Source organism: Xanthomonas sp. WHRI 1810A (assembly GCF_040202885.1).
GTDB lineage: Bacteria > Pseudomonadota > Gammaproteobacteria > Pseudomonadales > Pseudomonadaceae > Aquipseudomonas.
Genome location: NZ_JBEGED010000001.1, coordinates 85398 through 197990, shown reverse-complemented (window position 1 = coordinate 197990; position 112593 = coordinate 85398). Strand labels below are relative to the sequence as shown.

Genomic DNA, 112593 nt, shown 5'->3' with positions numbered 1-112593 from the left:
TCTGCGCAAATACCCCAACAGTCAATACGCGGGCAACGCTCAGTATTGGTTGGGCGAGGTAAACCTGGCCAAGGGCGACCTTCAGGGCGCTGGTCAGGCATTTGCCAAAGTCAGCCAGAATTATCCAAAGCACGCGAAGGTGCCGGATTCCTTGTACAAGCTGGCCGATGTGGAGCGTCGCTTGGGTCACACCGACAAGGTTAAAGGTATCCTGCAGCAGGTTGTCGCTCAGTATCCTGGCACTTCGGCGGCTCAATTGGCTCAGCGGGACCTTCAGCGTCTCTAAGCTAGCCTGACCACCGATTCAAGAAAGCCGCGCTTTGCGCGGTTTTTTTCGTTAGAATCTCGCACCCGAAATTCCGGTATTGATTTCGCTTCTCTGGATTCTGCGTGCGCAGGGTGCTTTGAAGTGCCTGACGGAGGCGGATGGCCTGTTTTGCCGTTACGCCCGTGGCCCTTATGCAAGACACATTACGCATCACCGAAGTCTTTTACTCGTTGCAGGGTGAGACACGTACCGCCGGCTTGCCGACGGTTTTTGTGCGTCTCACTGGCTGTCCTTTGCGCTGCGACTATTGCGACAGCGCCTATGCGTTCACCGGCGGTACCCTACAGACGCTGGATTCGCTGGTTGAGCAGGTCGCCAGCTATCGCCCTCGATATGTCTGCGTGACAGGGGGTGAGCCACTTGCCCAGCCTAACGCGATCCCGCTGCTCAAACGTCTGTGCGACGCAGGGTATGAAGTATCGCTTGAGACCAGCGGTGCCCTCGATATCTCAAAAGTCGATCCCCGTGTCAGTCGCGTTGTCGATCTGAAAACGCCAGGCTCCAAAGAAGTGACCCGCAACCGGTATGAAAATATCGAGTTGCTGACCGCCAACGATCAAATCAAATTCGTTATTTGCTCCCGAGAAGACTACGACTGGGCCGTGTCGAAGATCATTCAGTATGGCCTTGACCGGCGCGCTGGCGAGGTGCTGTTTTCGCCTGTGCATCGCGACCTGAACGTCAGGGATCTGGCCGACTGGATCGTCGCGGACAACCTGCCGGTGAGGTTGCAACTGCAGTTGCACAAGATTCTCTGGAACGATGAGCCGGGGCGCTGATATGAGTGAGCACGCAATGACTGAAAAACGAGCGGTAATTCTGTTGTCTGGTGGTCTGGATTCGGCCACCGTCGTCGCCATGGCCCGCGCGGATGGCTACGCCTGCTACACGATGAGCTTCGACTACGGACAGCGTCACCGTGCTGAACTGGACGCCGCCGTGCGCGTGGCCAACGATCTGGGCGTCGTCGAGCACAAGGTGATCGGGCTGGACCTGAACGGCATCGGCGGTTCTGCGTTGACTGACAGCAGCATCGACGTGCCTGAGACGCCGGGTGAGGGCATTCCGGTGACCTACGTGCCCGCACGAAACACCGTCTTCCTCTCGTTGGCGCTGGGCTGGGCTGAAGTGTTGGGGGCTCGCGACATCTTTATCGGTGTCAATGCCGTGGATTACTCGGGTTATCCCGATTGCCGTCCTGAGTTCATCGAATCATTCGAAAGAATGGCAAACCTGGCCACCAAGGCGGGTGTGGAAGGGCAGGGCTTCACGATTCAGGCACCGCTGCAGAGCCTCAGCAAAGCCGATATCGTCAAAGCTGGGGTACGCCTGGGTGTCGATTATGCGCTGACGGTTTCCTGCTATCAGGCAGACCAGCAAGGCCGCGCGTGCGGCAAATGCGACAGCTGTCGCTTGCGTGCGGAAGGCTTCTCATCCGCCGGCGTGACCGACCCAACGCGTTATTTTTAAACTTTTTTCAAATCAGGTGTTGAATTACTGTGATAAATCAGTAATATACGCGCCACCACGAAGCGGGTCGTTAGCTCAGTTGGTAGAGCAGTTGGCTTTTAACCAATTGGTCGTAGGTTCGAATCCCACACGACCCACCATTTTGAAAATCTGGAAGGCCCACGAAAGTGAGGATTTCCAGGTTTTTTTTTGCCTGCACGAAAGTGGGACGTGGGTTTGAGGTGGTTAAGGTCCCTCTCGATGTGCAGACCTCCACTGGCAATCAAACCCGTCCGGGTGAACGTCGTTTCTCCCGCCGTTGTCGATACTCCAATGTGGGGTTTCTGACTGCCGCAGACCGAAGGTTTGTTCAACAGCATGGCAGGCTAGCGTTCAGTTGGTCGCGTAGGGCACGCTGATGAACTGGCTGATGCGACCGTTCTTGACCCTGATGGCGGAGGGCGCATCGCCTGAACGTCATCCCTCATCTCTACTACAAGGAATTCGTCATGAGCACCAAACAGGTAGCACTCGTCGTGGGTTCTAGCGGCATCATTGGCAGCGCCCTGGTAGCAGCCCTGGCTGGTGAGCCGGATTGGACCGTCCGCGCTTTGCGCAAGACCTCCGTGGCGGGTATTGAGGCCATCGATTGCGACTTGAGCGATGCTGCCGCGACCAAGGCAGCCTTGGCATCTGCCAGCGACACTACTCACGTTTTCTATGCCGCGCTCAAGGCCGATCCAGACCTCGCCCATGAGTCAGATATCAATACCACCATGCTGCGCAACGTGCTGGATGGGTTGAAGGCGGTGGGTGCGCCGTTGAGAAGAGTCGTGCACTACCAGGGCGCCAAGGTCCATGGGGTTCATCTGGGCGCGGGCGTCGCACCGTTTTATGAAGACGATCCGCGACATGTGGCGCCGAATTTCTACTACGCCCAAGAAGATCTGCTCAGAGAACGGCAAGTGAGCGAAGGACTGGAATGGAGCATCTTGCGACCGGATGTGGTGGTGGGAGACATGGCCGGTAATCCCATGAACATTGCGATGGTCATCGGCGTGTTCGCTGCGTTAAGCAAACAGGCCGGTGTGCCATTGAGATTCCCGGGGTCCATGCGCACCTATCGCGAGGTGGTTGCTCAAGTGACCGACGCCCACTGGTTGGCGCGTGCAAGCCTATGGGCAGCGCTGGCGCCCACGGCCCGCAACGAGGCCTTTAATCTGGTGGGTGAGCCGTTTCGGTGGGAGCGTATCTGGCTCAAGCTGGCCGAGGCGCTGGATATGGAGGTTGCCACGCCGCAGCCTTTCTCCCTTGCCAAGCATATGCCTGGGAAAGCCGCGCAGTGGGAGCGCCTGGCCGCTGCCAGGCATCTCAATACGCTGCCGTTCGAGAAGCTCGTCGGCTGGCCATTCGGGGATTTCATCTTCAATACCGAGTTCGACATGATTTCGGACATGAACAAGATTCGCCGTGCGGGGTTTACCGAAGTGGTGAACAACGAGGAAATCATGATCGATGCGCTGAAGCGTCTTGGGGAAAAAGGATTCATTCCCGCGATTGATTAAGTCGTGCCATCTGATCAGAAACGAGGGGCGATCTCAGCGCTCCTCGTTTTCGGTGTCAGTCGACCCCGGCCCTGATTCATGTCAGCAACGGCGACCTGAATCTGCCTCCCTTCGTCAATGCTGCTTCATTTGGACAGACGCACCCTCATCGGGTTTTGCGTAGTGCCCTGATCCTTCACTCACTGAATTGGCGCATGGTGCTGTCGAACGCACGATGAGCCATGGCTTCAAGGGGAAGCTTGCGGTGGGTGTCGGACAGCACTTCCAACCCCCAGGGACCTTCATAACCTGCAGCTTGAACCGCCTTGATAAAAGCCGGAATGTCGAAGGTCCCATCGCCTGGAAGGACACGTTTATGAATGGTGTCCATCCACAGCGGTTCGATGGGGTACTTGTGCGCATCGTTCAGCTCGACTGACTTGATGAACCGAGCCGGGATTCGGGCGATCTCGCTGACGTCGATGCCGCCACGCTGCAGGTGCCAGATATCGAGCAGCAAACCTCCGTTTGGCTGATCAGCGCCTTCAACAATCGCCAGGGCCGTATCGATCGTGCGCACGTTACTGAACGGCATGATTTCCAGGACGATATTGGCGCCTACCGCCGCCGCTTCCTGGCAGAGCAGCGTGAACTCTTTGACCATGAGGTCAATGTCCGCCACGTCTTCTCCAATACCAGGGCCTATTTTGATTGAGCGAACGCCCAAGGCTTTGGCTGCCTCAAGCAGTTCTCGGCGAACCTTGTCTGACTGGCGTCGACGCTCGCCTCTGTGGTACCAGTCCACCAGGAATTCCAGTTCAATATGCTTGATGCCGTTCTGCTCTAGGATGGTTTTCATGGCCGGGTAACCGATCTCATCCTTCGTCGCCATCATGCCGTTGTGTACCAACCCGATACCTTTGAACCCAGCATTGCCCGCCGCCTCCATACGGTTGCTGAAGGAAAATGGGCTCACTTCAGTAGGACCCATCGGGTAGATATCACCAGCAATCGTCCAGTAGGCCGCGAGAAGTTCTATGTGTTGAGTCGCCATTGCTATTCCACCTCTTCATCTGTTCTAAACACTGTTCAGCCAGACTAAGGTAGAGCCCTGATACGATAAACCCGTATTAAGTCGTCGAAGAGTAGAGTGGGAGTGGACAATGTCACATGTTGAACACGCTTTGAGCGGGGTTGTTATTTTCGTCACAGCGGCAAGGTCCGGGAGCTTTACTTTGGCCGCCGACCGGCTAGGCATAACCAAATCCGCCGTGGGCAAGAGCATCGCCAAGTTGGAAGAAAGGTTGGGCTGCAGGCTCTTTCACCGATCAACTCGCAGCTTGGGACTCACCGTTGAGGGGGAGGCCTATTTCGCAAGTTGCTCAGTCGCCGTGGATGAAGTGCTCGCTGCTGAGGCATTTCTTACGAGCAACCAGAAGACGCCAAGTGGTCGCCTTCGAATCGACCTGCCAGCAGCCTACGGGCGTAGCGTCGTTCTTCCGGTGCTACTGGACATCCTTGATGCCAATCCCGAGCTCAAGTTGACGGTGACGTTTACCGACAGCGTGACTGATTTGATCGAAGAGGGTATTGACCTCAGTATTCGATTCGGGACCCTCAAAGACGCAAGCGGCCTGGTTGCCAGGCGTCTGGCGGTACAGAAGCAGATCATCTGCGCCGCGCCTCGTTACATCGAAAAACACGGCTTCCCGGAGTCTCTGGAAGACCTTCAACAGCACCGCTGTATCGTCAACTATCGTAGAGGCCAGAGGGTCAGTTGGACTGTCCTGGATGAACGGGGTGAGTTCGCCCGGATCACCCCACCGGGTGCCCATGAGGTCGGGGACGGGGATGCGATCATTGCCATGGCGGCGGCCGGGCAGGGGATCTGTCAGATGCCTGGCTCTTTAGTCCGCGACCACCTCAAGGACGGCAGGCTTGTGCCTGTACTCGAAAAATACAGCCCAGGCGACGTGGCCATCCACGCTGTCTGGCCTCAGACACGGCACCTCCAGCCGAAGGTAAGACGCGTCGTGGATGAGCTCGTTGCCCGGGCCGAAAGGGGTGCCCTGAGCTGACCAGCCATCAAGCCTGGAACGGGAGGAATGGACAGGTGATCAATCCGATGCCTTCCAGCGCGAAAGGCCGCTCCCTGTGAAAGAAAAAGCGGCCTTTGTCATCCATGCCTTAACCCACTTCCCCAACTGCCCTGTACGCCTCATCAATCGCCGCATGGGCATACGCACTCCACGCGGCATCCGAGTTGGCAATGCTGACTCTTCCTACCGGCTTGCGCGCCAGGTTCATCAGTTTTTCGCTCTCATCGGCGTCGTCGAACAGGCTGTTGGAGAAGTAGGCGTAGCCGTGTGACCAGCGGTTGACGGTGATGGCGAGGATGTCGGTCTGGTGATTGAAGCCGCCTGGGCCCAGCATGCGTTGCAACTGATCGCGCAGTTGCGCTTCCAGCATGTCGAAGGACTGCCCGTAGAGGCGGCCTCGGCCGGCACGGGCCTGGTCGCGGGCGTTCAAGCCGCTGCCCGGGCTGGTGGGCACGTAAACCATGTGCAGGCCGATCGGCTGTGTCGGGTCGCGGGGGTGATCGTAGCCGCCCATGCTCACCGGGTAGTCGAGTTTGATGCGGCTGTAGGGCTGCGTCGCCGCGTAGATTTCATGCACGCCCAGTTTCTGGAACGACTCCCAGTTGCGGATCACCACCTTGGTGTAGACCAGCGGGAACTTCACGTTCTGGCTCAGCGCGTGGGCCTGGTCGGCGGGCAGGTCGCGCAACAGGTAGGGAATCATCATGTTGTAGCAGGCCATGATGCAGTGCTTGCCACTCACCTGGGTGAGTTGGCCGCCACGGCTGTAACCGACGTTTACGCCTGAGCCCACGTTGCGCACGCTGACGGCGGTGCTGTTCAGGCGCAGGCGTACTGGGGCTTTGGGCTGGTCGAGTGTGCTGTAGTCGAACGAGGCGAGGACGATGTCGTCCATGTTGTGCCCCGGTGCCACGCCGGGGATCAGGCTGCGCACCAGTAACCGGGCCAGCGACGCATTGCCGTCCGGGAAATGGTAGATGTAGGGCTCATCCATTTCCGCCTGGGCTTCTTCGCTGATGGGTTCCAGTTTCATCGCGCTGAAGCCGGGGAAGCCCACGCTGTAGGCATCGGACGACGCCACCGCGTCAATGCTCAGTGCCATGAAGTCATTGGTGCGGCTCTGGAAGTACTTCACTGCGGCGGCAGATAGCCCGACGTCCTTGAGGAGGAAGTCGCGATAACTGGTGGCTTCCAGATGCGCCATCTTTTCCTGGGTGGTCTTGCCCGCCAGGTAATCTCTGGGTGCGGCGTGCAGGGCAATCAGCGCCTGGCGGTCAGCTTCCGGCAACGGGAAGTCGTTGATGAAATCGGTGATGGAGCGAGCGTGCAGTTGGTCCGGCGCGATGTCGTCAGCGACCATGGGCGTGGGGTCGCCTGTGACCAGTTTGTCTTCGCCGAAGTTTTCCTTGTCGAAGAACACCGCCCGGGACAGGCCCAGATTGGGGTAGAACGAGCGGTCGAAGGCGGTTTCGAAGCGTTTGATGTCGACCCTGAGTTTTTTCAGCAGGCCATTTACTTGCTTGCTGTACAAATGATTCGGCGACTGGAAGGCTTCGCTGCCGCCGTAGCCGATGATCGTTCGGCCACCGGCGGAGAATTCGTTGCGCTTGGCGTGACCGCCGAAGTCGTCATGATTTTCCAGAATCAGGATCCGCGCTTTCGGATGCTTCTCGCGGTAGAACCACGCCGCCGACAGTCCGCTCAGGCCTCCCCCGATGACGACCAGGTCGTACTCTTCGCTGATTGGCAACTGATCGGTGTCGAAGGCCTTTTTATGCCAGCCCATCTGGTGCGCGACTTCGAATGAACCGACGTGGTTGCCGCGCAAGCCGGTCAGGGCCGGGGGGTAGTAACGACCATCGGGTGCGGCCTGGAGAATCTGCAGCGGGGTCATACTGGCGGCGATGGTGATGGCGACGCCGTTGAGGAAGTCGCGGCGAGTGATATCCATAAGGGATCCTTGATTGTTGTTATAAGGGCCCCGGCACCGCAATCGGCCCGGGGCAAATTTCGGATGGCCGAAACCGTGGCAGGGCAGGGGCGCGCCGCCAGGTGGGTGGTTATTGTTTTAAAACAGTGGTGGTTAAAGCGTTCCTGAGTGGGAATGCCATTCCCTGTAGGCGCGTCAGTTCAGTGCTTGAACATCACATGCCGCACGGTGGTGTAGTCCTCCAGCCCGTACATGGACATGTCCTTGCCATAGCCGGACATTTTCTGACCGCCGTGGGGCATTTCACTGACCAGCATGAAGTGCGTATTTACCCAGGTGCAGCCGTACTGCAAGCGTGCAGAGAGGCGGTGGGCGCGACCGATGTCCGAGGTCCAGACCGAAGACGCCAGGCCGTAGTTCGAGTCGTTGGCCCAGGCCAGCACTTGTGCTTCATCGGTGAATTTCGTGACGGAGACCACCGGGCCGAACACTTCATCGCGCACGATCTCGTCATCCTGCTGAGCATCGGCCAGCACCGTGGGTTCAAAGAAGTAGCCATTCCCCGGGACCGCCTTGCCCCCCGTGATCAAGCGGATGTGAGACTGGGCCACGGCGCGCTCGACGAGCCCGGCCACGCGGTCGCGATGTTGGGCGGTGATCAACGGACCCAGCTCGGTCGACGGGTCATCCTGCAAACCGTATTTGAGGGTGCTGACCGCCGCGCCGAGCTTTTCGACAAACCTGTCGTAGATGTCTTCCTGCGCGTAGATGCGGCAGGCAGCGGTGCAGTCCTGGCCTGCGTTGTAGAAACCGAAGGTGCGAATCCCCTCCACGGCGGCGTCGATATCGGCGTCGTCGAAAATGATCACCGGGGCCTTGCCGCCCAGTTCCATGTGCATGCGTTTGACGCTGTCGGCGGTGCTGGCAATGATGTGCGAGCCGGTGGCGATCGAGCCGGTCAGCGAGACCATGCGCACTTTCCCGTGCGTGACCAGCGGACTGCCCACCGTGGCCCCGCGACCGAACACCAGGTTGAGCACCCCGGCCGGGAAAATCTCCGACGCCAGTTCCGCCAGGCGCAGGGCGGTGAGCGGCGTTTGCTCCGAAGGCTTGAGGACCACGGTGTTCCCGGCGGCCAGGGCAGGGGCTATTTTCCAGGCGACCATCATCAGCGGGTAGTTCCACGGCGCGATGGAGGCGATCACACCCACCGGGTCGCGGCGAATCATCGAGGTGTGACCGGCCAGGTATTCACCGCCCGCCGAACCGCTCATGCAACGGCTGGCGCCAGCGAAGAAACGGAACACATCGGCAATCGCCGGGATCTCGTCGTTCAGCGCGCAGCTGTAAGGCTTGCCGCAGTTATCCGATTCCAGTCTGGCCAGCTCTTCCCCGTGGGCTTCGATGGCGTCGGCCAGTTTGAGCAGCAGCAACGAGCGATCTTTCGGCGTGGTCTGCGACCAGTGTTCGAAAGCATTGTCCGCGGCGCGCACGGCCGCATCGACCTGGGCTTCGCTGGCTTCGTTGATCTCTATCAGCACGCGACCCAGGGCGGGGTTGAACACCGGCTGGGCGGGACCTTCGCCGTCGACCAGCCGGCCGTTGATCAGGAGTTTGGTTTGCATGAGTAAGTCCTCTTGGTCATTTATAACTGCAGGAGCGCGCTTGCCCGCGATGCCGATAGGTCTGTGATATTTGCATTGATTGACACAACGCCATCGCGGGCAACCGCGCTCCTACGGTTTTTTATGTGCGTCCCGGCAGGCGACGGGGTTTATTTGCCGCCACTGCCCGCCACGCTCTCGCCGCCACGGGTCAGGTAGTAGGCGCCGAGGATTGGCAGCATGGTCACCATCATTACCAGCATCGCGACGACGTTGGTGACCGGCACATCCCGTGGCCGGCTGAGCTGATTGAGCAGCCACAGGGGCAGGGTGCGTTCATGGCCAGCGGTGAAGGTGGTGACGATGATTTCGTCGAACGACAGGGCAAATGCCAGCATGCCGCCGGCCAGCAACGCCGAAGCGAGGCTCGGCAGGACGATGTAGCGGAAGGTCTGCCAGCCATCGGCGCCCAGGTCCATCGAAGCCTCGATCAGGCTGTGGGAGGTGCGGCGCAAGCGGGCGATGACGTTGTTGTAGACGATCACCACACAGAACGTCGCGTGACCGACGATGATGGTGAACATCCCAGGCTCGATCCCTAGCGACTTGAACGTTGCCAGCAGCGCGATACCGGTGATGATCCCGGGCAACGCGATGGGCAGGATCAGCATCAGCGAGATGCCTTGCTTGCCAAAGAAGTCCCGCCGATACAGCGCCGCCGAGGCCAGTGTGCCGAGCACCATGGCGATCAGCGTGGCGATGGCGGCGATCTGCGCCGACAATTTGATCGCCTCCAGCACGTCAGGGCGCGAGAACGCCACGCTGAACCAGTGCAGCGTGAAACCCTTGGGCGGGAAGCTGAACGCCGCTTCTTCGGTGTTGAAGGCGTACAGGAAGATGATCAGGATCGGGAAGTGCAGGAAGACCAGCCCGCCCCACGCCGCCAGTTTCAAACCCAGGGAGGCCTGGTCGTGGTTCTTTTCTGACTTAGAGCGCATCGAAGGCCCCCAAACGTTTGACGATGGACAGGTAAACGGCGATCAACACAATCGGCACCAGCGTGAAAGCCGCGGCCATGGGCATGTTGCCGATAGCACCTTGTTGCGCATACACCATGCTCCCGACGAAGTAACCGGGCGGGCCCACCAGTTGCGGCACGATGAAGTCGCCCAGGGTCAGGGAAAAGGTGAAGATCGAACCGGCGGCGATGCCCGGAATCGACAGCGGCAGAACCACATGCATGAAGGTCTGGCGTGGCGTGGCGCCGAGGTCGGCGGACGCTTGCAGCAGCGATGGCGGCAAGCGTTCGAGGGAGGCCTGGATCGGCAGGATCATAAACGGCAGCCAGATGTAGACGAACACCATGAAGCGCCCCAGATGCGAGGTCGACAGGGTGCTGCCGCCGACGCCGGGAATGCCCAGCACGAACTGCAAGACCGGCTCCAGCCCCAGGTGCTGCACGAACCACTGCGCCACGCCGCCTTTGGCCAGCAGCAACGTCCACGCATAGGCCTTGACAATGTAACTGGCCCACATCGGCATCATCACCGCGATGTAGAAAAACGCCTTGGTCTTGCCGGTGGTGTAGCGCGCCATGTAGTAAGCGATGGGAAACGCCAGCACGGCGCTGGCGATCGAGACGACGATGGCCATGGTCAGGGTGCGCACGATGATGTCGAAGTTCGCCGGCTGAAACAGCGCCGCGAAGTTCGCCAGCGTCAGGTCTGGCGTGACCGCCATGGTGAAGTCGTCGAAGGTGTAGAAGCCTTGCCACAAGAGCGTCAGCAACGAGCCGAGGTAGATCGCACCGAACCACAGCAGCGGCGGCACCAGCAGCAACGACAGGTACACATTGGGCCGGCGATACAGCAGGTTGGCGAAACTGCGCAGCGGCGAGCCGCCGGCCTGGGTCTGATTGATAGCCACGCTGTTCATCTCACACCCCGCCCGCGACGGTGTCATGCAGCGGGATCATGGCCTCGCGCGCCCAGCGTGCGCTGATCCGCTGGCCGGTCTGATGCCGCGCACTGACGTCCAGCCACTGGATGTTGGCCTGGCTGATGCTCAGCGTTTGGCCGTTTTCCAGTTTCAATTCATAGCGCGTGGCGCTGCCCTGGTACTGAATGTCGTGCAGCAGGCCGCTGACCTCGATCTCGTCGCTGGCCAGCGGACCGTCGGCGAACCGCACGTGTTCAGGACGAATCGAAAACGGCTGGGGCTTGCCACTCAACTGCTGCGCCAGGTCGCCACGAATCACGTTGGAGGTACCGACGAATTCGGCGACGAAGGTGGTGGCCGGTTTCATGTACAGATTGCGCGGAGTGTCGACCTGCTCGATGCGCCCCTTGTTGAACACCGCCACACGGTCGGACATCGACAGCGCTTCGGTCTGATCGTGGGTGACGAAAATGAACGTGATGCCCAACTGGCGTTGCAGCTTTTTCAATTCGCTCTGCATTTGCTCGCGCAGTTTCAGGTCCAGCGCCCCCAGGGGCTCATCGAGCAACAACACGCGAGGACGATTGACCAGCGCACGGGCCAGAGCCACGCGCTGGCGCTGACCGCCTGACAGTTGCACCGGCTTGCGATCGCCATAGCCGCCGAGCGCGACCATGCTCAGGGCTTCTTCGGCACGGGCCATCCGTTCGCTCCTGCCGACGCCTTTGACCTTCAAGCCGTAGGCGACGTTGTCGCGCACGTTCATGTGCGGGAACAGCGCGTAGTCCTGGAAGACCGTGTTCACGTCGCGCTGATAAGGCGGCAGGCCGGCGGCTTCCGTGCCATGAATGCGGATCGAACCGGCCGTGGGTTGTTCAAAACCGGCGATGAGGCGCAGACAGGTGGTTTTGCCCGAACCGGACGGGCCGAGCATGGAAAAGAACTCGCCGTCCTGAATATCGATGGACACTCGGTCAACGGCTTTCACCTCGCCGAAGTGTCGGGAAACGTGGGTGAACTGGACTGCCAGGGGCATGGGGGAACCTCTTTTTAAGCCAACGCGCACGCGGCGGGGCGTCGGGGTCTGATCAAACGCATCGCGAGCAGGCTCACGCCTGCAGGGGACTGTGTTGGCGGTTAACGCCCGCCCATGATCGCAATGTAGTCCTGGGTCCAGCGGCTGTACGGCACGAACTTGCCGCCCTCGGCCTGCGGGGTTTTCCAGAACGCAATCTTGTCGAACTGCTCGAAACCGTTGGTCTTGCAGCCTTCAGCGCCGAGCAATTCACTGCTCTGGCAGGCGGCCGGCACCGCGGGCAGCGAACCGAACCAGGCGGCGACGTCACCCTGAACCTTAGGCTGCAACGACCAATCCATCCATTTGTAAGCGCAGTTCGGGTGCTTGGCCTCGGCGTGCAGCATGGTGGTGTCGGCCCAACCGGTCGCGCCTTCCTTGGGGATGGTCGAAGCGATGGGTTGTTTCTCGTTCGTCAGGCCGTTGACCTGATACGGCCATGCGCCGGAGGCCACCACGCCTTCGTTTTTGAAGTCGCTCATCTGCACGGTGGTGTCGTGCCAGTAGCGGTGGATCAGCGGTTGCTGTTGGCGCAGTAACTCAAGCACGGCCGTGTACTGGCTCTCGGTCAGTTCAAAAGGGTTCTGGATGCCCAGTTCCGGTTTGGTCGACTTGAGGTACAGCGCCGCATCGGCGATATAGATCGGGCCGTCATAGGCCTGCACGCGCCCCTTGTTGGGCTTGCCGTCCGGCAGGTTCTGCGCATCGAACACCACGCTCCAGCTGGCGGGCGCCTGCTTGAAGACCTCGGTGTTGTACATCAGCACGTTGGGCCCCCACTGATAGGGCGTGCCATAAGCCTGGTTGTTGACCACGTACCACGGAGCATCCTTGAGGCGCGGGTCGATGTTCTTCCAGTTCGGGATCAGCGCTGTGTTGATCGGCTGTACGCGTTTGCCGACGATCAGGCGCAGGGAAGCATCGCCTGACGCCGTGACCAGGTCGTAACCGCCCTTGGCCATGAGGCTGACCATTTCATCGGACGTGGCAGCGGTCTTGACGTTGACCTTGCAGCCGGACTCCTTCTCGAAACCGGTCACCCAATCGTAGTTTTTATCGCTCTCGCCACGTTCGATGTAGCCAGGCCAAGCGACGATATCCAGCTGGCCTTCGCCGGCGCCAATGGCTTTCAGCGATTCGGCGGCCTGCAGGCTGGCACTGGCCACCAGTGCGGTAATGATTGCACTGAGCAACGCGGTCTTGTGCACGAACATCGGGTTTCCCTCTTCTTTTATTGGTCTGGGCCGTGATGAGCAGGGTGAAGCCATGCCTGTCAGGCATTTGTCGCGGCCGTGTTATTTCAGATCATTGCCGTGGCGCGCCATGATGTGCCGCACCACGCTGTAGTCCTGTAAGGAATCGCTGGACAGGTCCTTCCCATACCCCGAGCGTTTCAAGCCGCCGTGGGGCATTTCGCTGACCAGCATGAAGTGGCTGTTGATCCAGGTGCAGCCGTACTGCAAGCGGGCTGCGATCTGCATGGCCTTGTCCAGGTTCTGGGTCCAGACCGACGACGCCAGCCCGTATTCAGAGTCGTTGGCCCAGTCCACCGCTTGTTCCAGTTCTTCAAAACGGGTCACGGTGACCACCGGGCCGAAGACTTCGCGCTGGACGATTTCGTCGCTCTGTTTGCAACCGGCCAGCAGGGTGGGCTGGTAGTAGAAGCCGGCGCCGGAATGCACCGCGGCGCCGGTGATGCGCTCGATGTGCGGCTGGCCAAGGGCGCGCTCGACGAAACTGGCCACGCGGTCGCGCTGGCGAGAGCTGATCAGCGGGCCGATTTCGTTGTCGGCGTCGCGCTTGCTGGCAAAGCGCAGGCTGCTGACCGCGGCTCCGAGTTCGGCGACCAGGCGATCATGGATCCCGGCCTGGGCGTAAATCCGGCACGCGGCGGTGCAGTCCTGCCCGGCGTTGTAGTAGCCGTAGCTGCGCACGCCCTCGACCACGGCTTGAATGTCGGCGTCGTTGCAGACGATCACCGGCGCCTTGCCGCCGAGTTCGAGGTGAGTACGCTTCAGGGTTTTCGCCGCCGCCTGGAGGATTTTCTGCCCGGTGACGATGTCGCCCGTCACAGAAACCATGCGCACTTTCGGGTGGCTGACCAAGTGGCTGCCGACACCTTCGCCGCCACCGCAGATGATGTTGATGACCCCGCGCGGCAGCAGCTCGGCGAGCGCCGGGGCCAGGGCCAGGATCGACAGCGGCGTGTGTTCGGATGGCTTGAACACCAGCGTGTTGCCTGCGGCCAGGGCGGGTGCGATTTTCCAGGCGGCCATCATGATCGGGTAGTTCCAGGGCGCGATGGAGGCGACCACGCCAATCGGATCGCGGCGGACCATGCTGGTGTAGCCCGGCACGTATTCGCCGCTGAGCTGGCCCGTCTGGCAACGCACTGCGCCGGCAAAGAACCGGAACACATCCACCGTCGCACTCAAATCGTCCTGACGCGCCAGGTGCAGAGGCTTGCCGCAGTTCAGCGATTCCAGGCGGGCGAGGTGGTCGGCTTGTTTCTCAATGGCGTTGGCGATGGCGAGCAATATGTTCGAACGCTGCTGTGGCGTGGTTCGCGACCATCCACCCAGCGCGCGGTGGGCGGCCATCACGGCGGTTTCGACCTGCTCGGTGGTGGCTTCGGCGATGTGCGTCAGTATTTCCCCGGTGGCCGGATTGAGGATCGGCTCGACAAAACCCTGACCGGCGACCAACTCGCCATCGATCAATAAAGCGGTGGAGAACGGGGGCTGGGTGGCGGGCATTTTCGGATTCTCTTGTTATGGGGTCGTGGTGCTCCCTTGCGGCCTGAGCCCGACCTTTTCGTCTATGGGCACAGAGGCTAGTGGGCAGCGTTGAGGTCGGCAAATACTAAATACTGAAACCGGCGTTCGATTAAATAGATGGCTTGCGTCCGGCACGGGGCTGTTCGCGGGCCACGGTCAGGAACGGGTCGACCAGCGCAGGGCGCGCGGTGCCGCGGCGCCAAGCCAGGCCGACATCGAGGGTCTGGCTCAGGTCAGCCAGCGGGCGGGCTTCGATGATGTCGCCTTCCAGCGACCAGGGGCGGTAGGTCATGTCTGGCTGAATGGATACGCCAAGCCCCGCGGCGACCAGGCTGCGCACCGCTTCGGTCGAGGCGGTGCGCAAGGTGATGCGCGGCTGCAATCCAGCGCCGTGCCACAGGCGTTGGGCGTTGCGATCCATTTCATCGACGTTGAGCTGAATCAACGGTTCGCGGGCGACATCGGCAAGGGTGATGCTGTCGTGTTCCAGCAGAGGGTGCTGAGCCGGCAGCCACAGGCGATGGGGTGAATGGGTCAAGACTTCAGTCTGCAGCGCGTGGCGATCTTCCAGGTTGGACAGAATCAGCACGCCGACGTCGATTTCCCCGCTGACCAGCAGATGCTCGATGTACGGGCGTTCATCTTCCATCACGCGGATTTCGACGTTGGGGTAAGCGCGCTGGAAGCGTGTCAGTAAATCCGCCAGGTAGTAACCGGCCACCAGGCTGGTGACGCCGATGATTAGCTGACCTGCGACCTGGTCGGTGCTCTGTTGAAGGCTGCGCTTGGCGTTGTCGACGGTGGCCAGAATCAGGTGCGATTGACGCAGGAACTGATGCCCCTGGTGGGTCAGGGTCATGCCCTTCGCGTGGCGATTGAACAGACTGACACCGATTTCCTGCTCCAGCTGCTGGATCGCCAGGGTCAGTGTCGATTGGGAGATGTACACCGCCTGGGCGGCCGCTGAAATCGAACCGGTTTCGGCAACGGCGATGAAGTGGCGGATCTGGCGCAGAGTCATCATGCGGATTACCGGCTGGGCTGGTTTTATAGATTTCGCGCAGTGTATATCTTTTTAATCGATGGACTCGCCCTATAAAGCTGGGCGGGAGATGTGGCCGTATCGACCGCTGTCTGAGAGTGTTCCATCGGCACGCCCGTTGAGTTGGAGAGCGCCACGCTACTCGCCTGCGAGGTATCCGAAGTAACGAAAAAAAACGATCACGGGTATTTGTAAAGTGCTAACTCCAGGGCAGGCCAGAGGTGAACGTTATTGGAAGAAGACTTCCGTTCCCGCAACACCGGCTTGACGCCTTGCCTACTAGAAGGTAGGTTGCCGACATGACTACTCCATCAAGCACCTTCTTCGACATCCTCAGCTGCGCTCGCTCGCTCATCATTGCGGGGGGGTACAACGGTTTCAGCTACGCGGACATTTCCGAGTCCGTGGGCATCCGTAAGGCGAGCATCCATCATCACTTTCCGACCAAGGTTGACCTGGTGCGTACACTGGTCAGCCAGTATCGCCAGGAGGCGGAGGCGGGCATCGCTCATATCGAGCGGGTGAGCCCCAGCCCGGCAGACCAACTGCGGGCTTACACGGGTTACTGGGAGGGATGTATCGGCGATGCAACGAAGGGCTACTGCGTGTGCGCGCTGCTCGCGACCCAGATTCCTGTGTTGCCTCAAGACATCGTCCTGGAGGTCAGGGCTCATTTTCGGGCGCTGTCCGGCTGGCTTACTTCGGTTTTCGAACGAGGCGCAACGCAAGGTTGTCTGGCGTTGGCAAGCGACGCCCGGGCGGAAGCAGAGACGTTCATGGCGACCGTTCATGGCGCCATGCTCTCGGCCCGTGCCTACGGTGATCCTGAAATATTCGGCGCGATCACTCAGCCATTGATCAAACGACTTGTCATCGAGAAATGATGCAAAAAACGGTCGCTCTGCGGCCGATTTTTTTGTACTGAAAGCCTACCTTCTAGTAGGTGGTTTGATTGAAGCCCGCGTTTGGTCAGCCTGCGGCCATTGCCGTCCGGCGACCGTTTACCGAAGAGGATTTTCAATGCTCCAGCCCACCGCCTTACTCAGTACCGCCAGCTCACCTATCAGCCTTCCCCCAGCTGGCGCGGGTCTACCGCCACTGGACAGTCAGGGGTTTCTGAAACTGCTGATCACCCAATTGCAGCATCAAGACCCGCTTTCTCCAGCAGACCCGGGGGACACCGTGCAGCAGTTGGCGGCACTCACCCAGGTGTCGACGCTTCAAGAGATCAGCGGCTTGCTCAAACAGCTGCTAGGCGCCGGGTCTGCACAGGATTCCGCATCGTGGCTCGGTCGGTTGGCACTTGTGCCGTCATCGAAGGCACTACCTCTTGCCGATGGCAGCTATGCCGGTGAAGTACTGATCGACAGTCCGACGGATCTGGACATTGACTTCAAAGATGCCAGCGGCGCTGTGGTCCACACCGAACACCACGCCGCAGCCGCTGAAGGCACCGTGAGCTTCGACTGGAACGGCAAGGTCGACGGCGTCGCGGTGAAGGGGCCGCTCAGCGTCACCGTCAAAGGTAGTTCCAGCTCGGAACCCAGCGTTGCTGTCTGGACAACCGTAACCAGCATTCGACATCCCGCGACATCCCACACGCTTATCGAGACTGCACTGGGGGCGTTCGCCCAGGAAGAAGTCATCGATCTCAAACCCGACGAGTTATCCCCCACGGCGATCAACTCAACTGCTGCTCACTTACGGGGTCAATTAACATGAAAACCACCACCTTCGAGCGTGATCACGACGCCCCCGCTAAAACACATAGCGACTGGCTGATTGCTTATTACTTTATTCGGGCCGCTGTTTCTTTTATCTGGGTGGGAGCGGCACTGACTGTCGGGGCGGTTATCCCGATAGCGGCCGCTGTGCTGATTATTTTTTATCCCGCCTGGGATGCTGCGGCAAACCTGTTGGACGCCTACCGAAACGGCGGAGCGAGGCGTAATCCTTCGCAGTTGATTAACGCTGTTATAAGCCTGGTTGCCACCGTCGCTTTCGCGGTGGCGATGACCAACGGTTTTAATGCGGTGCTCGGTGTTTTTGGTGCATGGGCCGTTGTATCGGGCCTTCTTCAGTTAGCGACCGCCGTGCGGCGCTGGAAAATGTATGGGGCTCAATGGCTGATGTTCCTCAGTGGTGCGCAGTCAGCACTGGCCGGCGGATTCTTCATCAAACAAGCCGCTGCGACAAACCTGCATGGCATCGCCGACATCGTCCCTTATGTGGCGTTTGGCGCTTTCTACTTTCTTGTTTCTGCGCTTTGGTTGGTGGTCTCGCAAGCGCGCCGGCGGAAAGTTTGAAGCAATGGATGAAATTCACCTGTCCGAGCGCAATAACAGTGCGGGTTTAACCGCAAGCGTCTAACGTAACGGCACAATTTCCGCAAAAGGATGGCGATGATGATACGTGTGGCTTTAGGTTTTATTGGCGTGTGCTCTGCTTTCAACTGTTTTGCCGATTTGCGCTCGCAGTCTGCCGAGCAAATCTGCACGGTACTCAACGACACGCAGCTACGCGCCGGGGAATGGACCACACGCATGGACGGACAGGAAGGGTGTTCGAGTGGGGCAAGGCTGATCAAACCTGACGCCGTCGATGGCAACAGGATTTCTTTTGCCGCGGAGGGGGCTGGCGGGACGCCCAGCCGCGTCAAGCTGATCCTCAACGTGACGTTGCCGTCGGATGAAGACGCGGCCAAGCGCGAGCTGATCAAAGCGACCAAGCGCCTGTCGGTGCGGACACTGGGCCTGTCCATTCCACATTCGTTCGATGAAGCGATCAACAAAGCGGCGCCCCTCAACCTGGAAGTTGGCAGCGGCCACGCGATGCTGACTCGAACAGTCGTCAACAAGCAGCACTATGTGCTGTCGGTGGTCATGGAGTAGGTCGCTGCGCAATGACGTCCGAATGACTGCCGAACCCTTACAAACATGCACCGCGCATGTACAGTTCTGGCAGTCCCGCCCCGAGTAGATGACGCCCACAATGGTTCATAAATGCCTTCATTCAATCATGGTGAAGGCGCTTATGAGGAGTCAGACATGTCGGGTAAATTCAACAATAAGGTGGCGGTCGTCACGGGCGCTTCGACCGGGATTGGCTTTGCGATTGCGCAAGCGTTAATTGCCGAAGGCGCCAAGCGTGTCTATATCACGGGGCGCTCAGCGAAGACCTTGGAGTCTGCAGTTGCCGCACTGGGCGATAAGGCCGTCGCGGTCGTGTCGGATGTGGCCAGACAGGCCGATCTGAATGAGCTGAAAGTGTTGATTGAACAACACGACGATCAACTGGATGCGGTGTTCGCCAATGCCGGTATCTGCGAAAAGAATCCGGTTGGCGAAACCACCGAAGCCGCTTACTACAGACTGTTCGACATCAACGTGAAGGGCGTTTTTTTCACGGTTCAGACGCTCTTGCCACTGATGAAAGAGGGGGCGTCCATCGTGCTGACGGCCTCCATCTGCTCCAGCAATGGCATGGAAGGTCTGAGTCTCTACAACGCCTCCAAGGCTGCCGTGCGCTCATTTGCACGGACATGGGCCAATGAACTGAAAGGCCGGAAAATTCGTGCCAATGTCATCAGCCCGGGCTTCACCCGCACTCCGTTGATGGACAACGGTTTGAAGATGGATGAACGCCAGATTGACGCACTCAGGCAGCATGTAGAACAGATTGTGCCGCTGGGCTACATGGCCCAACCTGAAGAAATCGCGACGGCCGCACTGTTCCTTGCTTCGGCCGACGCCCAGTATGTCAACGGTGTCGAACTGATGGTCGATGGCGGCCTTTCGCAGATCTGACAGCGAGTCGCAGGCGCGTCGACTGCAGGTCGTCCTGTCCGGCCTACTTGCCCTTTGCCGCTTCGATCGACCCCACAACTGTGGGGTAGTTGTCGCGCAGGTATTCAGCCGTGGTCATTGGCTTGCGGCCGATCAGGCGCTCAAGATCGCCGGTGAGTTCGCCCCATTCGCCGAGGTTGGCGCCGTGTACCCATTCTAGGGCGAACCGCGCGAACGGCTCGGGAAGCCCGTCCGCCACGTAGTTGGCGATGTATTGCTCATCGGTCACCGGGATGAGGGGGACGGTTGTGCCACGGCTGTCGGACAGAATCTGGGCGATGTCCGCGTAGGAGACTGCCGGATCCCCGGTCAGCGAGTAAATCTTGTTTTCGTGGCCGTCCTCCGTAAGCGCCACTGCCTGCGCCTCGGCGATGTCTTCACGCGACGCAGGCGCCTGTTTGCCGTCACCGGCCTGAACGCGAAGACCTTTCTCGTAGACCTTGTCGCCAAATTGAAACTGGAAGGTCTCGAGGAACGGCGGCTGTTGCACAATCGTGTAGGTCAGCCCCGAAGCCATCAGGGTTTGCTCGGTGAAGAGATCGGGCACCGTGCACTCGGACAGGGTGAAGTCCGATCCTTCACGGCGGATGATGGCCGTGTAGGCGACGTGTTTGACGCCGGCCTGCCGCGCTGCGGTGATCACGTTGTAATGCTGGGTTTTGCGGTCGGTAAACGGCGCGCTGGAGATCAGCAAGACCTTCTCTACGCCGGTGAACGCACTGAGCAGCGCGTCATAATCGAAATAGTCGCCCTTGCGAATTTCAATGCCCAGAGCGGCTAGGTCGGCTGCTTTTTCCGGGTTGCGGGCCAGGCCGACAAGGTCGCTGGCGGGACGTCGTTTCAGCAGGTGCTGCAATGTTTTACGGCCCAGATGGCCGCTGGCGGCGGTGACAAGAATCTTGCCCATGATGGTCTCTCCTGGCTCAATGGTGGTGAGGTTCGACGGCTGGCGCGCTCAGCCGAGAACGCTGACGCCAATGGCGAATTTTGTGTGCTTGATGGCGTGGGTCATGAGGCCCAGCGAGAGCAGGCAGACGTGCTCCAGCGTCCGGGCCATGATCAGCGGCCCGGTGTCCAGCGGGCGCAATCCAAGGCTTTCGATGAATGCACAGAGGCGCGCCTTCGCCTGCGCGTCGTCCCCGGCGATGAACACATCCAGCGGCTGCCCTTCGACAGGACCGGTTACGAGGACGTGGGAGAACACGGTGTTGAACGCCTTGATCACCTGCGCATCGGCAGGCGCGGTTTTGGCGATTTCCAGTGCGCCGAAACTGTCCTTGGGGGTCACAAAGCTCGTCATGTCGGCGCCGACAGGGTTGGTGATGTCGACCAGGAGCTTGCCTGCCAGCGCTTCGCCGTACTGCTTCACCACCTCGATAACAGCGGAGTAGGGGAGCGCCAGGATCACGATGTCGCCGGCCGGCGCGGCGACGAATGTACCTGTCGTCGCGCCTGCTCCGAACTGTTAGGCAAGGGCTTGCGCCTTGGCTGGGTCGCGGTTCATCACCTCGACGGTGTGTCCGGCTTTAGCGGCAAGGCCGCCGATGGCGGCGGCCATGCCACCTGAACCGATGATGCTGATAGTGCTCATGTGCAGTTCCTTACTGATACGGGTTGATCATTCATGGACTGCCGGCGCGATTGGGCAACCGCGCTGCAACGTGCAAACCATGCTGGTCATATTGCTTGCATAAAGCAAGCGATCAGCGAAATATTTACTTTCGAAATACAAGCGATGTTAAGGTTCAGGCATGAAGACGACAGACAAAGAAGATGTGCGATCCCATTGCGCGGTGAATTACGGCGTGGAAATTTTTGGTGACCGGTGGTCGCTGCTGATCATTCGCGACATCGTTTTTGTGGGCAAAAAGACGTATGGCCAGTTTCAGAAATCGGAAGAAGGCATCGCGACCAACGTCCTTGCTTCCCGTCTCGCCTTTCTTGAGGCGCAAGGCATCCTCGCGAAGGCGCCCAGCCCGGACGACAAGCGCAAGGACTTCTACACGCTGACCGAGAAGGGCCTGGACCTCATTCCCATCGTGCTGAACGTTGTGCTGTGGAGCGCCAGGCACGATGCGAAGTCTTACGTGCTGCGCAGCAAAGAGTTTTTGGCTCGACTCAGTCAAGACCCGATGCAAGTAAGCGAAGAGGTGAAGGCGCTGGTCCGCAAGGGCGGTTGTATCTTTCCTGAGGCCTAGCCGTTCCGTGGAGCGCTGACATGAATCCGACAACCCCCGATGGCCGCTATTTTGTGGTGAAGGGCCAGATGTGGCGCTGCTCCAATCCAGCTCTGCCTGAGCAAGAGCGCCAACGCCTGGTGAATGAGCTGATGGCGGCACGAAGGGCCGTGAAGGCGGCAAAAGCGTCAGGCGAACCTGGCCAGATGAAGGCCGCCAGGGCAGCCGTGGAGGCGGCCAAGGTCGGGCTCGGAGAGCGTGGGCCGGTGTGGTGGGGCGATGGCGCATCCGATCTGAACAGGAAAAAGGTAGAGAACACGCCATACGCGCAGTGGTATCGCGACATTCAAAGCGAAGGGTAGGCATCCGGGTATCGCGCTGTCTCAACGGCGGCCCATCAGGTCCAGGTGCGTGATGTCTTCCAGGCACCATGAAGCGGCGCGACGCTCGAAATCGGCTTCTGCTCTGGACAATCACTGACTGGGGTGGCTAAGTCTCACCGCATAAAGCGATCGCCCGGGGTGAATAGCCGCCCAGAGGTCCGTAGCTACTGCATACCGCACCTGGAGAGCCAATTTGAGCGTGCTAGAAACAAGGCTTATACGCCGCAAGACGTTGCACAGCGAAATCGTTGACCACCTGCGGGACATGATTGTCAGCGGCGAACTGGGGCCTGGCCAAAAGATTCCGGAAAAAGAGTTGTGCGCGCGGTTTGATATTTCCCGCACCCCTCTGCGCGAAGCCCTCAAGGCGTTGGCGGCGGAGGGAATGATTGAGTTGCTACCCCAGCGGGGCGCCAGGGTGGTTACCATCACCGACGAAGAATTGCAGGAGCTTTTTCCGATCATTGCCAGCATGGAAGCGCTGGCTGGAGAGTTGGCTTGCGAGGTGATCACGCAGGCGCAGCTGGACGCCGTTACTGCCCTTCATCTTGAGATGGTGGTCGCTTATCGCGAATCCCGACATCTGGACTATTCCCGGCTCAATCGTGCCATTCATTTTGCGATCTTTGAGGCGGCCGGCAACGCATCATTGCTGAGCTTGTACCGAAACCTTGAATTGCGCATCCGCAACATTCGTCACACGGTGCGCCAGTTGCCCTCGGACTGGAAAGACGCCGTCAGTGATCACGAAAAAATCTTGAAGGCGCTCACTGAGCGAGATCCCGGTCGCCTGGCAAAGGTGATGCGTCAGCATGTGATGAACACTGCGAGAACGGTCCGTCATTCCATAGACGAGCTGGTTGATCTTTGATTTTTCATGTTTATCGCACGCACCTATCCACTCCCGTGTTAGCCACTATTACGCGCTAAAAGTGCACATTTTCAATAAAAATGGCGCTAAATTCGTGCATTTAAAATGTATTCATTATTTATTATTCTTTTTTGTTGACGTCGACATTCATCGAAAGCCATCTTGCTTGCGCATATCACTGGCGGCTCGTCGACCCCTGATCTGGAGGTGGCCGGAACGCGATTACTACCCCAGAGGCGCAACTCATGAAGAAGACGCTGACCACTTCGATGTTGATGTTCATGTTTGCAGGTGCAGGCGCCCACGCGCAGGACGAAGGAACGCTGACGAAGGTTGCCGAGCTGGGCGAAATCACCGTGGGCCACCGTGACGGCGCAGTGCCGTTTTCCTATTACGACGACAAGCAGCGACCGATCGGTTATGCGATGGACCTGTGCGCAAAAGTCGTGGATGCGGTGAAGGTCAAACTGAACAAGCCTGATCTGAAGATCACGTACATGCCGGTCACAGGCACGACCCGCATGCCGTTGCTGGCCAATGGCACCATCGACATGGAATGCGGCACTACCACCAACAATGCCGAGCGTCAGAAGCAGGTCACGTTCTCAACGACCTACTTCGTGGCCGGGGTGCGCATTCTGTCGAAGAAGAGCACCCCCATCGACATGCTGGCAGAGGCCAAGGGCAAGACCGTCGTCACCCTGGCCGGGACTACCAGTGTCAAAGTCATCAACGAAGCCAACACCGCGCAAAACCTGGGCCTGACCATCCTGACCGCCAAGGATCTGGCTGAAGGCATGCTGACCCTGGAAACCAATCGCGCCGCCGCACTGATCTTTGATGACGTGTCGATTGCCGGCGCGGCCGCCACCTCCAAGGCGCCTGCCGATTACGTGCTCTCCAGCCAGCCGCTGTCAGTTGAGCCCTACGGCATCATGCTTCGCCGCAATGATGAAGCGTTCAAGACCCTGGTCGATCAGACCCTGCAAGGCCTCTACACCACCGGCGCGATCAATACCCTTTACGCCAAGTGGTTCACCCAGCCGATCCCGCCGCGTGGCATTAACATGAATTTCCCGATGTCGACCCAGCTCAGCAAGGTGATCGCACACCCGACTGACGACGCCAATCCTGACCTGTATCGCTGATCACGCCTCACTTTTTGGCCGGACCCATTCGTCCGGTCACGCTACTGCGCGGGATGGGCAACGCTATGAATTACAACTGGAATTGGTGGGTCTTTTTCGAGCCATCCATGGACGGCACCCATACCTACCTTGAGACGCTGATCTGGGGCGCTGGCTGGACCGTTGCAACGGCGCTTGGGGCGTTCACGATTGCCTTGACGCTGGGTTCGGTTGTGGGGGTTGCACGGACGTCGCCGTTGATGGGGCTGCGTGCATTCGGAACCGGTTTCGTCGAAGTGTTCCGCAACGTCCCGCTGCTGGTGCAGATGTTCCTCTGGTACTTCGTGCTGCCGGAAGTGCTGCCCGGCGACCTTGGGACGTGGCTCAAACAGGTGCCCAACGCGCAGTTCTACACGGCGGTCATTTGTCTGGGTGGCTATCACGCCGCGCGCATGGCCGAAGTCGTTCGCGCCGGGCTGGGAAGTTTGTCCAGCGGGCAGCGAATGGCCGGTCAGGCGCTGGGCCTGAACCTGGTGCAAACCTATCTCTATGTGCTGCTTCCCATGGCGTACCGCATCGTGGTGCCGGCCATCACCTCGGAATTTCTCAGCTGCACCAAGAACACATCCGTGGCGCTCGCCATCGGCCTGATGGAGCTGACCGGCAGCGCCCGGGCGATGCAGGAAAACAGCTTTCAGGTGTTCGAAGCCTTCACCGCGGCAACGACGCTGTACCTGGCGCTGAACCTCGTCATTGTCTTCGCCATGCGCGCTGTAGAACGACTCGCAGTGGTTCCCGGTTACGGCACCAACAGGAAGGCGGGTTGATCATGTTGAGCGGATTCGACTTGCAGGCGGTCATCAATGCCTTGCCCTACCTGTTCCTCACGGGGATGTCCTTCACCCTGACGCTGACCCTGTTTGCCACGCTTGGCGGTATCGTCTTCGGGACGTTGCTGGCGCTCATGCGTCTGTCGCGCTTGCGGTCGTTATCCTTCATCGCTGCGAGCTATGTGAACCTATTGCGTTCGTTACCGCTGGTGCTGGTGATCTTCTGGTTCTATTTCCTGATGCCATATGTGGGGCAGTGGGTGACGGGCGCGTCCCGGCCCATGCGGATTGATCCGTTCTGGTCGTCGGTCATCACCTTCACGCTGTTCGAGGCTTGCTACTTCTGCGAGATCATCCGTTCCGGCATTCAGTCGCTGCCCAAGGGGCAGACGATGGCATCGCACGCCCTGGGCCTGACCGGCAGCCAGAGCCTGCTGTATGTGGTACTGCCTCAGGCGCTGCGCAACATGCTGCCGCTGATGCTGACCCAGACCATCATCCTGTTTCAGGACACCTCGCTGGTGTACGTACTGTCCATCACTGACTTCCTCGGCGCCACCGCGAAAATCGCCCAGCGCGATGGCCGCCTGCTGGAGATGTATGTCTTCGCGGCGCTGGTCTACTTCGTGATTTCCCTGTTGGCTTCCCACGCAGTGCGCCGTCTTCAGCGCCGCGTTGCGATTATTCGTTAAGAGCGCACGACCATGATCACGATCAGCGACGTCTGCAAATCCTACGGTCAGTTCCAAGTGCTTTCGCATTGCACGACCTCCGTCGCCAAGGGCGAAGTGGTCGTGGTGTGCGGGCCTTCAGGGTCTGGCAAATCCACCCTTATCAAAACCGTGAACGGCCTTGAGCCGATCGACAGTGGCGAGATAGTCATCGACGGCGTCAGCGTGGCTGCCACTGCCACCAACCTGTCGATGCTGCGCTCGCGAGTCGGCATGGTCTTTCAGCATTTCGAGCTGTTCCCCCATTTGTCGATCATCCAGAACCTCATGCTCGCTCAGGTCAAAGTGCTGAAACGCGCTAAAGCCGATGCCCGCAACAAAGGCATGGCGCTGCTTGACCGAGTCGGGCTGACGGCCCACGCCAATAAATTTCCAGGGCAGCTTTCCGGTGGTCAGCAGCAACGCGTAGCCATCGCCCGTGCATTGGCGATGGACCCGATTGCCATGTTGTTCGACGAGCCCACCTCGGCGCTGGACCCGGAAATGATCAACGAAGTACTGGATGTGATGGTCGAGCTGGCCCGCGACGGCATGACCATGATGGTGGTCACCCATGAAATGGGCTTTGCCCGCAAGGTCGCCAACCGGGTGATCTTCATGGACCAGGGCGAGATCGTCGAAGACGCCGACAAGGATGCCTTTTTCGGTCAGCCGCGCAGCGAGCGCGCGCAGCAATTCCTTTCAAAAATTCTGGTGCATTGAGGAGTCCGGCAGCATGGAAATTCTGAACGAGCAGCGGTTGCTTGAGCAGGCACTTGCTCGGGGAGCGGCCCTCAACGATGGACGCTTGATGTTGTATGCCGGTGCCAATCTGCCGAGTCAGGCGGCGCAACGCGCGTACTGCCCTGAACTCAGCGCCTACCCGGCAATGGGCCCGAGCTTCTCCAAGGAACAGCCCGATACCGATCTGGTGTCCGGGCTGGAAGTGGCGGTGCGCGAGCGCATCTGTGACCTGTTCGGGGCGCAGTGGGCCGAGCCGCGATTGCCCAGTTGCACCATCGCGAACCTGGCGGTCTTTCATGCGTTCACTAAACCGGGTGATCTGCTGCTCGCCCCCGCAGCTGCTCATGGCGGGCACCTGAGTCAACGTCGTGGCGGCACACCGTCGCTGGCTGGACTGGTTGTCGAGGACCTGCCTTTTGATACCCGCCACTGCGCACTGGATGCGCACCGTGCCGCTGAGCAGATCCGCGCACGCCGCCCCACACTGGTGATGCTGGGGCGCTCGGTGATGATCAAGCCTGACGACCTTGGACCGGTGGTCGAAGCGGCCCGTGAAGTGGGCGCGAAGACTGTCTTCGATGCGTCTCATGTTTCCGGTCTTATAGCGGGCGGCACCTTCCCGAACCCGCTGTCGCTGGGGGTGGATGTGCTCACCAGCTCGACGTATAAAACCCTGCCGGGTCGCCCGCACAGCTTGATCGCAGGTCTTCATCCTGCCGACGGCGAGCGGCTGGCGAACCTGATCGACGGTGCGCTACTGGCCAATTACGACGCGGGAAAACTGCCCGCATTCCTGCATACGCTGCGGGAGGCTCAAGCCAATGGCAGGTCCTACGCCGAACGTATCTGCGCCCATTCCGAATCCTTGGCTCAGGCGTTGCGTCAGCGTGGCGTGGCGGTCATCGCGCCGGCAGCAGGTGAAGTATTCACCCATCAGATTCTCATCCCGATGACAGCCGATGTCGAAGCACGGGTGGCAATGGCCGCATTGGAGCAGAAGGGCATCTTGGTGGGCACGTGCGCCGATCCTGCGTTGCCTGGCAATTACGCCTTGCGCGTTGGCACCCAGTTCATCACTGCGCACTGTCAGGACCTGGACATCAGCGCCATCGCATCACGTCTCGCTGGAGCGCTGAACCGGAGCGCCAGCGGCCGAATGACTGCTACTTAGTGATCGGAGGAGGCGGCAATTGAATGCGCGCGCCGCCAAATCGTTGAACGTGCTCCGATACAGCGGTCCGCCACGCTCGCCCTGACCAAAACGCGCTGAATCTTCTCTGGCGCCTGTGATCTTCCTTAATAGCCGTGTGGGCCCGTTGCAGCTGATTGCGACAGGTCCGCGCACTGTCGAGGCACTTCCCAGGGAACAGACCATGCAAAGTGAAAAAGGACCGGCAAGAACCGGGCTCAAGCGCGCCGTCACAGGGCCGATGCTCCTGTTGTTTATCCTCGGCGATGTACTGGGCGCAGGCGTGTACGCGCTGGCCGGCACCATTGCGGGGGAGGTGGGCGGTGCGATCTGGGTGCCGCTGCTGATAGCGTTGTGCTTTGCCTTGCTCACCGCCGGTTCGTACGCGGAGTTGGTGACCAAGTACCCGCATGCCGGCGCCTCGGCCGTGTTTGCCGGCAAGGCTTTCAAATCCCCGCTGGTCTCGTTCCTGATCGGCTTTTGCATGCTGGCGGCCGGCGTGACCAGCGCCGCCGGCCTGTCTCTCGCGTTCGCAGGCGATTACCTTTCACTCTTCATCGATGTTCCACCCCACGTCGCGGCCCTGGTGTTTCTCGGGGTGATTGCGCTGTTGAATGCGCGCGGTATCAAGGAGTCGCTGTCGGCGAATCTGGTCATGACGCTGATCGAGGTGTCGGGTTTGCTGCTGGTCATGTTTGCCGCCGCCTGGTTTTTTCAAACGCATGAATTCGAACCAGGCAGGGCGCTCACCTTCAAGTCAGGGGTCAACCCTGCGGTCGCGGTGTTAAGCGCTGCGCTGCTTGCGTTCTATTCCTTCGTCGGTTTCGAGACGTCAGCCAATCTGGCCGAAGAGATTCGCGACGTGCGCAAAACCTATCCGCGCGCGTTGTTCGGGGCGTTGCTTATTGCCGGCGCGATCTACATGGGGGTGGCGGTGGCGGCTGCCACGGTCATGCCCGTTGAGCAGTTGGTGGCCTCGTCGGCGCCGCTGCTTGAGGTGGTCAAAGCCTCTGGCCTGGGGATTCCTCCTCAGATGTTCGCCTTTATCGCACTCGTCGCCGTGGCCAATGGCGCGCTGCTGACGATGATCATGTCCAGCCGACTGGCGTACGGCATGGCGTGCCAAGGGCTGCTGCCGGCAACGCTGGCCTACGTACTGCCTGAACGGCGCACGCCGGCGGTGGCCATCATCGTCACCACATTGATGGCCGTCATTCTGACCCTGACCGGGTCGTTGGCGACCCTGGCGCAGACGGTGGTTTTACTGCTGCTGTTTGTGTTCATCAGCACCAACCTCGCCGTACTGGTGCTGCGCAGAGACAACGTCCAGACGCCCCATTTCAGGGTGCCGACCTGGGTGCCCGTGCTGGCCGTCGCATCGTGTCTGCTGTTGTTGAGCCAGCAAAGCCTCGATACGTGGCTGCGGGCTGGCGCCATGGTGCTGGTTGGGGTCGTGCTCTATGCCGTCACTCGAGCAGGCGGCATGCGCCCGGTTGATCCGGCGCTGGCCGATGTCACCCCCGAGGTACCGAAGTAACAGCTTGCGCCGGGAGGAACGGCAAACGATTCACCGGGTCGCATGAGTCACCCACGGCTGGAGGATAGAGTCGGGCCAAGGATCTACGCTTGTAGGGAATCCACTTCAAATCGGAGAACGTCATGAAAGTATTCAATGTGTGCCTGCTGTTATGCAGCATCCTCGTGTTGCCCGGTTGTTTTGACAATTCGGACAACAAGACCAAGGCCAACAACGATGGCAGCCAGTCGTCCGTCCAAATGCAGAACAAGGACGGCGACAGCAAATAAGGGTGGTAGGCCCAGGCCCGGCGCAGGCGCTACCTGACCTGATAGTAAGCGGTAAACACGCTCGCATTCGGACGGGTTTCGGGCAGCACGTACACCACGCCATTGGTGCCGCGGAAAGCCGGGCTGACGTAGTTGCGGTAGAAGTCCGCCGGGATGTTGATGCAGCCGTAGGAGATGCGTTTGTCCGGGAGACGGGACGACGCCAGACGCGCGGTTCGCTGCTCCTCAGGATTACTGGTCACCACTGGGTGCATCGCGATAGCGTTTTCATAATCCACCCAGAGAATTCCTCACCCTTGACCCCGCCAGCTATAACGAGAACGAGCACGGCGACTCCATGAGCCGTTCCTGCTTCTTTTTCCTCTTCAGGATTCTGCGGAGGTGACGACAAACTTCGCGTATTCCTTATATATCGCGAGTGGTTCATGAAGAAGATCGCTGTCCTGTTGTTTGCCGTTATCGTTCTCGCTGGATGTGCCCACCAGAAGTTCAAGCCCGAATACCGTACCCAGATACACACGGTGAAGATTCTTGCAGTGTCGTGGAAACCCCGAGAAATGACTTACATGGGGCGCGAACAGGCATGGGGCGCGGCTTTGGGTGCAGGCGTGGGTGCCGGTGTCGGGATGGCGGCGGGTGCGTCAAGTCTGGGCAAGGCTGCTTTGGGTGGCGCGGGGTTTGTTGCGGGCATGAAGGCAGGCGACCTGGCCTCCATGTCGACGGTGGATGTCATTCTTTACAACATGGAGACCGCCGATATCAATCTGGGGGCGTTGGTCAAAAAGAGTTTCGAAGAACAACTGGCCGCTACAGGGCGTTTCAAGATCGTCGGTCAGGACGAACAGGCCGATGCGCAGATTGAGTTGACCATCCTCAACTGGGGGTTCTCTCTGACTCAAGGCTTCAGCAGCGTGGTGTACCCGACGATTGCAGTAAGCGGCGTGATGAAACGCGGTCAGGAATTGATCTGGCAACGCAATGAGCCGATCACCCCCTTCAACGGCGCGAACAGCTATGGTTACACGCCATTGCGCTATCGCACCGAACCGGAGACGCTGCGTACGGCGCTGACAGGCATTGCTCACATCGTGGGCAGCTATCTGGTCAAGGACCTGAACGAGTAATTGCCCGTCTTACAGGATTGGCGATAAACCCCTGTCGCTTGGCCAGTTTCGGCAGTCATTCAACATCCTCTCACCCACTCTCTGGTCTGAGCCACGTGAACTCGCGGCTCAGACTTGTCCCCAAAAAAGCGTGGCCTGTCCCAGGCCATAACGTTTGGCATCCCGCTTGATCACGTGGATGAGTCGTTTCAACGCTTAGCCATCCACTGCCGTTTCGTTCAACTTTCGCCCCACCGCGCGGCCTTTAACCACGACCTGAATCGAGTGATGTCACTGCGACACTATTGCACTCAAAACGTTTCAAACTTGTACAAAAATAAGTTTCTGTACAATTTTATATAAAGTTCTCAATCTCATTGCCGACACGATATCTGAACGTTCAATGACGTAAAAAAACGTAATGAGCCTAATGAGCCTAATGAGCCAGCAGAGCCAGGCACTTGAGAAATGGAGGTTCTCAACCACATACCCACTACAAACTGTCCCATTCCGGGCTGTGAGAACTGTATGAATATCCTTGCTCCTGCCGTACACCTGGCTAACCGATTACGATTCCCTGTCAAATTCGGTGTGCTTGCCCTAATCGTTTTAATCCCTCTGATTCTGCTGGGTTCGCGCGTCATCCATCAGATCAACGAAAGCCTTGAGGTCACCCGTTCAGAACAGTTGGGCCAACGTTATCTAATGGACGTGACGCCGATACTGCGCTTGTCGATGATGCAGCGTGCACTGACCAATCGCTTGCTCAGCGGTGATAAAACCGGGCAAGCCGATTTATCGGCCAATCAGTCGAAGTTGGAGGACGCCTTTTCGAAACTGGCCGCCACCGACCTGCAATACAGTACGCAGTTGCAAACCGGTGACCGCGTACAGCGCCTGCATGCCGGGGCGCAGCGCTTGATCGAGCGTGCGAAGGCCAACGCCGACCAAAGCGACATGTTCGACGATTGGAACGACCAACTGACCGAGACGTTGAACTTCATGTACTACATATCAGCCACGTCGGGCATGGTATTGGATGAAGATTACGCATCGCTGTTCATGATCGACCAGAGCACCTTGAGGCTGCCAGGGCAAATCAATATCGTCGGTCAATTGCGCGGGCTGTCCAACGGGCTGCACGAGGGTGAAACCCTGAGTGCCGGTCAACGCAGCGTCATCAGGTCGATGCTCAAAAATGAGTTACTTATCCACAAAGAACTTCAGCAAAGTCTGACGCTGTTGAGTCGAAGAGAACCCGCTCTGGCCGAGGTTATTCAGGCACCGATCAACAGTGCATTCTCGGGTCTGGACGGCTTCCGGGCCGATCTCGAAGTGTTGATCGGGTCACCGAGTGACATCATCACCGGCGTGCAGAACTTGCCGGCCAAGGGCAATGCGGTCGTGGCTGACTTGTACAAGGCGCAAGACACCCTGCAAGACGCGCTGCTGAATGCACTTGAGCGCCGGGTTGAGCAAAAAATCTCGGAACGGCTCTTCATTCTGGGCATGTTTGCGGTTCTGGGCGTGTTGCTGGTGTATGTGTTCTGCGGCATCTACAGCGCGATGCGCCGCAGCGTGAACGAGGTGTTGACTGCCACTCAGCTCATTGCGCAGGGCGACCTGAGCGTGCGCGTTCAAGTCCGCGGCAAGGACGAGTTGGCCGACGTCGGCAATGGCCTTAACCATATGGTGCAAGCCTTTAGCGCCTCGCTTGTCCAGGTCGAGCGCAGTTCACAGTCGGTCTCCGATGCGGCTGACCGAATAGGCATGTCGATTGACCGGGCCAAGCGCTCGATGAGCACCCAGCAAAGCGAAACCGAACAGGTCGCCACCGCCATCAACGAAATGACCACCAGCGTGGCGGACGTGGCGCAAAACACCGAGGGTGCGGCCCATGCCGCCGAGCACGCCAGCCAGTCCTCCAGCGCCGGCCTTGCGAAGATGCAGGAAACCCGCGTCACCATCGAAGCCCTGGCGGACGAAGTGGATCGCAGCGCGCAAAAGGTCTCGGCGCTTGCGCAGCACAGTCAGCAGATCGGCGGCGTCATCGAGGTGATCCGCAACATCGCCGACCAAACTAACCTGCTGGCGTTGAACGCCGCCATTGAAGCGGCCCGCGCAGGCGAGCAGGGTCGAGGTTTCGCGGTGGTCGCCGACGAGGTCCGAACCCTCGCTTCACGGACGCAGAACTCAACCGAAGAGATCCGCCGGATTATCCAGGAGCTGCAACTGGCGACGGGTGATGCCGTCGAGCAAATGAAAGCGGGCAAGCTGCGCGCCCAGGAATGCATCGAGTCCGCCGACCAGGCCGCCACCAGCCTGGACGCCATCAACGATGGCGTTGAGCAGATCGTCGGCATGAACACCCAGATCGCCAGCGCGGCAGTTCAGCAGCACGCCGTCTCGGAAGATATCAATCGCAACGTGACCGAGATTCGTAACGGCAGTGTGGCGCTGATGGAGGGGATAGAGGACAACGCGGTGACCGCGCAAGAGCTTTCGTTGCTGGCGGGGGAGCTGCGTACGGTGGTTTCGCGTTTCAAACTGTAAGAGAGCAGATTTCGCCTGCAGGTCAGTCAAACGGCACCTACGGTTTAGGTGCCGCTTGAAGTGTCGCTGTCAGGGACTGATTCGTAGTCGGGAAGCCTGATCTTCTCTGAGTTGCGCAGGTATAAATTGGAAAATGTCTTACGAACCAGAACTCGCTCGTATGCCGCCAGCGCAGACGGTAGATTTTTCGTCCTGGACAACTCGCCCCACCGATATGTGTCCGAGCCTTTTTTCACGCCACGGCCATGCGCGTGAAAAGCGTTTCAACCATGAAGTCGATGAACACACGAAGCTTGGGGGCCAGGTGCTTGCTCGACGGCCATAGCAGCCGGAACGTGCCCTCGTGCTCGACTTGCGTTTCCAGCACGCAAACCAGTTCGCCCCGCTCAACGGGCCGCCGCACCATAAAGTCCGGTAGGCACGCAATTCCCAGGCCGGAGATGGCCACATCCATTAGCGCCGCGGTGGTGTTGCACACCATAGAGGTTGGCATCGTCCACTCAGGCGTGTCCCCGACACGCTTCAAGGGCCACGGCTCAATCTTTCCAGTAGTCGGGAACTTGTGCTGAAGGCAAGCGTGGTACGCCAGATCAGCAGGAATACTGGGCGTCCCGCGGCTCGCTAAATAGTCCGGCGAGGCAAACAGTCCCAGGTGATAGATACCGAGCTGACGCGACATGAGGCGCGAATCGGTCGGTTCGCCGGTACGGATAACGACGTCGAAACCCTCCTCTATTACGTCCACCAGACGATCTGAGAAATCAACGTCCAGTTCGATGCTCGGGTAACGGTGCATGAAGGCAGTCAGGGCGGGCATCACCAGCATTCCAACCAGCGGCAGGCTGATTCGCAGCCGGCCCTTGGGCGTTTGCTGAGTTTCGGACAGCTCCAGTTCGGCCGCCTCTACTTCGCTCAAGATGCGACGGCAGCGTTCCAGGAATAACGCACCCTCGGCGGTCAGCGTGATGCTGCGTGTACTGCGGTGGAACAAGCTCACGCCCAGTCGCTTTTCCAGTCGAGACACGCTCTTTCCTACGGCCGAGGAGGAGACGCCGAGGGTTCGCGCGGCTTCGGAAAAACTACGGGTTTCCGCTGCCTGCACGAAGAACGCTATACCGCTGAGTGTTTCCATATGATCCCATCTAAGAAAAATTGTCCGGTATGTGTGGAACACCAGCCTCATTATCTTATAACGGGATTGCCTTCAGTATGCCTGCGCATATTCAGTCTCGCTGACGCGGCATTCCGCGAGCGTTATCGAGACCTAAAAGGAAAGGCGATGGCAGATTCGACAATGTCCCTCGACAACGACACGCAAAACGCATCTCTCCCCATCTCTTCGCTGCTGGCCTTAGCGTTGGCAGGCTTTGTTACTGTCCTGACTGAAGCCTTGCCGGCAGGCCTGCTGCCTCAGATCAGCGTCAGCCTCCGAGTCTCCGAGGCGCTGGCCGGACAGCTCGTCACCCTCTATGCCATCGGCTCTCTGGCGGCAGCGATCCCCTTGACTGCCGCCACGCGGGGGATGCGCCGGCGCCCGCTGTTGCTGGCAGCCATCGCGGGTTTCGCGATCGCCAATACCGTGACCCTGTTTTCCGGCAGCTATGGGGTGACGATGGTTGCACGCTTCCTGGCGGGCGTTTCGGCCGGGCTGCTTTGGGCACTGCTGGCTGGCTATGCCGCGCGCATGGTGCCCGAACACCAGAAAGGCCGAGCGATTGCTATCGCGATGGTGGGCACGCCAATGGCGCTGTCACTCGGCGTGCCGGCCGGCACATTTCTTGGCGACCTGATAGGTTGGCGGGCTTGCTTCGGCATCATGAGCGCTCTGGCATTGGGGCTCATGCTGTGGGTGCGCATCAAGGTTCCGGACTTTGCTGGGCAGGCAGCGGGCAATAGATCGTCCCTGAGCCATGTTTTCACCCTGGCCGGCGTGCGCCCGGTGTTGTTCGTGGTCCTCGCCTTCGTGCTGGCTCACAATATTCTCTATACCTACATTGCTTCGTTCTTGGCGGCGGCAGGCATGGAAGAGCGGACAGGTTTGGTTCTGCTGGTATTCGGTGTCGCATGTCTGATGGGTATCTGCATCATCGGCGTGCTGATCGACCGCCATCTGCGCACGTTGACGCTCACCAGCACGGCCCTATTCGGCCTGGCGGCAATGGCTCTCGGCGTAGCCGCTGATGTACCTACCTTGGTTTATAGTGCGGTGGCCACCTGGGGCTTGGCCTTTGGCGGCGCGGCAACGCTGTTCCAGACCGCCCTCGCCAACACCGCGGGGGACTCGGCCGACGTGGCGCAGTCAATGCTGGTCACTGCCTGGAATGTGGCGATCGCGGCCGGCGGCATAATAGGCGGCGTGCTGCTGGATCGCCTTGGCGTAGCGGCATTCTCGCCCGCGCTGCTGGTTTTGCTGGTCGCAGCACTGATTGTTGTATGGGTAGCGAGGCGTCATGGCTTTCCTGCGTCCGCGAGATAAACTGCGCCAAATGATGAAGTACTAAGACCAATCGTTTTATGGCCAATTCTTTCCGGGGCAACCGGAAGCTATTGGCCATCAACCGCCACGAATAAACACCTACCGCTTCCCCAACAACCGCGCCAGCCCCGCCGTTATCACCACCGCCAGCAAGACCGCCAACGTGATAGACACAGGCACGCCCCATTGCACAATCGAAACCTTGAGCGTCAGGTAAAAGCCGACCACCCCGACCGCGCCAATGGCGTTGCCGCGGATGATCGCGGCCAGTTCGTGGCGCCCGCTTTGGACGTGGGCGAACACGGCAAGCGGCCAGGCGATCACCGGGATCGGCGCCAGGAGCCCGCTGATCACCGGCCCAAGCCAGGTGGCGCTTGCGGTGATGGCCAACAGCAGGAGGGTGGCCGTCAACATGCGCAACGGAATGGCCCAGTGCGGCAACGGAACGTAGGGGGCTGCGGGGGTCTGCATCTGTTTTGAAGTGGCGACGATGATCACGACAATCAGCGCAAGCGTGGCCAGGATCGACAGCACCAGCGACCCCGCCAGGCTGATCAAAAAGGCTGATGCGCCGTAAACCGCCAAGGCGGCGATGCACCCGGTCACGGCTGAGACGCGTCGGGTGGCGAGGAAGTAAAACAGGTAGGTCGCTTGAATCGCCGCCAGCCCGGCCAATGCGCCAGGCACTGCTTTCGACGCAAACTCGGGGCCTTGCTCAAGGCTGAGAAACAGCATGACCAGTGCCGAGGTGATGGGCAGTCCGGAGAGCAGTCCACCGATGGCAGTACCCCAGCGTTTGGCCGCCAACGAGATGGCCAGCATGAGCACGGGGGTGACGAGTAACTTGAGGTAGAAGACGTTCATGCAGTAATACGCCACAGTTGAAGAGGGACGGCTGCTAAACCGTCCACGCATGTGCCTATTCCATGGCCTCGGCCACGCCCTGATCCTCCCCCAGAAACCCGCCGCTCTGGTGGTGCCACAACCGCGCGTAGGTGCCGTTTTTGGCGAGCAATTCGCTGTGGGTGCCTTGTTCGATGATGCGTCCATCGTCCATGACGATGAGCCGATCCATCGCCGCAATCGTGGACAGCCGGTGGGCGATGGCGATCACGGTCTTGCCCTGCATCATTTCATCGAGGCTTTCCTGAATGGCCACTTCGACTTCTGAATCCAGCGCGCTGGTGGCCTCGTCCAGCAACAGGATCGGAGCGTTCTTGAGCATCACCCGGGCAATGGCGACGCGTTGACGCTGGCCGCCCGACAGCTTGATGCCACGCTCACCCACCAGGGTGTCGTAGCCGGAGTGGCCTTGCTTGTCGCTCAATTGGCTGATGAACCCATCGGCCTGGGCATTGGCCGCGGCGCTGCGGATTTGCGCGTCGGTGGCATCGGGTCGCCCATAGGCAATGTTGTCGCGAATGGACCGGTGCAGCAGGGAGGTGTCCTGCGTGACCATGCCGATGGCGCTGCGCAGGCTGTCCTGGGTGACGTGCGCGATGTTTTGCCCGTCGATGCGAATTTCACCCTTGTCCACGTCATAGAAGCGCAATAGCAGATTGATCAGCGTGGACTTGCCGGCCCCGGAGCGACCCACCAGCCCGATTTTTTCGCCGGGGCGGATGGTCAGGCTCAGGGCGTCGAGCACCTGGCGTTCGCCGTTGTAATTGAAGCTCACATTGTCGAAGGTCACGGCGCCGCCCTGGGTCACCAGCGCGCTGGCGTCAGGCGCATCCTGCACCTTGGGGCCTCGGGCCAGGGTCTCCATCCCATCCTGCACGGTGCCGATGTTCTCGAACAGCGAGGTCATCTGCCACATGATCCAGTGGGACATGCCATTGATGCGTAACGCCATGGCGGTAATCGCCGCCACTGCGCCGGTGCCGACTTCGCCCTGGTGCCACAGCCACAAGGCATAGCCACCCGCGCCCATGATCAATGCGACCACCAAGGCCTGGTTCACGATTTCGAACTGGCTGACCAGGCGCATCTGGCGCAAGCCGGTGATCTTGAAATCTTCCATCGCCGCGCGGGCAAAGTGGGCTTCACGCTTGGAATGGGAGAACAGTTTCACGGTGGTGATGTTGGTGTAGGCATCCGAGATACGCCCGGTCATCGATGACCGCGCGTTGGCTTGTTCCTGCCCGACTTTCCCCAGGCGCGGCACAAAATACAGCATGGCCAGACCGAACAACGCCACCCACGCAATGAAGGGCAGCATCAGCTTCCAGTCGAAGCCACCCGCCAGCGCGATGATCGCAATGAAATACACGCCGATCCCGGGTGCGATCTCGATCAGGGTGAACAGCACTTCGCGCACCGACAGCGCGGTCTGCATCACCTTGGTGGTGACCCGGCCGGAGAACTCATCGGAGAAGAACGACAGGCTCTGGCGCAGCATCAGCCGGTGGAAATCCCACCGCAGCCGCAACGGCAGATTGATCGCCAGCACCTGGTGCTGCACCATCGTGCGCAACGCAACCAGTGCAATGCTGGTCAGCAGCACCGCGCCGATGCCCCACAGCACACGGCTTTCCTGCGCAGCTGCTTCACCACCGGCCTGCCAGGTGGAGAGCAGGTCCACGACCTGCCCGAGAAACGAAAACAGCCAGGCTTCGTAAATCGACACACCGGCACTGAGCAGCGCCAGCGCCAGTATGTAACCGCGGGCACCCCGCGTGCAGGCCCAGATAAACCGTGCCAGGCCGTCGGGCGGCGGCGGTACCTCATCGGGCGGGAAGGGGTCGAGCCATTGTTCAAACGCGCGAAGCATGGTGATCTCCAAAACAATCCAGTGGGGCGATTCTGGCATTTAACGAATGTCTGGAGGGTTTTTTAGGCGGTCACGGTCAGTCGCCGTGCACCCGCGCGGTAACCCCTGACTGTCCGCCAGTGATTCGGAGCACCCTGAAACAAGAAAGCCCGCACAAGGCGGGCTTCCGGAACGGCTTTAAAACCTCAAGCCGATCACTGTTCGTTACTGGCCTCCAGTTTTTTCTGCACGACCGGGTGTTCGTCGGCAAGCGCCTTGCGAACCTCCTGCACCAGATCGGCAGACACGGCAGGCGCGTTGTTGGACCAGCCCTGACGCAGGAAGGTGGCCAGTTCGGCGACTTCCGCATCGTTCATCCGTGCCGCAAAGCCCGGCATCGGCAGGATGGACGGGGCTCTGGCGGTGGACGGCGTTTGTGCGCCGGCGAGAATCATGTGGACCAGCGCTGTCGGGTTTTCTGCGTTGATGATCGACGCACCGTCCAGACGCGGGAAGATCCGTGAAGCGCCTTCACCTTTGACGAAGTGGCAGGCGCCACAGTTGTCCAGGTACAGGCGCTCACCCAGGGTCAGGTCCTTGGCGGCGGTCAACTTGGCGGCCGTGGCGGCGCTGCGTGCAGCATCATGCGCAGGAACAGCCTTGCCGTCAGCGAGCGACTTCAGATAAACAGCCATGGCGTGCAGATCTTCATCGCTCATGTGCGAGGTGCTGTTGGCGACGACGTCGGTCATCTCGCCGGCCACCGAGGCCTTGTCGTTGCGACCCGAACCCAGGTAATCCACCAGCTCTTCCTGCGACCAGTGGCCGACACCGCGAAGGGCCGGCACTGCCCACTCATTGAGCAGGGCGCCAGTCAGGTAGTCAGGGTCTTTTTCAGTCAGCCCCTTTTCCTGCATGGTCAACGCACGAGGCGTGTGGCACGAACCGCAGTGACCCAGGCCTTGCACCAGATACGCACCGCGCGCGAGCTGCGGATCAGTACCGGCAACCGGTGACGGGGTCTGTTCAGGTGTCGGCGAGAACAGGGTGCGCCAATACGCCAGCGGCCAGCGAATCGACAACGGCCACGGAATACCGTTGGCCAGATTCGCCTGTTTGACCGGCTCCACACCTTTCATGAAATACGCGTACAGCGCTTGCGTATCGTCATCAGAGACCTTGGCATACGAGGGGAACGGCATCGCCGGATACAGCGCGCTGCCGTCATGCCCCACGCCACGGCGCACGGCCCGTTCGAAGTCGCCGTAGGTCCAGTCACCAATACCGGTGTCTTTGTCAGGCGTGATGTTGGTGGCGTAAATAGTCCCGATGGGCGACGCAATGCCACGGCCGCCGGCGAAGGCTTTGCCGTCGTGAGTGGTGTGGCACGCCACGCAATCCCCGGCGCGCGCCAGGTAAGCGCCCTTGCTGATGAGTTCAGGCGTGATGGCCTGGGTCATCTTTGCGTCGGCATCGCCCGAGCGATTGAGGAACACGCTGAGCAGCCAGGCCAACAGCGCCAGCACCACACAGATCACCAGCAACACCAGCAGCCGGGAGCGAGGTTTGGATGTCATGTTCGCGCTCCTCATGCCTGCACCAGCGGGCCAGGGTTTTTGATGTACTGCTCCACGATGGCCTTGGCCGAGAACAGGGTGAGGGCGCCGATCATCGACGTGGGGTTAGCCTGGAAGTTCTGCGGGAACGCATTGCCGCCCGGCACGAAGACGTTATGCACGTCCCAGCTCTGCAGGTAGCGGTTGAGCGCCGTGGTTTTCGGATCGTCGCCCATGACCGCGCCGCCCACGTTGTGGGTGGACACGTACTTGGTGATGTCCCAATGGGAATCCATCGCCAGGAAGCTCTCGCTGTAGCTGTCCGGGCCCAGTTCCTTGGTGATGTTCAGCACAATGTTGCGCAGGTGCTGCTGCAGCTTCAGCTCATTCTGTTTCCAGTCGAAGGTGATGCGCAGCAACGGCAGGCCCCAGGGATCCTTGTACGTCGGGTCCAGGTCCACGTAGTGACCGCGATAAGACTGGCAACTGGTGGTGATGCTGACCTTCATCGAGCGGCCATACCAATCCTGCATGCCTTCTTTCCAGCCCATGCCCCAATCTGGCGTGCCTGTCGGCAGGGACGTGCCGATCGGTGCACCGGTGGCCTGCGAACTGTGAATCTTGGCGCCGCCAATGAAACCCAGTTTTGCGCCGTCGTAGTTGCCCGGAGAGATGTCGTTGAACATCTGGCCGGTGGCGCCCGCCGTGGCGAACGGGTTGAACGCCTTGTCCTTGAAGAACAGGGTCGAACCGCCGTTGCTGAGGAAGGCGTAATTGCGGCCCACCGTGCCGGTTTCGGTGATCGGGTCATATGGCTTGCCGATGCCGGACAGCAGCATCAGGCGCACGTTGACGAACTGAAAGCCCGCCAGGATCACGATGCCGGCCGGCTGGAACACCAGATTGCCGTCAGCGTCTGCGTAGGTAACACCCTTGGCGGTCTTGCCGTCCGGGTGCAGCTCGACTTTCAAGACGTTGGCGTTGACCCGATAGGAGAAGTTCTCCAGGCGCTTGAGCGAATCCAGCACGGCCGTTTGCGGCGACGCTTTCGAGTAGTTCAGGCACGGGTATTTGCTGCAATAACCGCAGTAATTGCACGGTGCGATCTGGTTGCCGTAAGGGTTGGTCCAGGCCTGGGACACGTTCGCCGACGGGTTCGGGAACGGGTGGTAGCCCAGCCGGGTAGCGACCTCGGCAAACATCTTGGTGTTGAGCGTATCTTGCAGCGGCGGCAGCGGGAAAGCGCTGGAGCGTGGCCCTTCGAACGGGTCACCGCCGGGGATGATGCGCCCCTGCAGGTTGCCGGTGTTGCCGGACAGGCCGCAGATCTTGTCGAACTTGTCCAGGAACGGTTCGATTTCTTCCCAGGTGAAGGGGTAGTCACCGATGCGCATGTCTTCCTGCAGAATGCCGGGCGCATACGCCTGGTCCGCAAAAGTCTTGAGTTTGATATCGGTGGGCGTAGGACGAATCAATACACCCGTCCAGTGCAGCCCTGAGCCGCCGACACCGGTGCCCGGTTCGAAGGCGCCCCATTTGCGCGTCGGCAGCGCGACATCGTTGGCGGTGTGGCGAACGGTCATGGCCGCCGCCTTGGGCGTTGCCATGATCTTGTTGCGTATGCCGTAGGCGTATTGATCCGCGGGCTTTGGATAGGCGAAGTCCTTGTTGTTGCGATCTTCACCACGCTCCAGCGCGCGGACTTTCAATCCGGCCTGAGCCAGTTCGATGCTCATCAACGAGCCGGCCCAGCCGAGGCCGACGACGACTACGTCGACTTCGTCATTCGTAATATTTGCCATAAAAAACCTGATTCTCCAGACGCTGACCGGTGGGTATCAACCGCGCAGGCCGCTGATGCTGACGGGCCCGAGGGGATACTTGACGTTGTGCTGTGTCACCCATTCCACATAACTGGCGCGGGCACCGGGGAAGCCGATGGCGATCCAGGCTTTCATGCCCTTGTTGCCGCCGTAGATGGGGTCGGAGAGATAGCCTTGCTTGGTGTGGTTCAACACCTCGCCGAAAAACTGCTTGGCCTTGAGCACGTCTTCGCCCAGAGGCTTGAAGTTCACTTCACCCTTCTGCAGCTGTTTGAGCACGTCGTCTTTGGTCGCGTCGTCCAGCGCCGCGAAGTGCTTGCCATGCTTGTCCTGGCAATAGGCATCAACGCAGTGGATGCCCTTCTGGTAGATGTCCTGCGGCCGGTACGGGATCTGATACCCCATTTCCGCAGGTGCATTGACCTCGAACGGGCCTTCCAGATAGATCTCGCTGCCCAGATCGCTGGCCAGCTGCTGATCGATAAAGATCGGCACGTTGGTTTCAAGCGCGCCAGGGCCACGGCCGCCGGCAGGGATGATGCGGTCGCACGCCGCCATGATGAATGCCCATTCAGCGGCGCTGAAAAAGGTCGGTCGATACTCTTCAAGCTTCGGCGCCACCATCTCCGCCGCTTGCGCAGCGCTCAGGCCCTGTATGGCCACGCCTATCGCCGGTAACGCTATCAGCGAAGAAAGCAGAAACTTCCTTCGTGAGGTTGGTTTGTTCAACAACATGTAGAGGCCCCTTGACTACTCACAAGAAAACCCCGGACGGCGCCATTTCGGAAATCGAAAACCTCGGCGTACTGCGCAACCTGTAGCGAACGCGGATAGCGCGCAGCCGGATTCGCCTTCGATTGAAGGACGTGCACGGCGGCGTTTTCAGGTTCCGATTGGTTTCAACGCAAAGCGATGGCTGGGGTTATTCCAGCCTGTCGCGGGCGACGTAACAGGGATACGTGGCCGACGACGTACAACTCGCGAGCGTCTCAGGCGCCGGGGCGCAATCAGGAACAGGGCTGGCAGACCTCGAGGGTTGCTCTCATTGTGATTCGTTTGCATAGGCGCGGCTGCATGAACAGCGGTTCATCCAGCACAGTTTGAGGCGCGATACTTGGGTATCGTCTGCTCATCACGGGCGGGCATGCTAACAAATTTTCACAACAGGTAACAATTAACATCACGAGCCCTGTCAATGCGTTACGGTGTCGCGGCTGCATGAAGAGGAATTGGGCATTCAAACCCGATCTGTTACCTGGCTCCCGGAAATCATGATCAGTAAACGTATTAACATATTCGAATATGTTAATGTGTTGCTTTCCGACTCCAAGAGCTGCGCATAGTCATGATCGATTCAAGCCTGTTTCAACCGCTGTCATTGGGCGGCCTTACCCTCAGAAATCGCGTTGCGCTGCCGCCACTGACGCGTTCGCGCAGCAGCCAGCCGGGTGACATCCCGAATGAGCTGATGGCCACGTATTACCGTCAGCGCGCCACGGCGGGGTTTATGATAACCGAAGGCACTCAGATCGAGCCGCGTGGCCAGGGTTACGCGTGGACACCCGGGATTTACAGCCAGGAGCAAATCGAAGGCTGGAAGGCGGTGACGCAGGCTGTTCATCAGGAAGGGGGCGTGATTTTCTGCCAGCTCTGGCATGTGGGTCGTGTCTCGCACACCAGCCTGCAACCGGATAACCAGCCACCCGTAGCCCCGTCCGCTCTGCAGGCGACGGCGGTCAAAGTCTTTATCGAGACCGGGCCGGACGCGGGCGCGTTGGCGGATCCGAGCATGCCACGGGCGCTGACCACGGCCGAGGTGAAGGATCTGGTGGAGCTGTATCGGGTGGCTGCGGTGAACGCGAAGCAAGCGGGTTTCGACGGCGTGGAATTGCATTCCGCCAACGGGTATCTGCTCAATCAGTTCATCTCCGAGCACACCAACCAACGCACGGACGAATACGGCGGTTCGCTGACCAATCGTCTGCGCTTTTTGCGTGAGGTGACACAAGCCGTCATCAGTGTCTTCGGCAGCGAACGGGTGGCCGTGCGATTCGCGCCGTTGTTCGAAACCACCACCGAGGAGCGCGTGTACCTGGGGCTGGTGGAGAAAGACCCCCACGACACCTACGTTCAGGCCGCGGCAATGCTCAACGAATTGGCCATTGGTTACCTCTCCATTGCCGAAGCGGACTGGGACAACAGCCCCGACTTGCCCGAAACCTTCCGCCAGGCGCTGCGCGAGACCTTCGACAATCCCATCATGTATGCCGGGCGCTACACCGAAGAGAAAGCCAAGGCCATGCTTGCCAAGGGCTATGGCGATTTGTTCGGATTCGGTCGCACGTTCATCGCCAACCCTGACTTGCCGAACCGCTTCCAGCACGGGCTGCCCCTCAATCCTGTGAACCCGGCGACCCTTTATGGCGGCGGACGTCTGGGTTACATCGACTATCCGGCCAGCCCGGCATAAGATGCGCCCTTTAACGGCGGGGCCTGTCCCTGCCTGCTGAGGAAAAGAGTGCCCAATGACGGATTTGAACGAGACGCTCAAGGTATTGGCCAGTCCAGTCAGACGAACAGTGCTGACCTGGCTGAAAGACCCGCACACCTCGTTCGAGGGCTACACCCAGCTGTACGACTTCAGCGTCTACGGGGTGTGCGCCAGCTTGATCCAGGACAAGGCGGGCCTTGCCCAGCCTGCCACGTCGCTTTGCTTGAAGGCCTTGCATGACCTGGGGTTCGTGAAAGCGACCAAGGTCGGTAAATGGACCTACTACAAACGCGATGAAGCGCAGGTGGCCGCCGCCATGTCCGGTCTGCTGGGTGAGCTGGACGTGGACATTGCCAGGTAACAGCACCCGTCCCGATGAAAAAAATCTGGAAGCCCCACGACGCGGGATTCCAGATTTTTTTTGGCCTTCACCTTTCGGTCGACCACAGCGCGCAAACAAGAGCAACCGGTTGATCGTCAAAAAAAAGACATACGGGCGTGCGCCAATCGTCAGGTGCTCTAGCTAAACCGAAACATTGACACTATCATTGTGCCACTACTTGATTGTGTACCCAGCGGCTCCATTCTGGCCGCTGTGAGTCATCCCTCACGCTCTTCTCGCTGTCCATCCCGCTGGGGCCTCCAGGCCTATACCGCTTGAGCGGAGTGCGGACGGTGAAAACAGGATTTTCCGATGCCGCTGGTTACCGCTGACGCAACGCTTGCTCCCCGTATCCTCGTGACTGGCGGCGCCGGTTTTATTGGTTCGCACCTGGTCGATCGCTTGCTGCTGGCGGGCCACCGGGTGCGGGTGCTGGACAACTTTTCCACCGGCAAGCGCGGCAACCTGCCCAGCGAGCACCCGGCGTTGCAAGTGATGGAGGGCGATGTCGCTGATTTTGGCCAGGTGCTGGCCACCATGCAGGACTGCCAGGCGGTTGTGCATCTGGCGGCCGTGGCGTCGGTGCAAGCTTCGGTGGACGACCCGGCGGGCACCCATCAAAGCAATTTCGTCGGCACCCTGAATGTTTGCCAGGCCATGGCCCAGCTGAGTGTCAAGCGCGTGGTGTTCGCGTCCAGCGCGGCGGTGTACGGCAACAATGGCGAGGGCACCGCGATTCACGAAGACACGCCCAAGGCGCCATTGACGCCGTACGCGGCGGACAAGCTGTCGAGCGAGTATTACCTGGACTTCTACCGCCGCCAGCATGGCCTGGAGCCCGTGGTCCTGCGTTTTTTCAATATATTCGGGCCGCGCCAGGACCCGTCTTCGCCGTACTCCGGGGTCATCAGCATCTTTGCTCAGCGGGCACGGCAACACCTGCCGGTCTCGGTGTTCGGCGACGGCGAGCAGACCCGCGATTTCGTCTACGTCGGCGATCTGGTCACCGTGCTGGCGCAGGCGGTCGCGACGGTGCAGCCGCCCCTGGGGGCGATCAACGTTGGCCTGGGCCGATCAATCAGTCTCAATCAATTGATCGAGGCGCTCGGCAGCGCTGCCGGGCAGGCCATGAACGTCACTTACCTGGCGGCGCGCGAGGGTGACATTCGCCACTCCCGTGCCAATCACCAGCGCCTCCTCGACCAAGCCTGGCTGCCCGAGCCGACCGACATTCAGGTCGGCCTGGCGCGGTTGCTGGAAAGCCTCTAAGCACGCTACGGACAGCCAACATGCTCACCCATTACACCCCTCGACGTCGCCTGACTGCGCGATGGTTCACCGCCCTTGCGCTGCTTGCCAGCGCCGGTGCCCAAGCGGCTGCGCCCACCAGCGTGGCCTTCTGGTACGCGGCGAAACCTCCCTTGGCCGGCCTGGCCCACTATCAATGGGCGGTCCTTGAGCCTGGGCACTTGCAGCCGGCCGACGTGCAGACGTTGCGCGCTGCGGGCGGGACGCCGTTTGCCTATCTGTCGGTGGGGGAGCTGGCCGGCGATGCCGCGTCGCTTGAAGCCGCCGGGCTGAGCAGCGCGGCCAGTGACCAGCGTAACCACGCCTGGGGCAGCCAGGTCATGGACCTGACGGCCCCGGCCTGGCGCACTTATTTGTTCAACCGCGCCCAGCGTTATCAGGACCAGGGCTATGCCGGGCTGTTTCTCGACACGCTGGACAGCTTTCAGCTGCAACCGGCGGCCCGGCGCGAGGAGCAGCGCCAGGCGCTGATCAGCTGGATACAGGCGCTGCACAGCCGTTTCCCGGATTTGAAACTGATCTTCAACCGCGGCTTCGAGGTCCTGCCAGCACTGCCCGGTGTCGCGGCGGCCATCGCCGTCGAGTCGATCCACGCGGGCTGGGACGCCGGTCGCCAGCAGTATCGCCCGGTGCCACCCGAGGACCGCGACTGGCTGATGGCCAAGCTCGCGCCCTACAAAGCGCAGGGCGTCCCCTTGATTGCGATTGAATACCTGCCTCCCGAGCAGGGCCCTCAAGCCCGTGAACTGAGTCGGCGCTTGTGCCGTGAAGGGTTCATTGCCGTGGTCAGCACCCCACAGTTCAACCATCTGGACCTCGATGAGGTGCAGCTTCGTGCCAACGCCCTCTGCCAATAGCAAAACCCGTCTGCTCAATCCGTGGGCGGTGCTGGTGGTGACTGGCGCACTGGGCGGCCTGCTGTGGTTCACGTTCCAGGACGAAAAGGTGTTTGCCCCTGGCGACCGCGAGCCGGACCAGGTGTCGCTTAACTACGCCCAGCTGTTGCTGAACGCCCACCCCGGCGACGATGAGCTGCGCCTGCGCCTGGTCGAGCAGTTGCTGACGTTGGGTGACTATGCCGCCGCGCGCAGTCATGTCCAGGCCTGGCCGCAGCCGGAGCCGGCCGTGCAAGCCTATTACCTGGCCCGCATCGACGCGCTGTCGCTGGCCCCCGGTGCCGATCCGTTACCTGTCCTGACGCGCCTGGATGCTTTGGACATCAGCCGTCTTTCGCCGCCGCAGCTGGCCAGTCTGGCGCAGGTCCAGTTGCAAAGGGCCTCGCCGGGGAGTGCGGCGACCACCTACGCACACTTGGCCCAGCGTGATCCTGCGCAACGGCCGCAGTGGTTGGCCAGCCAGGCCCAGTGGGCGGTGGCGGCGGGGGACCCGGCCCAGGCGGCGGACGTGTATGCGGCGCTGGTTCAGTCCAGCGCCGATCCGGCCCAGGCCCGCGACTACCTGCAACAAGCGTTTGCCCAGTATGTGGCGGCCGATCAGGGGGAGCGCGGGGTGACGCTGCTGCGCGCACACCTGGCGCTGCTGGATGCCACTGACATCGGGCTGCTGGAGCAAGGCGTCGCCGTGGCCATCGCACACCAGCACTACGACAGCGCCCAGGCGTTGCTCGATCACTGGCGCAGCGTGCAGCCGGACAACCCGGCGCTTGCGCTCAAGGTATTCGAACTGCACCTGGCGGCAAACGACCTGCCCGGCGCCTGGGCCAGTGGCCAGGCGCTGGTCGCCGCGCAGCCGGATGACATGGCGCTGCTGCGTCGGGTCGCCGAGGTCGGGGAATGGGTCGGCGCCAAGGCCGAGGCCCTGCGTTTGTGGCTGGCCTTGTGGCAACGCACAGGCGATGAACACAGCCGCGAGCAAGCCTGGCGCCTGGCCTTGCTGCTCGATGATAACGCGCAGGCGATCAGCCTCCTGGCACCGATCAGCACCGCGCGGCCCTTGAGCGCGGACGAGATGAACGGCTTGCTTTACGGCTATGCCCGCGCGCAACAACCGGGCGAGGCCGAGCGCTGGCTGCGTGATTATCTGCGCCGTTACCCCACACAGCGTGAGGCGTGGCAGGCATTACTCGCCAATCTTCAAGCGCGCACACTCGACAGCGCCCAGGCCGACGTCTGGGCGCAGATCCAGCAGCGCTTTGGCCTGACCCCGGCGCAGCGCGTGGCTTGGGCCGATGCTCACCTGCGCGGCAATAATCCCCAGGGTGCCTGGACCGCGTTGCAGACCGACCCCCACGCCATCGACGACCGGCGCTTTTGGCGCAGCCGCGCCAGCGTGGCCTGGGCGCTGGGTGATCGTGAGCACCTGCGTGAGGCGCTGGAGCGACTGCTGGCGCTGGACGGCCGATTGCCGGCGGGTGATCGCAGCGTGCTGGTGGATGATTACCGTCAGCGCGACCCTGCCCGTGCATTGCAGCTGGCGCTTGACGGTTGGCGCCAGGCACCTGCCCGGGACAGCCTGCTGCTGGCCTTGCAAGTGACCCTTGAACAGCGCGACTGGCAGCAACTTCGCCAACTGCTGGATGAGGCGGATCAGCACCGGGAACTGCCGCTGCAGCTGCAGTACGTTTTGGCTCGCGGTGCCCTGGCGAGCCACGACGGTCGCCCGGACGACGCCGCCCGCGTGTACCGCGAAGGACTCGTCGCATTTCCCGAGAACAGCCTGCTGCGTGAACAGTTGCTCTGGGTGTACTTGGATCAGCGCAACCTCGCCGAACTGGCACCGCGGGTGGCCGAATGGCGCGAAGCGGCCTTGGCCGATCCGCTGCTCTGGCTGCCGATGGCCAGTGCCCAAAGCGCCCTCGGCAACCTGCCCGCTGCCCTGGCCTGGTACCGTCGCGCCGCGCGCCAGCAGCCAAAGAATTGGCTGGCCCAGGCTGCCTACGCCGACGCACTGGACGCCGCCGGTTATCAGGACACGGCCTGGCGCTGGCGCCGGACCCTGTTGCGGACCCCGCCCAAGCTTGATCGCCAATGCACCAGTTGTCTGCAAACCTGGCTGCGGCTGCTGGCCAACGGCGTGTCGCCGGTGAGGGCGGAGCGTCAGGCCTGGCAATGGCAGGACGGCTCGCCGGCGATGCTGCAACTGTGGTTCGACCAGCAACTGGCCAGTCTGGCGGCCAGTGGTGCGGGCAGTTCGCGGGACGAGTGGCTGACCTGGGCGCGGCAAAGCGGGCTCAAGGTCGACCCCGGTGAGGGTCTGCAACAGGCGATCCGTGGCGCCGTGCAAAGCGAATTGGAACCGCTGCTGGCGCGCGCCGATTTGCCGGCCGGGCAGCGCGCCGACATGCTCGCCCGACTCGGTCGCCCCGGTGCGGCGCGGCAGGTCAACGCCGAGGCCTGGGCCCTGGCGGGAAGCGATCAGGCGGCGGATGCCTTGCGCGAACAGGCTGTGCAACTGGAAGCGGCGCACCCCCAGGGCGCGCAACTGGGCTGGAAGCGTCAGGACTTCGGTGGCCTGCGCATCGACGGCGCGGTGGCGCGGGTCGGCCTGCTGTTCGGCGAACAAAGTTATGCCGACGTGACGCTCAGCGAAGGGCGTTATCAAAGCGACCAGCTGCTGTCCGGGCGGTTGGGTCAGGAACACAACCTGCTGGCGACCCTGGAGCATGGCGTCGACGATGGACGTTACGCCCTGATCCTCGACGCAAGCCTGCGCGATGACCATGACCGCACGGGCCTGGGCCTGGCCCGAACCTGGCTGCTCGCGCCGGGCCAGCAGTTGGAAGCGGGGCTGGACTGGCATCGGCAGAGCGAAGAAACCGGCCTGATGCGCACCTTCGGCCAGCGTGACCAGCTGTACGCCGGCGGCCGCCACGCCATCACCGCCCGTGACGAGCTGAGCTGGCGGGTCGGCCAGAAGCATTTCAGTACCCGTGAAGGCGACAGCCTCGGCAACGGACAGGCCGTCAGCGTGGTGCTCAACCATGTGCTGGAACAGGCCTCACCCCACTGGGCGGTGCGCACCGGCGTCGATTACCAACGCAACCAATTGTCCGGTCGCACGCTGGATGGCCTGAGCAGCCGTGACGGTGGCGCGCTGGATGTGGATTCGTATACCACGGCGATCCCCGGCGTTGTTACGCCTCAGGATTTGCTCCAGGCGCGATACGGCCAGGTGTTCGTCGGCAGTACCTGGCGGCGTGGCAGTCCCGGCGCGCTGGCCCGTACCCAGCCGGGCTTCAGCTGGCTGCTGGACACCAATGCCGGCTGGCAGTGGGAAGACCAGACCTTCAACTACGGCGTCGCCGGCGGTGTCGGCGTCGGCGTGCTGGGCGGTGACGAACTGGCGCTGAAACTGGGTTACCAGTCGGCGCCCCAAGGGGCCGATGGCAAGGCCGGCGGTGTGCTCAACATCAGTTACAGCGTGCGTCTGGGCGACTGACCCAGCCCCCATTTCGGAGAATTTCTATGCGATCCACAACCTGCTTGACCCTGGCCCTTGCCACCGCGCTGACCCTTGGCGGTTGCGCCAGCCACACCGGCAACCCCAGCCCGGAGCTGGCGCGCAACGCCCATTGGGGCCTGCTGCCCATGAGCAATTACTCGCAGACCCCGCAGGCGGGAGAGCGCAGTGAGCACATCCTGCTGAGCGTGTTGAGTAAGGACGGCGTGCACCCACTGGTCTACACCGCGCCGGGCGATACCGATCCGGCACTGCTCAGCGACAACGATCGCCAGGCCGGTTCCCTGCAATGGGCCAAGGCCAACAAGCTCGATTACCTGATCACCGGCAGTGTCGAGGAATGGCGCTACAAAAGCGGCCTGGACGCCGAGCCTGCGGTCGGTCTGAGCCTGCGCGTGCTCGACGCCGCCACCGGCCGGGTGCTGTGGAGCACCAGCGGCGCGCGGGCCGGTTGGTCGCGTGAAAGCCTGGCCGGGGCCAGCCAGAAAGTGCTCAATCAACTGGTTGGGGAGCTGCGCCTGAAATGAGGATCACCAACGCCGCGCACCTGGATTTTCGTCTGGCGCCCAGCGCCAGCGGTCCCGGTTCCTGGGTAGAAGCGGTGGTGCTGGCAGCGCTGGTGATCGGCCTCGGGCTCTGGCTTGCACCGGCCGACCCGCTGCAGGTGACTGCGCCGTTCCCGTGGCTCGCACTGTCGCCGCTGCTGATCGGCCTGCGCTACGGTTTTACCCGCGCGCTGGTCAACGGTTGCCTGATCGTGATCGCGTACCTGGTGCTGCATCAGCGCGGGCCGCTCTATGCGCACCTTTCACCGGGCTGGATCGTCGGCGTGCTGGTGGGCGGCATGCTCGCCGGCGAGGTCCGCGACCTGTGGGAACGACGCTTGCAGCGCTTGCAGATGGCCAACGAATACCGCCAGTACCGGCTGGACGAGTTCACCCGCGCGCACCAGATTCTGCGTGTGTCCCACGATCGCCTGGAACAGCGCGTGGCCGGCAGTGACGAAAGCCTGCGTGGATCGTTGCTGGGCCTGCGCGACCGCTTGCGGCGGCTGCCGGGCGATCACGATGCCTTGAGCGGGCTTGCCGAATCCATGCTGACCCTGCTCGGGCAATATGGCTCGCTGCAAACCGCCGGGGTCTACCGGGTCGAGGGCGGGGTTTTGCAGCCGCAGCCGGTAGCGACCGTCGGGCAAATGGGCGCGCTGGCCGCCAGCGATGCGCTGGTCGAGCTGTGCCTGGGCCGTGGCGAACTGGTCAGCGTGCGCGAAACCCTGGTCGAGAACGGTCAGGGACAGCACTTCTCAAGCCTCCAGCTCTGTGTGCCGCTGATCGATACCCAAGGGCAGACGCTGGCCTTGCTCGCCGTGCGCGACATGCAGTTTTTCGCGTTCCATGACCGCACCTTCAGCGTCCTCGCGTTGCTCTGCGGGCACATCGCCGACCTGCTGCACGCCGACCCCCAGGCGTTGCAACTGGTGTGCGCCGACGCCCAGCATTTCAGCGCACAGTTGCGCCGCTCGCTGGCCGATGTCAGGCAGCACGGGCTCTCGGCCACCCTGTACGCGTTTGAAATCAATGAGGCCGACACCGAACTGGCGCGGCTGTTCGACATGAGCCGGCGTGGATTGGACCTGCACCTGGCGCTGCCCAACAACCGTGGCCATCGCTGTCTGCTGGTGCTGTTGCCCTTGACCAGCAGCGATGCCGCCCTTGGCTATATCCAGCGACTGGAAGGCTTGCTGCAACGGCATTTCGCCAATTATCAGGGCATGGACACCCTGGGCGTTCAGGTTCTTCAGTACAGCCTGGACGCTGCCCCGGAACGAACGGGTTTGCGCAATTTCCTGCATAACGAGTGTGGCTTGAATGATCAGCAAATTACTGTTTAGCCTGGCCTTGGCGCTGGAGGCGGGCAGTTGGGTGAGCCTGGCCCAGGCCACCGGCGACGGGCAAATGCTCGGCGCTTACCTGGCTTTTCATGCCCCCGCCTGCATCGTGCTGGCTGCGGCGATGTGGCGTGTGCTGCCCGCTCATTACCGGGCGCCGCTGCCGTGGAGCCCGCTGTTTTTCTTCAGCCTGGCGTTTTTCGTGCCGCTGCTGGGGATGGTCGGGGTGCTGATCGCCTTGTTCCCGGCCCTGTACCTGCCCGGCACCCGCGACCGCACGTTGCCGGCTTGGCGTGCCCTGCCAATGCCGACGCTGCCGTTCAAGGCGCAAGAAGCGCTGGGCATGGCCACCTTCGCTGACGGTGGCCTGGAGGATGTGCTGCGACACGCCGACGACCCGGACCGCCGCCTGCAAGCGCTGCTGGCAACCCGCCGCATGCCGGTGCGCGACGCCATCCCGATTCTCAAGCTGGCCTTGGCCGACCCCAGTGACGACGTGCGCTTGCTCGCTTATTCAATGCTGGACGGCCAGGAGAGCCAGATCAATCTGCGCATCGAGCAGACCCTGGCCCAATTGACGCTGACCTTGCCCGGCGCTGCCGGCGCGCTGCACGCCACCCTCGCCGAATGGTATTGGGAACTGGGCTACCTGGGGCTGGCTCAGGGCAGCGTGCTGGAGCATGTGTTGGGGCAGGCCGCCGAGCATGCGCGGCACGGCATCGGCGCTGGCGAAGGCAGCCCGTTGATGCTGCTGGCCGGGCGCATTGCCCTGTTGCAAGGTGACCTGGACGCTGCGCAAGGTTATCTGCAACAGGCGGCCGCCGGCGGCATGACGGCGGCGACACTGGCGCCCTTCCAGGCTGAGCTGGCGTTTCGCGGCGGGCGCTACGACCAGGTCGCTGGCCTGCTGGCCGGGCTGGGCGCGGAGCAGTTGAGCCGACCACCCTTTGCTGCGCTGGCGAGGTGCTGGGCATGAGTGCGCCTGCGCCGATCACCGCCGATGTCTGCCTGCTGCTCGAAGGCACCTGGCCCTACGTGCGCGGCGGGGTGTCCGGCTGGGTCCACCAGATGATCCTCGGCCTGCCGGAAGTCACCTTCAACGTGCTGTTTATCGGCGGCCAGCGGCAGGCCTATGGCGAGCGCCGCTACGACATTCCGCCCAACGTGTTGCGCATCGACGAAGTGTTCCTTGAAGACGCCTGGCTGGAAACCCCGGCCAAGCGCAAGCAGGCCAAGGTCAAGCAAGCGGACATGGACATGTTGTACCGCTACTTCAACCACCCGGACCTGCCACCGGCCGGTCTTGGCGAGCAATGGCTGGACGCCGTCGCCAGCGGTCGGCTGACCCTGGAAGCCGTCCGTAACAGCCGCGCCAGCTGGACGTCGGCCAGCGAGGGCTACCTGGCCCATTGTGAAGACCCGTCCTTCGTCAGTTATTTCTGGACCGTGCGCGCCATGCAGGCGCCGTTGCTGCTGCTCGCCGAGGCCGCCCGGCAACTGCCGAGGGCGCGCATGGTGCACACCGTTTCGACGGGCTACGCAGGCCTTGTCTCCACCATCCTCACCCAGCTGTGGGGCTGCCGCAGCGTACTCAGCGAGCACGGCATCTACACCAAGGAACGCAAGATCGACCTGGCCCAGGCCAGCTGGATCGCGGAAAGCTCGGACCAGGCGCTGAACGTCGCTTTGGCCAGCGGCCACAGTTATATCCGCACGTTGTGGATCCGTTTTTTCGAGCGCATCGGCACCCTGGTCTACGACCACACCGACCACATCATCGCCTTGTACGAGGGCAATCGGCAGCGGCAGATCCTGGACGGCGCCAACCCGGCGCGGGCGAAGCTGATCCCCAACGGTATCGCCCTGCCTCAGTGGACCGCCGCGCTGCAACAAAGGGCGCCGGGCATTGCCCCGGTGGTCGGGCTGATCGGCCGCGTCGTGCCGATCAAGGACGTCAAAACCTACCTGCGCGCCTTGCGCGGTGTGATCAATGCACGCCCGGACGTGCAGGGCTGGATCGTCGGCCCGGAGGACGAGGACCCGCAATACGTCGCCGAATGCCGCAGCCTGGTGGTCAGTCTCGGACTGGAAGGCAAGGTGTTGTTTCGCGGTTTCCAGCGCATCCAGGACATCCTGCCGCAACTGGGCCTGATGGTGCTGACGTCGATCAGCGAGGCCCAGCCGCTGGTGATCCTCGAAGCGTGGGCCGCCGGTACGCCGGTGGTCAGCAGCGACGTCGGTTCCTGCCGGGAGATGATCGAAGGCGTCACCGCCGAAGACCGCGACCTGGGCCTGGCGGGAGAAGTGGTGCCCATCGCTGACCCGCAGGCCACGGCCAGCGCCATTCTCGCGCTGCTGGGTGACTCGCCCCGTTGGCATCAGGCCCAGGCCGCCGGGCTGGCCCGGGTCAGCCGCTATTACACCGAAGCGTTGATGCTCGAACAGTATCGGCAGCTCTATCACGCTGCCATGGAGAACCGTTGAATGGCCGGTATCGGGTTTGAACTGCGCCGGATCCTGGCGCGCGACACCTACACCTCAACCCTGCAGGCCTACCTGTACGCGGGGGTAATCAGCTCCGGGCCGTGGGTGCTGTCGATCATCAGCGTGATGCTGGTGGGTGTGCTCAGCACCACGGCGCTGCTGCCCGAATTGATGGTCCGGCAGTTTCTGATCACGGTGACCTACCTGATGGCCAGCACACTGATCCTCACCGGCGGCCTGCAGCTGTTCTTCACCCGTTTCGTCTCCGACCGGCTGTTCGAGAAGCGCTACGCCGACATCCTGCCCAACCTGCTGGGCATCCTGCTGTTGGTGACCTTGGGGTCGGGCGTGCTGGGCATCGTGCTGCTGGCGACGGTGTTCGATCAACCGCTGATGTACCGGCTGCTGGTACTGGCCAACTTCGTGGTGCTGTGCAACCTGTGGCTGGTGATCATTTTCCTGTCCGGCATGAAGGCTTATCACCGCATTTTGCTGGTGATGGTGATCGGTTACAGCCTGCTGCTGGTCAGCGCGTGGCTGCTGCAGGGATTGGGTATTACCGGTTTGCTGTTGGCGCTGCTGGTGGGGCACAGCAGCCTGCTGTTCATGTTTCTCTACGACATCCTGCGCGAGTACCAAGGCGACCGGCTGATTGCCTTCGACTTCCTTGACCGCCGGCAGATTTTCATCAGCCTGTTCTTCACCGGGCTGCTGTACAACCTGGGCGTCTGGGTCGACAAGTTCATCTTCTGGTACAGCCCCGGGACCTCCCAGGCGGTAATCGGGCCGCTGCGCGCGTCGATGCTGTACGACCTGCCGATCTTTCTCGCTTATCTGGCGATCATCCCCGGCATGGCGGTGTTTCTGGTGAGGATCGAAACCGACTTCGCCGAGTGGTACGAGCGGCTGTTCGCCGCCATTCGCGGCGGCGAAACCCTGCAGCACATCGGTCAGCTGAAAAACGAAATGATCCTGTCGATCCGCCAGGGTCTGCTGGAAATCTGCAAGGTGCAGGGCGTGACCGTGGTCCTGCTGTACCTGTTCGCGCCGAGCCTGCTGGACTGGCTGGGTATCTCCAGCTACTACTTGCCGCTGTTCTACATCGACTTGGTCGGGGTCAGTTTGCAGGTGGTGTACATGGCGCTGCTGAACGTGTTTTTCTACCTCGACAAGCGCGCCATCGTGTTGCAGCTGTGTGGGTTATTTCTGCTGCTCAACACTGTCCTGACCACCTTGACCCTGTACCTGAGCCCCAGCTTTTTCGGCTATGGGTTTACCTTGTCGCTGCTGGTGTGTGTGCTGGTCGGGCTGTACCGGTTGAGCAGCACCCTGGATGACCTGGAATTCGACACCTTCATGGGCCGTCGCTGAGCCCCCGGCCTGCGTCGTGGCCTTCAGCGTCCGGAGGGCTCGGCCGGCAGATGAAACCCATGCCGTGATCGTCTGTCCACATCCGCTCACGCATCGCCCGGACGAGGCGAGACATACGTCAACGGACACAAGGTTTTATGGCTGACGCGCTCAACCCGAAAATATACATCCTGACCTTCACCGCATTTGTGATGCTGTCCTCTGAATTCATCGTCGCGGGCCTGTTGCCGGAGATTGCCGCTGGCCTGCACATCTCGGTGGGTCAGGCCGGCTGGCTGGTGACTGCGTTTGCCCTGGGGATGGGCATTGGCGCGCCGGTCATCGCAGCGTTTACCCACAAGGTCAGCCTGCGTGCCTTGCTGATGAGCGGATGCGTGGCGCTGTTTTGCGGCAACACAATCAGTGCGCTGACCGACAATTTTTCCCTGCTGATGATAGGTCGGGCACTGGGCGGCATTGGCGTGGCGATCTTCTGGACCAATGCGGCCCTGACCGCCTCGGCGATGTCCTCGGCGTCGCACAAGAGCCTTGCGGTGTCTCGGGTGCTGATCGGCATCTCCATTGCTTCGGTGGTGGGCGTGCCCCTGGGCAAGCTGGTCAGCGACACATGGAATTGGGAAATCGCCATGGGGCTGATGGCAGCGTTGAGCGCTTTGGCGTTGCTCGCGGTTATCCGCTGGATACACCCGCCGCAAACCGATGCGCCGGTGACGCATCGCAGCCTCGGTCAGCGACTGCGAAGTGTCTGGACCCCAGACATCGCCCTGGCGCTGCTGAGCTATCTGTTGATGTTCGCAGGGGTCATGGCCGTCTTCAGTTTCCTCGCCACGTTCCTCGCCCGCTACACAGGGCTGACCGGCACGCCGGTTACCTTGATGCTGGCCCTGTACGGCGTGTCGGACATCGTGGGCAACCTGCTGTTGTCCAAGCGGGTGCCGGATCAACTGGACGGGCTGTTCAAGTCTCTGTTGCTGGTGCTGGCGGTCAGCCTGGCGGCACTGTCACTGTTGGGCCAGTCCGTCTGGCTGGTGCCGTTGGTCGTGATTGCCATTGGCTGCTGCCATGCCGGTGCCAGCTTGTTGACCGGCGTCGACGTGTTGCGCAGGGCAGGGGCGAACGCCCAGTTCATCGGCGCCGTCAATGTCAGCGCGATCAACCTGGGCATCATGCTCGGCACCTCGACGGGCGGGCTGTTGGTCGATCACATTGGCCTTCAGTACATCGGCTTCCTGGCCGCCGGTTTTGTCCTGTGCGCCTGGGTCACCCGAACGCGCTTGAGCGCTCGGCCCGTCCAGTCCGAGCACCTCGCAGCCGAGTGACGCGCACAACGGTTTGCGCGTGGAGATACCCCCTGTAGAGCAAGCGCCAATCGGTGTGCATCTCAGGCCGCAAGGGCCTGCGCCAGCGCCACACCGGCCAGCTCTGCCGTGGCCAGAAGGCGCTCCAGGCTTTGTCCGTGGCGTGCGCTGGCGGAGAGTCCGGCCATGGTGGTGCAGACAAAATCCGCCAGTCGATCTGCGTCCAGCGGGTAGCGCTCGGCGATCTTGTTCCGAATCACGTCCTGAGCCGCCGCACGAATCTCGCAGGCGGCCTCACGCGCCTCCGTATCGTTGCTCCGTGTGCCCTCCAGCACCATGCAGCCCGTGGCGATGGGATCGGCGGCGTAGAAACGCGCGGCGTACTCCAGCACCTGGGCAAGGGACTCAGCCAGCGGCCGGTCCGCCTCCAGGATCTGCAACACAGGGATTGCTCCCGTCAGGGCATACCGATCAAGGACTTTTGAGTACAGCTGCGCCTTGCTGCCAAACGCCGCGTAGAAGCTGGGCGGATTGATACCGAACGCTTTGGTCAGGTCGGCGACGCTCACACCGTCGTAGCCCTTGGCGTGGAACAGGTGCTGAGCGGTGGCGACCGCCTCATCCGGATCGAAACGACGAGGGCGGCCACGGGTGGGCAATGTATTTGTAGTCATGATTACAGAAAGCCTTGACAGCACGAATGGGGATTATTGTAGCATCGGTTACATTAATCAGGAGGCGTGACCATGTCAGACTTTAAACACAAATCGGTATTGGTGCTTGGCGGGAGCCGGGGCATCGGCGCGGCCATCGTAAGGCGCTTCGCCGCAGACGGTGCAAACGTGGCGTTTACCTACTCCGGATCACCGGAAGCGGCACAGTCGCTGGCCGCCGAAACAGGCAGCAGCGCGCACCAGGCGGACAGCGCGGATCGGGATGCGGTCATCGCACGGGTCCGGGACAGCGGTCCATTGGACATTCTGGTGGTGAATTCCGGCATCGCCATTTTCGGCGATGCGCTGGAACAGGACCCGGACGCAATCGATCGCCTGTTCCGCATCAACGTGCATGCGCCTTACCACGCATCGGTGGAAGCGGCGCGGCAGATGCCGCAAGGCGGGCGGATCATCGTGATCGGATCGGTGAACGGTGACCGTATGCCCATCCCCGGAATGGCGTCCTATGCGCTGAGCAAATCCGCACTGCAAGGCCTGGCGCGGGGGCTGGCGAGGGATTTCGGCCCGCGCGGCATCACCATCAATATTGTGCAGCCAGGGCCCATCGACACCGAGGCCAACCCGGCGGACGGCCCGATGAAAGACCTGATGCACAGTTTCATGGCCATCAAGCGTCACGGTCGCTCAGACGAAGTGGCGGGCATGGTGGCCTGGCTGGCCGGGCCGGAAGCGGGGTTTGTCACGGGGGCGATGCATACCATCGACGGTGCCTTCGGCGCCTGACGGATTTCGCGAAGCCGGAGCTGGCTTCCGGCTTTTTGCGGCCCGCTAGGGCGGCGCGGCGCCTTCGGAGAGCATTTTGAGCAAGCGTGTACGTCGCTTCTCCAGCTCCGCGATCTGGCGCTCAAGGGATTCAAGGCGTTCGCGCTGGACGGCGGACGTCTCCGGGCATGACAGGGCGCCTTCGATCATGCGCATGCAATCGGGGAAGCCACGAATCTCGGCCAGGCTGAACCCGGTCGCAATCAGGCGCTGGATCTGCCGGACTTGCGTGACTGCGATCAAAGCAAAGGTCCGGTAGCCGTTATCGCTGCGCGAGGACGACAGTAATTGATGCTCATCGTAATGACGGATCGAGCGCACGCTCGCACCGGTTTCGCGCGCGAGTTCGCCGATGCTCATCGAGGCTGGGCGGGAGGTCTGAGTCATGACGTTTAGCGTCCAGAAGGGGTGAGGCACGGTAGCATTATTTTTCCTTGACCCTCACACCAATGAGAGGGTGGAAGCTCTCAGGAATACCCTTTGATGGAGAGACATCGTGTTCCTGCAAAATCCCTTGAGCACCCTGCGTGCACTGTTCTTGATGGCCGCCGTTTCGATGGCTTCGGCGTATGCGTCGGCCGAAACAAAAAACTATTCAGTCACCGCCCCCGACGGCGTGTCCCTCGCCGTGCAGGAGTCCGGCGATCCCGATGGCCCGGCCATCATCTTCATACACGGCTTGCTCGGTAGCCACCTGAACTGGGACCAGCAAGTGGACAGCCCGCTCCTGCAACGCTATCGGATCATCACCTACGACATGCGCGGTCACGGGCAGTCCGGCAAGCCCTCAGCCGCCATTGCGTACGCCGAAGGGGCGCGTTGGGCCGATGACCTGGCCGCCATCATGAAGACCGCAAAAGTGACCAGGCCCGTTCTGGCGGGCTGGTCCCTGGGCGGCACGGTAATCTCAAATTACCTGGCCAAATACGGCGATCAGCAGATCGCGGGCGCGGTCTACGTGGACGGGGTGATCGAACTTAAACCCGAGCAAATCACCGCCCATCCGGACATCTACAACAACCTCAACGCGACCGACTTGAAAACGCACCTGGACACTGTCCGCGCCTTTCTGCAGCTGTGTTTCCATACCCAACCGGATAGCCGGACGTTCGAGCGGCTTTTGGCAAATGCCGCGATGGCCTCGTGGGACATGCAAAAAGCCGTGATGGGCATGGACATTGACGCTGTCAAAGGGCTCGGCAATGCCAAGGTGCCGGTGTTGTTACTGTACGGCGCGCAGGATGCACTGGTTCAACCCAACGCCGCGATTGCGCGGGCGGTTCAGCTCAATCCTAGGGTCAAAAGCGTGGTCTATGAAAACTCTGGTCATGCGCCGTTTCTGGAAGAGCCCGAGCGCTTCAATCGCGACCTGGCCGCGTTCATCGAGTCGAGCGCAAAGCGCTGATCCGGAATGCCGGCTAACGGTGGAGCGGGATAACAAAGCGCGCAGGGTGAAGGTTTTTTCCGTCAGGGCCCGGGTGTAGACTTCGCCTTCGCGCGCAGGCGCATTCAGGTCCAGCGAACATGACACAGATCTCCGAACGCTTTCTGGTTCAGGCCCATCTCGACGCCAGGCAACCCAAGCCACTGACCCCCGATCAGGAGGCCAGCTACCGTCGCGCCATCGCCGCCGAGCTCAAGGCGCAAGACGCGGTGCTGGTGGCTCATTATTACTGCGATCCAGTGATTCAGGCGCTGGCCGAGGAAACCGGGGGCTGCGTGTCTGACTCGCTGGAGATGGCGCGCTTTGGCCGGGATCACTCGGCCAAAACCGTTCTGGTGGCCGGCGTACGCTTCATGGGCGAAACCGCAAAAATCCTTACCCCCGAAAAACGCATCCTCATGCCCACCCTCGAGGCCACCTGTTCCCTGGACCTCGGCTGCCCTGTGGATGAGTTTTCAGCGTTTTGCGATCAACACCCGGAGCGCACCGTCGTGGTGTACGCCAACACGTCGGCAGCGGTGAAAGCCCGGGCGGACTGGGTGGTGACGTCCAGCTGCGCGCTGGAGATCGTCGAAAGCCTGTTGGACAACGGCGAGAAGATCATCTGGGCGCCGGACAAGCACCTGGGCCGTTACATCCAGCGTGAAACGGGCGCCGACATGCTGTTGTGGGACGGCGCCTGCATCGTCCATGAAGAGTTCAAGTCCAGGCAACTGGAGGACATGAAGGCGCTGTACCCCGATGCGGCGATTCTGGTGCACCCCGAGTCGCCTGAATCGGTGATCGACCTGGCCGACGCTGTGGGCTCCACCAGCCAGTTGATTGCCGCTGCGCAGCGGCTGCCGAACAAGACGTTCATCGTCGCCACCGACCGCGGCATTTTCTACAAAATGCAGCAGCTGTGCCCGGACAAGGTGTTCATCGAAGCGCCTACCGCCGGCAATGGCGCGGCGTGCCGCAGTTGTGCGCATTGCCCGTGGATGGCGATGAATACCCTCGAACGCACGCTGCAGTGCCTGCAGGAGGGCACCAACGAAATCTTCGTGGACCCGGCGATCATTCCCCACGCCGTCCGGCCGCTCCAGCGCATGCTGGACTTCACCCAGGCGGCGCGGATGAAGCTGGCGGGAAATGCCTGAACCTTCTTCCCCTGTAGGAGCGCGCTTGCCCGCGATGACGTACTACCCGTCTGCATCAGTCTGACCGGTAAAACGCGATCGCGGGCAAGCGCGCTCGTCAAACAAGGGATTTGTTGTTGATTTTGAAGGCTCAACAACCTTGCTTCTGCCCGGAGGGCGTGGGAGTCCGGCTTGCCGACGATGGGCTGCGCAGCGGCCCCAAACCTAAGTCCCGGCCTGTCAGACGCGCCGCGTGCACAGGTTTCACTGCCGGTTCCCGGCAGATCGCAGGACAAACCAGCTCCCACGGCCTGCGGCCAGAATCAAAAGCACCGTAGGCCTCCCGGTTTGCTGCGCGATAGCGCGGTGTCTGGACGACGGGGGATCTCCTACAGGGCCGCCGTCAAGGCGATCAATTCATCATCTCTTTCACCGCCCGCTCCTGGGCGATGATTTCCTGTTGCCGCGCATCGATGCGTGACGCCAGCTGGAAGTTGTTGTTCGCCCGGCGTTTGGCGAAGTCCAGCTGCTGAATGGCTTGCTTGAAGTCACCCACCAACGCGAAGTATTCGGCGCGGGCCTGATGCAGGCCAATGGTGTCGCCGGACAGGCCACGGGTTTCCGCCACCATGTACCAGACGTCCGGGTCGTCCGGCCGGCTCTTCACCAATTGCTCGAGCACTTTTTGCGCCTGGGGTGCGCGGTTCTGCTTGAGTAACACGTCGGCCCGCTCCTGAATCAGCGGGTAGTTGTCCGGGTAAAGCGACAACATCCGGTCGACCCGCTGCTGTGCATCCGGCAGTCGGTTGTTGGTGATGTCCAGTTCGATCTGCGCCAGGTTGTAGGTGATGTCGTTCGGTGCTTTGTCCAGCAGCGCCTTGAGGCCTTCGCGCGCCTCGTTCAGCTGTCCGGCTTTGGTTTGAGCCAGCGCCAGACCGTAGCGCGCAGGGTCTGATTTCGGGTTCTCCACCAACTGGGCGCGGAACCGCTTGGCGGCCATGCCCGGGGTTTCTTCATAGAACAACGCGACGCGCGCGCGCATCAACTGATACTGCAGGCTGTCTTCCTTGCCGCCCGGCTTGGCCAGCTCGGCGCGGTTGCGTGTGTCGGCGATCCGCGATTCGGTCACCGGGTGGCTCATCAGGAACTCAGGCGGCTTGGCGTCGTAGCGATACTGGCGCGCCAGGCGCTCGAACATCGTGGGCATGTTGCGCGGGTCGTAACCGGCTTTTTCCAGGTTCAGGATGCCGATCCGGTCAGCCTCTGCCTCGTTCTGACGGGAGAAGCGCGCCTGCTCTTGGATCGCGGCAGCCTGTGAGCCGGCGATGGCGGCGATCCCGGCGTCGCCAGCACCCGCAGCGGCCATCACGATGCCCGCGAGCATGGCGGCCATCATCGGCATCTGCATCCGCTGCTGCGCCTGCACGCCCCGTGCGAAGTGGCGTTGCGACAAGTGAGCCAGTTCGTGCGCCAGGACAGCGGCGTACTCACCCTCGCTTTCAGCGTGCAGAAACAGGCCGCCGTTGACCCCGATGATCCCGCCTGGCGCGGCAAAGGCGTTGATTTCCGGGGTGTTGATCAAAATGAATTCGAGACGGTGATCCTGCACCTGACTGGTTTCGGCCAGCCGGTACACGGTGGTTTCAACATAGTCCTTGAGCTGTGGATCGTTCAGCTGGGCGACTTCGGATCGCAGCATGCTCAACCAGGCCCGGCCCAGATCATGTTCCTGTTGCGGCGAAACAATCGCGGAACTGGCGTCTCCTAGCGACGGCAAGTCATCGGCCGAACTCGGCATGGCGAGCAGGCACGCAATCGTCAGCAGGGTGGGGCGCAAAAAATTCATGCACGAAACTCGAAGGCAGAAAAGACCTCACTGTAGCTGGCTCAATGGCATGCTGACCAGAGTGGGGTATTCTTGCGCTCCTGCGCGAGACGTTCGCCAGCCCCGTTTGTGTTTTTACGCATTTTGATGTGCCTGCCCGGAGAGAAACGATGTCTGACGCTTTAGTGCGCCCCGAGACCTGCGACGCCGAGCTTGATGCCAGCGGCCTTAACTGCCCGCTGCCGCTGCTCAAGGCCAAAATGGCACTCAATGGCCTGGCCGTTGGCGCGGTCCTGAAAGTGACCGCCACCGACGCCGGCTCCCAGCGTGACTTCCGCACCTTCGCCAAACTGTCTGGTCATGCGTTGCTGCATGAAGAAGCGGCTGACGGTGTTTATCGCTACTGGTTACGCAAAGCCTGATTTGCCCACCCTTCGCCCAAAGGATTTTTGATGTTCAAGGTGCTTCGAGACTGGATGCAGCGCTACTTCTCCGACGAGGAAGCGGTGGTGCTGGCGGTATTGCTGGTCTTGGCGTTTACCATCGTGCTGACCTTGGGCGGGATGCTGGCGCCGGTGCTGGCAGGGCTGGTGCTGGCGTTTCTGATGCAGGGGCTGGTCATTCATCTGGAGCGCCTGCGCGTGCCCGAAGGCGGTGCCGTGGCGCTGGTCTTCGCGCTATTCATGGGGGCGCTGGGGGTGTTCCTGCTGGTGTTGGTGCCGTTGCTCTGGCATCAACTGATCACGCTGTTCAACGAACTACCCGGCATGCTCGCCAAGTGGCAATCGCTGTTGCTGCTGCTGCCGGAACGCTACCCGCATCTGGTGTCGGACGAGCAGGTGCTGCAGGCCATCGAAGTGGCCCGCGGCGAGATCGGCAAATTCGGACAGTGGGCGCTGACCTTTTCCCTGTCGAGCCTGCCGCTGCTGGTCAACATGATGATCTACCTGGTGCTGGTGCCGATCCTGGTGTTCTTCTTCCTCAAGGACCGCCGCATGATCGGTCGCTGGGTGCGCGGTTACCTGCCGCGCGAGCGCACGCTGATCACCCGTGTCGCCGAAGAAATGAACCGCCAGATCGCCAACTATATCCGTGGCAAAGTCATCGAGATCCTGATCTGTGGCGGGGTGACCTACATCGCGTTCTGGGCGCTGGGCCTGAATTACTCGGCCTTGCTGGCCATGCTGGTGGGGATATCGGTCGTGGTGCCCTACGTCGGCGCGGTGGTGGTCACGGTGCCGGTGGCGTTCATTGCGCTGTTCCAGTGGGGCTGGAGCGATCAGTTCATCTATTTGATGGCGGTGTACGGGATCATTCAGACGCTGGACGGCAACGTGCTGGTGCCGCTGCTGTTTTCCGAGGCGGTGAGCCTGCACCCGGTGGCGATCATCTGCGCGGTGCTGCTGTTCGGCGGGCTGTGGGGGTTCTGGGGGATTTTCTTCGCGATCCCGCTGGCGACGCTGGTCAAGGCGGTGCTGGATGCCTGGCCACGCAATGAACCGACCGTGGCGCCGTTGTTGTAGCTCGCAGCTTCCGTAGGAGCCAACTTGTTGGCGAAGGGACCTCTAATGCATCAGGTCCGGCTCTTCGCGAACAAGTTCGCTCCTACAGGTTTACGCCTGGTTCAATGACTGAGCCTGTTCGAGCACCGCATCCACATGCCCCGGCACTTTCACGCCGCGCCATTCCTTGCGCAGCACGCCGTCCTTGTCGATCAGAAACGTGCTGCGATCGACGCCCAGGTATTCCTTGCCGTACAGCTTTTTCAGCTTGATCACATCGAACAGCTGACACAGCGACTCATCCTTGTCCGAAATCAGCTCGAACGGGAATGACTGCTTGGCCTTGAAGTTCTCGTGGGACTTCAGGCTGTCCCGCGACACGCCGAACACCACGGTGTTGGCCGCCTTGAACGCTTCGTGCTGATCACGAAAGCCCTGGCCCTGGGTCGTGCAGCCCGGCGTGCTGTCTTTCGGGTAAAAATAAATCACCACTTGCTGACCCTTCAGCGCCGACAGGCTGACGGCCTGATCGCTGGTGGCCTGCACCTGAAAGTCGGCGACGGGTTTATCCAGTTCAACAGCCATGAGTCTTCCTTACATCGGTGCTTGTGGGCGCCACGGTTCGATCAGCGCATCGAGGTTCAGTGCGTCGGCGAAATCAAGGAACTGATCCCGCAGCCAACTGATCTGGGTGCCGGCCGGCAGCGTGACGGTGAACGTCGCGTTGAGCATGGTGCCGCCGGTTTGCGGGGCCTGATAGGTGTCGCAGATCAGGTTTTCAAGCTCGACGTTGTGGTCGATGAAAAACTGGCACAGCTCATTGATGATGTCCGGGCGGTACGCCGAGCTGACGTAGGCCACGTAGGGCAGGGCCTCGGGACGGCTTTCGAGGGAAGCGCTGCGCACGACGCTGACGGTGAAGGCATGCTTCTTCGAGAGGTTTGGCAATCCGGTTTCAAGACGCGCCAGGGCGTCCCAGCTGCCGGATATCTGAAGGACCAGCGCGCTCGTCTCGCCGTGACGGGTCAGGCGAGAACTGACCACCGAGCACCGGTTTTCGTGACTGGCGCGGCACAGGACGTTGGTCAGCTCCATTGGGTTGGCGCCAAGGGCACTGATGACAAGGAATTGTTCGCGAACTGTGGGGATTGACGACATGCAGCATTCCTAAGCGATGAGCGGTCGGTACATTATTGGCTTGAACGGCGGGTTCGCCAGCCCGCGGCGTCGAAAACACGCCCGTACCGCTGTCTGATCGGGCGTGCGTGAACAGGTCACGGCACGCAACGACAACGCTGGAGCGGGGGTTGCGACGACGAAATCGGGTGAGCGAACGAGCCGGGCAGATGACCAGTACCGATCAAAGAACGAAGGGTAGCGAAAACCGTCGCTCAGGGGAATGCTCGTAGCACGGTACTTCGCTTGTGCAAGGCTGATGGCGCCAGTACCATTACCGCTCTCTTTTTCCGGCAGGAGCGGTTTGCATGATTGCGGGCAGTATGGTGGCACTGGTCACACCGATGGATGCACAAGGTCGCCTGGACTGGGACGCCCTGAGCAAACTGGTGGACTTTCACCTGCAAGAGGGCACCAACGCCATTGTTGCCGTCGGCACCACAGGTGAATCCGCGACGCTGGATGTCAACGAGCACATCGAAGTCATTCGGCGTGTCGTCCAGCAGGTCAATGGTCGCATTCCGGTGATCGCCGGGACGGGCGCCAACTCCACCCGCGAGGCGGTCGAGCTGACCACCAACGCCAAGAATGCTGGAGCAGACGCCTGCCTGCTGGTGACGCCGTACTACAACAAGCCGACCCAGGAAGGCCTGTACCAGCACTTCAAGTTCATCGCCGAAGCCGTCGACATCCCGCAGATCCTGTATAACGTGCCGGGCCGGACCGCATGTGACATGCAGGCCGCGACCGTCATCCGCCTGTCCACTATCAAGAACATCATCGCCATCAAGGAAGCCACCGGTGACATGCAGCGCGCCAAGGATATCCTGGCGGGCGTGAGCGGTAACTTCCTGGTCTTCTCCGGCGATGACGCGACCGCGGTCGAACTGATGCTGCTGGGCGGCAAGGGCAATATCTCGGTGACCGCCAACGTCGCCCCGCGCGCCATGAGCGACATGTGCAAAGCCGCGATGAACGGTGATGCCGAGGCCGCCCGCGCCATCCACGAAAAACTGATGCCCCTGAACAAGACATTGTTCATCGAATCGAACCCTATTCCCGTGAAATGGGCCCTGCATGAAATGGGTTTGATGCCGGACGGTATCCGTCTGCCGCTCACCTGGCTCAGCGAATCCTGTCACGAACCGCTGCGTCAGGCCCTGCGCCAGACCGGCGTATTGGTTTAATGAGGAAGCACTACGCAATGAAGCGACTGGCCGGACTTTCCGCACTAGCCCTGATCATCACCAGCACCAGCGGTTGCAGCTGGTTGTTTGGCCAGGATGGTTATTTCCGTGATCGCAGCAGCGATTACCTGGAAGCAACCCAAAAGCCACCGATGCAACTGCCGGCAGGCGTCGCCGAATCCAAGCGTCTTGATCCGCTGTTGCCGATTCCGCGCAACGTGGCCGACGACGCGCAGAAGGGCGGTGAATTTAACGTGCCGCGTCCGCAGCCGCTGGCGACCACTCAGGATGCAAGCGACTTCAGCCTGCAGAAGACCGGCAACAGCCGTTCGATCCTGGCTCAGCGCGCGCCGGCTGAAGCCTGGCCACTGGCCCATCAGTACTTTGAAGACAACGGCTTCCGCATTGCCGAAGATCGTCCGGCCACCGGCGAATTCAGCACCACCTGGCAGCGCATGGACGAACTGTCCGCCGCGGTTTCCAAGCGCATGACCGCCGGCGGTGCCGCTGCCGACACCGAAACCCGCGTGCGTGTGCGCATCGAGCCAGGCGTTCAGCGCAATACCAGCGAGATCTACGTCGTCAGCGCCCAGCGCCCGGCGGGCAGCACCTCCGAGCCCGAGTTTGCGTCCAACAGCACCAATGTCGGCCTGGACTCGGTCCTGACCGATGACATGCTGGCCAGCCTGAGCCGCAACGCCGAGAAGGGCGGTACGGTGTCGCTGTTGGCCGCGCAGGACTACGACACGCCGAGCCGTGTTTCCCTGAGCGAAGACGGCAGCGGCAACCCGGTACTCAACCTGGGCGCCGACCTCGATCGCGCCTGGTCCAGTGTGGGCCGTGCGTTGGGGCAGGGCGACTGGCGCGTTGAAGACATCAACCGCAGCCTGGGCCTCTACTACATTAACCTGGCCGAGAAGGCGGACCGGCCCGAGAACAAGCCTGGTTTCCTCGGCCGTCTGTTCGGCAGCGAAGATTCCAAAGAAGAAATCGAAGCCCGTGCCGACCGCTATCAGGTTCGCCTGAGCAAGGTGGGTGACAACGTACAGGTCACTGTCGAGAAAAACATCAACACCGTCGCGCCGGCTGATGTTGCCCGTCGTGTCCTGGGTGTGATTCAAGACAATCTCGGTTAAGTGCGCTTCGCAGTCCTGGGCAGCGGCAGTCGAGGCAACGGCACGCTGATCGCAAGCAACGACACGTACGTCCTGGTCGACTGCGGTTTCTCCCTGCGGGAAACCGAGCGGCGACTTGATCGACTGGGTGTCAGTGGCAAGCAGTTGAGCGCCATCCTCGTCACCCACGAACATGCCGATCATGTGCATGGCGTGGGGTTGCTGGCCCGGCGCTACGATCTGCCGGTGTACCTGAGCGACGGCACGTATCGCGGCCTGCGCAAGCCCGTCGATGTGGCCGGGGTGCTGGCGGGCGGGCAGGGTCTGCAAGTCGGTGCGCTCAATATTGATGTGGTAGCGGTGGCTCACGATGCACTGGAACCGACGCAATTCGTCTTCAACGATGGACGGCGTCGATTCGGACTGCTGACCGATCTAGGCTCCTGGTGTCCCTCCGTGCTGCAGAGCTACACCGGCCTGGATGCGCTGATGATCGAGTCCAACCACTGCCGCGACATGCTCGCCCGTGGTCACTACCCGTACTTCCTCAAGCAACGGGTGGGCGGCGAACGAGGGCATTTGAACAACCATCAGGCTGCAGGCCTGGTGAGCGAGTTGGGATGGCAGGATTTGCAGCACCTGGTGCTGGCCCATCTCAGCAGCAAGAACAACCTGCCGCATCTGGCCCGGCAATGTTTCGTCGACACCCTCGGGTGCGATCCGGACTGGCTACAATTGGCCGATCAAGATTCAGGGCTCGACTGGCGGGAAATCGCCTAGCGTCCCAAACGGGCGCCTGGCCCAACTATTTAGCAAGCGGAGCCCATCATGGAAAAACGCGAAGAACTCTACCGCGGCAAAGCCAAGTCGGTGTACACCACTGACGACGCTGACCGCTTGATCCTGCTGTTTCGCAACGACACCTCGGCGTTCGACGGCAAGCGCATTGAACAGCTAGACCGCAAAGGCATGGTGAACAACAAGTTCAACGCCTTCATCATGCAGAAGCTTGAAGAAGCCGGCGTACCCACCCAGTTCGACAAGCTGCTGGGCGACAACGAATGCCTGGTCAAGAAGCTCGACATGATCCCCGTCGAATGCGTCGTGCGTAACTACGCAGCCGGCAGCCTGGTCAAACGCCTGGGCATCGAAGAAGGCCAGAAACTCAATCCGTACACCTTCGAATTGTTCCTGAAGAACGACGCCATGGGCGACCCGTTCATCAACGAATCCCACGTCGTGGCATTCGGCTGGGGCACCGCTGAACAGCTCGTGCGCATGAAAGAGCTGTCGCTGAAGGTCAACGACGTACTGACCAAGCTGTTCGATGACGCCGGCCTGCTGCTGGTCGACTTCAAGCTGGAGTTCGGCGTGTTCAGCGACGGCTCCATTGTCCTGGGCGACGAATTCAGCCCCGACGGCTGCCGCCTGTGGGACAAGGACACCAAGAAGAAAATGGACAAAGACCGCTTCCGTCAGGGCCTGGGCGATGTCATCGAAGCCTACGAAGAAGTCGCCCAGCGTCTCGGCGTACCGCTTTAAGAACAGAAATCACGCAAGCATCTGATAGCACGCGAAAAATCCTGAAATAGGGGTTCGCGTTCTGCAAACGAACTGTTATGATGCGCGCCGTTGGAGAGATGCCGGAGTGGCCGAACGGGACGGATTCGAAATCCGTTGTACTGGCGACAGTACCTAGGGTTCAAATCCCTATCTCTCCGCCATTACAGATAAAGCCTCGTAAGTCTATGATTTACGAGGCTTTTTTGTGTCTGAGTAATTTCACGTTTGACCACTCACTTTGACCACTCCCGTGGTTCCTGCTAACTGCGTCGTAATACATACAGAGCTTGTCAGCGCCGCTGACGATTCCTTGCACCGAAAGCGTGAGCTTTCAATCGTCATCCTCTCCAAGGTGACTCACTCTCCAGATGCCACGCCCCCATCCTCCCGGATGTACACCGTCCAGCAATAATGTATCCACAAAATCCGCTTCTGGCTTGTGATCTGGCTTCTAATCTGGGAGTGCATAAATGACAGCGAACGCTGTCGGGGTAACACGTCAGCGAACGCTGACAAGAGTAATAACTTTGATGCTTACGCATCGAGCAGAAGCAAGATCAAGTGCGGAAGCTTTTCGTTCTGTATTGACAGATTATATCTGGCCGGTGTGCTGATCTGGATTCTGTTGTGGTGCTGGAAGCGCTAAAGATCAGGAGCATTATCCTGACCAGCGGTAAATCTGTCAAGCGATTTATCTTGCAATCTAGGAAATAGGCGAGTATAAGCACCTTCCTTGTGCGTGAGCCTATACAGTCGCTCTTAATGTGCAAGAGCTACCCTAGTTGCGGTATACGTCGTTAAACGTCTCCTGTGAGCCTGTAGAAGCTCCTGAAGCATCTATGCCACCTATCGCACCTTACTTGAGGCAATTACGAGTCGAAGAGTACACTTGTACTCCTCCCGGCATTCTGACCACTTCCTCATGACTACCAACGATGATTCTGACTTCGACCTAGGCGTGCCTTCTGAAGTAGAGATGTTCCGGCACCAGTGCGACATGCTCATCGATGAGTTGAATGATTGCTGGTGCTTGCTCAGAAACTCACGTCAGCATGTCGTGAAGCTCGTGGCGTTGAATGATCGATTGGCAAAGGAACTGACGACGTTGAAAGCTCAGCACGAAAAGGTGCGGTGGGCGCTCAGTGACAAGCTGTTAGCTGAGGGTTTGGAAGCTGGACGGCGATTGGTTCCGGGGTCAAACATTCACACGGGGTATGGCGAGAAGCAAAGCTAGTGGCACGGCGATACTCCGGGGGAATATGCTATCTGGAACGTAACCACTTCAGGATTGAACAATGTTTCCCGGCTCTGATGAAGATGATGCAAAAGCGATAGCGCATGCCAAGGAGCAGCAGCAACGTGCAGACGTTTTGGCTATCGCTCACATCAGTGAATCTAGCAAGTTCGACTATTTCATCCTCACCATTTCACTCGCGGTTTGTGGATACCTTGCTCAGACAAACCAATACGGGCGATTTGACGTGAATCGCGAAACCTTTCAGCTCGGCGTGCTGGCGATATTCGTTCTGAGTGCCATGTTCGGGGCTTGGGCACAGTCATATAAACTTAAAAACACTAGCGGCATCGTTCGCGCTATCCAGCATTCCCACACCGAAACCGCTCTTGATAAACACGATAAAGCGATAGACCAGTTCGTGAAGTATCGTCGTCTCCGGGGGCTTAGCATCTGGCTCTTGATCATTGGAATTCCTGCTTATGCTGCTGTCCGTGTTTTAGCGTCCTACCATTGCCAAGGCTGCATGCCTCGCCTTCCTGTCTGACCCTTTTTCTGGAACCCCCTTCCCCGCTCCAAAATTTTCGAGGCACATCACATCGCGCTTGGATTCCGGGCTGAAAATATAAGCTGGTGTTTTGGCTGGCGGGATTACCGCGCTGCGTAACGCGTACCATGGTGGGTCACTGGTTCGCTGAGTGATTGTAAAGTAACCCTAGGTGCCCATGGGTGGCGCTGGCTGGGTCTGTGGCGTGGCTGGGACGGTGATCGATTGTTGCGAGGGCCAGGACAAAGGAGTGACAAGGCTCACACTGGGCGAGCTTTGATGCGTCTCAGAGCGTTAAGCCTTCAACTCACGCTTGATCCTGTAGATGGTTGCAACACCGCACCCGACCACCTTGGCGACATCATCAGCACTCATGTTTGGATGCTTGGCAATGGTTGCCCGTACCTTGTCCCACAGCTTTGCGTTCTTACCCTTGCCCGCTGGTTTCCACTCAGGCTCCGCCAGCTTCTTGTTCTGAATGCCTTGGTTGATACGCTCAACACGTTTCTCTTGATCAAGGCGTGCCATGGTTGCCATGAGGTCCAGCAACATGCCGTTGACCACTTCCATGATCTGGCCTGTGATGCCCGTGTCCTCTACTAGCATGTGGGAGGTCGGTAGGTCAGCAATGACCAAACGCAGGCCCTTGGATTCAATGGTTGCCTTGAGCAACTTCCAGTCGGCTTGGGATAGGCGAGATAATCTATCGACGCTTTCGCACAATAAAATTTCTCCCGGCTGGGCTACATCTAGAAGACGCATCAGTTCTGGACGGTCAAGCTTGGTGCCACTGATGTTTTCAGCGAACACACCAGCAATGAGCAATCCCTTCTCAGCGGCGAATGTCTCCAAGGCTACCTTGGCACGGTGCGCGTCTTGATCTTTGGTGCTAGCTCTTAAGTAGAGGTGGGCATTCATGGCTAACTATCCTTTAGTGTCTGTTTTGATAGGCCAATGATAATACGATCAGATAGCTATCCCCAATAGTTATTTGATAGCACCTGACAAGCGGTTATCGCACTACCAAACATCTCTACTTCTTTGATAGTGATTTCTGGGCTGACTGGAGAAATTGCCAGTAAACCTATTCAAGCGCTGGCATGGATATTTCCAGAGCGAAAGTGTGAGCTTGTGACCTCGCGGTCAAGGTTTGAGTTTGGGGTGGGGTTTCACTCAAAACGCGATTTCAGATGTTTCAGAACGGTTTTAGATCGTTAGCACGCTAATTAATAGTATTGCGAGGCTTTCGCTTAACCTAAGATGGCTGTAAGCCCCGGTCCGCCTGACTCTCGCAGAGAAGCTGATAGAAGGTGGCATCAAAATCGACGATTAAACAGGCGTTTCTAGCGATTGAATCAGGGTTTTTTAGCAGTTACCGGGGCATTGCCAACTCTCGCGAGTGGGGATACGATTGCCATCACTTTAGCATTACACAATTGTAAGGGACTGCAATGATCAAGAAACTCCTAAGCGTGTTGCTTATTTCTCTGGCTGCATCAACCGCCGTTCATGCCGCGCCTAAAATGCTTCCCAAAGACTCTCTAATCTGTGCTTCTGAGGAAGCATATGACACCCAAATAAAATATCTTGCCAATGACATAAAAAAGTATGCCCCGGGATGTGGTGCAGCCAAAAAGAATTTTCAAGTTGTTATTATCGACCTGAATATTCTAAGTGCGTCCGAAGTGCAAGTTATCGAGACCGGCACTAACATTTGGGTATCTGGTGATGCACTGAAGTGAGTGGAGGCACCATGACCCAATTAAACGGCTGGTGGCGAGTTTGGATCATTGGATGCGTGCTTTTAGGGGCTGCGATGGTCCCACTTAACCAAGACTCGTTTCCTTCAGAAGCAAAGCTGGACAAGGCTTACCAATACGACGTAGAAGGTTACAAGAGACTCATTGGGTACAAAAAGAACCCAGCATCCATGCCCAGTGGCTTCGACATTGGGGAATGGAAATATCTCTCCGCAGATGAAATTTACACAGCAAGTGTTAAAGCCGGTCAGCGGTATGAGGCCGATTTGGAAGGACTCAAGTATGTGCAAGCAAAGTTTGTAGGGAGCATGACCCTATACTGGGGAATGTACTGCATTGCGTTACTTCTTGTTGGCTACATCGGAGCATGGGTAGTCAAAGGGTTTCGACTCAAGCGCTTGTCAGCTTGATAGCGCCGTTATGGGGCCGTCAGTTCCACGGCTGGGGCAAAGCTTGTGGAACGTCTTCAGCACGGTTGCAGGGGCCTGAGGCGTGAACACTTGTTGCACCTCGGCCACGTCCCTACCGTGTAGCACGTCAAACAATGCCTGAAGCTCTGTAGGGGCGATTAGATCGAATCTGACGTGGTACACCAGATAGTCAGGGGCACGCTCTAGGACGGCTTCCTTGATGAGCGCTAGGTCTGGCCTGATGGCTGTGTGGCGGTCAAGCTCATGCATTAGCACTCGAAGCGGACTATACGTCTCTGTCTTCACTCTGAAGCCGCTGGCTTGCTTGCCTTCAACCTGAGCACGTACCTCGCTCAATGCCTTTGCGGTCATGCCATCGATGAGGGCCAGGAACTTAGAATGCTCTGGGTTAGCTGGGTCAAGGTGATCGTAAAGCCACGCTAGAGTCCTGTGGCGTTGGGTGGCTTGAATCTTTGCAACCTTCACTGCTTCGCATACGACATCTTCACCGATGAACTTCACGATCCTGTTGATTAGGGATTTACGGTTACACCCTTTCTCAACAGCGTAGCGTGGGTCCAGCTGTGAGCGTGGAATGCTTAAGCCGTATCCGAAATTTTTTGTGCCGTGAGCACGATTCATTGCCTTGGGGGCGACCACTAGATTGCTTGCATGGAATAGTCCTAGAGATGTTCCGTTAGCGGGGGCGATATGGCTGATTTCAAATGCTCTAGGGTCTGTACTTTTGATATCGCCATACTGATTAGCCTTCAGCCAGAGTTTGTATACAATGTGAAGATCAACTAAAGATTCAGCTGTATGTCCGGTGAATATCTCAAGGGTGCCAGCCCTTTCGGCTTCGTGCGCTAAGTGATAGAAGAAAGCTGAGCTTGTTGCACGGTATGTATAGCTGACACGGCGCTTCAGTTTCGTGGCTTCTTTCTGGCAAAGGGCGCTGCAATATCTTTTAACAGTGCTGGTAGTTCTGAATTGCTTATTGCAGTGTTTACAGCGAGGGCGGCGGATAGCCTTATTGTTGTTGCGGGATGTTGCTGTTGCCATTGTGTAGGACTCCTGCTTGGGTCGCCTGTTGATTTTGATAGTGCTGGTGTGTGATGCGGCATGTGCCACAGCAAAAGGGCATCGGCTTACGTACCGTAAAAGAACGGCCACAAGCCTTGCATTTACATAACTTCATGAGTTGTTCACCTTGTTGAGAGAGATAATATTGTGTGCGTACACACACGAGTTTGAGACAGCTGAATCATGGCTGAGCCCTTGTAAATAAAGGCTCTCAGGCGATTTACGCGTAATTCTTCTTGCAGAAGACTCTACTAGAGGCTTGTCGAGTTTTTAGAGTGGTAACAGCCCCAAGTTTCCCCACAGCGTTTCAATCGCCATTGATTCGGGACAACCGAATAGAAGCGAGTTTATTAAGCTGGTAACAGCTAACGGGAACATCAGAACAACATCTGCACCGTAATGGCGAGCGATCCAATGTCCAGCCGCTTGCTCATAATCTGGCTGGTGGATTATTTGATCGTAGGGCAGTGCTTGATTTCCGTCTGGTGTGTAGTGCATTACTTACCTCCTGAATGGTCTGCAAAGATGTCTCGTGTATGTCCGTGTAACTGTCTTGAGACTTCAAGCTCTGCTGCTTTCCGTAGACGTTCTATATCGTCTTGCTGGAAGTCATAGAAGCTGTTGCGAAGGCCAGTTGTTTCACGTTCGATATGTTGCCTTAACGAAAGAGAAAGTTTCCCCTCTCTCTCAATTGAAGCCTCTGTAGCTTCTGCTACGACCTGTTGTAATGTCAGAGCATCTTGCCTAATGGCGTATGCCGTTAACCCGAAGGTGCCTAATGAAACAGCTAAGATAATAACGCATAGCCATTTCACTAGAGTTAGTTCAGATGATTTCATTTAGTCTCTTTCTGCTGAAATTCTCCGAATGCTTTTTGCATAGCATCTTGCGTATTCTGAGCACTTTGTTCGCTTACCAGTTTGATAACTTCATCCGCCTTCATGCCGGTGACATCCAAGTTCACAGTCACGTTAGGCGCCGCTAAGTTATTGGTGACGCTATTGTTGTTATTCACAACTGGGGATACATCAGCGCTACCATATTCCTTGTACACCCTCTGGGCCGCCTGAGCACTGATGTCAGCTGCACTAATAGGCTTGGGGGCATTGAGCATTAGTCGATAGAATTTATCGCCAATCTCTGGAAGTTCGAACGTTGAGGCGTCGAGCTTTGGAGGTGTGATTGCACCATTGAACTTCACGGTCGGCGCTTGCAGTCCAGCAGCTGGCCCTTCAGTTTTATAATCAGGAGTGCCAGTTAGGAATCTAAACAACCGATCAATCGGGTCTCGTGCAACTGGCTCACCAGTGTTTTGCTTACCACCAAAAGTTGCCGGCTTAATTGCAGGACTATCAGGACTTAGACTATCGATTTTGTTCCCCGCCTGTTCTGGTGTAGAATCTTTACCGAGTGTCCAGCGAAGGAATGTCGCTGCCAAATTGTTCAGAGCAGTGTCCACTTTAATGGCCGTTTCAGACAATGGCTTCAAAGCTGCGTTAAGTTCCATTTCGCTCTGTAGACGGTTGTTGATTGCACCGATCAATTCAGGACTTTGATCAAGTCCTTGTTGTTGTAGAAACTTATTATTCGATAGTCTCGTGGCGTTCGCGTCGATGGAATCAGACTGACGTCGAATTGCATCCGAGTTTTCTTTAACAAAAAGAGCAATACCCTTCTCGAAATCGATAGCCTTTAAGTTACCTGCTGTGGTGCTCTGACGGAAATCACCTTCAAGGTTATTGCCTTTATAGTGATTACGTTCTGCCCATGAACGGCGGATTGGCTCAATAAGCAGAGGTGCGGCTTCGCTGAACGTGTTTAAGTCTTCTCTGTCCCCCTGTCCTTTACTTCTAACCTGTTGTAGCTGAAGGCTCGTACGGCGTTGCTCTTCACGAGTCATACCAGCGCCACGGTAAGCACTCTGCTGTGTCTCAAAACTTGCTGTAGACGCGCTGAGAGACTGTCCACGGGCCATTTGGGCAAGAAGGAACGTTCTGTAATCCTTGGCAGAATCGTTGTCTACCGCTGTACCGTACTTCGCACTGATGCGTAGGAATTCGTCACGAGCAAAATCCTTGTTTGCGGGATTCTTTCCTGCGGCCTGCTCCAAGATGTTGGAGAACTGTTGGCTCTCTGAAACCCTTGCTTGCGTAGCGCCTAGACGGTCACCGAGGGCACCGATAGCCCCCACAATGGCGGCAATGCCAGCGGCAGCACCGCCAACAGCTAGGGCGCCTGTACCGAGACCCAGGAATCCGGTTGAAGGCTTAGGCTCAGCCTGTCGAGCGGTCCATGCGGCTTGTCTTTGTACTGCCCAGCCGTGTTTCTCATCTTGTTGGCGAGAGCGTTCATCTTGCCTCGCAGTACGCGCTTTCTGATTCACTAGCCCAGCTTGATATTTCTCTGCTGCACGTAGACCACGCTCCCGCGCTTGATTCAGTGCGAGGGTGGCTCGCTGCATGGCCGTCATGTTCGCCTGCTGCTTCTGTTGCAATAGAATCGTACGTTGTTGCTGCTGGGCTAGGACGGCTTCCAGACGGCTCTGACGTAGCTTGTGAGTCTCCAAGCCTTGAGCCTGTTTAATCTCTATCCCATTAGCCTTCAGACGTTCCTGATCAGCCTTCGCCGCCTTAGCATCTAGCACCGCCTGCGTGATTTTGTGGCGTGTGGCTTGAGTCTGTAGAGCGACGTTTTCGCGTGTACCCGCCGATACTAGTTTCTGACTGGCAAGCTCTGCTTGGAACGTGGCCTTGCGTGCCTTCTGTACCGCAATCTCGCCTTTCAACTCACGATCAAGACTTGCACGGACAGACTTTTGTAGTTTCTCGTGATCAGCACTGTTACCGTTTTTAACTCCGAATGCAGTATTTAGCTTTCGCTTTAATGTGTCTGCTTCTTTACTCAAGGCTCTCATTTGGAGAGCTGCGTTTTTTAGCATCGCTTCAAACGCTTTTAATGGCGATGAATTAACATCAAATACTAACTTACCCGTGAGGCGGGCGATTTCCTCGTGGTCACTCATAGAACTTTCTCCTCAATGATCCAGCTGCCCACAGGAATTCCGTCCAGAGTTAGAGGCAACTGGTAGCTGCGCGACATCAACTCAGGATGGATTAAGTTGTACAGTCCGCACGTGGCTGAAATAATGCCATCGTCATAAGCACTGGCTGACATTAAAACTCGAAATTTCTTAACTGACTTTGTAACCGCGACTTCAGTAAGTCGCGGATCAGTGGGAGAGTATTTCTCAAGGAGCAGTCGTGTTGTCCCGTCAATCATTTGGCCGCTCCTAAGGCCGTTTTAACTTCAGCGGCGATTCGGTCGCGACGTTTATTAGCTGCTTCAGTTTCTTTGCGTTGCTCTTTCTGAATCTCTAGTCGCACCTGAGCATCGATTTCTTTCTGAATGATTTCGTCGTTATAAGCATCGATTTCAGATTGATAGTCTTGTTCCACTTTGGCGAAGATTTCTACTAGAGCTTCTTGAATATCTTTTTCAGGACGATTCATGTAAAGCTCGAATGAAGAAAGCCCCAAACCTTTGGTGCCGAGCAAAGGATTCATTGTGTAGCCTTCTGAAACCTTGGCAAGCAATGTTGGTGCAATATCGAAAGCCGTTACACACAACACGGCTTCAATGCCACCATCGACAAGTTTGCCAATGGTGCGACCTGTCTTCTCGTCTGTTGCGGCGAATGCGTCATAGCCTTTCTGAGTGGCACGGAAACTCCACTCTGCCAATTCTTTGCGGGTTGCCAGTTCTTGTGGATCAATTTGTTTTAGAACGCCCATGAGGGTTTATCTCCTGTGTTTGTATAGTTGGTGGCCATTAGGCTGTGCTTTAGTGTATTTGGGCTATATTGCCCAGTGTTTCCGGCGCCTGTAGAGGCTCCAAAAGTGCAAGAGGCACTATGCCCTTACTTGCAGTTTTTAGAAGCTCTGGTGAGCGCTGGAGAGGTTAGAAACGGTATAGCGTGATATATGCACGAGCAGCGACAATGCCCATGGGAATTGCATCATGTAAATCATATTCATCAGCTTCAGGATGACTTTGAATCCACGATAGAATGTGAGTCTCGCGGTCCTTAGCAGGAATAGCTTGCTCGCCTCTTAGACGCTGTGATGCTGGTTTAGCTTTACCAGTCTTACCCTTTGATACCTGATTGCTGACATGGGCGGATTTAGCCATCAACTCGCCGATATCAAGAAGCGTTTCATGATCTTTGCTTTGATGCTTGTCGTAGAGAGCTAAAGACTTTTCATTCGCTAGAACAAATAGTTTCAAGGGTGTGTCTGTTGGCGTGTAGCTAGTGCTAACAATTCCGATAATCAGATTGCTCGGTCTGTTCACGACAAAATAGTTCATTGCGGTGTTTCTCCATAAAGTTCCTCCTTTAGGGTTTTTTGGTGGGTTGAGTTAAATTATTGGAACGCGACTAGAACGACTGTCGCGGCGAGTTGGGGAGTCGATGACCCCACAACACTTTGCTGACGTGCGATGAAGTCACAACCGGTTGCCGTGATGTTGCTTAGGTCAACTGAGCCTGTACAGTCAGCGGATACACCAGTCAAAAAAGCTCTGAGGAATGGAGGCGTTGTAAGGTTGTGGCTTGAATAGTCTAGGTGTCCGCGAACGAATGTAGAACCCAATGGGTCTGCGGGATTTCCTACTACTGGTAATTCCATCGTAAACTGATAGATGGCACCTTTACCGCCTTTGAGACTGTCTAGGTAGCCCAACGTGATTAATCCGTTAGTTCCCAGTGCAGAGTAAATACGATAGAAGTCATCAATCGATGCTGGTGCTTGAGCGTGAAGGTATTCCATATGTTTTTTCCTTATGTTTTGAGGGTTAGTTATACGTGAAGCACTGGGAATGGGCGTGTCATCAACGATGTATCAAAGTTTTCAATCTCGGTTAAGAAACCGTCCGCTTCCAGTACAGCAAGCAAATCGGCTTTAAGTTTCTCCTTGTCCGTGGCTGGATTCAGTCCCACGAAGTTGAGCGAGATATTACCGATGATCATTGTCATTTTTGTATCGTCTAAGGCTTCTCGCTGCTTTGAATCCCTATACGACTTCTGGCGGCAAGCGTTACTACAGTGTTTGCTTTGTGTGCGAAACGTGCCGTAGCGGTTACCACACGTAGCACAGATTTTGTAAATCAGAGGCATAGTTTTGCCGTCTCCTTGAGTTGGATAGCTTGTTTAGTTTGGTTTAGGTGGGTGTTACGGGGTGTTACATTAGAAACGCGGTCCAAAGAAAAAGGGAACAAAGTTCCCTTTAAAGTGGCACCAACTAGAGCCAGATCACATTCTTGAATTAGTAACCACTGCCTACAACCACGAAGGCAATTTACATCTCTGTGGTCGTGAGATGCGAAAGTTAGAGGGCTTTCTAATAGTTTCGGCCAAATCGACTACTGGCGATTGTGGAGGCGTTACCGCGCCTTGACCTTCAACGTCGAACAGCCGCCCCTAGGAACTATCGGCGGTCAGACGTGATTTTTTTTTTGAATTCTGGAAGTGCGGAAAGTGCGAATGAAAAAGCTCTCCTACCTACCTATATAATAGCACGAGAATCCCAAAAAGCAAGTAACTTTACACAAAATTTACACTTCTACTCTATCTTATCGTGGCTCGACATGGTATAGGCGCCCACCTCAGAAATCAGGGTCAAACCTTTAGGGCTGGCAATTTGCAAAGAGCATCGAGCTTCTGTCTAGGACTGGCGCCTTCGTCGTAAATGTCAAATGTGACGAGGCCCGTTTCGTGCCCAACGAGATTAGCTACGACATTACCCGGAATACTCTGTCTCAACAGCTGTGTAATTGTTGTTTTCCGAACGCTGTGGAAAACATGCAATGGTCCAAATCCCAACGAAGTTTTTAACCGTCCGAACGCTTTGCTTAAAGAATCACTACGTATACCGTACTTGTTGCCGCCAGAGCTTTTAAGCAGGTAGCCGTCCGCGCTATCTTCGATAAGTCGGTCAATTATTTTCGCGAGTTGTGGATGCACTGGAATCTGTCGCACGCCGGCATAGCTCTTAGCGGCGTCGATATCGATAGTCCGCACACCTTCTACTGTGATTATTGAATCTTTGCGTAGCTTGGCAAGCTCTTCAATTCGAGCGCCACTGTAATAGCCGAGTGCAATCAAATCACACAACGCCCCTTTATCTGAGGATTGCGCAGCTAGGTAAATGTTCGACAGTTCATCGACGGTATAGGCTTTGCGCTTCGTCCTCGCTTTCTCATCAGGGCGGAGTTTAGGTAATGTCTGGCCTTTAAACGGGTTATCTGCACCCTTGAAATCATCACGCCACCTTGCATCGTGCTTGATTACCCATTGCCAAAATGTAGAGCCAGCTAACAAATACTGAGCTTTGGTTTTACTGGTCAGAGGGAGCGATTCAATCCACGACGCCACCGTTTCCTTATTGAGTTTCTTGCCTTCGTCGCGCAGGTAGTCAGATAGCTTGTCGAGTTTGCTTTCCTGCTGGTCAACCGTCTTGGGCGACACACTCGCTTTCTCACGGTATGCACGGAATTTCTCCAGCCTTGCAGCGGTGATTGGGGAGACTGGCTTGTAGGTCGCTGGAGACTCGATAAGCGTTTTAGCTTCATCCAGTTCAGCCGGGGATAAGCCATAGCGGTGTTGTGCGACTTGGGCCATCACGTCTTGAGCGATGTCCGCAGCTCCTTGCACGCCGTCAATCAGGTTGGTGGAGACGTCCTGTAAAAAGGCCCGTGTCCTGTCCACAAGTCCCGTAGCGCCTTGTGACTCCAAGTGATGAACATCACTCAGTAAAGCGGGTGATAGATCAAAAAGCTTGGCTGCACGAGCGTAAATTGCATCGTGTGTATCCCCTATGGCCGTTGAAGGATTCCTGACAGCATTAATAATGCTTGCGTCTACTCTTTGCTGAAAGATTGTGCCTTCATCCGCCAACGCTGGGCGCCACTGCTCACGGGCGAGAATCTTCTGATCCTTCGCGGCCTTTATCTCTGCTTTCCACTGGGCAAGGATAGGTAGACGCCGATCCATTGCTTCCGCCTTGTTACTGGTGCCGGTAGTCTTGATTAGCTTGGAGCGACCACCAAAGGCGTGACGTACCTCTACAGGGACCGCCATGCGGACATACCAAGCGCTTTCTCCGGGCTTTCGTACAAGGTGGGTAGCCATGATGAATAGTCTCTACTTTGACCACTCAATTTGACCACTCTATTCGCTGGAAGCCAAGTAATACCGTGCCTGAAGGGCTGTAGAGATTAAATATGAGAGTCCCTATCTCTCCGCCATTATTGCTACACGCTAAACCCCCGATAACGGAGACGTTATCGGGGGTTTTTCGTTTCTGGTTCTGAATCTCAAAGCAGATTAGGGCAGAAACGGCGTTCTCCAGGCCGCCCGCAGGGCGCTATCCCTTTTGCCTAGCGAGTCGATCAAGTCCGGAATTGCATGGATTGATGGGGCGTCAGACGTTCGCTAAGAAGCAGCGGACCCAGGCGGTACTCAGGTGGTAGCGTTTTGCCAGCGGCGCGTTCAGAATGCCCGCTTTATCTGATCGCCATGGAGAGCGAAATGAGTGAAGCAATAGCAGTTGCCACCCCGCAGAAGCGGTACGTTGGGTTTCTTCTCGGACTGGGTATTTTGTTTTTCCCCTTACTGTTTGGCTGGATGTTGCTGAGAAAGGGGCATTCGTTGCTTGCACGCATCATCGGGTTGACATGGATGGTATTGTCTTTTCTATCCCTGCTCGGCATCGCTTCAGTGTCCAAGACCAGCTATGACAGGTATGTAGAGTCGGCGGCAAACTCAGCCCTGTCTAGTTCGAAGGCGACGCCTAGAGAGCAAGCTCATGCGACACCGATCAAGGCATACACCGCTTCGCAGGTTGCTACCAGTTACGACGACAACACAGTTGCGGCTGACATTCAGTTTAAAGACAAGCGCGTCAAAGTAAGTGGGCGAATTACCGATATCAACACTGACATGTTTGGCAAACCATACCTGGTGTTGGCAGGCACGAATCAGTTCATGGGGCCGCAATTCAAGTTCGACAAATCGGACATGTCCGTGATGGCTACCATGAAGAAAGGAACTACGGTTTCTGTGATTTGTACTGGCAAAGGCGACGTTGCCAAAATACCAATGTTTGAAGACTGTGAGATGTCGCAGTAGCTTTGCGTTATTAGTATTGACAGCCCCGGTCCCGATCTATCGATCTCGCACCAATTTGCGGTTTTTTCGCAAGCAAGGCCCATCTTCGTGATGGGCTTTTTGCTGTCCCAGCGAGAGAGGAGAAAGTGCGATGGTTCTGATATCTACTTCCTCTGTAGTTTGCGTAGCTGAGGCTGCGGAGCTGACAACCGCAACAAGTGGGCGAAGGGGTCAAGAATGACCCTACAGAACGCGCGACTGACTATTACTCATTGCGTTTACGGGCAGGCCACGAGAACAATGCGCCTCACATCAAGGAGTAACACATGAAACGGATTTTGCTCGCTGGACTGCTCGTCCTCATATTTTTCGTGCTTGCGACGTCGCCAGTCGTAAAGCGCTGGACCGGAAGCTACCTCGCACCAATCAGCACGCCGCTAAACACGGCAACCGCGCCTTCCGCTTCACCGATCCAGCCAGTCAGTCGGGTCAAGTGCGACGGACGCAAGTACTGCTCGCAAATGACGTCCTGCGCCGAGGCGACAGCCTTCTTGCAGCGGTGTCCGGGCACCGAAATGGACGGTGACGGCGATGGAGTGCCCTGCGAATCCCAGTGGTGTCGCTAGAGGACGGATCGAATCGGACATCAATCCCTGTCAGAACCCATTCTCGGGCCCAATCGGCAACAACGTCTCCAGATCCAGCAACGTAAAGTACCCACTCCCATCCTGCAGCCATCCACCGGTATCAATGTGATGGACGTTGCCCAGTATCAGTGGGCTGGAGATGGGGGTGTGGCCGACGACGACGGCGCGGACGTCGGGGATGGTGCGTTTGTTTTGTTCCTGGAAGCGGGTGCGGGACCACATGCAGGCTTTCTCGACCAGGCGCAGGCGCTCGTCGCTTTCCGGGGTTTCCAGTTCGCCCTTCATGTCGGCCCAGGTGCGGAAGACGCAGTCGGCGTGGACGATGCCGACCACGCCTTCGGTGGTTTCGACCTCAATGGCAATCGGCATGTCGGTGAACAGGGTCTGATGGTTGCGCTGTTGTTTGTGCGGCATGTCGAAGAACCATGAGCCGCCGTAGAAGATCCACTGGTTGATGTTGCAGGTGTCGAACCGGACGACGTAGTCATCGTGGTTGCCGCGCACGGCGTGGAACCAGGGCTGGCTCAGCCAGGCGATGGCGTCTTCGTTTTCCGGGCCTCGGTCGACCAGATCGCCCACGCTGAAAAGACGGTCGACGGCCGGGTCAAAGCCCGCCGCCTCCAGCGCCGTCTGCAGCCGGGTGAAGTGGCCGTGGATATCACCCACGGCAATGTCACGGCCCAGGGGGTTCCTGGAGAAACGCTTCACACGGGTCACTTCAATTGTTTCGACCATGGCCTTCTCCGGACATCGTAATACGGGTGGCGAGCGCTTGAGTTGCGTTGGCAATCGCGGATGCCTTGCTCGCGACTGCCTTAGTTTCGCACGGACCGCGGGGGCGTCCTAACGCTGGCCGCCGCCCGGTCAGGACACGTTGATCACAACCTTGCCGAACGCGCCTTTGGCCAGATGCTCGTAGGCCTGCCGGGCGTCTTCGAACGAGTAGACCTTGTCGATCACCGGGCGAATTTGGTTTTCGTTGAGGAACGCGTTCATCCGGTCAAACGACGAGCGCGGCGCGACAGCGATACCGCGCAGCGTGGTCTGGCGGAAGATCAACGGCATCAGGCTCAACTCGGTGGTTTGACCGGTCAGGAAGCCGATCTGTGCGATCTTGCCTGCCGCCTTGGTCGCGGCGATGGACTGATTCAGGCCATTCCCGCCTGCGACGTCCAACAGCAGGTCAACGCCTTTGCCGTCAGTGAGTTTCAGCACTTCTTCTTCCCACTTCGGGTGCGTCTTGTAGTTGACCCCGGCCACGGCCCCAAGTTTTTTCGCCGCTTGCAGATTTTCGTCACGGCTGGAGGTGACGATGACCTTGGCACCCAGTGCTGTCGCCAGCTGCACCGCGAAGATCGACACACCGCCGGTGCCTTGGATGAGGACAGTTTCACCGGGTTTGATCTGGCCGTAATCCATCAGCGCATACCAGGCGGTCAGTGCGGCAATGGGCAGCGTCGACGCTTCTTCGTCAGACATGTTTTGCGGCGCACCCACGGCGCTTTCCTCGTGGATGATCATGTATTCAGCCAAACCGCCTGGCAGGGGAGAGCCGAAGCAGTATTCCGGCTCGTCGGGACCCGGGGGGCCGTCAATCCAGCGGGAGTACAGGTGCGAATTGACGCGGTCGCCCACTTTGAAACGGCTCACGCCTTCGCCCACAGCAACCACGGTGCCAGCGGCGTCGCTCACGGGGATCAACGGCTTGGGCACTTTGTGCGGTTCGTAGATGCCGTCGACGATGGCTTTGTCGCGAAAGTTGAGGGACACCGCGCCCACCTTGACCAGCAGCTCACCGGCCTTGGGTTCGGGGATGGGCGTTTGGTCGAGGACCAGATTGTCCAGCCCGAAATCCTGAAGTAGCCATGCTTTCATGTCGTTGCTCCGTAAGCGGCGCCAGAGAAGGCTGGCGCGATGCGGCCATTGTTGCCGCTGGCGGTACGCGGATAAATGCGTGGGGCAGGAAAGCACTGTTATGCTCCACGGCAACAATCTGTCTGATATGAGCGTGACTGGCGGCAACAAAACGGAGGTTCGACGGCGTTATGGAACTGCTTCAATCCATGCAGGTATTCGCTCGGGTGGCTGAGCTGGGCAGCTTCACCCGGGCGGCGGATGCGTTGCAGACCGGTCGTCCTCAGGTCACGCGTGCCATCCAGGAGCTGGAAGCCTCCCTGGGCGTCCGGTTGTTTCAGCGCACTACCCGGCAAGTCAGGCTGACGACGCAAGGGGAGCAGTTTTACGAGCGCGTGACCGATATTCTCGCCAGCGTTGCCCAGACCAAGGCGATGTTCGACGTCACTGGTGCGTCCCTGCGCGGGAAATTGCGCGTCGACATTCCTACGGCCTTCTCGCAACCGGTGTTCATCGCCAGCTTGCGGGAGTTCGCCGACACCCATCCGGACATCGAGCTGGTGCTGGGTGTCACCGACCGAGCGGTGGATCTGGTGGCCGAAGGGGTGGACTGCGTGCTTCGCATCGGTGAGTTGCCTGACTCCAGCCTCGTCGCACGGCGCATCGGCATGGCCACCATGGTCACCTGCGCAGCGCCGGGTTACATCGAGGAATTCGGCGCCCCGCAGACGCTGGACGAACTGAGCGCCCACCGTGGCGTAAGTTTCCTGTCCGGCCAGAACCATCGACCGCTGCCATGGCAGTTCTCGCAGGAGGGCACTGACCGTAGCTATATCAACCGTCGCGGGATCATCGTCAACGAGTCCAACGCCTACGTGCAATGTGGCGTAGCGGGCTTCGGCCTCCTTCAGGCGCCGGGCATCACCCTGGACAAATACCTGGCGGACGGCTCGTTGGTGGAGGTGTTGAAACCCTATCGGCCTCGGCCGCGCCCGTTCTCCGTGTTATACCCGAGCCGATCGCAGCTGGCGCCCCAGGTGCAGGCATTTGTCGATTGGTTAAGCAGCCGTTTCCCCGGGCTTTACAGCCGCTGGCTGCAAGGGAGTGGCTGACTGCGCCGCTACGGCGTGCCGTTTCGTCCGTACAGACGAAACCCCGGACGCTGGGTCAGCCGCTCATAGTAGCGGTTGACCGCTGGCAGGTGAGGCCGATCAAAGGGTGTTTCGAACCAGCGATTGACTGACAACCCGATGGGGATATCGCCCAGCGAAAACTCGCCACCGGCCACGTAACCCCCGTCGATTTGGCGCACTCCGTTTATTTGGTTAGTCTGGCCGCCACCTCGCGCCCACCTTCAATTGGAATCTTCAGGTGATAAAACCCCTGCCGCTGATACGCCGCCGATTCGCTTCCATGCGCTGGCGCACACGGGTCACCCTGTGGGCTGCGGCGACGCTGGCGGGTTTGCTGGTCGTGATGTTTGCCCGACTGGCCGATCTGGCGCTGGCGCAATTCGCTCAACAGACTGCCGAGCGGCCGTGGCTGCCGTTTTTCTATACGCCGTTGATCGGCATGCTGGTGGTGTGGCTGACCACGCGCTTTTTTGTCGGCGCTCAGGGCAGCGGCATCCCCCAAGTGATCGCGGCGACGCGTCTGGTTCATCAAGGCAAGCGCGTCGATAAGCTGGTGTCCCTGCGCATCGCCTTCGCCAAGATAGGCCTGGGCACACTGGCGCTGACAGGTGGTTTTTCAGCCGGACGTGAAGGGCCGTCGGTACAAGTGGCGGCGTCCATCATGCATTTCTTCCACCGCTTTTTGCCCAACGCTCGCATTATTCGCGCCGAAGACCTCATTCTGGCGGGCGGTGCTGCGGGCATCGCCGCTGCCTTCAATACACCGCTGGCGGGCATCGCGTTTGCGGTGGAGGAACTGGGGCGCAAGCTGGAGACTCGCACCAGCGGCGTGCTGCTGAGCACTATCATCCTGTCGGGGATGGTCGCCATCGCCCTGCAGGGCAATTACAACTATTTCGGGCATTTCGACGTCCAGGCCATCACGCTCGACATCGTCGTTCCTGTCATTGCCATCGGTGTGGGTTGCGGGCTGTTGGGCGGTTTGTTCAGCCGCATGCTGTTGTGGCCGCAGCGCCATCAACGCTTTGCGTTATGGGAATGGCGCCGCTTGCATCCGGTGTGGTTCGCCGGTGCGTGCGGCTTGATCGTGGCACTGCTGGGCTGGCTCAGTGGCGGGACGTCATTTGGCAGCGGTTACGGCATCACCTCGCAAGTGATCGCCTCCGACATCGGCCTGCCGTGGCATGCGCCGATCACGCGATTTCTGGCAACCGTCGTGACGTATTTTTCCGGCATCCCCGGCGGCATCTTCGCTCCGGCACTGGCGGTGGGCGCAGCGGTGGGTGCCAACGCCGCCGAATGGTTCGGCCTGGGGGCGCAGCCGATCATTGCCCTGTGCATGGTGGGTTTTCTGGCCGCCGTGACCCAATCGCCCATCACCTCCGCGATCATCGTCATGGAAATGATCGACAGCCACTCAATGGTGATCAGCCTGATGGCCGTTGCGCTGCTGGCCAAAGCGGTCAGTTCAAGGATGGGGCCAGAGTTGTATCAGCAATTGGCGCGGGGCTTTATTCAGGCAGCGGGTGCCGACAACCGCGGCAAGGGCTGAAAGCGCGTCAAGGCAACTCTTCCCACTGCACATCGCTCAGGCGGTGTCTCATGGCGTGTTGCTCCAGTGCCGCCTGTTCGGATCGGTCGTCGGACGTGTTATGCAGCACGCCGATTCTGGCGTGCAGGCAGGCGTAATACCACGCGTCCGAATCGGACATCGTGCGGTCGGGTTGGATGAAGGTCTGTCGTTCCTCCTTGAAGCGATAGGTGATTTCAAAAAACCGCTGCACTGCCATTACCGTCTCCTGGTGGTGTCGGTATGACATCAGTGGCGTTACGCCAGTTCAGTGCTGAATCGCTTCTTTTATCAGTACACCTGACAACTTCTTCACTACCCAACCCGCCAACGCCTCAGCCATCATTTCGCCGTTGGGAGGGTGACAAAATGTCGCAACCGGCTCGAGACGCGTAAGATAGGCCCCCTGAATTTCATCTCCCCATTTTTTCGGACGGATCCTGCGTCGAGTTGTCGTGCTCATGTGTCTGAAGCATCGACCGCCGGGGCCCGTGTTCGAACCGTTATTGATATGAGTAAACAGAAAAAGGCGATCACTGAAAATGACCAAGACCTCGCGACCTTTATATATTTCTTACGCCGGCCCTTCTTTGCTGGAAATGCCGCTGCTCAACAAGGGCAGTGCCTTCACCCCGCAAGAGCGCATCGATTTCAACCTGGTCGGCCTGTTGCCGCAGAACGTTGAGACGATCGAAGAACAAGTGGCCCGCGTGTTCAGTCAGTACAAGCAATGCGCCAGCGATCTCGACAAGCACATCTATCTGCGGTCGATCCAGGACAACAACGAAACCTTGTTCTTCCGCCTGCTGGACTCACACCTGGACGAGATGCTGCCGATCATCTACACCCCGACGGTCGGCCAGGCCTGTCAGGAATTCTCCAAGATTTACCGCACCCACCGCGGCCTGTTCATTTCCTACCCTGAGCGCGACCGCATCGACGATATCCTGCGCAGCGCGACGAAAGATCGCATCAAGATCATCGTGGTCACCGACAGCGAGCGCATCCTCGGGCTGGGCGACCAGGGCATCGGCGGCATGGGCATCCCCATCGGCAAGCTGTCGCTGTACACCGCGTGCGGCGGCATCAGCCCGGCCTACACGCTGCCCATCGTGCTCGACGTCGGCACCAATAACCAGGAATTGCTCGACGACCCGATGTACATGGGCTGGCGCCACAAGCGCGTCACCGGCAAGGAATACGAAGACTTCGTGGCGCTGTTCATCGAAGCCGTACAAACCCGCTGGCCGGACGTGCTGTTGCAGTTCGAAGACTTTGCGCAAACCAACGCCATGCCGTTGCTGGAGAAGTACCGCAACGAACTGTGCTGCTTCAACGATGACATCCAGGGCACCGCATCGGTGGCGGTGGGCACGTTGCTTGCCGCCTGCAAGGCCAAGAACGAAACCCTGGGCCAGCAACGCGTGGTGTTCCTCGGCGCAGGTTCGGCCGGTTGCGGCATCGCCGAGCACATCATCGCGGCCATGGTGATCGAAGGCCTGAGCGAATCCGAAGCGCGCAAACGCGTGATGATGGTCGACCGTTTCGGGCTGCTGACCGACAGCATGGACAACCTGCTGGAGTTCCAGAAAAACCTCGCGCAAAAGGCCGGCGATGTCGCGGGCTGGGCCAGTGCCGACGAGTATCCGTCGTTGCTGGATGTGGTGCGTAACGGCCAGCCGACCGTGTTGATCGGGGTCTCCGGCCAGCGCGGCCTGTTCACCGAGGAAATCATCCGCGAGATGCACAGGCACTGTGCCAAGCCGCTGGTGATGCCGTTGTCGAACCCGACCTCGAAAGTTGAAGTCACGCCGCAGGAAGTCCTGACCTGGACCAATGGCGACGCGCTGGTGGCCACCGGCAGTCCGTTTGCGCCGGTGACCGTAGGCGACCGCACTTTCCACATCGCTCAGTGCAACAACTCCTACATCTTCCCGGGCATCGGCCTGGGTGTGATCGCGGCAAAAGCCACGCGCATCACCGACAAAATGCTGATGGCCGCGTCCAACGCGCTGGCTGAATGCTCGCCTATGGTCACCGGCAAGGGCGATGCTGTACTGCCGCCGTTGAAGGAAATCCAGGGTGTGAGCAAGAAGATCGCGCTGGCGGTTGCCTTGCAGGCCCAGGCTGACGGTGTGGCGCTGGAGACCACGCAAGAGCTGCTGGCCGAAGCCATCGAGCGCAACTTCTGGATGCCAAACTACCGCAGCTACCGTCGTAGCGCGGTGTAAGCCGCAGCGCTGAACCTGTGTAGGAGCGCGCTTGCCCGCGATGGCGGTGGATCGGCGTCCCTGAGCCCGCCTACAGACCTTGTTCGCGGGCAAGCGCGCTCCTACAACGTTTGTGCCTGACATTCCACACCAAGGCCGCCGCATGAACACATGCGGCGGTCTTTTGTTTTGCGCAGAAAAACTTCAGGATGGACCTTCGACCTAAAACAAAAACAAGAAGATCAGCGAGGGACCCATGCAAACGGCACCTGTGCTCTATGACTATGTAATCGTCGGCGCGGGCCCGGCAGGCTGTTTGTTGGCCAATCGGCTGTCGGCCAATCCCCGGCACCGCGTGTTGCTGCTGGAAGCGGGCGGCCAGGACAACTATCCCTGGATTCATGTGCCGGTGGGCTACCTCTACTGCATCGGCAATCCGCGCACCGACTGGTGCTTCAAGACCGAGGCCGAACCTGGCTTGAACGGCCGCTCGCTCAATTATCCCCGTGGCAAAGTGCTGGGCGGATGTTCTTCCATCAACGGCATGATCTATATGCGTGGCCAGTCTCGCGACTATGACGAGTGGGCGGCGCAGGGCAACAAGGGCTGGTGTTGGCAGGACGTGCTGCCGATGTTTATCCAGTCGGAAAATCACTATGGCGGCGAGTCATCATTGCACGGCGCCAAAGGCGAATGGCGCGTGGAGCAACAGCGCCTGCACTGGCCGATCCTTGACGCGTTTCGCCAGGCGGCGGCGCAGACCGGCATTGCCTCGATCCCGGACTTCAACGGTGGCGACAACGAGGGCTGCAGCTATTTTCAGGTCAACCAGCGACGCGGCGTGCGCTGGAACGCTTCCAAGGCTTTTTTAAGACCGATTGCCCACCGGCCTAATCTGACCGTCATGACGAGCGCGGAAGCCGTGCGGATCGAATTCGACAACGGTCGCGCCAGTGCTGTCATTGCTCGGGTAGAGCAGGCTGAAAAACATCTGGTCGCACGCCGGGAAATCATTCTGTGCTGCGGCTCCATCGGCTCGCCCATGCTGTTGCAGCGCTCAGGCATCGGGCCGCGTGCGCTGCTGGAAAAGCTTGGCATCGATGTGCGCCGTCACTTGCCGGGCGTGGGTGGCAACCTTCAGGATCATCTGCAATTGCGCCTTATCTACAAAGTCAGCAACGGCCGCACCCTCAATCAGATGGCCGGCAGCTTGTGGGGCAAGATGAACATGGGGCTGCGCTACGCGATCAACCGAAGCGGCCCGCTGGCCATGGCACCGAGTCAGCTGGGTGCATTTGCCCGATCAGGGCCCGAGCAGACCCGCGCCAACCTGGAATACCACGTGCAACCCTTGTCCCTGGAACGCTTCGGCGAACCGCTGCATGCCTTTCCCGCGTTCACCGCATCGGTGTGCGACCTGCGCCCGCGCAGTCGTGGCTCGGTGCAGATTCGCTCTGCGTTGCCCGATGCAGCGCCGATCATTCAACCCAATTACCTCAGCCACGATGAAGACCTGAAAGTGGCCGCCGCTGCCATTCGGCTGACCCGCAGGATTGCCGCCGCGCCTGCGCTGGCGGCCTTCGAGCCCGTTGAATACCTGCCTGGCGCCAGTCTGCAAAGCGAGGCGCAGTTGCGTGAGGCTGCCAGCGTGATCGGCACGACGATTTTCCATCCGGTGGGCACCTGCAAAATGGGGCAGGGGGCCGATGCGGTGGTGGATGAACGACTGAGGGTGCATGGGATTGACGGACTGCGCGTGGTGGATGCCTCGATCATGCCCACCATCACCTCCGGGAACACCTGCTCGCCGACGCTGATGATTGCCGAGAAAGCCGCGCACATGATCATTGCCGATGCGCGTCAGGCCGACCGTGCTATCGACACGCCCGATACCAGGACCCGCGATTCGGTGAATTGAATGATCAGGCAGTCGGAGATGCACTGCTGATCATTGGGTTGTGCAGGATATTTTCCGGCAAATAAAAGCGGCTTGATAACACCATTTGTTCGCATCCTTTTCACACAAAATTGATGGCTGCGTACCTAGAGTTCGCCACGTTGGAGGGGTGATTGTCCGTTGCTCCTTTGTGCACGCTAACGTGAGTCAAACGACCCTCATGCTGAACATCAAAGCAGTTCGTCCCGAGCTAGTGACCTTGCTCGCCAGTGGTTTTCTGTTGCTCGGGTTTAACCTGACCCTGTGGCAGCATGTGTTCGCAATCACTGAGTTCAACAGTAAAGGCCTGCTGCTGCGCGTAGCCTTCGGCGTGATGGTTTTTGGTGTTTTCAATATCGTTCTGACGTGGCTTGCTTTCAGAAACGTCATGAAGCCGGTGTTGATAACGCTGTTTATGATCAGTGCCGGTGTGGCGTATTTCATGAGTCAGTACGGCGTGATGATTGATGCCGGTATGCTGCGTAACTTTGCCGAGACCAACATTACCGAAGTGCGGGACTTGTTGTCCTTGAAGTTGCTCGCTTACATCGTAGTGCTGGGTGTGTTGCCATCGCTGATCGTGTGGAAAGTACCGGTCAACTACCATCGCTGGCACCGTGAGCTGATCAGCAAGGCACTGGTCAGTGCCGTCTGTGCGGCAGCAATCGGCGGCATCGCGCTGCTTAATTATCAAGGCCTTTCTTCTTTGTTTCGTAATCACCACGAATTGCGTTTGATGGTGGTGCCCAGCAACTACCTTGGCGCCTCAATCGGCTACCTGAGCGAGCAAGTAGTGTCGGCACAAAAGCCGTTCGTGACGCTGGGCGCGGACGCGAAACTCGACAGCGCATGGTCGCAGCACACGCGCAAATCCCTGACAGTGCTGGTGGTGGGCGAGAGCGCCCGCGCCGAGAACTTCGGCATCCTGGGCTACAACCGTGACACCACACCGCAACTTAAACAGGAGCGCGGCGTGATTGCTTTCTCCGACGTGCACTCCTGCGGGACCGAGACCGCCGTGTCCGTGCCCTGCATGTTTTCCAACCTGGGCCGCAAGGATTACAGCGCCTCGGGCGCACGAAACCGGGAGGGGATGCTCGATGTGCTCAAACACGCCGGTTTGAATGTGGTCTGGCGGGACAATCAGTCGGGGTGCAAAGGCACGTGTGATCGCGTGACGCTGCAGGATGTCAGCAATCTCAAAGATCCGGTGTTGTGTGCCAATAACGAATGCCGAGATGAAATACTGCTGCAAGGGCTGCAGGCGTTTATCGACCATCTGGACAAGGACACCGTATTAGTCCTGCATCAAATGGGCAGCCACGGTCCGGAATACTTCAAGCGTTATCCGAAAGCGTATGAAAAGTTTACGCCCGTCTGTGAAAGTAACGCGCTGAACAATTGCACCCGCGACAGTATTGTTAACGGCTACGACAACACCCTGTTATATACCGATCATGTATTGGCCAGCCTGATCGACATTCTGCGCAGTAATCAGAACAACGTCGACACGGCCATGCTGTATTTGTCGGATCATGGTGAATCACTGGGCGAGTACAACCTGTTTCTCCATGGCACGCCTTACATGCTGGCGCCGGATCAACAGAAACACGTGCCAATGATTGCCTGGTTCTCCGATAACTATCAGCAGTCGTTTGCGGTGAACACGCGCTGCTTGCAAGGCGAACGCAATGCGCCGCTCAGTCAGGACAACCTGTTTCATTCGATGCTGGGCTTGTTGAAAGTCGACACCACGGTTTACAACCCGGCCCTGGATATGTTCGCCAATTGCCGCGGGATCTACACCGACGGGGTGCTTGCCAACCAATGATCCCATGCATTAACCCGCTGGAGCCGATGGACGGTTGTTCGATCCTGCCCGCAAGCGCTGCGCAAATGATGAAGATGCTCAAGACTTGCAGCTCAGATGCCCGGTAATTGCTGATAGCGATATATACTGCGCGCCATTCTTCAAGGGAGAGCCGTGTGGCCATCGATATTCATTGGATTCGCGACGACGACAGCCTCGCCCGACATTGCGCACAGTGGCAGGCCCTGCCGTTTGTGGCCCTCGACACCGAGTTCATGCGGGTCGACACCTTCTATCCCATCGCCGCACTGCTGCAGATTGGCGACGGCTCCCGCGCCTACCTCATCGACCCGTTGCTGATCAGCGACTGGCGCCCCCTGGCCTCCTTGCTGGAAAACCCTGACGTCATCAAGGTCGTGCACGCCTGCAGCGAAGACCTCGAAGTCCTGTTGCGTCTGACCGGCAGCCTGCCGGCGCCGCTGTTCGACACGCAACTGGCCGCCGCTTACCTGAACCTGGGTTTCTCCATGGGGTATTCGCGCCTGGTGCAGGAAGTGCTCAGCATCGACCTGCCCAAGGGTGAAACCCGCTCTGACTGGCTGCAGCGTCCGCTGTCCGAAACCCAGATCAGCTACGCCGCGGAAGACGCCGTGCACCTGGCCGAAGTCTATGCCCTGCTGCGCCCGCGCCTGTCCGACGAGAAATACGCGTGGGTGGTTGAAGACGGCGCCGAACTGGTGGCCAACCTGCGTCGCGAGACCGACCCCTACGAGGTCTACCGGGAAGCCAAGCTGGCGTGGAAACTGTCCCGCGCCCAGTTGGCGGTCCTGCGCGAGTTGTGCGCCTGGCGCGAGAAGGAAGCCCGTGCCCGCAACCAGCCGCGCAACCGCGTGCTGCGCGAGCATGCGTTGTGGCCGCTGGCCAAGTCCCAGCCCGATAACCTTGCGGCGCTGGCGAAGATCGAAGACATGCACCCCAAGACCGTGCGCCAGGACGGCCAGTTTCTGCTGGACCTGATCAAGCAAGCCGGCAGCCTGTCCCAGGATCAATGGCCGCCGGCGGTGCCCGAGCCGTTGCCGATCGACGCGGCTAACGTTCTCAAGTCGCTGAAGGTCATCGGCCAGCAGGAGGCAGAACGCCTGGACATGGCCCCTGAGCTGATGTTGCGCAAGAAAACCCTGGAAGCGCTGCTCAAGACCGGTTACCCCGACGGTCCCTATCATTTGCCCGATTCGTTGCGTGGCTGGCGCCGCGAGTTGATGGGTCAGACGCTGCTCGACAGCCTGGCCACCCCCGGAGAACAGCCTTGAAACGTATTTGCTCCATCTACCGCAGCCCGCGGCGCAACGAAATGTACCTTTATGTGCTCAAGAGCGATGCCCTTGAGCGCGTGCCGGAGGAATTGCTGGCCGCGTTCGGCACGCCGCAACTGGCGTTCAACCTGGTGCTGACCCCTGAACGGGTGCTGTCGCGCGAAGACATCCATGCCGTGCTCGCCAACCTGGAAAAGCAGGGCTATCACCTGCAGATGCCGCCGGCTGAAGACGACTACATCGAGCACCTGCCCGAAGAACTGCTGCGCCGCAACGACCCGATGTAATTGACACCCCGTTTGCCGTCCAAGACCCTGCAAGCCATCGCAGGGGTTTACCGGACCGGTGTGTGCCGCCCGTTCATGATTGAACCGGCTGCCACATCGGTCGCATGTCCCGTTTTTTTGAGTTTTGAATCATGCGCGTCCTGATCGCCGACCACGATTTTTCTGTTTACACCCGATTGCTCCGTAACGCCGCTCCCGACATTGAAGTGCTGAGCAGCGGCGACTCCGCTGAACTGTCACGCATGGCCGCAGACGCACCCGTGTGGCTGGGCCAGCCCGATCTGATGGCCAATCTGCTGCGCCAGGGTCACAAACCGCAATGGCTGCAGTCGACCTGGGCGGGTATCACCCCGCTGCTGGCCGACGGCTTGAACCGTGACTACCGCCTGACCCGCGCGGTGGGCATCTTCGGTCAGGTCATGGCCGAGTTTGTGCTGACCTACATGCTGGTCCATGAGCGCGAAGTGCTGGCCCGACTGGTCAGCCAAGTCGAGCGCAAATGGGACAACCGCCTGGGCCATGGCCTGATGGGGCGCAAAGCCTTGATCGTTGGCGCTGGAAACATCGGCGCCACGGTGGCGAAGTTTCTACAGCCGTTTGGGGTTGAGCTGTACGGCATCGCCTCGACGCCGCGCTCCCAAGCGCCGTTCATCGAAGTCGGGGAGCCGAGCGATCTGGGGCGAATGGTGGGGGAGATGGATTTCGTCATCAATTTGCTGCCTGAACTGCCGAGCACCCACGACCTGTACAACGCCGCGTTGTTTGCTCAGTTCAAGCCGTCGGCGCTGTTCATCAACATCGGGCGCGGGACGGCCGTGGTGGATGCCGATCTGGTCGAGGCCTTGAAGGAAGGGCACCTGGCAGGCGCCGTCATCGACGTCTGCCGCCAGGAGCCGCTGCCGCAACGCCATCCGTTCTGGACCGCCTGGGGCCTGCTGCTGACCGGGCATAGCTCGGGGCCGACCTCGACGTCGATGATGACGCAGCTGTTCGTCGAGAATTTGCAGGCGTTCACTGCAGGCGAACCGTTGCGCGGTGAAGTGGATTTCATCAAGGGTTACTGAGCCCCGCACCCTTTGACCGCGTTGATCTACCGACAGTCGCACGCGCTTGGCCCTGACGGCCGTGAGCTCTAGACTGTCGGCCTTTTCACTCCTTGATACCGATCCCTGCACCCATGGCCGCTAAAGTCGAACCTTTCTGGAAACGCAAGACCCTCGATCAGCTTGACACGGTCGAGTGGGAGTCCTTGTGCGACGGATGCGGGTTGTGCTGCCTGCAGAAGCTTGAAGACGAGGACGACAACAGCGTCTATTACACGCGGATTGCCTGCAAGCTGCTGGACCTCAAGACGTGTCAGTGCACCGATTACCCGAACCGTCGGGCGTCAGTGCCCGATTGCATCCAGCTCACGCCGGGGCAGGCCGATGAATTCAAGTGGTTGCCGCCGACCTGTGGCTATCGGTTGGTCAGCGAGGGTCAGGATCTGCCGCTGTGGCATCACCTGGTGTGTGGCGATCGCGACGCCGTGCATCAGGCGCGCATCTCGCAATCAGGGCGCATGCTGAGCGAAACCGCCGTGTCGGAAGACGATTGGGAAGATCACCTGATCTTTCGGGCGGGATAATTCGGTCGTAGACCTGTAGGAGCTCTTGACCTGTAGGAGCGCGCTTGCCCGCGATAGCTTTTCTTCAGGCATCAATCAGTGACTGAAATACCGCAATCGCGGGCAAGCGCGCTCCTACAGTTGCAGTTGACGCTTAGATATCAGTCTTCGGCGCTTTAACCGCATCAACGCTTTTCACCACGGCTTCTTCGGCGACCACTTCTGCTTTGGTCTTCAGGCTGCTCAGTTCGGCGCCGGCACGCTGAATGCGGGATTTGGCCTGATCCAGGTCACTGCGACCTTTTTCGACCAGCGATTTTGCCGAGCAGTGGCCAGTGATGCCACGCGCCAGCACAGCGCCGCCGATAGCCAGTTGCACCAGCCCGAAGATACCACCGCGACGCAGGCCTTTGCCCATCATCAACACGCCGCCAGCCAGGGAGCCGATACGCTCCCAACCTTGCACGTTCTGCTCAGGATGGTGCTGGAGTGGGGTGTCAATGCGTTCAACGATAGGGGTGTCGCTCATGATGTTTCTCCATGATGAGGTAGGGTCCTTAAAGCTGACTGCTTGCGTCCGAATCTGTTCAATGCGTTTAAGCGTTGCGCTCGCTTACGTGCCTTGGGTGTCCCGACCGAACTGAGGGCCCGAGCGGGTGTTGTTGCCCTTGGCCATGCGGTCGTAAAGCACGACGTTCACCGTGGCTGCCAGGTTCATGCAGCCGGTGGTGGGGATGTACACGACGTCCTCGCACCAGTCTCGGATCTCCTTGTCCAGCGAGCCATCCTCCGGCCCGAAGATGTAGATCGCCCGGTCCGGGTGCGTGTATTCAGGCAGCGAGCGCGCCCCTTCGACCAATTCCACCGCCACCGGCACGCAGCCCAGCGGGATGATCTTCTTGAGGTCATCGATGCCGATCAGCGGAATGTCCTGATGGATCTTCTTGGTGTCGGTCACGAAATCCCGCGCGCGCTCGTAACGCGTGCCGGTATAGAACACCGACGCTACGCCGTAGCAACCCGCCGCACGCATCACCGAGCCAACGTTTTTTGGGGATTTGGGGTTGAACAGGCCGATGCAGGCATAGCGTTTGTTTGCCACGGGGAGGGTGCTCGCTGGGGGAGGAGGGCGCGGGATTATACGGGACGTACGGCAAATACAAACTGTAGGAGCGCGCTTGCCCGCGAAGGCGTCCGTCCAGCCGACTAAGTCATCGGCGCTGACTCCGATTCGCGGGCAAGCGCGCTCCTACAGGGTCAATCGTCTTTCTTCATAAGCCCCGCCAGCGCCGCAAACGGGTTATGCGTCGCCTTGGCGATTTTCGGGCTGCTGGTGGAGCTTTCGGAAAAATACTGCTGATCGGTATAACGCGAGTGTTCGTTATCGTGGCAGTACAGGCACAACAGCTCCCAGTTGGAGCCGTCCTGCGGGTTGTTGTCGTGGTTGTGATCGCGGTGGTGCACGGTCAGCTCGCTCAGGCGCTTGCCGGCAAACTCCCGGGCGCAACGGCCGCACACGTGGGGGTACATGCGCAGCGCTTTGTCGCGGTAACCCATTTCGCGATCGCGCTGGGCGTCGGCGAGGATGCGATCGAGCTTGGAGGTATTGGTCGGTGGATTGGCCGTGCTCATGGTGTCACCTGATTCGGGTTCTGTTGTCGAGAATGTGGGCAGTTTAGCGCTTCAGGCCGCCGTCAGGTCTTGAGTTTTTCAGCGATCCAGATCGTATGCCGCGTGCCCTTGTTGCCGTGGGCATAGACCTTGACCTCTTCGGCCTTGAAACCGGCTTTGCGCAGTTTGTCGGAAAACGCGGCATCGGCGCTGGCTGACCACACCGCCAGCACGCCTTTGGGCCGCAGGGCCTGGGCACAGGCGCCGAGCCCGCCCGAGGAATACAGCCAACTGTTGGATTTCTGCGTCAGGCCTTCGGGGCCGTTGTCGACGTCCAGCATGATCGCGTCAAAGCCCTGAGGCGCGCTTTTCAGGACCTGCGCCACGTCCTGAATCACCACGGTGGTCCGCGGGTCCTGCAGCGGGTTGCCGGACTTTTCACCCAGCGGCCCACGATTCCATTCCACGACGCCCGGCACCAGTTCGGCGACCACGACTTCGGCGTTCTTGCCCAGATGCTTGAGCGCCGAGGCGAGGGTGAAGCCCATGCCCAGGCCGCCGATCAGCACCCGTGGTTGCGTGCGCGCCGCAACCTTCCTGCACGGGATTTCCGCCAGCGCGTCTTCGGAACCGTGCATGCGCGTGTTCATCAGCTGGCCGCCGTCGCCCCCCTGAATCTTGATCACGAAGTCCTCGCCATATTCGAACAGGCACAGGGCGCCGCCGTTGTCGGGGATCGGTGTGGTGTCGAGCAGAACGAAACGTTTCATGGAGCACTCAGTGATGAAATGAAAAACAGTGACGGTTTGCAGCGCGCAATCCGGGAAGCAGGAGTAGCCTGTGGCAGATAATTTTACTGGCGGTGGAGGCCATCGATGAAGCGCTACATTCTAACGGCGATTACCCTGGCGACGCTCTCGGTATGTGCGATTCAGGCCGAGACCTTGCAGCCGACGCTCAACACGCCCGGGCCGTCATCGTCACCGCCGGGTTCTCCGGGCACCGCGACTCCCACGCCATACCCGCAGGTGTCCCCGCCCAGCATCCCCCGCGAAAGTGGCCTCGGCGATTCGCCCCTGCTCCCCAAAATCCCCCAGCCCGGCCCACCGAAAGACGAGGCATTGCCCGGATTGGACGACACCGCCATTCCGGCCGTGAAGCCGTAAACGCCGGGCGGCGCTGGCTCACACCTGCTGCGATGCCAACTGCCCGTCCATCATGCGCAAACGCTTGGACAGCGCCACGGCAATCGCGCGGATGATCTTGGCCGCCACCTTGGGCGCTTCGTTGATCATCTTGTCCAGGGAGTCGCGACCCAGGTTCAGCAGGTAGCAGGGCGAGGCCGCCATGCAGCTGGCCGAGCGCCGTTCGCCGTCCAGCACCGCCATTTCCCCGAAGGCCCGGCCGCTGCGCAATACCGCAAGCTCCACCGGGTTGCCGTCGGCGTTGAGTTTCTGCACCGACACCAGGCCCGAATGGATGATGCACATGAACGTGCCGGCATCGCCTTCGTTGAAAATCGCCTGGCCTTTCTCGATGCTGCTAATGCTGAAATAGCCCGCTGCGGCGGAAAACTCCGCAGGCGTGAGGGGGTTGAACAGACCGCAGTCCATCAGCATTTCGCGGATTTCATTGTTCAGTGATGACGGTGTGGACATGGCCTGGTCTTGTGCAAGTTTCAGAAAGGGACGAAATCAGGAGCGGAACCGAACTACAAAACGTTCGGACCCGCCTGATATGACACGGGGCGCCAACCGAGTTCATCAGGTCAGCTGCAATACTTTGAAGATAAACCCGTATTCGAGCGCCACGTCACGCAATCCCTGATACCTACCGCTCATGCCGCCGTGGCCTGCGCCCAGCTCGGTCTTGAGCAGCAAGAGATTGTCATCGGTCTTGTGGTCGCGCAATTTTGCCACCCACTTGGCCGCTTCCCAGTACTGCACGCGGCTGTCGTTGTAGCCTGCGATCACCAGCATCGCAGGGTACGCCTGCGCGGTGACGTTTTCATACGGCGCGTAGGCCTTGATGCGTGCGTACACGTCGGGGTCCTGCGGGTTGCCCCATTCGTCGTATTCGGTCACGGTCAGCGGCAACTCGGGATCAAGCATGGTGTTGAGCACGTCGACAAACGGCACTTCGGCAATCGCCGCCTTGAACAGATCAGGGCGCTGATTGACCACCGCGCCGATCAACAGCCCACCGGCGCTGCCGCCACTGATCACCAGTTGCTCGGCGGTGGTCAGCTGTTGCGCAATCAAATGCTCGGCGCAGGCGATGAAGTCGGTGAAGGTGTTGGTCTTGTGCTCTTGCTTGCCGTTGCGATACCACGTCTCGCCCAGTTCGCCGCCGCCTCGCACATGGGCGATGGCAAACGCGACGCCGCGATCCAGCAGGCTCAGGCGCGCGTGGGAAAACCACGGATCCAGGCTTTCACCGTAAGCGCCGTAACCGTAGAGGTACAGCGGGACCGTCTTGCCCGCCAGCTCACGCTTGACCACCAGACTGATGGGCACCTGCGTGCCATCGGGCGCGGTGGCCCACAAACGCTGGCTGACATAGGCATCGGCATCGAACTCGCCCAGCACAGGCGTTTCTTTAAGCACCGTCTGATCGCCGGTGGCCAGCACCAGTTGCCGCACCTGCGCCGGACGATTCAGCGACTGATAACGCAGACGGATCTTGTCGCTGTCGAATTCAAGGGTGTCCTGCACGTAAAGGTTGTAGGCCGCATCCGGTAACTGCACGCGATAGGACGGCTTATCTTGTGGGTGGATCTCCACGATGGGCAATCCACCTTCGCGCAGGCTCAGGGTCAATGCCTTGGCATTCAGGCTGAAGCCGTCGAGCATGACCGCGTCGTTGTGGGGGATCAGGGTCTGCCATTCGTGGGATTCAGGTACGCCGCCGGTTTTTTCCGGCGCATGAAACAGCGCGAAATTGATGCCGTCTCGGTTGCTGCGGATCAGCCAGTTCCAGTTGCCCTCGACCAAGCCGTGATCCACCGAATACTCATGACCTTCGGCACGTGGCGCCATGCAGACAAACGCCTGCAGCGGTGTGCTGGCATCGAGTACCCAGGCTTCGCTGGTGGTTTTGCTGTCCAGCGACAGCACCAGTTGGCGCTCGGAGCTGCTGCGGTAGCAATGCAGGAAGAATCGTCCGTCCGGTTCGTTGAACACCAGATCCGCCGACGCCTGGCCGAGCCGATGGCGATACAGCTTGTGCGGGCGATGGGTGTCGTCCAGTTCGCCGAAAAACAGCGTCTGGCTGTCGTTGGCCCAGGTCATGCTGCCGTCGCAGTCTTCGAACGGCAGGCTGGTGAGCTGGCCGGTGCTCAACTCCTTGACGAACAGCCGGTAGACCTCTTCGCCGGTGGTGTCGAGGCTGTAGGCCAGGCGCTGATGATCGGGGCTGACGCTGAACGTGCCCAAGGAGAAAAACCCGCCGCCGGCCAGCGCGTTGGGGTCCAGCAGCAGGGTTTCGCTGGCTTCGTCCACGGTCTGCGAGTCATCGGCCGGCCGGGCGCAGCGGTAATGCCGACCGTACTCGTCGCCCTCGGTGGTGCGCGTGTAATACAGGTACGGGCCCCACGGGGAGGGCAGGGACAGGTCGGTTTCCAGGATGCGGGCTTTGATTTCCTGAAAAAGTGTTTCGCGCAGCGCCTGCTGATCGGCCAGTTGTTGTTCCTGGTAGGCGTTTTCGGCCTTGAGGTAATCGAGCACCTCGTCGGTGTCGCGGTTCTGCAGCCACGCGTACGGGTCTGCGCTGTCGGCCTTGCGGGCAATCGGGGCGCTGATGGAGGCATTGGATAAAGGCATGCTGGGCTCTCTGATCAATAAATGACCGGCGGCGCCCCTCTGTTCCAAGGGCTGCGCGAACCGATACTGAAGCCGGGGAAGCCGGGCTGGCGAAAAGTCGTTATCATAAGCGCCTCCTTACCTGCCTTACCACGGACGTCATGACCGACAACGACTATATGATTGGCTGGGGCCTGTACGCATTCGCTGCGTTGGGCTGTCTGTTGGTGTGGATCAAGCTGACGGGCTGGATGTGGCGCTACCTGCGCGAACCACTGTGGCTGATCGGCGCTGTGCTGTTGTTCACGCCGACCCTCATCGATCCCGGTCAAGACAAATACGCCCCGGCGCTGGCCATCAGCGCGCTCGACCTTGCCTTCAAAGTCGGCAACGTGGTCTGGCGCGCGGTGCTGGATCTGGCGACATACGGTGCCGTGGCCCTTGGGTTGTACGTCGTTTTCGCGCTGATCCGCTTGCCCATTCTCAACGCCCGCAAGGCGCGCCAGGCCCACGCCCAGGCCGCCGCCGAGGCGCAAGCCGCTGCACGGAAAAACGAAGAAGACGAGCCCTTTGCCTCCAGGCAAACAGATCGCCCTGCCGCGCACCCTGCGACAACCGCGCCGATCCCCGGTGGCGTGACAGGCAGCCCTGGCGGCCGTTTGCGCGTCGAACCCAAGCTTTAACAGGCCAACGCTGCAGAACGTATCGAGGCCCTGAGCATGTGTGAACTACTGGGCATGAGTGCCAATGTCCCCACCGACATCGTTTTCAGCTTTACCGGGCTGATGCAGCGCGGTGGCCGGACCGGTCCGCATCGCGACGGCTGGGGCATCGGTTTCTATGAAGGTCGCGGCCTGCGTCTGTTTCAGGACCCTGCGGCGAGCAGTGAATCGGAAGTCGCACAATTGGTGCGGCGGTACCCCATCAAGAGCGAAGTGGTGATCGGCCATATTCGTCAGGCCAACGTCGGCAAGGTCTGTCTGTCCAACACCCATCCGTTTGTGCGTGAGCTCTGGGGCCGTAACTGGTGTTTTGCCCACAACGGCCAGCTCGCTGACTTCAACCCGCGCGCCACGTTCTATCGGCCCGTGGGCGACACCGACAGCGAAGCCGCCTTCTGTGACCTGCTCAATCGCGTGCGGGAAGCTGAACCCGAGCCCGTCGAGATCGAGCAGTTCTTGCCGTCACTGGTCCAGGCCTGCGCCGAATACCGCACCAAAGGCGTGTTCAATTGCCTGCTCAGTGACGGCGACTGGCTGTTTTGCTTTTGCTCCACCAAGCTGGTGCAGATCACCCGACGCGCGCCGTTCGGCCCGGCCAGGCTCAAGGATGTCGACGTGATCGTCGATTTTCAGGCTGAAACCACGCCCAACGACGTCGTGACCGTGATTGCGACCGAACCGCTGACCGAAAACGAGGACTGGCACCGCTACGAGCCGGGCCAATGGAGCCTGTGGCGACGCGGCGAATGCGTGGCCCAAGGCGCGACCTGACCCGGATCCGACGGCACAACAGACTCGACCTGACTGAGAGGGACCTATGCTGCGAAGCTATCTGCGATTGGTATTGTTTACAGCGGGATTGCTGTTTGGTGTGCAAGTGCCGGGTTTTATCAGCGATTACAGCAAGCGCGTCGAAGCACACCTGATCGAAGCCCAGCAAGGCATGAAGGGCTACAACGATACCGCGCAGCGGTTTTTCAATGGCGACGTGCAGGCGCTGATCCAGCATTACCGCAGCAGCGAAGACCCCGTGTTTCGCAGCGATGCCGACAGCGTCAGCAACCTGATGACCCGCGCGCAACTTCTCGACCGCGAATGGCAGTCGCTTCAAGGCCCCTGGTACGAAAAGGCCTGGCACGTGTTCACCGCAGCCAACCCGGAAATCCGCATGGAAACCTGGAACGGCTACAGCTGGCAGGTCCTGTTGACGCCGGAAGTCATCGGTTGGGGGCTGTTGGGTGCATTGCTGCTGTCGCTGGTGATCGAAAGCATTGTGGTGTTCATCGACTGGCTGGCGGTGGGTCGGCGCCACAAGCGCGCGGTTAACCCGGATTGGCGCTGACAATGCGGGAGCGCGCTTGCCCGCGAAGACGGTCTGTCTGATCCGGCGATGGTGACTGACAGGCCGCAATTCGCGGGCAAGCGCGCTCCTGCATTTCTCAGCATTACTTCGCCAAATACCGCATCCCTTCCTCCAGCCCGTTCAGCGTCAACGGGTACATCTGATTGTCGATCAGGTCCTGCACGATATGGGTGGAGGTGGTGTAGGCCCAGGCGTCTTTCGGGTAGGGATTGATCCAGATGATCTTCTTGAACTTGGCCTTGAAGCGCTGCATCCAGGCGTAGCCGGCTTCTTCGTTCCAGTGCTCGACGCTGCCGCCCGGCTGGGTGATTTCGTAAGGCGCCATGGCGGCGTCACCGATGAAGATCACTTTGTAATCGGCACCGTACTTGTGCAGCAGATCCTGGGTGGAGGTGCGTTCCGAGGTGCGGCGCTGGTTGTTCTTCCACACCGATTCATAAATGAAGTTATGGAAGTAGAAGTACTCCATGTGCTTGAACTCGGTCTTGCAGGCCGAGAACAGCTCTTCACAGATCTTAACGTGGGCGTCCATCGAGCCGCCGATGTCGAACAGCAACAGCAGCTTGATGGTGTTGCGCCGCTCGGGTCGCATCTGAATGTTCAGCAGCCCGGCATCACGGGCGGTGTGGTCGATGGTGCCGTCGATGTCCAGCTCGTCCGCTGCACCCTGGCGCGCGAACTTGCGTAGGCGGCGTAGAGCGATCTTGATGTTGCGGGTGCCCAGCTCGACCTGATCGTCGAGGTTCTTGTATTCGCGCTGCTCCCAGACCTTCACCGCCTTGCCCTGGCGTTGCCCGGCGTCGCCGACCCGGATGCCTTCCGGGTTGTAGCCGCCTGAACCAAACGGGCTGGTGCCGCCGGTGCCGATCCATTTATTGCCACCGGCGTGACGTTCCTTCTGTTCTTCCAGGCGCTGTTTGAAGGCTTCGATCAGCTTGTCCAGCCCGCCCAGGGACTGGATTTGCGCGCGCTCTTCCTCGGTCAGGGAACGCTCGAACTCCTTGCGCAACCAGTCTTCCGGGATCAGCGCCTGCAGGTGGTCGTCGAGGTTTTCGAGGCCGTTGAAGTACGCACCAAACGCGCGATCGAACTTGTCGTAATGGCGCTCATCCTTGACCAGAAGGGTCCGGGCAAGGAAATAGAACTCGTCCATGTCGGCGAAGGTGACGCGTTGTTTCAGCGCGTTGATCAGGTCCAGCAGCTCGCGGACCGAGACCGGCACCTTGGCCGCGCGCATTTCGTTGAACAGGTTGAGCAACATGATAATGGTCCCGGCTTTATCGGACAGCGCTTAGCGATTGCCGCGGCGGCTCATGAACGCCAGCCGCTCGAGCAGCTGCACATCCTGCTCATTCTTGACCAGGGCACCTGCCAGCGGCGGAATGGCTTTGGTGGGGTCGCGCTCGCGCAGCACCGCTTCGCCGATGTTGTCGGCCATCAGCAGCTTGAGCCAGTCCACCAGTTCCGAGGTGGAGGGCTTCTTTTTCAGCCCTGGCACCTTGCGCACATCGAAGAACACGTCCAGCGCTTCGCTGACCAGGTCCTTCTTGATGTCGGGGTAGTGCACGTCGACGATCTTCTGCAGCGTGGCGCGGTCCGGGAAGGCGATGTAATGAAAGAAGCAGCGACGCAGAAACGCGTCCGGCAGCTCTTTTTCGTTGTTGGAGGTAATGATGATGATCGGCCGGATCTTCGCCTTGATCGTCTCGTCGATCTCGTAAACGTAGAACTCCATCTTGTCGAGTTCTTGCAGCAGGTCATTGGGGAATTCGATGTCGGCCTTGTCGATTTCATCGATCAGCAGAATCACCCGCTCCTCGGCTTCGAACGCTTCCCAGAGCTTGCCCTTCTTCAGGTAGTTGCGCACGTCGTGGACTTTGTCGACGCCCAGTTGCGAATCACGGAGCCGGCTGACGGCATCGTATTCGTACAGCCCCTGATGGGCCTTGGTGGTGGATTTGATGTGCCAGGTGATCAGCCTGGCGCCGAAGGATTCAGCCAGTTGCTCGGCCAGCATGGTTTTGCCCGTGCCCGGCTCGCCCTTGACCAGCAGCGGGCGCTCAAGCGTGATGGCGGCGTTGACCGCCAGCTTCAGGTCGTGGGTGGCGACGTAGGCCGGTGTGCCTTCAAACTTCATCGGAAAATCCTCGAACGTACCCGCAGGCTTCAGCCGGCGCGGCGCCAATCTGGCGAAAGAATGCGCCGACTATAACGCGCGCCCCGGGCCGCTGTGAACGCAGACGCCTGATTCAGTCTCTGAACGCGCCGTCACGTTTTGACTCACGGAAAATTGTAACGCCCGTTGCCATATCGCTAAATTGGCGATACGTTGCGCCGCATGCCTACCAAGCATCGATTCAGGGATAAATACAGGATTCAACTGCGAGAGAAAGACCACCTGCCGCCCCATGTGCATCTCACGGGCGGCGGTCTGGATGTGTTGATCTGTCTGCAGTTGGTAGAACCCGTGCGCGGCCATGCACCGGCCGCCGTGCTCAAGGAAGCGCTGGCGTGGATACGGGCTAACAGAGAAGAACTGATGGAGGAATGGAAGCGATGGCATCCATGAAACGACCCCGACTCAAAACGGTTCAGGCGTTGCCAGGCGGCAAACTGGCGCTGACATTTATCAACGATCAACAGTTTGTTCTGGACCTGAACGACGACATCAACACCTTTCCCGGCCTGCACCCGCTGGGTGATCAGCAGGCGTTTACGCAGGCCGCCATTGGCGACGACGGATGGACCGTTGAATGGCCGGCGCTGGATATCCAGATCGGGGCGGATACCCTGTATCTGGATGCGCAGGCTCAAGCGGCAACGGACGAAAACACCAAAATCTTCATCGGCTGGCGCGCCCGTACTGGCTTGCCGCTGGCGTTGGCCGCCCAAGCACTGGGCGTCAGCACCCGCAGCATCACGCGGTACAGCAATGCCCGGGAAGCCACGCCCCGAACCCTGGCCCTCGCGTGCCTGGGCTGGGATGCGTTGCACAGCCAGGATCAGAGCGGGGTGATGGTGGCGGAGGCGCCAGCCGTCTATGGCGCCAGAAAGAATAAAAAAGACATGTAGGAGCGCGCTTGCCCGCGAGATCTGCGCTATGTCAGTCAGGCGCAAACCCCGTGGGAGCGAACCTGTCCGCGAAGAGGCTCGCCTGACCGACACATGCGCATCGGCTGTGCATCAGTCTTCGCGGACAGGTCCGCTCCCACGAAGGCAACCACACACTAGGCTCGCTACTTCCCCTTACCCCCGTCATACCGCGTATTGAACGCCTGCACGAACGCATTGCGCAGGATCTGCAAAAACGCCTGAAACGCGCTGATGTCCTGTTTATGCACACTGCCGCTCAATTCCACGCGGGTGGCGAACTGGTTTTCTCCCTGGTTCTTCAGCACCGTTTCGCTGCCACCGACCACGGCTTCCCAGATCGAGCGGAAAAACCCCTTATTCTGGTTTTCCACATCCTGCTGCCAGTTAAAGACGTCCACATCCTTGAGCAGCGGTTTGATGTAACCGCTCAGTTGGCCCTTGTTGGCCTGGGCTTCGATCACGATGTCGCCGTTGCCCGCGTTGAAATCGAACTTGCCGTAGGCCGAGGCGAAATCATTCATCTGCTTGAGCTGGATATTGGTCGCCCGGAACTTGAAGTCGAAATCCTCGAAGTTGCTGAACGGGTCGAACGTCGCGCTGCTTTCCACCGGCGCATGGCCTTGCAACAGCGCTTTACCCTCGAAGCGCGCGTCGCGTTTGCCCTGTTTGTCTTCCACGTTGGTGAGGTTGAAAAGACTGGCGTTGACCTTGTCGGCTTCGATTTTCACCTTCGGCGTAGACGTGAAGTTGTTGAATGTAATTTTCCCGTCCACCACCCGGATTTCGTTCAGCGTGATCGGCAGCAGTTTATTGATCTGCGCCTGCCAGTCAGTGCCCTGACCCGTCTGAGACGCCTGCTTGTTGGCGCCGCCATCGACGAAGTTCAGCTCCGGGCTGATAAATGCAGCCTCGGCCACCACCGCATGGTCGTACCACAAGGCATGCCAGCTCACCGCCAGATCGATCACCGGCACCTTGACGAAGGGCACCGGCACCTTGCCGTCGACCTTGACGATGTTCAAGCCGTTGATTCTGTAGGCACCGCGCCACAGTGCGAGGTCGACATCGGTGACCTGGCCGCGGTAGTCGCCCATGTCCGCGAGCTTCTCATTCAAGTAGTTGCGAACGACATAAGGCAACGCGATGTGCACAGCGATCAACAACACGATGACGCCGAGCACTGTCCATAGTGGCCAGCTGTAGCGACGTTTCATGGCTAGAGTCTCCTTGGCTGTGGGGTAAGTTATGGTTGTTGACTGCCGTGACCCGCATCGGTTCGCTATGACTGGACGCCTAAAGGCTCACGGCATAGGCTTTGATCCATTCCAGACCCTTCACAAAGGACCCCGTCATGAGCCGTATCCATGCTGACAACGCCCATTCCATCGGCAACACGCCACTGGTGCAGATCAACCGTATCGCGCCACGTGGCGTGACGATCCTGGCGAAAATCGAAGGGCGCAACCCGGGTTACTCGGTCAAATGCCGGATCGGCGCCAACATGATCTGGGACGCCGAAAGCAGCGGCAAACTCAAGCCCGGCATGACCATTGTTGAACCGACGTCGGGCAACACCGGCATCGGCCTGGCATTCGTGGCGGCGGCGCGTGGCTACAAGCTGATGCTGACCATGCCGGCGTCCATGAGCATCGAGCGGCGCAAGGTGCTCAAGGCCCTGGGCGCCGAGATCGTGCTGACCGAAGCGGCCCAAGGCATGAAGGGTTCCATCGCCAAGGCTGAAGAGCTGCTCGCGCAAAACCCTGACACCTTCTTCATGCCCGCGCAGTTCGAGAACCCGGCCAACCCTGCGATCCACGAGAAAACCACCGGCCCGGAAATCTGGAACGACACCGACGGCGCGATTGACGTGCTGGTGGCGGGCGTCGGCACCGGCGGCACCATCACCGGTGTTTCGCGCTACATCAAGCACAGCATGGGCAAGCCGATCCTCTCGGTGGCCGTAGAACCCATGGGTTCGCCGATCATTACCCAGGAAATGGCGGGCCAGGAAATCACCCCGGCGCCCCACAAGATCCAGGGCATCGGCGCAGGCTTCATTCCTGCCAACCTCGACCTGACGATTGTCGACCGGGTCGAGCTGGTCAGCGACGAAGAAGCCAAGGCCATGGCCCTGCGGCTGATGCAGGAGGAGGGGATTCTGTGCGGGATTTCCTGTGGCGCCGCCATGGCAGCCGCCGTGCGCATGGCCGAGAAACCGGAGATGCTGGGCAAGACCATCGTCGTGATCCTGCCCGATTCCGGCGAGCGCTACCTGTCGAGCATGCTGTTCAGCGACATGTTCACCGATCAGGAGTTGACGCAGTAAGCGCATCCGTACGCTTTCCGGCTTTTTACCGGGGCGAACTGGGCTTATGATGCTCGCCATTCAGACCCGCCGAATGATTGCCCCAGATCATTCGGCGACGCTCTGCAGTCATTCAAACTAATAACGTCGATCCCCGCGCTGCGTCACTGTTAGCTTTTTGCCTGTTTCAAGGAGAGTTTCATGACCCTTTCTTTCGCTGCCAAAGCGGCCATCCTGCTGCTGTTCATCGGCAGCACGTTGTACGTGCACCTGCGTGGCAAGGCGCGGTTGCCGGTATTGCGTCAATTCGTGAATCACTCCGCGTTGTTCGCACCCTACAACGCGCTGATGTACCTCTTCTCCAGCGTGCCATCCAAACCCTATCTGGACCGCAGCAAGTTTCCTGAACTGGACATTCTCAAGGACAACTGGGAAACCATTCGCGACGAGGCCATGCACCTGTTCGACGAGGGCTATATTCGCGCCGCCGCCAAGGACAACGACGCCGGTTTCGGTTCGTTCTTCAAGAAAGGCTGGAAGCGTTTTTACCTGAAGTGGTACGACAAACCGCTGCCGTCCGCTGAAACCCTGTGCCCCAAGACGGTTGAGCTGCTCAGCCGCATCCCCAACGTCAAGGGCGCGATGTTCGCGTTGTTGCCAGGTGGCAGCCACCTCAATCCCCACCGCGATCCGTTTGCCGGGTCGTTGCGCTATCACCTGGGGCTGTCGACGCCCAATTCCGACGACTGCCGGATCTTCGTCGACGGCAATGTCTACGCCTGGCGCGACGGCGAAGACGTGATGTTCGACGAGACCTACGTGCATTGGGTCAAGAACGAAACCGACGTGACCCGCGTGATCCTGTTCTGCGACGTCGAACGTCCACTGAGCAACGGCTTCATGCGCGCCGTGAACCGCAAGGTCAGCGACTTCCTGGGTCGCGCCACGGCGCCGCAGAACACCGACGACGAGCGCGTGGGCGGTATCAACCAGGCCTACGCGTTCAGCAAGCGTTTCAGCAACAGCTTCAGCGGCCAGGTCAAACAGTTCAAGCGCGCCAATCCCAAGGCCTATCGCATCCTGCGCCCCGTGCTGGCGGTGATCGTCCTGACGCTGCTGGGCTACTGGCTGTTTGGTTGAAGCAGGCTATTGCACACAACACCGGGCGCTGGTTATAGTCGGCCCCGGTGTTGTGACCGAACATCCAGCAACACCACTCCCCATTCCGATGAAGACCAGCGCCATGCCTGCTTCCCGCTTGCCGTTCACGTTCGATGCTGCAGCCTTTGCTGCGGTTGATCCGTGTGGCTGCCAGCAGATCGTCTTCATCACCCGCTACCCTCCGCCTTCTGTGACCAGCCCGGTCGTCTGCGCTGTTGCGCCGCCCGGGGTTGTGTTGCTCGGCTGATCCACGGCGTTCCTGCCGTCGATTGACCCAGCAAACACCGCAAACATCAGTGAATCCGGCTTCTGTCCGGGTCCGATTTTGTCTGAATCACAGGTGACACCATGTTCGCTAACAAAACGCTGGCCTCGATGGCCACGACCACGCTGTTCGTGTTGCTCTGGAGCAGCGGGGCGATTTTCTCCAAGTGGGGGCTGGCCCACGCCTCGCCGTTTGCCTTTCTGCTGATCCGTTTTCTGCTGGCGCTGGTGGCGTTGGCCATTCTCATCCCGATGCTCGGTTACAAACTGCCCGGCACCCGACCGTCGCTGCTCTACGCGATGGCCACCGGCGCGGTGTTGTTGGGCGCGTATCAGATCTTCTATCTGCTGGCGCTGGCCCTGAAGGTCACCCCTGGCGTGATGGCGACGATCATGGGCGTGCAGCCGATCCTCACCGCCGTGCTGGTGGAGCGCAGCCGTTCAGGCTCGCGCATGTTCGGCCTGGCGCTGGGGCTGGCGGGACTGGTGCTGGTGGTTTACGAAGGCATCGGCGGCGGGGGCTCGTTGGCCGGCATGCTGTTCGGTCTACTGGGCATGTTGAGCATGACCGGCGGCTCGATCATGCAGAAACGTATCACCGACAATCCCCTTGGCACGCTGCCGGTTCAGTACCTGGCGGGCGCCGTGGTGTGTGCGGTGTTCGTGCCGTTCCAGCCGTTTCATTTCGAGCGGAGTGTCGGCTTCTTCGTGCCGGTGCTGTGGATGGGGCTGGTGGTGTCGGTGCTGGCGACGTTCCTGCTGTACCGGTTGATTGCGCAGGGCAATCTGGTGAACGTCACCAGCCTGTTTTATCTGGTGCCCGCGGTGACCGCGATCATGGATTACCTGATCTTCGGCAATCGCCTGCCGCTGTTGAGCGTCTTCGGCATGGCGTTGATCGTGATCGGG

112 protein-coding genes, 2 tRNA genes and 1 pseudogene (2 of these 115 running past the window's edge) are annotated in these 112593 nt (G+C 59.6%); 69 read left to right on the top strand and 46 right to left on the bottom strand.

What is annotated here, in order from left to right; genetic code table 11:
• The 5 genes from ybgF to ABQX22_RS00865 all read left to right on the top strand — a co-directional run.
• Positions 1-286 carry the 3' end of a tol-pal system protein YbgF gene (gene ybgF / locus ABQX22_RS00885; protein ID WP_349795568.1) on the top strand. Its footprint begins 539 nt before the window's first position, so 286 of the gene's 825 nt are visible here — the last part of the coding sequence; its start codon lies beyond the left edge, outside the window; the stop codon is at positions 284-286.
• A 140-nt stretch (positions 287-426) separates the two neighbouring features.
• Complete coding sequence (queE, locus tag ABQX22_RS00880; protein WP_441005223.1) at positions 427-1107, top strand: 7-carboxy-7-deazaguanine synthase QueE; 681 nt, start codon at positions 427-429, stop codon at positions 1105-1107.
• Between the two features lie 16 nt (positions 1108-1123).
• Positions 1124-1798, top strand: a complete 675-nt coding sequence (queC, locus tag ABQX22_RS00875; protein ID WP_349795566.1) for a 7-cyano-7-deazaguanine synthase QueC — start codon at positions 1124-1126, stop codon at positions 1796-1798.
• A gap of 64 nt (positions 1799-1862) precedes the next feature.
• Positions 1863-1938, top strand: a tRNA-Lys gene (locus tag ABQX22_RS00870).
• A gap of 348 nt (positions 1939-2286) precedes the next feature.
• The gene (locus tag ABQX22_RS00865; protein ID WP_349795564.1) at positions 2287-3342 is read left to right on the top strand and encodes an SDR family oxidoreductase; all 1056 of its coding nucleotides are present in this window, start codon (positions 2287-2289) and stop codon (positions 3340-3342) included.
• A gap of 175 nt (positions 3343-3517) precedes the next feature.
• Here ABQX22_RS00865 and ABQX22_RS00860 read toward each other — a convergent pair whose 3' ends face one another.
• A complete protein-coding gene (locus ABQX22_RS00860) occupies positions 3518-4375 on the bottom strand; it encodes a sugar phosphate isomerase/epimerase family protein (RefSeq protein ID WP_349795562.1) in 858 nt (285 codons plus the stop codon).
• A gap of 109 nt (positions 4376-4484) precedes the next feature.
• Here ABQX22_RS00860 and ABQX22_RS00855 point away from each other — a divergent pair, with 109 nt between their 5' ends.
• The gene (locus ABQX22_RS00855) at positions 4485-5399 is read left to right on the top strand and encodes a LysR family transcriptional regulator (protein WP_349795560.1); all 915 of its coding nucleotides are present in this window, start codon (positions 4485-4487) and stop codon (positions 5397-5399) included.
• Positions 5400-5508: 109 nt separating this feature from the next.
• Here ABQX22_RS00855 and ABQX22_RS00850 read toward each other — a convergent pair whose 3' ends face one another.
• From ABQX22_RS00850 to ABQX22_RS00815, 8 genes are all read right to left on the bottom strand, one after another.
• A complete protein-coding gene (locus ABQX22_RS00850) occupies positions 5509-7371 on the bottom strand; it encodes an NAD(P)/FAD-dependent oxidoreductase (protein WP_349795559.1) in 1863 nt (620 codons plus the stop codon).
• Positions 7372-7550: 179 nt separating this feature from the next.
• Complete coding sequence (locus ABQX22_RS00845; RefSeq protein ID WP_349795557.1) at positions 7551-8975, bottom strand: gamma-aminobutyraldehyde dehydrogenase; 1425 nt, start codon at positions 8973-8975, stop codon at positions 7551-7553.
• A gap of 149 nt (positions 8976-9124) precedes the next feature.
• The gene (locus ABQX22_RS00840) at positions 9125-9952 is read right to left on the bottom strand and encodes an ABC transporter permease (RefSeq protein ID WP_349795555.1); all 828 of its coding nucleotides are present in this window, start codon (positions 9950-9952) and stop codon (positions 9125-9127) included.
• Complete coding sequence (locus ABQX22_RS00835; protein WP_349795553.1) at positions 9942-10889, bottom strand: ABC transporter permease; 948 nt, start codon at positions 10887-10889, stop codon at positions 9942-9944. Before ABQX22_RS00835 ends, ABQX22_RS00840 begins: the two co-directional genes overlap by 11 nt.
• Position 10890: 1 nt before the next feature.
• A complete protein-coding gene (locus ABQX22_RS00830; protein ID WP_349795551.1) occupies positions 10891-11928 on the bottom strand; it encodes an ABC transporter ATP-binding protein in 1038 nt (345 codons plus the stop codon).
• Positions 11929-12029: 101 nt separating this feature from the next.
• Positions 12030-13181 (bottom strand): putative ABC transporter substrate-binding protein YdcS, encoded by a 1152-nt coding sequence (gene ydcS / locus ABQX22_RS00825; RefSeq protein ID WP_349795549.1) that lies wholly within the window; start codon positions 13179-13181, stop codon positions 12030-12032.
• An 81-nt stretch (positions 13182-13262) separates the two neighbouring features.
• A complete protein-coding gene (locus tag ABQX22_RS00820) occupies positions 13263-14723 on the bottom strand; it encodes a gamma-aminobutyraldehyde dehydrogenase (RefSeq protein ID WP_349795547.1) in 1461 nt (486 codons plus the stop codon).
• A 130-nt stretch (positions 14724-14853) separates the two neighbouring features.
• Complete coding sequence (locus ABQX22_RS00815; RefSeq protein ID WP_349795545.1) at positions 14854-15768, bottom strand: LysR family transcriptional regulator; 915 nt, start codon at positions 15766-15768, stop codon at positions 14854-14856.
• Between the two features lie 317 nt (positions 15769-16085).
• Here ABQX22_RS00815 and ABQX22_RS00810 point away from each other — a divergent pair, with 317 nt between their 5' ends.
• The 5 genes from ABQX22_RS00810 (at position 16086) to ABQX22_RS00790 (ending at position 19592) form a co-directional block, all read left to right on the top strand.
• The gene (locus tag ABQX22_RS00810; protein WP_349795543.1) at positions 16086-16670 is read left to right on the top strand and encodes a TetR/AcrR family transcriptional regulator; all 585 of its coding nucleotides are present in this window, start codon (positions 16086-16088) and stop codon (positions 16668-16670) included.
• A 136-nt stretch (positions 16671-16806) separates the two neighbouring features.
• Positions 16807-17508 (top strand): flagellar hook assembly protein FlgD, encoded by a 702-nt coding sequence (locus ABQX22_RS00805; RefSeq protein WP_349795541.1) that lies wholly within the window; start codon positions 16807-16809, stop codon positions 17506-17508.
• A complete protein-coding gene (locus ABQX22_RS00800; protein ID WP_349795539.1) occupies positions 17505-18092 on the top strand; it encodes a DUF308 domain-containing protein in 588 nt (195 codons plus the stop codon). The genes ABQX22_RS00805 and ABQX22_RS00800 overlap by 4 nt, the downstream gene beginning before the upstream one ends.
• Before the next feature lie 99 nt (positions 18093-18191).
• Positions 18192-18677, top strand: coding sequence for a hypothetical protein (locus tag ABQX22_RS00795; protein ID WP_349795537.1), 486 nt, complete (start codon positions 18192-18194; stop codon positions 18675-18677).
• Positions 18678-18788: 111 nt separating this feature from the next.
• The gene (locus ABQX22_RS00790; protein ID WP_349795535.1) at positions 18789-19592 is read left to right on the top strand and encodes an SDR family oxidoreductase; all 804 of its coding nucleotides are present in this window, start codon (positions 18789-18791) and stop codon (positions 19590-19592) included.
• 43 nt (positions 19593-19635) lie between these two features.
• On the opposite strand, the gene ABQX22_RS00785 is transcribed toward ABQX22_RS00790, so the two are convergent.
• Both ABQX22_RS00785 and ABQX22_RS00780 read right to left on the bottom strand, forming a co-directional pair.
• The gene (locus ABQX22_RS00785; RefSeq protein ID WP_349795533.1) at positions 19636-20538 is read right to left on the bottom strand and encodes an SDR family oxidoreductase; all 903 of its coding nucleotides are present in this window, start codon (positions 20536-20538) and stop codon (positions 19636-19638) included.
• Positions 20539-20586: 48 nt separating this feature from the next.
• Positions 20587-21240, bottom strand: a pseudogene (locus ABQX22_RS00780) (NADPH-dependent F420 reductase).
• A gap of 142 nt (positions 21241-21382) precedes the next feature.
• Here ABQX22_RS00780 and ABQX22_RS00775 point away from each other — a divergent pair.
• The 10 genes from ABQX22_RS00775 (at position 21383) to ABQX22_RS00730 (ending at position 29468) form a co-directional block, all read left to right on the top strand.
• Positions 21383-21829 carry a winged helix-turn-helix transcriptional regulator gene (locus ABQX22_RS00775; RefSeq protein WP_349795531.1) on the top strand — a complete coding sequence of 149 codons (447 nt, stop codon included), beginning with the start codon at positions 21383-21385 and terminating at the stop codon, positions 21827-21829.
• 20 nt (positions 21830-21849) lie between these two features.
• Positions 21850-22170: a hypothetical protein gene (locus ABQX22_RS00770; protein WP_349795529.1), complete on the top strand. Its 321-nt coding sequence runs from the start codon at positions 21850-21852 to the stop codon at positions 22168-22170.
• Between the two features lie 220 nt (positions 22171-22390).
• Positions 22391-23062 (top strand): GntR family transcriptional regulator, encoded by a 672-nt coding sequence (locus ABQX22_RS00765; protein ID WP_349796411.1) that lies wholly within the window; start codon positions 22391-22393, stop codon positions 23060-23062.
• A 245-nt stretch (positions 23063-23307) separates the two neighbouring features.
• A complete protein-coding gene (locus ABQX22_RS00760; RefSeq protein ID WP_349795527.1) occupies positions 23308-24210 on the top strand; it encodes a transporter substrate-binding domain-containing protein in 903 nt (300 codons plus the stop codon).
• Positions 24211-24275: 65 nt separating this feature from the next.
• Positions 24276-25016 (top strand): amino acid ABC transporter permease, encoded by a 741-nt coding sequence (locus tag ABQX22_RS00755; RefSeq protein ID WP_349795525.1) that lies wholly within the window; start codon positions 24276-24278, stop codon positions 25014-25016.
• A 2-nt stretch (positions 25017-25018) separates the two neighbouring features.
• The gene (locus ABQX22_RS00750) at positions 25019-25711 is read left to right on the top strand and encodes an amino acid ABC transporter permease (RefSeq protein ID WP_349795523.1); all 693 of its coding nucleotides are present in this window, start codon (positions 25019-25021) and stop codon (positions 25709-25711) included.
• Between the two features lie 12 nt (positions 25712-25723).
• Positions 25724-26452, top strand: coding sequence for an amino acid ABC transporter ATP-binding protein (locus ABQX22_RS00745; protein ID WP_349795521.1), 729 nt, complete (start codon positions 25724-25726; stop codon positions 26450-26452).
• A gap of 13 nt (positions 26453-26465) precedes the next feature.
• Complete coding sequence (locus tag ABQX22_RS00740) at positions 26466-27644, top strand: hypothetical protein (RefSeq protein WP_349795519.1); 1179 nt, start codon at positions 26466-26468, stop codon at positions 27642-27644.
• A gap of 202 nt (positions 27645-27846) precedes the next feature.
• Positions 27847-29199, top strand: a complete 1353-nt coding sequence (locus tag ABQX22_RS00735; RefSeq protein ID WP_349795517.1) for an APC family permease — start codon at positions 27847-27849, stop codon at positions 29197-29199.
• 122 nt (positions 29200-29321) lie between these two features.
• Positions 29322-29468 (top strand): hypothetical protein, encoded by a 147-nt coding sequence (locus ABQX22_RS00730; RefSeq protein ID WP_349795515.1) that lies wholly within the window; start codon positions 29322-29324, stop codon positions 29466-29468.
• Positions 29469-29497: 29 nt separating this feature from the next.
• Here the strand turns inward: ABQX22_RS00730 and ABQX22_RS00725 are convergent, their stop codons facing one another.
• On the bottom strand, positions 29498-29746 hold the full coding sequence (locus tag ABQX22_RS00725) for a hypothetical protein (protein ID WP_349795513.1): 249 nt from the start codon (positions 29744-29746) through the stop codon (positions 29498-29500).
• Between the two features lie 147 nt (positions 29747-29893).
• Between ABQX22_RS00725 and ABQX22_RS00720 the strand changes: the two genes are divergently transcribed.
• Both ABQX22_RS00720 and ABQX22_RS00715 read left to right on the top strand, forming a co-directional pair.
• The gene (locus tag ABQX22_RS00720) at positions 29894-30592 is read left to right on the top strand and encodes a hypothetical protein (protein ID WP_349795511.1); all 699 of its coding nucleotides are present in this window, start codon (positions 29894-29896) and stop codon (positions 30590-30592) included.
• Positions 30593-31162: 570 nt separating this feature from the next.
• Positions 31163-33124: a methyl-accepting chemotaxis protein gene (locus ABQX22_RS00715; protein ID WP_349795509.1), complete on the top strand. Its 1962-nt coding sequence runs from the start codon at positions 31163-31165 to the stop codon at positions 33122-33124.
• A gap of 232 nt (positions 33125-33356) precedes the next feature.
• Here ABQX22_RS00715 and ABQX22_RS00710 read toward each other — a convergent pair whose 3' ends face one another.
• Entirely contained in the window at positions 33357-34256 is a 900-nt protein-coding gene (locus ABQX22_RS00710) for a LysR family transcriptional regulator (protein ID WP_349795507.1), read from the bottom strand.
• A 147-nt stretch (positions 34257-34403) separates the two neighbouring features.
• On the opposite strand from ABQX22_RS00710, the gene ABQX22_RS00705 reads away from it, so the two are divergent.
• A complete protein-coding gene (locus tag ABQX22_RS00705) occupies positions 34404-35600 on the top strand; it encodes an MFS transporter (RefSeq protein WP_349795505.1) in 1197 nt (398 codons plus the stop codon).
• Positions 35601-35699: 99 nt separating this feature from the next.
• On the opposite strand, the gene ABQX22_RS00700 is transcribed toward ABQX22_RS00705, so the two are convergent.
• From ABQX22_RS00700 to ABQX22_RS00680, 5 genes are all read right to left on the bottom strand, one after another.
• Positions 35700-36515, bottom strand: coding sequence for a hypothetical protein (locus ABQX22_RS00700; RefSeq protein ID WP_349795503.1), 816 nt, complete (start codon positions 36513-36515; stop codon positions 35700-35702).
• 4 nt (positions 36516-36519) lie between these two features.
• The gene (locus ABQX22_RS00695) at positions 36520-38373 is read right to left on the bottom strand and encodes an ABC transporter ATP-binding protein (RefSeq protein ID WP_349795501.1); all 1854 of its coding nucleotides are present in this window, start codon (positions 38371-38373) and stop codon (positions 36520-36522) included.
• Between the two features lie 194 nt (positions 38374-38567).
• Positions 38568-39929 (bottom strand): c-type cytochrome, encoded by a 1362-nt coding sequence (locus ABQX22_RS00690; protein WP_349795499.1) that lies wholly within the window; start codon positions 39927-39929, stop codon positions 38568-38570.
• A gap of 11 nt (positions 39930-39940) precedes the next feature.
• Entirely contained in the window at positions 39941-41710 is a 1770-nt protein-coding gene (locus ABQX22_RS00685; protein WP_349795497.1) for a GMC family oxidoreductase, read from the bottom strand.
• A 36-nt stretch (positions 41711-41746) separates the two neighbouring features.
• Positions 41747-42394 (bottom strand): gluconate 2-dehydrogenase subunit 3 family protein, encoded by a 648-nt coding sequence (locus ABQX22_RS00680; protein WP_349795495.1) that lies wholly within the window; start codon positions 42392-42394, stop codon positions 41747-41749.
• Positions 42395-43076: 682 nt separating this feature from the next.
• On the opposite strand from ABQX22_RS00680, the gene ABQX22_RS00675 reads away from it, so the two are divergent.
• The 11 genes from ABQX22_RS00675 to ABQX22_RS00625 all read left to right on the top strand — a co-directional run bounded on the left by ABQX22_RS00675 (position 43077) and on the right by ABQX22_RS00625 (position 57393).
• On the top strand, positions 43077-44201 hold the full coding sequence (locus ABQX22_RS00675; protein WP_349795493.1) for an alkene reductase: 1125 nt from the start codon (positions 43077-43079) through the stop codon (positions 44199-44201).
• Between the two features lie 55 nt (positions 44202-44256).
• A complete protein-coding gene (locus tag ABQX22_RS00670) occupies positions 44257-44583 on the top strand; it encodes an ArsR/SmtB family transcription factor (protein ID WP_349795491.1) in 327 nt (108 codons plus the stop codon).
• 333 nt (positions 44584-44916) lie between these two features.
• The gene (locus ABQX22_RS00665) at positions 44917-45873 is read left to right on the top strand and encodes an NAD-dependent epimerase/dehydratase family protein (RefSeq protein ID WP_349795490.1); all 957 of its coding nucleotides are present in this window, start codon (positions 44917-44919) and stop codon (positions 45871-45873) included.
• A gap of 20 nt (positions 45874-45893) precedes the next feature.
• A complete protein-coding gene (locus ABQX22_RS00660) occupies positions 45894-46769 on the top strand; it encodes an endo alpha-1,4 polygalactosaminidase (RefSeq protein ID WP_349795488.1) in 876 nt (291 codons plus the stop codon).
• Positions 46747-50310, top strand: coding sequence for a tetratricopeptide repeat protein (locus ABQX22_RS00655; protein WP_349795486.1), 3564 nt, complete (start codon positions 46747-46749; stop codon positions 50308-50310). Before ABQX22_RS00660 ends, ABQX22_RS00655 begins: the two co-directional genes overlap by 23 nt.
• Before the next feature lie 26 nt (positions 50311-50336).
• Positions 50337-50858, top strand: coding sequence for a hypothetical protein (locus ABQX22_RS00650; protein ID WP_349795484.1), 522 nt, complete (start codon positions 50337-50339; stop codon positions 50856-50858).
• On the top strand, positions 50855-52222 hold the full coding sequence (locus tag ABQX22_RS00645; protein ID WP_349795482.1) for a PelD GGDEF domain-containing protein: 1368 nt from the start codon (positions 50855-50857) through the stop codon (positions 52220-52222). The genes ABQX22_RS00650 and ABQX22_RS00645 overlap by 4 nt, the downstream gene beginning before the upstream one ends.
• On the top strand, positions 52200-53195 hold the full coding sequence (locus tag ABQX22_RS00640; RefSeq protein WP_349795480.1) for a hypothetical protein: 996 nt from the start codon (positions 52200-52202) through the stop codon (positions 53193-53195). The genes ABQX22_RS00645 and ABQX22_RS00640 overlap by 23 nt, the downstream gene beginning before the upstream one ends.
• Positions 53192-54703, top strand: a complete 1512-nt coding sequence (pelF, locus tag ABQX22_RS00635) for a GT4 family glycosyltransferase PelF (protein WP_349795478.1) — start codon at positions 53192-53194, stop codon at positions 54701-54703. Before ABQX22_RS00640 ends, pelF begins: the two co-directional genes overlap by 4 nt.
• The gene (gene pelG, locus ABQX22_RS00630) at positions 54704-56074 is read left to right on the top strand and encodes an exopolysaccharide Pel transporter PelG (protein ID WP_349795476.1); all 1371 of its coding nucleotides are present in this window, start codon (positions 54704-54706) and stop codon (positions 56072-56074) included. It abuts the gene before it with no gap.
• Between the two features lie 137 nt (positions 56075-56211).
• The gene (locus ABQX22_RS00625) at positions 56212-57393 is read left to right on the top strand and encodes an MFS transporter (protein WP_349795474.1); all 1182 of its coding nucleotides are present in this window, start codon (positions 56212-56214) and stop codon (positions 57391-57393) included.
• A 62-nt stretch (positions 57394-57455) separates the two neighbouring features.
• On the opposite strand, the gene ABQX22_RS00620 is transcribed toward ABQX22_RS00625, so the two are convergent.
• Positions 57456-58046, bottom strand: coding sequence for a TetR/AcrR family transcriptional regulator (locus tag ABQX22_RS00620; RefSeq protein WP_349795472.1), 591 nt, complete (start codon positions 58044-58046; stop codon positions 57456-57458).
• 72 nt (positions 58047-58118) lie between these two features.
• On the opposite strand from ABQX22_RS00620, the gene bdcA reads away from it, so the two are divergent.
• Complete coding sequence (gene bdcA, locus ABQX22_RS00615; protein WP_349795470.1) at positions 58119-58832, top strand: SDR family oxidoreductase; 714 nt, start codon at positions 58119-58121, stop codon at positions 58830-58832.
• A 45-nt stretch (positions 58833-58877) separates the two neighbouring features.
• Here the strand turns inward: bdcA and ABQX22_RS00610 are convergent, their stop codons facing one another.
• Positions 58878-59231, bottom strand: a complete 354-nt coding sequence (locus tag ABQX22_RS00610; protein ID WP_349796409.1) for a MerR family transcriptional regulator — start codon at positions 59229-59231, stop codon at positions 58878-58880.
• A gap of 181 nt (positions 59232-59412) precedes the next feature.
• Here ABQX22_RS00610 and ABQX22_RS00605 point away from each other — a divergent pair, with 181 nt between their 5' ends.
• Positions 59413-60276 carry an alpha/beta fold hydrolase gene (locus ABQX22_RS00605; protein WP_349796407.1) on the top strand — a complete coding sequence of 288 codons (864 nt, stop codon included), beginning with the start codon at positions 59413-59415 and terminating at the stop codon, positions 60274-60276.
• Positions 60277-60395: 119 nt separating this feature from the next.
• Positions 60396-61454, top strand: coding sequence for a quinolinate synthase NadA (gene nadA / locus ABQX22_RS00600; protein ID WP_349795468.1), 1059 nt, complete (start codon positions 60396-60398; stop codon positions 61452-61454).
• Between the two features lie 391 nt (positions 61455-61845).
• Here the strand turns inward: nadA and ABQX22_RS00595 are convergent, their stop codons facing one another.
• Positions 61846-63279, bottom strand: coding sequence for a M48 family metalloprotease (locus ABQX22_RS00595; RefSeq protein ID WP_349795466.1), 1434 nt, complete (start codon positions 63277-63279; stop codon positions 61846-61848).
• A gap of 149 nt (positions 63280-63428) precedes the next feature.
• On the opposite strand from ABQX22_RS00595, the gene ABQX22_RS00590 reads away from it, so the two are divergent.
• Entirely contained in the window at positions 63429-63680 is a 252-nt protein-coding gene (locus ABQX22_RS00590; protein ID WP_349795464.1) for a sulfurtransferase TusA family protein, read from the top strand.
• 30 nt (positions 63681-63710) lie between these two features.
• A complete protein-coding gene (locus ABQX22_RS00585) occupies positions 63711-64781 on the top strand; it encodes an AI-2E family transporter (RefSeq protein WP_349795462.1) in 1071 nt (356 codons plus the stop codon).
• Positions 64782-64871: 90 nt separating this feature from the next.
• Here ABQX22_RS00585 and ABQX22_RS00580 read toward each other — a convergent pair whose 3' ends face one another.
• Both ABQX22_RS00580 and ABQX22_RS00575 read right to left on the bottom strand, forming a co-directional pair.
• Complete coding sequence (locus ABQX22_RS00580; RefSeq protein ID WP_349795460.1) at positions 64872-65345, bottom strand: peroxiredoxin; 474 nt, start codon at positions 65343-65345, stop codon at positions 64872-64874.
• A 9-nt stretch (positions 65346-65354) separates the two neighbouring features.
• Positions 65355-65918 (bottom strand): glycine cleavage system protein R, encoded by a 564-nt coding sequence (locus ABQX22_RS00575; protein ID WP_349795457.1) that lies wholly within the window; start codon positions 65916-65918, stop codon positions 65355-65357.
• 326 nt (positions 65919-66244) lie between these two features.
• Between ABQX22_RS00575 and dapA the strand changes: the two genes are divergently transcribed.
• The 7 genes from dapA (at position 66245) to ABQX22_RS00540 (ending at position 71582) form a co-directional block, all read left to right on the top strand.
• Entirely contained in the window at positions 66245-67123 is an 879-nt protein-coding gene (gene dapA / locus ABQX22_RS00570) for a 4-hydroxy-tetrahydrodipicolinate synthase (RefSeq protein WP_349795455.1), read from the top strand.
• A gap of 17 nt (positions 67124-67140) precedes the next feature.
• The gene (bamC, locus tag ABQX22_RS00565) at positions 67141-68259 is read left to right on the top strand and encodes an outer membrane protein assembly factor BamC (RefSeq protein ID WP_349795453.1); all 1119 of its coding nucleotides are present in this window, start codon (positions 67141-67143) and stop codon (positions 68257-68259) included.
• Entirely contained in the window at positions 68260-69018 is a 759-nt protein-coding gene (locus ABQX22_RS00560; RefSeq protein WP_349795451.1) for an MBL fold metallo-hydrolase, read from the top strand.
• Between the two features lie 48 nt (positions 69019-69066).
• The gene (gene purC / locus ABQX22_RS00555) at positions 69067-69780 is read left to right on the top strand and encodes a phosphoribosylaminoimidazolesuccinocarboxamide synthase (protein ID WP_349795449.1); all 714 of its coding nucleotides are present in this window, start codon (positions 69067-69069) and stop codon (positions 69778-69780) included.
• Between the two features lie 92 nt (positions 69781-69872).
• Positions 69873-69962: transfer RNA gene (locus tag ABQX22_RS00550), tRNA-Ser, on the top strand.
• Between the two features lie 761 nt (positions 69963-70723).
• Positions 70724-71035 (top strand): hypothetical protein, encoded by a 312-nt coding sequence (locus ABQX22_RS00545; protein WP_349795447.1) that lies wholly within the window; start codon positions 70724-70726, stop codon positions 71033-71035.
• 61 nt (positions 71036-71096) lie between these two features.
• The gene (locus tag ABQX22_RS00540) at positions 71097-71582 is read left to right on the top strand and encodes a hypothetical protein (RefSeq protein WP_349795445.1); all 486 of its coding nucleotides are present in this window, start codon (positions 71097-71099) and stop codon (positions 71580-71582) included.
• 294 nt (positions 71583-71876) lie between these two features.
• Here ABQX22_RS00540 and ABQX22_RS00535 read toward each other — a convergent pair whose 3' ends face one another.
• A complete protein-coding gene (locus ABQX22_RS00535) occupies positions 71877-72500 on the bottom strand; it encodes a recombinase family protein (protein ID WP_349795443.1) in 624 nt (207 codons plus the stop codon).
• 533 nt (positions 72501-73033) lie between these two features.
• On the opposite strand from ABQX22_RS00535, the gene ABQX22_RS00530 reads away from it, so the two are divergent.
• Positions 73034-73324 carry a hypothetical protein gene (locus ABQX22_RS00530; protein WP_349795441.1) on the top strand — a complete coding sequence of 97 codons (291 nt, stop codon included), beginning with the start codon at positions 73034-73036 and terminating at the stop codon, positions 73322-73324.
• Positions 73325-73335: 11 nt separating this feature from the next.
• The gene (locus ABQX22_RS00525) at positions 73336-73752 is read left to right on the top strand and encodes a hypothetical protein (protein WP_349795439.1); all 417 of its coding nucleotides are present in this window, start codon (positions 73336-73338) and stop codon (positions 73750-73752) included.
• Here the strand turns inward: ABQX22_RS00525 and ABQX22_RS00520 are convergent.
• The 9 genes from ABQX22_RS00520 to ABQX22_RS00480 all read right to left on the bottom strand — a co-directional run bounded on the left by ABQX22_RS00520 (position 73744) and on the right by ABQX22_RS00480 (position 82021).
• Positions 73744-74814, bottom strand: coding sequence for a hypothetical protein (locus ABQX22_RS00520; RefSeq protein ID WP_349795437.1), 1071 nt, complete (start codon positions 74812-74814; stop codon positions 73744-73746). The genes ABQX22_RS00525 and ABQX22_RS00520 overlap by 9 nt on opposite strands.
• Before the next feature lie 291 nt (positions 74815-75105).
• Positions 75106-75333, bottom strand: coding sequence for a hypothetical protein (locus ABQX22_RS00515; protein WP_349795435.1), 228 nt, complete (start codon positions 75331-75333; stop codon positions 75106-75108).
• The gene (locus ABQX22_RS00510; RefSeq protein WP_349795433.1) at positions 75333-75674 is read right to left on the bottom strand and encodes a hypothetical protein; all 342 of its coding nucleotides are present in this window, start codon (positions 75672-75674) and stop codon (positions 75333-75335) included. Before ABQX22_RS00510 ends, ABQX22_RS00515 begins: the two co-directional genes overlap by 1 nt.
• Positions 75671-77857: a hypothetical protein gene (locus ABQX22_RS00505; protein WP_349795432.1), complete on the bottom strand. Its 2187-nt coding sequence runs from the start codon at positions 77855-77857 to the stop codon at positions 75671-75673. Before ABQX22_RS00505 ends, ABQX22_RS00510 begins: the two co-directional genes overlap by 4 nt.
• Entirely contained in the window at positions 77854-78114 is a 261-nt protein-coding gene (locus ABQX22_RS00500; RefSeq protein WP_349795430.1) for a hypothetical protein, read from the bottom strand. Before ABQX22_RS00500 ends, ABQX22_RS00505 begins: the two co-directional genes overlap by 4 nt.
• Complete coding sequence (locus tag ABQX22_RS00495; RefSeq protein WP_349795428.1) at positions 78111-78626, bottom strand: hypothetical protein; 516 nt, start codon at positions 78624-78626, stop codon at positions 78111-78113. The genes ABQX22_RS00500 and ABQX22_RS00495 overlap by 4 nt, the downstream gene beginning before the upstream one ends.
• A gap of 166 nt (positions 78627-78792) precedes the next feature.
• Positions 78793-79200 (bottom strand): hypothetical protein, encoded by a 408-nt coding sequence (locus tag ABQX22_RS00490; RefSeq protein WP_349795426.1) that lies wholly within the window; start codon positions 79198-79200, stop codon positions 78793-78795.
• A 490-nt stretch (positions 79201-79690) separates the two neighbouring features.
• A complete protein-coding gene (locus ABQX22_RS00485; protein ID WP_349795424.1) occupies positions 79691-79867 on the bottom strand; it encodes a hypothetical protein in 177 nt (58 codons plus the stop codon).
• Between the two features lie 642 nt (positions 79868-80509).
• On the bottom strand, positions 80510-82021 hold the full coding sequence (locus ABQX22_RS00480; protein WP_349795422.1) for a tyrosine-type recombinase/integrase: 1512 nt from the start codon (positions 82019-82021) through the stop codon (positions 80510-80512).
• Positions 82022-82420: 399 nt separating this feature from the next.
• On the opposite strand from ABQX22_RS00480, the gene ABQX22_RS00475 reads away from it, so the two are divergent.
• Entirely contained in the window at positions 82421-83020 is a 600-nt protein-coding gene (locus ABQX22_RS00475; RefSeq protein WP_349795420.1) for an OB-fold protein, read from the top strand.
• A gap of 305 nt (positions 83021-83325) precedes the next feature.
• Positions 83326-83625 carry an excalibur calcium-binding domain-containing protein gene (locus ABQX22_RS00470; RefSeq protein ID WP_349795418.1) on the top strand — a complete coding sequence of 100 codons (300 nt, stop codon included), beginning with the start codon at positions 83326-83328 and terminating at the stop codon, positions 83623-83625.
• A 30-nt stretch (positions 83626-83655) separates the two neighbouring features.
• Here the strand turns inward: ABQX22_RS00470 and ABQX22_RS00465 are convergent, their stop codons facing one another.
• Positions 83656-84381, bottom strand: a complete 726-nt coding sequence (locus tag ABQX22_RS00465; RefSeq protein ID WP_349795416.1) for a metallophosphoesterase — start codon at positions 84379-84381, stop codon at positions 83656-83658.
• A 129-nt stretch (positions 84382-84510) separates the two neighbouring features.
• Positions 84511-85521, bottom strand: coding sequence for a zinc-dependent alcohol dehydrogenase family protein (locus ABQX22_RS00460; RefSeq protein WP_349795414.1), 1011 nt, complete (start codon positions 85519-85521; stop codon positions 84511-84513).
• 170 nt (positions 85522-85691) lie between these two features.
• Between ABQX22_RS00460 and ABQX22_RS00455 the strand changes: the two genes are divergently transcribed.
• Entirely contained in the window at positions 85692-86612 is a 921-nt protein-coding gene (locus tag ABQX22_RS00455; protein ID WP_349795412.1) for a LysR family transcriptional regulator, read from the top strand.
• Positions 86613-86620: 8 nt separating this feature from the next.
• Here ABQX22_RS00455 and ABQX22_RS00450 read toward each other — a convergent pair whose 3' ends face one another.
• Positions 86621-86812 (bottom strand): hypothetical protein, encoded by a 192-nt coding sequence (locus ABQX22_RS00450; RefSeq protein ID WP_349795410.1) that lies wholly within the window; start codon positions 86810-86812, stop codon positions 86621-86623.
• Positions 86813-86913: 101 nt separating this feature from the next.
• Between ABQX22_RS00450 and ABQX22_RS00445 the strand changes: the two genes are divergently transcribed.
• A complete protein-coding gene (locus tag ABQX22_RS00445; protein WP_349795408.1) occupies positions 86914-88185 on the top strand; it encodes a chloride channel protein in 1272 nt (423 codons plus the stop codon).
• A 7-nt stretch (positions 88186-88192) separates the two neighbouring features.
• On the opposite strand, the gene ABQX22_RS00440 is transcribed toward ABQX22_RS00445, so the two are convergent.
• Positions 88193-88423 (bottom strand): DUF6555 family protein, encoded by a 231-nt coding sequence (locus ABQX22_RS00440; protein WP_349795406.1) that lies wholly within the window; start codon positions 88421-88423, stop codon positions 88193-88195.
• A 322-nt stretch (positions 88424-88745) separates the two neighbouring features.
• On the opposite strand from ABQX22_RS00440, the gene ABQX22_RS00435 reads away from it, so the two are divergent.
• The 7 genes from ABQX22_RS00435 (at position 88746) to ABQX22_RS00405 (ending at position 97386) form a co-directional block, all read left to right on the top strand.
• Positions 88746-90434: an NAD-dependent malic enzyme gene (locus ABQX22_RS00435; protein ID WP_349795404.1), complete on the top strand. Its 1689-nt coding sequence runs from the start codon at positions 88746-88748 to the stop codon at positions 90432-90434.
• 235 nt (positions 90435-90669) lie between these two features.
• Positions 90670-92331 (top strand): GMC family oxidoreductase, encoded by a 1662-nt coding sequence (locus ABQX22_RS00430; protein ID WP_349795402.1) that lies wholly within the window; start codon positions 90670-90672, stop codon positions 92329-92331.
• Positions 92332-92530: 199 nt separating this feature from the next.
• Positions 92531-94180 (top strand): phosphoethanolamine transferase, encoded by a 1650-nt coding sequence (locus ABQX22_RS00425; RefSeq protein ID WP_349795400.1) that lies wholly within the window; start codon positions 92531-92533, stop codon positions 94178-94180.
• Between the two features lie 155 nt (positions 94181-94335).
• Entirely contained in the window at positions 94336-95469 is a 1134-nt protein-coding gene (rnd, locus tag ABQX22_RS00420) for a ribonuclease D (protein WP_349795398.1), read from the top strand.
• Positions 95466-95759 (top strand): YcgL domain-containing protein, encoded by a 294-nt coding sequence (locus tag ABQX22_RS00415; RefSeq protein ID WP_349795396.1) that lies wholly within the window; start codon positions 95466-95468, stop codon positions 95757-95759. Before rnd ends, ABQX22_RS00415 begins: the two co-directional genes overlap by 4 nt.
• 131 nt (positions 95760-95890) lie before the next feature.
• Positions 95891-96823, top strand: coding sequence for a D-2-hydroxyacid dehydrogenase (locus tag ABQX22_RS00410; protein ID WP_349795394.1), 933 nt, complete (start codon positions 95891-95893; stop codon positions 96821-96823).
• A gap of 113 nt (positions 96824-96936) precedes the next feature.
• Entirely contained in the window at positions 96937-97386 is a 450-nt protein-coding gene (locus ABQX22_RS00405; protein WP_349795392.1) for a YcgN family cysteine cluster protein, read from the top strand.
• Between the two features lie 133 nt (positions 97387-97519).
• Here the strand turns inward: ABQX22_RS00405 and ABQX22_RS00400 are convergent, their stop codons facing one another.
• The 4 genes from ABQX22_RS00400 to ABQX22_RS00385 all read right to left on the bottom strand — a co-directional run bounded on the left by ABQX22_RS00400 (position 97520) and on the right by ABQX22_RS00385 (position 99746).
• Entirely contained in the window at positions 97520-97894 is a 375-nt protein-coding gene (locus tag ABQX22_RS00400; protein WP_349795390.1) for a YgaP family membrane protein, read from the bottom strand.
• A gap of 84 nt (positions 97895-97978) precedes the next feature.
• The gene (locus tag ABQX22_RS00395) at positions 97979-98467 is read right to left on the bottom strand and encodes an RNA methyltransferase (protein ID WP_349795388.1); all 489 of its coding nucleotides are present in this window, start codon (positions 98465-98467) and stop codon (positions 97979-97981) included.
• A 155-nt stretch (positions 98468-98622) separates the two neighbouring features.
• Positions 98623-98997, bottom strand: coding sequence for a YajD family HNH nuclease (locus tag ABQX22_RS00390; RefSeq protein ID WP_349795386.1), 375 nt, complete (start codon positions 98995-98997; stop codon positions 98623-98625).
• Positions 98998-99059: 62 nt separating this feature from the next.
• Positions 99060-99746, bottom strand: a complete 687-nt coding sequence (locus ABQX22_RS00385; RefSeq protein WP_349795384.1) for a spermidine synthase — start codon at positions 99744-99746, stop codon at positions 99060-99062.
• Between the two features lie 105 nt (positions 99747-99851).
• Between ABQX22_RS00385 and ABQX22_RS00380 the strand changes: the two genes are divergently transcribed.
• Positions 99852-100142: a hypothetical protein gene (locus tag ABQX22_RS00380; RefSeq protein ID WP_349795382.1), complete on the top strand. Its 291-nt coding sequence runs from the start codon at positions 99852-99854 to the stop codon at positions 100140-100142.
• Positions 100143-100160: 18 nt separating this feature from the next.
• Here the strand turns inward: ABQX22_RS00380 and ABQX22_RS00375 are convergent, their stop codons facing one another.
• A complete protein-coding gene (locus ABQX22_RS00375) occupies positions 100161-100634 on the bottom strand; it encodes a Crp/Fnr family transcriptional regulator (protein WP_349795380.1) in 474 nt (157 codons plus the stop codon).
• Positions 100635-100739: 105 nt separating this feature from the next.
• A complete protein-coding gene (locus tag ABQX22_RS00370) occupies positions 100740-102797 on the bottom strand; it encodes a S9 family peptidase (protein WP_349795378.1) in 2058 nt (685 codons plus the stop codon).
• Between the two features lie 140 nt (positions 102798-102937).
• Here ABQX22_RS00370 and ABQX22_RS00365 point away from each other — a divergent pair, with 140 nt between their 5' ends.
• Genes ABQX22_RS00365 through ABQX22_RS00355 form a run of 3 tightly spaced genes read left to right on the top strand, consistent with a single transcriptional unit; the run spans position 102938 to position 104840 of the window.
• Complete coding sequence (locus ABQX22_RS00365) at positions 102938-103459, top strand: hypothetical protein (protein WP_349795376.1); 522 nt, start codon at positions 102938-102940, stop codon at positions 103457-103459.
• 36 nt (positions 103460-103495) lie between these two features.
• The gene (locus ABQX22_RS00360) at positions 103496-104269 is read left to right on the top strand and encodes a class II glutamine amidotransferase (RefSeq protein WP_349795374.1); all 774 of its coding nucleotides are present in this window, start codon (positions 103496-103498) and stop codon (positions 104267-104269) included.
• A gap of 46 nt (positions 104270-104315) precedes the next feature.
• A complete protein-coding gene (locus tag ABQX22_RS00355; protein WP_349795372.1) occupies positions 104316-104840 on the top strand; it encodes a DUF2937 family protein in 525 nt (174 codons plus the stop codon).
• A 103-nt stretch (positions 104841-104943) separates the two neighbouring features.
• Here the strand turns inward: ABQX22_RS00355 and ABQX22_RS00350 are convergent, their stop codons facing one another.
• On the bottom strand, positions 104944-106122 hold the full coding sequence (locus ABQX22_RS00350) for a vWA domain-containing protein (protein ID WP_349795370.1): 1179 nt from the start codon (positions 106120-106122) through the stop codon (positions 104944-104946).
• 30 nt (positions 106123-106152) lie between these two features.
• Positions 106153-106998, bottom strand: coding sequence for an AAA family ATPase (locus ABQX22_RS00345; RefSeq protein ID WP_349795368.1), 846 nt, complete (start codon positions 106996-106998; stop codon positions 106153-106155).
• 201 nt (positions 106999-107199) lie between these two features.
• On the opposite strand from ABQX22_RS00345, the gene ABQX22_RS00340 reads away from it, so the two are divergent.
• Complete coding sequence (locus ABQX22_RS00340; RefSeq protein ID WP_349795366.1) at positions 107200-107430, top strand: DUF4160 domain-containing protein; 231 nt, start codon at positions 107200-107202, stop codon at positions 107428-107430.
• On the top strand, positions 107427-107933 hold the full coding sequence (locus ABQX22_RS00335) for a DUF2442 domain-containing protein (RefSeq protein ID WP_349795364.1): 507 nt from the start codon (positions 107427-107429) through the stop codon (positions 107931-107933). Before ABQX22_RS00340 ends, ABQX22_RS00335 begins: the two co-directional genes overlap by 4 nt.
• Before the next feature lie 164 nt (positions 107934-108097).
• Here ABQX22_RS00335 and ABQX22_RS00330 read toward each other — a convergent pair whose 3' ends face one another.
• Positions 108098-109168 carry a DUF748 domain-containing protein gene (locus ABQX22_RS00330; RefSeq protein ID WP_349795362.1) on the bottom strand — a complete coding sequence of 357 codons (1071 nt, stop codon included), beginning with the start codon at positions 109166-109168 and terminating at the stop codon, positions 108098-108100.
• A 137-nt stretch (positions 109169-109305) separates the two neighbouring features.
• Between ABQX22_RS00330 and cysK the strand changes: the two genes are divergently transcribed.
• The 3 genes from cysK to ABQX22_RS00315 all read left to right on the top strand — a co-directional run.
• Positions 109306-110280, top strand: a complete 975-nt coding sequence (cysK, locus tag ABQX22_RS00325) for a cysteine synthase A (RefSeq protein ID WP_349795360.1) — start codon at positions 109306-109308, stop codon at positions 110278-110280.
• Between the two features lie 180 nt (positions 110281-110460).
• A complete protein-coding gene (locus ABQX22_RS00320; protein ID WP_349795358.1) occupies positions 110461-111399 on the top strand; it encodes an aspartyl/asparaginyl beta-hydroxylase domain-containing protein in 939 nt (312 codons plus the stop codon).
• A 369-nt stretch (positions 111400-111768) separates the two neighbouring features.
• Positions 111769-112593, top strand: partial view of a DMT family transporter gene (locus ABQX22_RS00315; RefSeq protein ID WP_349795356.1) — the 5' portion only. 30 nt of this gene lie beyond the right edge of the window; the window shows 825 of its 855 coding nt (coding positions 1-825); the start codon lies at positions 111769-111771; the stop codon falls past the right edge of the window.

Bases quoted from the DNA above. Each gene is read 5' to 3' on its own strand.
- queE (WP_441005223.1), top strand. From the start codon at position 427: ATGGCCTGTTTTGCCGTTACGCCCGTGGCCCTTATGCAAGACACATTA.
- queC (WP_349795566.1), top strand. From the start codon at position 1,124: ATGACTGAAAAACGAGCGGTAATTCTGTTGTCTGGTGGTCTGGATTCG.
- ABQX22_RS00865 (WP_349795564.1), top strand. From the start codon at position 2,287: ATGAGCACCAAACAGGTAGCACTCGTCGTGGGTTCTAGCGGCATCATT.
- ABQX22_RS00860 (WP_349795562.1), bottom strand. From the start codon at position 4,375: ATGGCGACTCAACACATAGAACTTCTCGCGGCCTACTGGACGATTGCT.
- ABQX22_RS00855 (WP_349795560.1), top strand. From the start codon at position 4,485: ATGTCACATGTTGAACACGCTTTGAGCGGGGTTGTTATTTTCGTCACA.
- ABQX22_RS00850 (WP_349795559.1), bottom strand. From the start codon at position 7,371: ATGGATATCACTCGCCGCGACTTCCTCAACGGCGTCGCCATCACCATC.
- ABQX22_RS00845 (WP_349795557.1), bottom strand. From the start codon at position 8,975: ATGCAAACCAAACTCCTGATCAACGGCCGGCTGGTCGACGGCGAAGGT.
- ABQX22_RS00840 (WP_349795555.1), bottom strand. From the start codon at position 9,952: ATGCGCTCTAAGTCAGAAAAGAACCACGACCAGGCCTCCCTGGGTTTG.
- ABQX22_RS00835 (WP_349795553.1), bottom strand. From the start codon at position 10,889: ATGAACAGCGTGGCTATCAATCAGACCCAGGCCGGCGGCTCGCCGCTG.
- ABQX22_RS00830 (WP_349795551.1), bottom strand. From the start codon at position 11,928: ATGCCCCTGGCAGTCCAGTTCACCCACGTTTCCCGACACTTCGGCGAG.
- ydcS (WP_349795549.1), bottom strand. From the start codon at position 13,181: ATGTTCGTGCACAAGACCGCGTTGCTCAGTGCAATCATTACCGCACTG.
- ABQX22_RS00820 (WP_349795547.1), bottom strand. From the start codon at position 14,723: ATGCCCGCCACCCAGCCCCCGTTCTCCACCGCTTTATTGATCGATGGC.
- ABQX22_RS00815 (WP_349795545.1), bottom strand. From the start codon at position 15,768: ATGATGACTCTGCGCCAGATCCGCCACTTCATCGCCGTTGCCGAAACC.
- ABQX22_RS00810 (WP_349795543.1), top strand. From the start codon at position 16,086: ATGACTACTCCATCAAGCACCTTCTTCGACATCCTCAGCTGCGCTCGC.
- ABQX22_RS00805 (WP_349795541.1), top strand. From the start codon at position 16,807: ATGCTCCAGCCCACCGCCTTACTCAGTACCGCCAGCTCACCTATCAGC.
- ABQX22_RS00800 (WP_349795539.1), top strand. From the start codon at position 17,505: ATGAAAACCACCACCTTCGAGCGTGATCACGACGCCCCCGCTAAAACA.
- ABQX22_RS00795 (WP_349795537.1), top strand. From the start codon at position 18,192: ATGATACGTGTGGCTTTAGGTTTTATTGGCGTGTGCTCTGCTTTCAAC.
- ABQX22_RS00790 (WP_349795535.1), top strand. From the start codon at position 18,789: ATGCCTTCATTCAATCATGGTGAAGGCGCTTATGAGGAGTCAGACATG.
- ABQX22_RS00785 (WP_349795533.1), bottom strand. From the start codon at position 20,538: ATGGGCAAGATTCTTGTCACCGCCGCCAGCGGCCATCTGGGCCGTAAA.
- ABQX22_RS00775 (WP_349795531.1), top strand. From the start codon at position 21,383: ATGAAGACGACAGACAAAGAAGATGTGCGATCCCATTGCGCGGTGAAT.
- ABQX22_RS00770 (WP_349795529.1), top strand. From the start codon at position 21,850: ATGAATCCGACAACCCCCGATGGCCGCTATTTTGTGGTGAAGGGCCAG.
- ABQX22_RS00760 (WP_349795527.1), top strand. From the start codon at position 23,308: ATGAAGAAGACGCTGACCACTTCGATGTTGATGTTCATGTTTGCAGGT.
- ABQX22_RS00755 (WP_349795525.1), top strand. From the start codon at position 24,276: ATGAATTACAACTGGAATTGGTGGGTCTTTTTCGAGCCATCCATGGAC.
- ABQX22_RS00750 (WP_349795523.1), top strand. From the start codon at position 25,019: ATGTTGAGCGGATTCGACTTGCAGGCGGTCATCAATGCCTTGCCCTAC.
- ABQX22_RS00745 (WP_349795521.1), top strand. From the start codon at position 25,724: ATGATCACGATCAGCGACGTCTGCAAATCCTACGGTCAGTTCCAAGTG.
- ABQX22_RS00740 (WP_349795519.1), top strand. From the start codon at position 26,466: ATGGAAATTCTGAACGAGCAGCGGTTGCTTGAGCAGGCACTTGCTCGG.
- ABQX22_RS00735 (WP_349795517.1), top strand. From the start codon at position 27,847: ATGCAAAGTGAAAAAGGACCGGCAAGAACCGGGCTCAAGCGCGCCGTC.
- ABQX22_RS00730 (WP_349795515.1), top strand. From the start codon at position 29,322: ATGAAAGTATTCAATGTGTGCCTGCTGTTATGCAGCATCCTCGTGTTG.
- ABQX22_RS00720 (WP_349795511.1), top strand. From the start codon at position 29,894: ATGAAGAAGATCGCTGTCCTGTTGTTTGCCGTTATCGTTCTCGCTGGA.
- ABQX22_RS00710 (WP_349795507.1), bottom strand. From the start codon at position 34,256: ATGGAAACACTCAGCGGTATAGCGTTCTTCGTGCAGGCAGCGGAAACC.
- ABQX22_RS00705 (WP_349795505.1), top strand. From the start codon at position 34,404: ATGGCAGATTCGACAATGTCCCTCGACAACGACACGCAAAACGCATCT.
- ABQX22_RS00700 (WP_349795503.1), bottom strand. From the start codon at position 36,515: ATGCGTGGACGGTTTAGCAGCCGTCCCTCTTCAACTGTGGCGTATTAC.
- ABQX22_RS00695 (WP_349795501.1), bottom strand. From the start codon at position 38,373: ATGCTTCGCGCGTTTGAACAATGGCTCGACCCCTTCCCGCCCGATGAG.
- ABQX22_RS00690 (WP_349795499.1), bottom strand. From the start codon at position 39,929: ATGACATCCAAACCTCGCTCCCGGCTGCTGGTGTTGCTGGTGATCTGT.
- ABQX22_RS00685 (WP_349795497.1), bottom strand. From the start codon at position 41,710: ATGGCAAATATTACGAATGACGAAGTCGACGTAGTCGTCGTCGGCCTC.
- ABQX22_RS00675 (WP_349795493.1), top strand. From the start codon at position 43,077: ATGATCGATTCAAGCCTGTTTCAACCGCTGTCATTGGGCGGCCTTACC.
- ABQX22_RS00670 (WP_349795491.1), top strand. From the start codon at position 44,257: ATGACGGATTTGAACGAGACGCTCAAGGTATTGGCCAGTCCAGTCAGA.
- ABQX22_RS00665 (WP_349795490.1), top strand. From the start codon at position 44,917: ATGCCGCTGGTTACCGCTGACGCAACGCTTGCTCCCCGTATCCTCGTG.
- ABQX22_RS00660 (WP_349795488.1), top strand. From the start codon at position 45,894: ATGCTCACCCATTACACCCCTCGACGTCGCCTGACTGCGCGATGGTTC.
- ABQX22_RS00650 (WP_349795484.1), top strand. From the start codon at position 50,337: ATGCGATCCACAACCTGCTTGACCCTGGCCCTTGCCACCGCGCTGACC.
- ABQX22_RS00645 (WP_349795482.1), top strand. From the start codon at position 50,855: ATGAGGATCACCAACGCCGCGCACCTGGATTTTCGTCTGGCGCCCAGC.
- ABQX22_RS00640 (WP_349795480.1), top strand. From the start codon at position 52,200: ATGATCAGCAAATTACTGTTTAGCCTGGCCTTGGCGCTGGAGGCGGGC.
- pelF (WP_349795478.1), top strand. From the start codon at position 53,192: ATGAGTGCGCCTGCGCCGATCACCGCCGATGTCTGCCTGCTGCTCGAA.
- pelG (WP_349795476.1), top strand. From the start codon at position 54,704: ATGGCCGGTATCGGGTTTGAACTGCGCCGGATCCTGGCGCGCGACACC.
- ABQX22_RS00625 (WP_349795474.1), top strand. From the start codon at position 56,212: ATGGCTGACGCGCTCAACCCGAAAATATACATCCTGACCTTCACCGCA.
- ABQX22_RS00620 (WP_349795472.1), bottom strand. From the start codon at position 58,046: ATGACTACAAATACATTGCCCACCCGTGGCCGCCCTCGTCGTTTCGAT.
- bdcA (WP_349795470.1), top strand. From the start codon at position 58,119: ATGTCAGACTTTAAACACAAATCGGTATTGGTGCTTGGCGGGAGCCGG.
- ABQX22_RS00610 (WP_349796409.1), bottom strand. From the start codon at position 59,231: ATGAGCATCGGCGAACTCGCGCGCGAAACCGGTGCGAGCGTGCGCTCG.
- ABQX22_RS00605 (WP_349796407.1), top strand. From the start codon at position 59,413: ATGGCCGCCGTTTCGATGGCTTCGGCGTATGCGTCGGCCGAAACAAAA.
- nadA (WP_349795468.1), top strand. From the start codon at position 60,396: ATGACACAGATCTCCGAACGCTTTCTGGTTCAGGCCCATCTCGACGCC.
- ABQX22_RS00595 (WP_349795466.1), bottom strand. From the start codon at position 63,279: ATGAATTTTTTGCGCCCCACCCTGCTGACGATTGCGTGCCTGCTCGCC.
- ABQX22_RS00590 (WP_349795464.1), top strand. From the start codon at position 63,429: ATGTCTGACGCTTTAGTGCGCCCCGAGACCTGCGACGCCGAGCTTGAT.
- ABQX22_RS00585 (WP_349795462.1), top strand. From the start codon at position 63,711: ATGTTCAAGGTGCTTCGAGACTGGATGCAGCGCTACTTCTCCGACGAG.
- ABQX22_RS00580 (WP_349795460.1), bottom strand. From the start codon at position 65,345: ATGGCTGTTGAACTGGATAAACCCGTCGCCGACTTTCAGGTGCAGGCC.
- ABQX22_RS00575 (WP_349795457.1), bottom strand. From the start codon at position 65,918: ATGTCGTCAATCCCCACAGTTCGCGAACAATTCCTTGTCATCAGTGCC.
- dapA (WP_349795455.1), top strand. From the start codon at position 66,245: ATGATTGCGGGCAGTATGGTGGCACTGGTCACACCGATGGATGCACAA.
- bamC (WP_349795453.1), top strand. From the start codon at position 67,141: ATGAAGCGACTGGCCGGACTTTCCGCACTAGCCCTGATCATCACCAGC.
- purC (WP_349795449.1), top strand. From the start codon at position 69,067: ATGGAAAAACGCGAAGAACTCTACCGCGGCAAAGCCAAGTCGGTGTAC.
- ABQX22_RS00545 (WP_349795447.1), top strand. From the start codon at position 70,724: ATGACTACCAACGATGATTCTGACTTCGACCTAGGCGTGCCTTCTGAA.
- ABQX22_RS00540 (WP_349795445.1), top strand. From the start codon at position 71,097: ATGTTTCCCGGCTCTGATGAAGATGATGCAAAAGCGATAGCGCATGCC.
- ABQX22_RS00535 (WP_349795443.1), bottom strand. From the start codon at position 72,500: ATGAATGCCCACCTCTACTTAAGAGCTAGCACCAAAGATCAAGACGCG.
- ABQX22_RS00530 (WP_349795441.1), top strand. From the start codon at position 73,034: ATGATCAAGAAACTCCTAAGCGTGTTGCTTATTTCTCTGGCTGCATCA.
- ABQX22_RS00525 (WP_349795439.1), top strand. From the start codon at position 73,336: ATGACCCAATTAAACGGCTGGTGGCGAGTTTGGATCATTGGATGCGTG.
- ABQX22_RS00520 (WP_349795437.1), bottom strand. From the start codon at position 74,814: ATGGCAACAGCAACATCCCGCAACAACAATAAGGCTATCCGCCGCCCT.
- ABQX22_RS00515 (WP_349795435.1), bottom strand. From the start codon at position 75,333: ATGCACTACACACCAGACGGAAATCAAGCACTGCCCTACGATCAAATA.
- ABQX22_RS00510 (WP_349795433.1), bottom strand. From the start codon at position 75,674: ATGAAATCATCTGAACTAACTCTAGTGAAATGGCTATGCGTTATTATC.
- ABQX22_RS00505 (WP_349795432.1), bottom strand. From the start codon at position 77,857: ATGAGTGACCACGAGGAAATCGCCCGCCTCACGGGTAAGTTAGTATTT.
- ABQX22_RS00500 (WP_349795430.1), bottom strand. From the start codon at position 78,114: ATGATTGACGGGACAACACGACTGCTCCTTGAGAAATACTCTCCCACT.
- ABQX22_RS00495 (WP_349795428.1), bottom strand. From the start codon at position 78,626: ATGGGCGTTCTAAAACAAATTGATCCACAAGAACTGGCAACCCGCAAA.
- ABQX22_RS00490 (WP_349795426.1), bottom strand. From the start codon at position 79,200: ATGAACTATTTTGTCGTGAACAGACCGAGCAATCTGATTATCGGAATT.
- ABQX22_RS00485 (WP_349795424.1), bottom strand. From the start codon at position 79,867: ATGACAATGATCATCGGTAATATCTCGCTCAACTTCGTGGGACTGAAT.
- ABQX22_RS00480 (WP_349795422.1), bottom strand. From the start codon at position 82,021: ATGGCTACCCACCTTGTACGAAAGCCCGGAGAAAGCGCTTGGTATGTC.
- ABQX22_RS00475 (WP_349795420.1), top strand. From the start codon at position 82,421: ATGAGTGAAGCAATAGCAGTTGCCACCCCGCAGAAGCGGTACGTTGGG.
- ABQX22_RS00470 (WP_349795418.1), top strand. From the start codon at position 83,326: ATGAAACGGATTTTGCTCGCTGGACTGCTCGTCCTCATATTTTTCGTG.
- ABQX22_RS00465 (WP_349795416.1), bottom strand. From the start codon at position 84,381: ATGGTCGAAACAATTGAAGTGACCCGTGTGAAGCGTTTCTCCAGGAAC.
- ABQX22_RS00460 (WP_349795414.1), bottom strand. From the start codon at position 85,521: ATGAAAGCATGGCTACTTCAGGATTTCGGGCTGGACAATCTGGTCCTC.
- ABQX22_RS00455 (WP_349795412.1), top strand. From the start codon at position 85,692: ATGGAACTGCTTCAATCCATGCAGGTATTCGCTCGGGTGGCTGAGCTG.
- ABQX22_RS00445 (WP_349795408.1), top strand. From the start codon at position 86,914: ATGCGCTGGCGCACACGGGTCACCCTGTGGGCTGCGGCGACGCTGGCG.
- ABQX22_RS00440 (WP_349795406.1), bottom strand. From the start codon at position 88,423: ATGGCAGTGCAGCGGTTTTTTGAAATCACCTATCGCTTCAAGGAGGAA.
- ABQX22_RS00435 (WP_349795404.1), top strand. From the start codon at position 88,746: ATGACCAAGACCTCGCGACCTTTATATATTTCTTACGCCGGCCCTTCT.
- ABQX22_RS00430 (WP_349795402.1), top strand. From the start codon at position 90,670: ATGCAAACGGCACCTGTGCTCTATGACTATGTAATCGTCGGCGCGGGC.
- ABQX22_RS00425 (WP_349795400.1), top strand. From the start codon at position 92,531: ATGCTGAACATCAAAGCAGTTCGTCCCGAGCTAGTGACCTTGCTCGCC.
- ABQX22_RS00410 (WP_349795394.1), top strand. From the start codon at position 95,891: ATGCGCGTCCTGATCGCCGACCACGATTTTTCTGTTTACACCCGATTG.
- ABQX22_RS00405 (WP_349795392.1), top strand. From the start codon at position 96,937: ATGGCCGCTAAAGTCGAACCTTTCTGGAAACGCAAGACCCTCGATCAG.
- ABQX22_RS00400 (WP_349795390.1), bottom strand. From the start codon at position 97,894: ATGAGCGACACCCCTATCGTTGAACGCATTGACACCCCACTCCAGCAC.
- ABQX22_RS00390 (WP_349795386.1), bottom strand. From the start codon at position 98,997: ATGAGCACGGCCAATCCACCGACCAATACCTCCAAGCTCGATCGCATC.
- ABQX22_RS00385 (WP_349795384.1), bottom strand. From the start codon at position 99,746: ATGAAACGTTTCGTTCTGCTCGACACCACACCGATCCCCGACAACGGC.
- ABQX22_RS00380 (WP_349795382.1), top strand. From the start codon at position 99,852: ATGAAGCGCTACATTCTAACGGCGATTACCCTGGCGACGCTCTCGGTA.
- ABQX22_RS00375 (WP_349795380.1), bottom strand. From the start codon at position 100,634: ATGTCCACACCGTCATCACTGAACAATGAAATCCGCGAAATGCTGATG.
- ABQX22_RS00370 (WP_349795378.1), bottom strand. From the start codon at position 102,797: ATGCCTTTATCCAATGCCTCCATCAGCGCCCCGATTGCCCGCAAGGCC.
- ABQX22_RS00365 (WP_349795376.1), top strand. From the start codon at position 102,938: ATGACCGACAACGACTATATGATTGGCTGGGGCCTGTACGCATTCGCT.
- ABQX22_RS00360 (WP_349795374.1), top strand. From the start codon at position 103,496: ATGTGTGAACTACTGGGCATGAGTGCCAATGTCCCCACCGACATCGTT.
- ABQX22_RS00355 (WP_349795372.1), top strand. From the start codon at position 104,316: ATGCTGCGAAGCTATCTGCGATTGGTATTGTTTACAGCGGGATTGCTG.
- ABQX22_RS00350 (WP_349795370.1), bottom strand. From the start codon at position 106,122: ATGTTGCTCAACCTGTTCAACGAAATGCGCGCGGCCAAGGTGCCGGTC.
- ABQX22_RS00345 (WP_349795368.1), bottom strand. From the start codon at position 106,998: ATGAAGTTTGAAGGCACACCGGCCTACGTCGCCACCCACGACCTGAAG.
- ABQX22_RS00340 (WP_349795366.1), top strand. From the start codon at position 107,200: ATGCCTACCAAGCATCGATTCAGGGATAAATACAGGATTCAACTGCGA.
- ABQX22_RS00335 (WP_349795364.1), top strand. From the start codon at position 107,427: ATGAAACGACCCCGACTCAAAACGGTTCAGGCGTTGCCAGGCGGCAAA.
- ABQX22_RS00330 (WP_349795362.1), bottom strand. From the start codon at position 109,168: ATGAAACGTCGCTACAGCTGGCCACTATGGACAGTGCTCGGCGTCATC.
- cysK (WP_349795360.1), top strand. From the start codon at position 109,306: ATGAGCCGTATCCATGCTGACAACGCCCATTCCATCGGCAACACGCCA.
- ABQX22_RS00320 (WP_349795358.1), top strand. From the start codon at position 110,461: ATGACCCTTTCTTTCGCTGCCAAAGCGGCCATCCTGCTGCTGTTCATC.